The sequence below is a fragment of the Flavobacteriaceae bacterium genome (assembly GCA_014075215.1).
In the GTDB taxonomy this organism is placed as follows: Bacteria; Bacteroidota; Bacteroidia; order Flavobacteriales; family Flavobacteriaceae; genus Polaribacter.
Map to the genome: position 1 here is coordinate 749,727 of CP046177.1, position 115,343 is coordinate 865,069.

Below are 115,343 nucleotides of genomic sequence, written 5' to 3' on the forward strand. Positions count from 1 at the left end.
AAACACTCAAAACACAATATAAAAAATTAGATGGGCCCAAATTAACCGGCAAAAAAATTGACCTGAAACAATTTGAAAAAGTCAATAAAAAACCGGAAGGTAAACCTGAAAAAACGGCTGCTAATGATGCCAATAAAAAGAAAAGAAGAAGAATAAGTAAACCAAGTGCACCAAATCAAGGTCAAAATAGAAGTGAAAATAGAGGGAATAAAGGAAGAGGAAGGCAACAGAGACCATCGGTTGCTCAAAAAGAAGAGTTAACAGAAGCAGAAATTCAAAAGCAGGTACGAGAGACGTTAGAGAAATTACAAGGAAAATCCTCTAAAGGAAAAGGAGCTAAATACCGCAGAGAAAAACGAGACGCACATCGCCAGCAATCAGAAGCAGATTTGCAGGCAGCAGAGGCGGAGAGCAAAGTATTAAAGGTAACCGAATTTGTAACCGTTAGTGAGATAGCAACTATGATGGACGTACCGGTTACAGATATTATCTCTGCCTGTATGTCTCTCGGAATGATGGTGACTATGAATCAACGCCTCGATGCGGAAACACTGACTATAGTTGCAGAAGAATTTAATTATACCGTTGAATTTATAGGTACAGAAGTAGAAGAAGCTATTTTTGAAGAACAAGATAAACCGGAAGAGCTAAAAAAACGCGCACCGATTATTACCGTAATGGGGCATGTGGATCACGGTAAAACATCGCTATTGGATTATATTCGAAAAGCAAATGTAATTGAAGGAGAATCAGGTGGAATTACACAGCATATAGGAGCCTACTCGGTATATGTAGGAGATGAAAAAATATCATTTTTAGACACTCCGGGTCACGAAGCTTTTACAGCTATGCGTGCACGTGGAGCACAGGTTACAGACTTGGTAATTATTGTCGTAGCTGCCGATGATGATGTAATGCCACAAACCAAAGAAGCCATTTCTCATGCACAGGCAGCAAGAGTTCCCATTATATTCGCTATCAATAAGATTGATAAGCCAAATGCAAACCCCGATAATGTAAAAACACAATTGTCCGGAATGAACCTGGTAATTGAAGAATGGGGAGGAAATATTCAATCACAAGATATTTCGGCAAAAACAGGGCAGGGAATAGAAGAACTACTGGAAAAAGTAGTGCTGGAAGCAGAAGTGTTGGAATTAAAAGCAAACCCCAATAAAAACGCTGTAGGCGCAGTTGTGGAAGCCCAACTGGATAAAGGAAGAGGATATGTTTCTACCCTTTTAGTGCAGTCAGGAACCATGAAAATAGGAGACTATATTCTGGCAGGAAAACACAGCGGAAAAGTACGGGCGATGTTCGATGATAAAGGAAATAGCCTAAAAGAAGCCGGCCCGTCAACACCGGTATCTATATTAGGCCTGGACGGAGCACCGCAGGCAGGAGATAAATTTAATGTATTTGACGATGAGCGCGAAGCAAAGCAAATTGCTACCAAACGCTCTCAATTACAAAGAGAACAATCCGTAAGAACTCAAAAAACACTGACTTTAGACGAGATCGGAAGGCGTATTGCATTAGGAGATTTTAAAGAATTGAATATCATCTTGAAAGGAGATGTAGACGGTTCTGTGGAGGCCCTGACAGATTCTTTCCAGAAACTGTCTACCGAAGAAATTCAAGTCAATATTTTGCACAAAGGAGTGGGTGCTATCACTGAATCGGACGTACTATTAGCATCTGCCTCCGATGCCATTATCGTAGGATTTAATGTACGCCCGCAAGGCAATGCAAAGACAGTTGCAGATAAAGAAGAAGTAGATATCCGGTTCTATTCGATTATCTATGATGCTATTAACGACCTAAAAGATGCAATGGAAGGAATGCTGTCTCCGGACATGAAAGAAGAAGTTACAGGAAATGTGGAAATCAGAGAAGTATATAAAATTTCCAAAGTCGGAAATATAGCAGGTTGTATGGTGATGAGCGGTAAAATTTTCAAAGATTCTAACGTGCGAATTATTAGAGACGGAATAGTAGTGCACGACGGTTCGTTAGTTTCATTGAAACGCTTTAAAGATGATGTAAAGGAAGTTGCTAAAGGATATGATTGTGGGCTTCAGGTCAAAGGATTTAATGATATCAAAGAAGGCGATACCATAGAAGCATATCAAGAAATAGCGGTTAAAAAGAAACTGAAATAAAGCCGTTTTTCATTTTTTTACCGGTAAACTTTACAACCTTCAAACTTGAAACGTTACCGCCCTATAGGAACAACAATAGCTCCCGAAAAAGAATCTTTAATAGCTAATAAAGCCCTGTCAGCTTCTAAGCGGGTTTTATAATTTCCCACTTGAATTTTCCACTCAGGAGACACATAAGTTACATAGGTTTTAATATTCGGGAACTTCGCCTTGAATTTAGCCTGCGTTCTTTTTACCCTGACTTCAAGGCCATTATATAACTGAATCCTATATCCTAATCCGTGCGTTTTATTGTACTCCCTTTTCTTTTGAATTAATTTTTGAATAAAATGATTACGATCTATGCTGTCCTGAGAATAGCCGGTAGCTATACCAAAGAATAACAAAGCGAATACCACAAAGTAAAAAGGCTTTCTTTTCATGGTAACTATTGAGATTACAAAAATAACGACTTGTGTTTTAATATATTGAAAATATAATTTATTTAGAATCATTATAAATTGTGATTTAACATTCCTTTGACATTTCAAAATAAAGACAGATGTAGTATTTTTGCACTGCTAATCGGACAACTGTTTTTGTAGCATATTTTGATTAGTATTTTGTATGAATTAAGATACTAAATTTAGTTTTTAAAATATGAAAAGTGTAGCACTACACAATCCAACAGCCAAGTTACTTCTCAACACATTCACATTCTTACTATTTTCTTTAAGCTTATCAATACAAGCACAAGATGCTGTAGATGAAACCAGACAAAAAGAAGGGAGAAAATTGTTCAAATCTTTATGTGTTTCTTGTCATAAGTTGGACAAAAAATTAATAGGCCCGGCCTTAGGAGGAGTTGAAGAAAGAAGGGAAAATGACTGGTTAAAAAAATGGATTCGCAACAATGTGGAGTTTCAAAAAGTCAATGCGAAAGCTGCTAAAGCGGCTGAATTTCACCCTTCGGTGATGACCCTCTTTCCTCAATTAACCGATCAGCAGATAGATGATATTTTATATTATACAACCGTTGGTGATCCTAAAAAAACGACTACTGCAGGAAATGTTCCAAGTGCTCCGGTACCGCAGGAAGCTCCCAAATGGTTAATTTATTTGCTGGCTGTTATAGTCATTTCTGCATTTTTAATCATTGCAAGCTTATTAAAAACGATCAGCGAATTAAAAGGAGCACCCAAAACACCCGGAATCGTTGGAAACTTACGGGAACTTTGGAGAGGAATTAAGGAAAATACATTCCTGCATGTAGTATTTACCATATTTATGCTATTCTTATCAGCCTATATTGCTTTCGGATTATTGTTCAAAGTCGGCGTAGATCAGGAATATCAGCCCATACAACCCATTGCATTCTCACACAAAATCCATGCGGGAGATAATAAGATAGATTGTCAATACTGCCACTCGTCTGCAAAGCACAGCAAAAATTCAGGAATCCCTTCGGGGAATATATGTATGAACTGTCATAAAAATATTTCCGAAGTAGCAGAAGATACGAAAATGGAATTTGATGGTATCATCTTAGGCAAAAAAGAATTGGACAAAGAAATTCAAAAATTATATAACGCTGTAGGGTGGGATCCCGAAAACTTAGTATATACGGGAGAAACAAAACCCATAAAATGGGTAAGAGTTCATAATTTACCGGATTTTTCTTACTTCAACCACGCACAACACGTAACCGTAGGAGGGCTGGAATGTCAGCAATGCCACGGCCCTGTAGAAAAAATGGATGAGTTGTATCAATACGCCCCGCTGACAATGGGTTGGTGTATCGACTGCCATAAAGAAACGAAAGTAGATCTGAAAGGAAATGCTTATTACGAGAAAATACATAAACAACTATCCGAAAAATACGGAGTGGATAAAGTAACCATAGCTCAATTAGGAGGTAAAGAATGTGGAAAATGTCATTATTAAGAGTTTTACTAGGGCGTGTTAACACTAAACGAGAATCATGGATTTTGAAGCAGTTTTTGCAGAACATAGCCGAGCTACGTTTAAAAAAACTAACGAAAAAAGGCAGAAAAAGAGCAAAAAAGACAATTTTTGGCTTAGTGTTAACACACCCTAATTGAAAGATTGAAAAATTAAAGAATTAAAAGATTGAAAGAAGCTGGTACCAGGAATTTTAATCTTTTAATCAAGTTAAAATAGTTAAATAACGAAAATGGCTTCAAACAAAAAATACTGGCAAAGTGTTGAAGAACTAAAAGACAGTTCTGTTGTTGAAACGCTAAAAGCAAAAGAATTTGTAGAAGAAATACCTACGGATGAATTTTTGGGTGATAAAGACACATTGGAAAAATCAGCTACATCCCGTAGAGATTTTTTGAAATATGTAGGTTTTACCACTGCTGCTGCTTCCCTGGCTGCCTGTGAAGGCCCGGTAAGAAAGGCAATTCCTTATGTGATGCAACCCAATGACCTGATTACAGGAGTTGCCGATTGGTATGCTACGACAATGGCCGACGGTTTTGATTTCGCAAATATACTGGTAAAAACCAGGGAAGGCCGCCCTATATTGGTAATGCCAAATAAAGATACTGGCGGAACCACCAATGCAAGAGTACAAGCATCCGTACTTTCTCTATATGACCATCAATTGCGCTTAAAAGAACCGACAAAAAAGGGTAAAGCTATTAGCTGGGCAGCAGCAGATACGGAAATTACAACAATATTAAACGAATTAAAAAACGCGAACGATCCGGTGGTGCTTTTAACAGGAACCATGGCAAGCCCGTCTACGGATAAAATCATTGCCGAGTTTATTGCTGCATACCCAAATGTAAAACACGTAGTATACGATGCGGTTTCAGAAAGCGGTACCTTAGACGCTTTTGAAGCAATATATGGCAAAAGAGCATTACCGGGCTACCATTTTGACAAAGCACAGACCATTGTCTCTTTCGGAGCAGATTTCTTAGGAGATTGGCAGGGAGGTTTTGAAAAAGGATATGCGGCAAGCAGAAATCCTGATTCCGACCACATGTCTTACCACATACAGTTTGAAGCAAACATGTCTTTAACAGGTGCAAATGCAGACAAGCGGGTGGTAACAAAACCATCGGATCAGGTATATGGCTTAATTAATTTATACAATAACATTACCGGATCGAGCCTGCCATCAAAAGAAACACCGAAAGATGCAGCCATAAAAGAAGCGGCAACAGCATTACAAAAAGCAGGATCCAGAGGAGTTGTTGTAACAGGATTGAACGACAAAAAAGCACAATTAGTTGCCATGGCAATTAACAAAGCATTGGGCAGTGAGATTATGGATGTTGCAAACCCAACCTACAACAGGCAAGGGAACGATTCGGAAGTAGCTCAGTTAGTTACGGACATGAAATGGGGAAAAATAGGCGGATTAATCGCTTATAATGTTGATCCTGTATACTCTTTAGCCTCTGCAAAAGACTTTTCGGAAGGGTTGGAAAAATTAAAACTTTCTGTCATTATATCAGAGCAAAACAATGCTACTGCAAATGCAGCAGGAATCCAATATGTATTGCCGGCCACTCATTTCCTGGAATCCTGGGGCGATGTTATGATAACCGAAGGACACTACGGATTGACACAACCCACTATTCAAAAATTATTTAATGCCAACCAGTTGCAGGGCATACTGTTAAAATGGTCGGGAAATACAACCAAGTATTACGACTATCTGAAAGCATTTTGGCAGGAAAATATTTTAGAAGGGCAATCCTGGAATAAAGCACTGCATGACGGCTTCTTTATAAAAACAGTAGCTAGCGATGTTAGTGAAAATATAACAGATATCGCAGCGGCAGTTACACAAATGACGACCTCAAAACCCGAAGGGTTCGAATTAAGTTTATATACGTCTACCGCTTTAGGTGATGGGAAACAAGCAAACAATCCCTGGCTACAGGAATTTCCCGATCCGATTACCAGAGCGTCCTGGGACAATTACCTGACCATGTCCATAGCAGACGCTGAAAAACTTGGCTTTACAAACCCGGTAAAAGATAACGGATCTATCAATGGAAATTATGCAAAACTTACCGTAAACGGAGTAACTGTTGAAAATATCCCTGTTATCATTCAACCCGGACAAGCAATAGGTTCGGTTGGATTGGCATTAGGATATGGTAGAAAAACAAACTTAAAAAAAGAAATGCAGGTAGGCGTAAATGCCTACAAATTATATGCAAACGGAAACAATGTTCAATACGGAGTAACTATTGAAAAAACCTCCGGACCTGTTCATGAGTTTGCATGTATTCAAATACAAAAAACCATCGCCGGGCGTCATGATATTTTAAAAGAAGTTTCCTTAAAAGACTATAACGATCACACTATAGATCCGAAACACACCTGGAACAAACCGGCAATGGTGTCGTATGACCATAAAGAAAAAGCGGCTAGCAAAGTAGATCTTTGGGATAAACACCCGAGAGAAATGGGTCATCATTTCAATTTATCTATTGATCTAAACTCATGTACGGGATGTGGAGCCTGTATCGTTGCTTGCCATGCAGAGAACAATGTGCCGGTTGTAGGAAAAGAAGAAGTAAGAGTAGGTAGAGACATGCACTGGTTGCGTATTGACCGCTATTACTCTTCGGAAATAGAAACCAGAGAAGAAGCATTAGATGCAGGAAAAAGAGGTGGAGAACTGTTTGAAGTACTCGAAAGATCTGCAGAAAACCCTACGGTTACTTTCCAACCCATGATGTGCCAGCACTGTAATCATGCTCCGTGTGAAACCGTTTGCCCGGTTGCAGCAACATCACATGGTCGTCAAGGGCAGAACCAAATGGCATATAACAGATGTGTAGGAACGAGATATTGTGCAAACAACTGTCCTTATAGAGTTCGCCGCTTCAATTGGTTCAACTATGCTGACAATGATGAATTCGATTTCAATATGAATAACGAATACGGTAAAATGGTGTTGAATCCGGATGTAGTTGTTCGTTCGAGAGGAGTTATGGAAAAATGCTCTATGTGTATCCAAATGACACAGGCTACTATTTTAAAAGCAAAAAAAGAAGGCAGAAAAGTAGAAACAGGAGCGTTTGCAACAGCATGTTCATCTGCGTGTACTACAGAGGCATTGACTTTTGGAGATGTAAATAACGAAGAAGAAGAAGTTACTAAGTTGGTCAAAGATAAAAGAGCATATCACGTGTTAGATTATCTGCAAACCAAACCCAATGTAGTGTATCAGGTAAAAGTTAGAAATACAAACGAGCGTTAATTAAAGGATTCGAAAAGTTGAAAAGTAAAGAACTTTACAACTACAGACTTGGAACTTCCAAACCAAAAAATAAAAAGTTAAAAGACATGAATTAAAGGGCAAAAGTAGCAAATCAAAATGATAAAAAGCTACTTTCAAACTTTTAACTTTCAAACAAAAAAATAAAATATGTCTCATTACGAAGCACCCATAAGAGAACCCTTAGTATTAGGTGATAAGAGTTACCACGACATTACCGAAGACATTGTAAAACCCATAGAAGGGAAAGCAAACAAAAACTGGTATATGGCATTTTATATTTCCTTAGCAGCAATGTTATGGGGGTTCGGATGTATCTTTTATACTATAGGAACAGGTATCGGAGTCTGGGGATTAAGTAAGAATATCGGTTGGGCATGGGATATCACTAACTTTGTATGGTGGGTAGGTATCGGGCACGCCGGAACGTTAATTTCTGCCGTATTGTTATTATTCCGTCAAAAATGGAGAACGGCTATCAACCGCTCCGCAGAAGCCATGACTATCTTTGCCGTTTTTCAGGCGGCATTGTTTCCTATTATCCATATGGGGCGTGTGTGGAATGCCTATTGGGTATTGCCCATTCCTAACCAATTCGGGTCTCTATGGGTAAACTTTAATTCGCCATTACTGTGGGATGTGTTCGCCATTTCAACTTATTTATCCGTATCATTGGTTTTCTGGTGGACGGGCTTACTACCCGATTTTGCCATGATCAGAGACAGAGCCGTAAAACCGTTCCAAAAGAAGATATACACCTTACTTTCATTCGGGTGGTCAGGCAGAGCAAAAGATTGGCAACGTTTTGAAGAAGTATCATTAGTATTAGCAGGTTTGGCAACACCACTAGTACTTTCAGTGCATACCATTGTATCGATGGACTTTGCCACATCTATCAATCCCGGATGGCATTCAACTATTTTTCCGCCTTATTTTGTAGCCGGAGCCATTTTCTCAGGATTTGCTATGGTACAAACGCTGTTAGGAATCATGCGTAAGGTAACGAATTTGGAGAACTATATCACACGTATTCATATTGAATACATGAATATTGTGATCATTTTAACGGGAGGTATTGTTGCCATAGCATATGCATCGGAATTTTTTATTGCCTGGTATACGGGGTCTCCTTATGAAGATTATACCTATATGTCTTTAGGTGCCGCAACAGGACCTTATGCCTGGGCATTTTGGTCATTGATTATTTTCAATATTGCCATTCCACAATTGTTGTGGATTAAAAAAATAAGAAGAAGTTTTATTTGGTCATTCATCATTTCCATTGCCATCAATATAGGAATGTGGTTCGAACGTTTTGATATCATTGCTATTGTGTTGAGTAAAGGGCATTTACCCTCTACTTGGTGGCGTTTTGAGCCCACTTTTGTAGATGTAGGAATATTTATAGGAACAATCGGTTTTTTCTTTGTATTGTTCTTGCTGTATGCCAGAACATTCCCAGTCATTGCACAGGCAGAAGTGAAAACGATTTTAAAATCATCAGGAGAGAAATTTAAAAAATTAAGAGACAATAAACATGAGTAGTAAAACAATTCACGCGTTGTACAACGATGATGAAGTTGTACTGGATGCTGTTAAAAAAGTAAAAGCAGCCAATTATCATATCGAAGAAGTGTTCTGTCCTTTTCCGGTACATGGTTTGGACAAAGCCCTAGGGCTAGCACCTACCAGAATGGCTATAACGTCTTTTATGTACGGAATTACAGGGTTGTCCATAGCCATCTGGATGACTAATTATGTAATGATTCAGGATTGGCCTCAGGATATCGGAGGAAAACCCAGTTTTAGCTGGTTTGAAAATATGCCGGCATTTGTGCCGATACTATTTGAATTAACAGTGTTTTTTGCAGCGCACTTAATGGTCATCACATTTTATATGAGAAGTAGAATATGGCCTTTTAAAAAAGCCGAAAACCCTGATCCGAGGACTACTGACGATCATTTTTTAATGCAAATACCCATTCATGATAATGAAGAAGAACTGATAGCCCTCCTAAAAGAGACATTGGCTGTAGAAATAAACATAGTAGAGACCCATTAATACCATGACCATGAAGAAGTGTTTAAAATATAGTATCGTTTTACTCTTTGTAGCAACCCTAATGGCCTGCTCAAATAAAAGAGTACCGCAAGTACAATACATGCCGGACATGTATGTGTCTGTGCCTTATAATACCAATGGTGCTTCGGGAATTGACGGAAGCCCTGTAAATATGAAGCCTGTTGCAGGAACCATTTCGAGAGGGAATACTCCATACGAGTATGCAGATACCAATGCAGACTACGAAAGGGCAAAACAAACACTGAAATCTCCTTTGGAAAAAAATGAAAAAAACCTGGAAAACGGAAAAAAAATGTATGCTATTTACTGTACATCCTGCCATGGGAAAAAAGGAGATGGAAACGGTGTCCTGTCACAAAGGGGTAAATTTGAAGGGATTCCAAATTATAAAGACAGAGATCTGACAGAAGGAAATATCTACCATGTGATCATATATGGGAAAAACTTAATGGGATCGCACGCATCACAGTTGACCGATAAAGAACGTTGGCAGGTAGTTCAGTATGTAGAACAATTGCGCAACGATTTATTAAAACAATAATACAACAGAAGAATAGAAAAATATGTATCAATTCTCAGGTAAAATAAAAATATCCTCCATTGCTTTAATTATTATAGGAGCATTAGGCGTTTCTTATAGTTTTTACGATGGGTTTTCTAAAACACATCAGGATGCAGAGCATGTTATCAGTGCCCAACAAAATGATGGGCATGGCGGCCACGGAAAAACGGCTGATGCCCATAAAGAAGATCACGATAAAAAAAACCATGAGGTAGCAACACCCCATCATGATAATGACGAGCATGAAGCACATGTAGCTCATGTATTGCATCAATTACACAACAGGCCTTGGGCAGCATTTTATGTGGCCCTGATCTTTTTTCTGGGAATTACTTTATTGGTATTAGCATTTTACGCATCGCAAAGAGTTGCACAGTCGGGTTGGTCAGTTGTTCTATTCAGGGTAATGGAAGCCATTACGGCAAATATAGTTCCCACATCTTTGATTATGGTGATTATGCTTATTGCTGCAGTAATGCACTGGAATCACCTGTTTGTATGGATGGGTGAAGGCGTTTTTGACAAAGGCAGCCCTAATTTTGACCCGATAGTATACGGAAAAAAGCTGTGGTTGAACACTCCCGGATGGGTCATTCGCGGAATTTTTTACCTGGCAGGATGGAATCTGTACCGGTGGTTTATCAGAAGAAATTCAATCAAAGAAGACACCGCTACCGATATCAAAACATATAAGAGAAATTATAATGTTTCCGTAGTATTTCTGGTGTTTTTTATGATCACCGAATCGATGATGACCTGGGATTGGATTATGGGACTGGACCCTCACTGGTTTTCCACATTGTTTGGGTGGTATGTATTAGCTACTCTGTTGGTAAGCGCACTAACCGTTATTGCGTTTGTTACCATTTACCTGAGATCTAAAGGGTATTTACCAAAAGTAAACGACAGTCATATTCACGATTTGGCAAAATTCATGTTTGGATTTAGTGTATTCTGGACCTATTTGTGGTTTGCACAATTTATGCTCATCTGGTATGCAAATATTCCTGAAGAGGGCACTTATTTTGCACTGCGTTTTGCCGAGTATAAACTGCCATTTTTAGCCATGTTGGTCATGAATTTTGTATTTCCGATTTTGCTGTTGATCAATAGCGATTATAAAAGCAAACCCTGGTTTGTTTTCATAGGAGGAATTGTCATATTAATCGGGCACTATACGGATGTGTTTATCATGATCATGCCTGCAACGGTAGGAGGACAGTGGTATATTGGAGTTCCCGAAATCAGTTCGATAGTATTCTTTTCAGGAATTTTCTTGTTTGCTACATTCAATGCATTTGCAAAGGTAAACCCTGTTGCAAAAGGAAATCCTTTCCTAAAAGAAAGCGAACAGTTTCACTATTACAATATTGAACACGAAGGAGAAGAAAATCATCATTAATACTAAAATAATTAAGACAAAATAATATGCTAGCTCTATTTTATATTTTTATAGGTGTTGCAATCGGGGTGAGTTTTTGGCAGATCACCAGAATTATGAATTTAAGAGAGGTGATTGCAACCGATAGAGATAATGATACTCAGGGAAAATTTTTTATCGTTTTTGGAGCATTTTTCTATGCAATGATGATATACTGCCTGATTGGTATGAACGTAATGATGCTTCCGGAATCTGCTTCCATAGAAGGAGAAAATGACGATTTATTATTCGATGTTTCATTTTGGCTGATAGGAATTGTGCAGTTTATTGTACAATTTTTAATTTTCTATTTCCCTTATAAATACAGAGGTAAAGAGGGTAAAAAAGCAAAATTTTATGTAGACAATCATAAACTGGAACTGATATGGACGGTCATTCCGGGGATCATAATCGTTGTCCTTATTGGCTTTGGAATTTATCAGTGGACAGATGTGATGTATATAGATGACGACGAAAACCCACTTGTTATTGAAGTATACGCCCAGCAGTTTAGATGGGATGCCCGTTATGCGGGAGCAGATAACACCTTGGGTTTTGGCAATATAAACTACATCAAAGGGATAAATACTATGGGAGTAAACATGTCTGATAAAAATTCCTGGGATGATAAACAGGTAACAGAATTACATTTGCCAAAAGGAAGAAAAATACTATTTAAATTCCGCTCCCAGGATGTCTTACACTCGGCCTACATGCCTCACTTTAAAGCTCAGATGAATTGCGTTCCGGGCATGGTTACTCAATTTGGTTTTACACCGAAATTTACCACCGAAGAAATGAGACAAAATAAAGAGGTGATAGCAAAAGTAAATAATATCAATAAAATACGTTCGGCCAAAGGAGAGGAGTTATATGAATTTGACTATCTGTTATTATGTAATAAAATTTGTGGTGCGTCTCATTATAATATGCAAATGAAAATCATAGTAGAAGAAGAAGAAGGTTTTAATAAGTGGCTGGCGGAACAACCCACTTTAGCAGAAGTAATTAAATAATATAAGTATCTGGATTTTAGAGTATTGAGAATTAAGATGAACAATTCAAATACCTAAATCGACAATTAAACAAATAAGGTATAGATCATGTCAGAGCATCATCATAAAGAAACATTCGTAACAAAATACATATTTAGTCAGGATCATAAAATGATTTCCAAACAGTTTTTAATAACGGGTATGTTTATGGGAGTCATCGGAGTATTTATGTCTATGCTATTTCGTTTACAGTTGGCGTGGCCGGAGAAATCATTTACCATTATAGAGGCATTTTTAGGGCCTCATCAAACAGATGGAATCATGAGCCCGGATATGTACTTGGCATTGGTTACCATACACGGTACCATCATGGTCTTTTTTGTGCTAACAGCAGGGTTAAGCGGAACTTTCTCTAATTTATTAATTCCTTTGCAAATCGGAGCAAGAGATATGGCTTCCGGTTTCTTAAACCTGATTTCTTACTGGCTATTCTTTATTTCAAGCGTAGTCATGGTCATTTCATTATTTGTAGAGGCAGGCCCGGCATCGGCAGGGTGGACTATCTACCCTCCGCTAAGTGCTTTACCACAAGCAATCCCAGGGTCCGGAGCCGGTATGACCCTGTGGTTGGTATCTATGGCTATTTTTATTGCTTCCTCGTTAATCGGATCTTTAAACTATATCGTAACCGTATTTAATTTGAGAACCAAAGGAATGAAAATGACAAGATTGCCGCTAACTATATGGGCATTCCTTATTACTGCAGTGATTGGTGTAGTTTCCTTTCCGGTGTTATTATCAGCGGCATTGCTATTGATTTTTGACAGAAGTTTTGGCACCTCGTTTTTCCTGTCAGATATATTTATTAGCGGCGAAGTGCTACATTATCAGGGAGGATCGCCTGTGTTATTTGAACATTTATTTTGGTTCCTGGGACACCCGGAAGTATATATTGTACTATTACCGGCATTAGGAATTACCTCCGAAATTATTGCGACCAACTCCAGAAAACCCATTTTCGGATATAGAGCTATGGTTGGCTCCATTCTGGCAATTGCATTTTTATCAACAATCGTTTGGGGACATCATATGTTTGTTTCGGGAATGAATCCGTTTCTAGGCTCCGTATTTACGTTTACAACCGTATTGATTGCCATTCCTTCGGCAGTAAAAGCATTTAATTATATCACCACACTTTGGAAAGGAAACCTGCAGTTAAACCCTGCTATGTTGTTTTCAATCGGACTGGTATCAACATTTGTTTCCGGAGGGCTGACGGGACTGATTCTGGGAGATTCCGCTTTGGATATTAACATTCATGATACGTATTTCGTCGTAGCACATTTTCATCTGGTAATGGGAGTGTCCGCTATTTTCGGAATGTATGCCGGTATATATCATTGGTTCCCTAAAATGTACGGTAGAATGATGAATAAAGCCATGGGGTATTGGCATTTCTGGATTACTATTATATGCGCTTACGGAGTATTTTTCCCGATGCATTTTATCGGCTTGGCAGGATTGCCACGAAGATATTATACAAACACCGCATTTCCGTTATTTGACGATACTGCAAATGTAAATGTAGTCATTACCCTATTCGCTTTGATCGGAGGAGCAGCCCAGTTAATATTCTTAGCCAATTTCTTTATTTCAATATACAGAGGACAGAAAGCTACAAAAAACCCATGGAGATCCAATACGTTGGAATGGACGGCTCCGGTAGCACATATACATGGTAACTGGCCGGGAAAAATTCCGGAAGTACATCGCTGGGCCTATGACTACAGTAAAAAAACAGACCCCGAAGATGACAATAGTGATTATTTGCACGGAGAAGATTTTATTTCTCAGATTGTTCCGCTAAAAGAAGGTGAAGAACCATCTTAAGAACATACGGAAAAATACCATAAAAAGCCTTTCCTTTTGAGAAGGCTTTTGGTATTAAATATCTAGGAGACCTTTGCAGGATTGATTTGACAAAAAAGTTCGATGCCCGAAGAAAATTTTCAACCGGAATAACCTGTTGGTTTTGAGGATTTAAAATTTTCGAGAAGGAAGAAATTTGAAGTCAAATCAATTTCAATACGGAATATATCATTATTTTGCAAAGGTCTCTAGTATATTTGTATTATGAACAAACATCTGAAGCCGGATAATGAACAATACTCAAGTGAGGAGTTAGATATTGAAAAAAAATTACGCCCGTTTTCATTTGATGACTTTACAGGGCAGGAACAGGCCATAGAAAATTTAAAGATTTTTGTAGCTGCTGCCAATCAAAGAGAAGAAGCTCTGGATCATACATTATTTCACGGGCCTCCGGGATTAGGAAAAACCACCTTAGCACATATTTTGGCCAACGAGTTACATGTTGGAATCAAAATAACTTCGGGCCCTGTACTGGATAAACCGGGAGACTTAGCGGGCTTACTAACAAATCTTGACGAAAGGGACGTCTTGTTTATTGATGAAATTCATCGATTAAGCCCCATTGTAGAAGAATATTTATATTCTGCAATGGAAGACTATAAGATTGACATCATGATTGAGTCCGGCCCAAATGCGAGAACCGTTCAAATTAATTTGGAACCTTTTACACTGGTTGGTGCTACCACACGTTCAGGATTGTTAACAGCACCAATGAGAGCGCGTTTTGGAATCAGCAGCCGATTGAATTACTATACAAAAGAACTATTAACAACCATTATTCAAAGAAGTGCTGCCATTTTAAAAGTACCTCTTTCTATGGAAGCAGCTATTGAAATTGCAGGAAGAAGCAGAGGAACTCCAAGAATTGCAAATGCTTTATTGAGAAGAGTGCGAGATTTTGCCCAGATAAAAGGAGACGGTAATATTACGATTAAAATAGCCAAATATGCATTGCAGGCACTGCAAGTAGATGCATATGGGCTTGACGAAATGGATAATAAGATTTTAAATACCATTATAGATAAGTTTAAAGGAGGGCCGGTAGGCATAAGTACACTGGCTACTGCCGTTGGAGAAAACGGAGAGACCATCGAAGAGGTATATGAGCCCTTTTTAATACAGGAAGGGTTTATTATGAGAACTCCAAGAGGGAGAGAAGTTACGGAATTGGCCTATAAGCACCTGAATAAAACCAAAGGGAGAAATCAAGGTGAATTGTTTTAAGTATGAATATTAAAAGATTGATCCCTATTCTGGAGTGGTTGCCCAACTATAATATATCTCGGTTTAGAGGAGATCTTATAGCGGGAATCACTGTAGGAATCATTCTGATTCCGCAAGGAATAGCATATGCTTTGATTGCAGGGTTACCACCTGTTTACGGATTGTACTGTGCGCTGGCACCACAAGTAATGTATGCTATCTTTGGCTCATCAAGACAAGTGGCTATTGGCCCGGTAGCAATGGACTCTTTAATTGTAGCAACGGGAGTTTCTACGCTGGCACTTACAGGATCTGACAGTTATATAGCCATCGCCATATTATTAGCACTTATAGTGGGCAGTATTCAGTTTTTAATGGGCGTTTTGCGATTAGGCTTTATTGTCAACTTTTTATCTAAGCCTGTCATTACAGGATTTACATCGGCAGTTGCGTTAATTATCGGATTAAATCAATTTAGAAATCTGTTTGGGGTTGATTTTATTCAAAGCCACCAAATACAATATTTGTTAATTGATTTTTGGAATAAGTACTTGAATATAAATGTAAATACAACCGTTATCGGGTTGCTCTCTGCAATTGTCATCCTGTATTTCAGAAAAATAGATAAGAGAATCCCCAATGCCCTGATTGTAGCAGCCGTAGGAATTTTGATTATGCGTTATTTCGGAAATCAATTAAATGACGTTGCTATTATAGAACATATTCCTTCAGGATTGCCTTCTTTTTCCATACCTCAAATTGACACGGATATCATAAGAGAACTGATGCCAATAGTACTCACATTAGTTATGGTAGGCTATTTGGAAACCATGACTATCGGAAAATCTTTAGAGCCGAAGCAAGATGAATACAGGATACGACCTAATCAGGAACTTATCGCTTTGGGTTTGGCAAATATGGTAGGTTCACTTTTTAAAGCATACCCCGTAACATCGAGCTTTTCCAGATCGGCTATCAATCAGGAGTCAGGGGCTACAACGGGAATGGCATCTCTGATTTCGGTAGCAATGATACTAATTACCGTATTGTTTTTAACACCGTTATTTTATCATCTTCCCAAAACAGTACTGGCAGCGATTATTATGGTTGCGGTTTTTGGGCTCGTAAATATAAAAGAAGCCATCTTTTTATTTAAAGCAAACAATCTGGATTTCTGGTTATTGGTAGCCACATTTTTTTCAACATTGACATTAGGAATTGAATACGGCATTATGACAGGAGTGGGCTTGTCATTAATTATTTTAATATACAGAACATCCAGGCCTTATATTGCCGAATTGGGGAAAGTGCCGGATTCGGATTTTTATAGAAATAAAATGAGATTTTCGGATGTGATTTTAGATAATGAAATACTGGCATTTAGATTTGATGCTCAAATATTTTATGCCAATGCAGCTTATTTTAGAGATCATTTGGATATGATGGCAGAAAAAAAAGGAAATGCATTAAAATTAATTGTGTTAGATGCGGAAAGTATTAACAGGGTAGACAGTACCGGTATTGAAATGCTGATAGAAAGAATCAAATACTATCAAAAAAAAGGCATTTTATTTTATTTTGCAGGAGTAAAAGGGCCTGTTAGAGATGATCTTTTTAGAGGAGGTATTTTAAAAATCATAGATATTAATCATTTTTTTATGAGGGTAAACGGAGCGGTTAATTTTTATAAAACAGGAGATAGAGAACATCAAAAAAAATACGCAAATTATATACACCAGGCATATAAATAAATTACAGACAATGAATATCCAACAAATATATACGGGTTGTTTGGCACAGGGGGCTTATTATTTGGAAAGCAAGGGGGAGGCTGTCATTATTGATCCGTTACGGGAAGTACAAGATTATATAGACAGAGCAGCGAAAGACCATGCAAAAATTAAGTATATTTTTGAAACCCATTTCCATGCCGATTTTGTAAGCGGACATCTCACTTTGGCTGAAAAAACAGGAGCAACAATCGTTTTTGGGCCTAATGCAGATACAACATTTATAGCACATATTGCAGAAGATAATGAAGAGTTTACAATAGGAGATATTACTATCAAGGCAATTCATACTCCGGGGCATACCATGGAAAGTACTACGTATCTGGTAAAAGATGAAAGCGGAAAAGACTATGCCATTTTTAGCGGAGACACCTTGTTTTTAGGAGATGTCGGCAGGCCGGATTTGGCACAGAAAAGCAATGTCAGTCAAGAAGATTTGGCAGGGATTTTATTCGATAGTTTACGCAATAAACTGATGCCTCTGGCGGACGATGTAATTGTGTATCCGGCACACGGGGCAGGGTCTTCTTGTGGGAAAAACCTAAGTAAAGAAACGGTAGGCACACTGGGAGATCAGAAGAAAACCAATTATGCGCTTAGAGAAGATATGACGAAAGAAGAGTTTATAAAAGAAGTAACAAAAGGCTTATTGCCACCCCCTGCATATTTTCCTTTAAATGTAAAACTAAATAAAGAAGGCTATTTTTCCGTAGAAGATGTTATTAAAAAAGCAAACGTAGCATTATCGACAAAAGAATTTGAAACCATCGCAAACGAGACAAATGCTGTTGTAATAGATGTGAGGCACCAACGGGAATTTATTAACGGATTTATTCCTCAATCTGTTTTTATTGGTCTAGGAGGAACTTTTGCCCCGTGGGCAGGAGCATTGATTAAAGACATTAAGCAACCGATTTTACTGATAACCCCGGAAGGGAAAGAAAAAGAAACGATCACACGTTTATCCAGGGTTGGTTTTGATAATGTATTAGGATATCTTGAAGGAGGTTTTGATGCATGGAAAAAAGAAGGAAAAGAAACGGATACGCTGTTATCCGTAAGCGCAAAAATGCTTGAGCAAAAAATACGTGAAAATGCACTTGTTTTTGATGTGAGAAAACCCGGAGAATATGCAGATGAGCATATAGCGGATGTATCAAATACTCCATTGGATTATTTCAATGACCATATAGCGGATTTTCCTGTAAACAGGGAATTTTATGTATACTGTGCAGGAGGATATCGTTCGGTAATTGCCGCCTCCATATTAAAAGCCAGGGGATTTCATAATGTCATTGATGTAGCAGGAGGATATGCCGCCATAAAAAAGACAGCTATTAAAAGAGTATATGCTGTTTAGTGATATCAATTCAAATACTTACATTTACATAAATGTAACGTAGATGGATTTTTGGGCTAAAATTTCTAATATCGTCCTCCGAAACAGATACTTAGTTCTTTTTTTTATAGCACTGATAACGGCTTTTTTGATAAGCCAAATAAAGTATATGAGATTTTCTTATACGGAAGCGAATTTATTTCCGGAAAATCATGAAGTGAATATTCATTATAACCAATTTTTGGAAATTTTCGGAGAAGAAGGAAATCTTATTCTTTTAGCGGTAAAAGACTCCACTCTTTTTACACCTGCAAAATTTAATCATTGGAATGCATTAGTCAAATCATTCGACTCTTTGGAAGAAGTCGATTTTTCATTATCCGTAGCTGATATTAAAAAACTAAAAGCAGATAGAAAAAACAAAAAATTTATTCTGGAATCTCTTTTTGACAGCTTACCGGGAACTACCCAAGAAATCGAAACCATAAAAAATCAGATTTTTGAAAAGCTTCCTTTTTATGAACATATTTTATTCAATAAGGAAACCGAAACCATACAAACAGCCATTTATCTCGATAAAGAAATTGTAAATACAGCTATCAGAAGAGATTTTATTTACAATATATTAATTCCAAGAATAGCCGCCTTTGAAAAAGAAAATAACCTGGATGTAAGAATCTCCGGAATGCCCTATATTCGTACCGTAAATTCTCAGAATATTGTTGATGAAATAGGATTATTTGTAGGAGGTGCTTTATTCATTACAGCACTGATTTTCTTTTTCTTTTTTCGATCTTTCAGAGCCACCTTTATAACACTTCTGGTGGTGTTAATCGGAGTTACCTGGGCCTTTGGTTTTACGGGACTGTTAAGATATGAACTGACCGTATTAATAGCGTTAATTCCGCCTCTGATTATTGTTATTGGTGTTCCTAATGCCGTCTTTTTAATTAATAAATATCAACAAGAAATAAAAAAGCACGGCCGACAGGCAAAAGCATTGCAACGTGTTATTTCCAAAATAGGCAATGCCACTTTAATGACGAATCTAACGACAGCGTCCGGGTTTGCAACCTTTGTTTTTGTAAAAAGTCAATTGCTAAGAGAGTTTGGAATCTTAGCTTCTATAAACATCATTAGCATTTTTATTCTGGCCTTAATGATCATCCCTATCCTTTATAGTTTTATGCCTCTGCCAAAGAAAAAGCATTTAAGCCATCTCGAAAAAAGATGGATGGAAGGCGTTGTCAATTGGATGGAGAAAATGGTTAAGGAGCAGCGAGAAGTCATATATATCAGCACGGTTATTGTCATTATTTTAGGGATCATTGGCGTATATCAAATAAGAGTATCCGGAAGTTTAATTGAAGATATGCCCAAGGGCAAAGAGTTTTACAAAGACATTAAGTTTTTCGAAAGCGAATTTGGTGGCATATTACCTCTTGAAATTTTAATAGATACTAAAAAAAACAAGGGCGTGATGAGACTTTCTACACTCAAAAAAATAGAAAAAATAAATGAGGTGATAGCCACTTTTCCTGAGCTGTCAAAACCAATATCCATTGTAAATTTAGTCAAATATTCCAAACAAGCATATTATAAAGGAAATCCTAAATATTATCAGTTGCCTACATCACAGGAACAAAGTTATATTTTGGCGTATGCTAAAAATTCCGAAAGCGATACAAAAATGCTGAAGAACTTTGTAGACACTACAGAGAGGTATGCAAGAATTACCACTTTTATGAAAGATATCGGAACCGGAAAAATGGATGCCATTCAAAATCGATTAAAACAAGTAATTGATAAGGAATTCCCTCCGGAACGATACACCGTCCGTCTAACAGGGAAAGCATTGATCTTTTTAAAAGGAACCCATTATTTAATCACAAATCTTGTTTTTTCTCTATCGCTGGCCATTCTTTTAATTTCCATTTTCATGGCATGGATGTTCAGATCCTTTAGAATGATTTTAATTTCTATTATTCCCAATGTGCTTCCATTATTGATTACTGCAGGGTTAATGGGATTCTTTGACATTCCGATCAAACCATCCACCATCCTTGTCTTTAGTATTGCTTTTGGAATTTCCGTAGATGACACCATACATTTCCTTGCCAAATACAGACAAGAACTAATTGCGAACAACTGGAAAATCAGAAAATCGGTATATGCAGCATTACGAGAGACAGGAGTCAGTATGTTTTATACCTCTGTTGTTCTATTTTTTGGGTTTTTAATATTTACGGTTTCCAGTTTCGGAGGAACCATAGCATTAGGAGGGTTGGTTTCCATAACTTTATTACTGGCAATGATTTCTAATTTATTACTGCTCCCTTCATTGTTACTTACTTTTGAAAATAAAATAGCCAATGAGAAAGTTTTCAAAGAACCTCCTATCAAAATCCTACCTCCAAAAGAAAGGAAATAAGATGATATGTTGTTTAAAGTTTGAAAGTTGTAAAGTATAAACTAAACGCAACGGCTTATAACAAGAGACCTTTGCAAAAAAGTGATGTATTCCGTATTGAAATTGATTTGGCTTCAAATTTCTTCCTTCTCGAAAATTTTAAATCCTCAAAACTAATAGGTTATTCCGGTTGAAAATGTTCTTCGGGCGTCGAACTTTTTCGCCAAATCAATTTTGCAAAGGTCTCTTTTGTTTAATGAATAAAGTTAGAGAGGTAATTGCATACAGACATTACTTTGAGGAATTTTTGCTTAATCAGTTTGTTAAGGTTCAAGACAAAATCTATAAAATCATTGAGATTATTGAAACTTATGAGAGAGTTCCGTCAAATTATTTAAAAGCTTTAACAGGAACAAATGGTCTGTATGAAGCTCGCATAAAATTAAGTTCAAACATTTGGCGAGTTTTTTGCTTCTTTGATAAAGGTAAACTTGTGATTTTATTTAACGGATTTCAAAAGAAAACTCAAAAAACACCTCGAAAAGAAATCAACAAAACACTTCGTTTAATGAGACAATATTATGAGGATAAAAACAAATGACATGGAAATTAAATCTTGGAAAGACATAAAGGATGGTGTTTACGGGAAAAGAGGAACTGAACGCAGAGATCAACTTGATAGAGATTTTGAATCATTTAAAATTGGAATTTTATTACGTAAAGCAAGGGAAGAAAAAAATCTCACTCAAGAGCAACTCGGGGAATTGGTTGACAAAAAACGGACTTATATTTCGAGAGTTGAGAATAATGGAAGTAATTTAACCTTAAAAACCTTATATAACATTGTAGAAAAGGGTCTTGGAGGGAAAGTAAATATATCAATCGAAGTATAAAAAGTACGTGTTACAACATGGTGTATAAAAAATTGCTGCCTTTTTCCGGTTTGAAAAATTATGATTATTTTTAAACCAAGTTAACAAAAATGAAAAATGGTTATTTTGCAAATCGCAACTTTTCATACACTGGGCCGTCAGACTGTCTCAAAACTCTGTTTAATTTTCTTTTTAGATTTCTTAAAAAGTTGTATTTTAAAGCTATGGAATATATTAAGAAAATCCCTCGCAATCAGCTCAGTTTTTTTCCTACTGCTTTAGATGATTTAATTGACTCAGAAAATACTGTTCGCTTTATTGATGTATTTGTAGATGCTATAGAACTAAAGGCATTAGGCTTTCAAATGCTCTCACATACTGGTAAACCACCCTATAATCCCTGTGATTTACTCAAACTATACATCTACGGCTACATGAACCGTATAGGTTCTTCACGTGCTTTAGAAAAAGAATGTCATCGCAATGTAGAACTCATGTGGCTCTTAGGCAATCTCAAAGCTGACCACAACACCATTAACCGATTTAGAAAAAACAATCCCAAAGCAATCAAGCGAGTATTTAGACAAAGTGTAGCAATAGCCAAAAACTTTAACCTAATTGGAGGCTTGCTTATTGCAGGGGATTCTACCAAACTAAGGGCTCAAAATTCTAAAAAAAACAATTACAATAAAAAGAAAATAGAACGTCATTTAGCTTATATTGATAAAAAGTTAGATCAGCATAACCAAACCTTAGCCAACGCTGACGGGGATGCACCATACGATGATCATAGCAATCAAAAACAACTCATCGAAAAGCAACCCCAAAACCACAGGGCACATAAAGCAAAGTACCACCATATTAAGCAACAACTCGATAATGACAACTCTTGTGAAAACCCTCAAATATCAACCACTGATCCTGATAGCAGACACCAAATTGTTCGCAGGCTCATCACTGAAGTTTGCTATACCGCACAAACCACAGTAGATCACAAACACAAATTACTGATTGATTATAAAATTACCAATAGCAATGATAAAAAAACGATGGGTACTATGCTTAGACGTGCAAAGACCATTCTTAGTAGCAGACACGCTTATATTTATTGGACAGAAGGCTTATGGGAAAGTTTAAGGGGTAGACCACAAATGCAAAATAGAATTGACTTATACGTGCCACCTTCAGAATTCCCGGCGCTCAATGCCGAACTTCATAACCAAGTAACGCAATATCCTAATTGGATATTCGATGTTTGGTATATTTTGCCAAAACCTTTCAGAAGTAATATTGGTTACACAGCTGCACAAGGTTTTAGAGGCGATTATATTATGACTGAATTTCACGAGGTTGGAGACACAAACAGTTCAGAATACAACCTGATGCCAACCAATTACAGGAATACTATGAATCTTGTGATTGAAAACACCTTATTATGGGGTATACGACGAACAGGAATGCAGTTTGAAAACTGTGCGCAAATCACTCTAAAAAATAATCAAGTATACGGTTATGGTGCAGATATAGGTTTAGCACCATGGCGACCGATGCCTAATCCATATCCGGGCAGATTAGAAGATGAGCCACATTCTATAGGATTGGATTTAGACCATTATCACAACACCCGCAGTTGGACCATAGAAAATAATACCATTAAAGGTTGGGGTGGCGAATCGCAGGCACTTACCTTGCCCATAAATGCAACAACAGTTGTAAACGGTGGTACGTTTAATAATTCAGGTACCGATATTTTTATACGAGAAGTCAACTGGGCAAAAGGCTGGGAAGACAGAATTGTAGATAATACAGAGGTTAATGCCAACCCTCCGCACTATGCCAACCCAACACCATCGGGTCTAACCACGCCTTGGCGAACCATTAATATTCAAGGAAATATCACTTTTGGTAACGCCAATAAAAATATAGTTTTAGATGCTCAAATGCATTTATTGAATAATGCAGGAGATGCTTTTGCTTTGCTACATCCGGACGGTTCAGGTGTAAAAATGAGTGCGTATTTCTTATTGCCAGACCATATCCAACTAAACTTTGGGCCATTTAACAACAGTAAAGTATACTTTGATGAGCAGGATGCCACTTACATTCCTGTACCCACATCAGATTTATTAACGCCATATTTATATCCTACGGAAAATTTATTTCCGGAACGTGTTACACCAGCTATGTATCTCAATAAAAGTAATACGCAATTAATGACCGAATTTGGCACCTCTTTAGGAGGAGTTATTACTCCTTCCGGTGCAGTAACACATACGATGATTACAGGCGGAAAAATTGAAGCAAGTACGTTAAGCATAGAAGAACAAAATGCTTCCCAAAATTTAATATTGTATCCTAACCCAAGCAATGAATTAATTCATATAGAATCAAATAGCACTATAAAAACCGCTATAGTCTATGATTTAAACGGAAGAGTTGTTAAAAAAGTGAGTTCTGATACTATTAACGAAATCAATATTTCTGAGCTTTCTACAGGTATTTATTTGCTAAAATTATTTGATGCAAACGCTATGGTAATGAGTGCAAAGAAGGTTATAAAACAGTAGGACAGCAATGAAATTGCTTTTAGTTATTTAGTCGAAATACTTTAAAGGAGTAGAAAAATTTAATAGCTCAATAACTAACACGGCTAGACGGTTTATAAAACTGAAAGTCTTGTACTAAAAATGCATCATTTGAGCTAAAAGTTTTGGTAGATTGGATATGCAACAAAAAATGGTACAAAAAGTTAAGCTACATTTTTGATTTGATATAATTTTTCAAATTCGATGATATTTTTGTAACCAAGAGCAGAATGTCTTCTGTATCTGTTGTACCAAGTTTCTATGTATTCAAAGACTTTAATTTGAAGACTTTTGTTGGATATAAACTTATTGTCTATCATTAGTTCTGTTTTGATTGTTTTAAAAAAAGATTCAGCTACTGCATTATCCCAACAGTTTCCTTTTCTACTCATACTGGGTGTTACATGATAACTTTTAAGGATATGTCTCGTCCTAAAATAGGGCTACAGTTAATTATTAAAATTTATGCTACATTTTTGTGCACGTAATTAGGTGTTTTATAATCTAAAGATAAATGTAATCTTTTATTATTATATAATTTGATTGCATTTTTTGTTGCTTTTTTGGCGTGATTGATATTTGTAAATGTTTGGTCGAGGAAGAATTCATCTTTTAAAATTCCGTTAACTCTTTCGGCCATTGCGTTTTCGTAGCAATGATTTTCTTGGGTCATACTGATTTGTATCTTTTTTCTTTTCAAAATTTGAGTATAAACATTGCTACAATATTGTATTCCTCTATCAGAATGATGTATGATTTCTTCGGTATTTTTAGTTTGATAAATAGCTTTATTTAAAGCTCTAACACAGCCTTTAAGTTCTAAACTATCACTAATATCATAGCCTACTATTTTTCTTGAATACATATCAGTAATAAGTGCTAAATAACAAAATCCATTTATAGTTCTTATATAGGTAATATCCGAAGCCCAAACTTGGTTAGGTCTATTAATGATCAGGTCTTTTATGATATTTTTATATTTATAAAAACGATGGTAAGAGTTGGTTGTTTTAGAAGAATATTTTTTCCTTCTAATTAACAAATTATTTTCTTTTAAGATTCTAAATAACTGGTCTCTACCTATATTTATATTCTGTTTCCTAAAATCATTATGTAAGGATTTCATTAGCTTTCTAGTACCTTCTCTGGGTAATGTTTTCCTGCTTTTTTTAACAAGCATTATTACATTTTGTTCTATTTGTTTTTTAAGAACAAACCTTTTTTGATATTTGTAATAAGCATCTCTTTTTAACTCGAAAGCATTACAAATAGTAGCGATGGCGTACCTTCTTTTTTTTCTATTAATCGGTGCTATTTTCATTAAGGCTTTATGTTTAAGTTTTTTTTTAATTCTTCAACATTTTTATAGCCAAGATTTTCAGCAGCTACTTCAAGATAACTATCATTCACAAGTTTATCTAGATCCTTTTTAATAAGAAGATCTTTGAGTTGTTTTAGCTCTTTTTGAAGGGCTTTAATACGGGATAATTCGTCGTCTGTTTGCACGGTTACACGGGTGTTCATTAAATCTTTACGGTCATATTTTTTAATCCATACGTTTATCGTACTAGATTGTATGCCGTAAGTTAAGGCAATTTGTCTTTTGGAATGGTTTCCTTTGGTAAGTTCTGCTAATACTTTGAGTTTAAAACTCTCACTATAACGTCTTACATATCCATCATTTTTATACATATACTTGTTGTTTTTTGTATACATATTTCAGGACGGGTCACAATTGCGCCCAACGATTTAGTATATGAAAAGTAGCGGACTTAAAAGCACTGACTTTTCAATTTATACCTAATGCTAAATTTACAAAACTAACTTTAAATGAAGCACTTAAACCGCTATTTTTTATATACCGTGTTGGGCGTATGTTACTTTTCATTCGTTTTTGTCAGTTAGTGTAATAGTCAGTTTATTTTTTTGTTGGTCAATCTCAATTTCTTTTCCGATTTCAAATCCAAGTTCTCTCAACCATTTTCCTTCAAGTCGAATTTCAGGAACAACAGCATATTTACTCCATTCGCGAGATTGGTATTTTTGATAAATTTTTAGCTTTCTAAATCGACTCATTAAAAACTTGTTCGTTATGACGAACACAATATATAAATAATTTATCGAAATTCGGTATAGTGAACACAAAAGAATTAAAATATTTTAAAAAATTAGGTGCTAAAATCAAGCAATTAAGAGAAGAAAAAGAGATTGACCAAAAGTCTTTTGCTTTTGATTGTGGAATTGGAAGAACTCAATTGTATATGATTGAAAACGGAAAAACGAATCCTCGTTTGTTTACTTTGATGAAAATTGCTGATGGATTAGAAATTTCGGTTTCTGTACTTCTAAAATAGCTCAATTTTACTGTATTACTTTAGATGTATGATTCCACTTTATTTGATAACCAACAGATTTTATCATTTTATTGCCAATTACGCCCAACGGTCGTGTATATGTGCCGTATCCCGCAGGGTATGGCATCATATATGATGTTAGTGGCTGGGTGTCTTATGTCTCTCATTTAAAAATAGTTGTCATATTTTGGTTTTAAGTTCCCTGTACTTCCAGACTTATATAACAATGAGAATATAACAAACAGAGAAAAGAAAATAACACCCATTTCCAAATTTGAATTATTAGTATTTGGAATAACACTTATGTTGCTAGTCCGGGATACCGATATTTTCAAAACGTTGTCTAAAAAACTACTAATCCCAATATAGGACAAAAAAATCGCTACTATAAAAACATCTGCCATACTCCATTTACTCGTTTTTCTAATGAAGAAGTCAGTAAACTGATTAGTCGTTTTACTTGCTATTTCATAGATTATTGATGTTATTTTAGTAAATGGGAATATAACGCTGAAAGCTAAAATCAATAAACCTGTAAAGAATTAGTTAAAAGAACCGTCTTGAAAAAGTATTTTTATTACCTGTATAATACTCTTTGAACGAAAGTATAAAACTTGGTTTTTAAACTCAATTTTCTCTCCGATTAGTATAAATTCAAAAGTATCCAGTCGTACATCAAGAGAAATCATTGGTATTAAGACTCCAACAAAAAAACAAGAACACAATGCAATTAATGGATAAACAGTTTTTTCGAGACTTCCGATATTCGGGATAAATTGACTACAAAAAATGCTTATTGTTAGAAAAATTAGGAACAATGAAAATAATTTTAGTTTTTTATTCAATCCTTCTTTTTCCGTTTCTAGATATTGTAAACAGGTAACTGTTTCTGAATGTGCGAAATTGTATTTATCTAAAATAGTGTTTCTCACGCTGTAATTCGTAAGGGATGGGTTTTTATCAAAAAGAACGTGAAGCCCACTTGATAACTGCTCCTTTATCCGATTTTGAGTTTCGGGAGTTTCAACGATTGATATTATTTCATCAGCCCATTCAGGCACTTGCCCTTTGAAATTATTCTTGTTAAATGATACACTATAAACAAAAGTCTTGATAAGTTGCTCAATAAGATTACCCTTGTCTTGTTCTGTTTCCAAAAATCTATCTACTTCGTCTATCAAGATATAGATTCCAGTTTCGATATATTTCTTAAGGTGCTCTTTGTTTTCAGGGTTGAGTTCATATTCGTTTATCCTGTCAAAAAATACATCTGTTATCTTTTGCTTCCATTCATTAACATCAAAGAGACCATACTTAATGCTTTTTAGCTCGGAAATTTCAAGATTTATCTGTTGTTTTTCAAAAGATAGAGACACAACTTTATAAATGAGAAAAGTGCTGATTAAAGCTGTCAATATGATTAAAGACATCTTCATTTTTTTTCTTTCAACTCATCAAAATACTTGACATTTTTAACTGGTCTTGGGTCAATGCCGAACTTATTTGTACTGATTGTACCTTTCGACAATAGGAGAAAAAGGTTGTATAAGGGAATCAAAATCAGCCAACCAGTCTTATTTGTGTCGTGTATTCTTTTTATACTTTGTATCAGAAGAAATATAATTGCTATTAAAGGTAAAACTATGAAATTAGCAATGGCAAAAATTCTATACTGTAAATAAAAGTCATTGGGAGGAAGGTCGTTTTGTAATGCGAATAGATATTCTACTTCGCTCCAGTATACATCTGATTTTTCAGCAATAGAAGAAACATAACTTTCATAGGTAGGAAATGAATAGCTGAAGAATACATAATTCGAAAAGAATATGAGTAGAAATATCAATAAACTCCTAAGCAGAAATGCTCTAAGCGTGATTCTACCTTTTATTGATAGAAAGCCCACTTCTTCATTTGTAGATTTGGGCAGTTTATATTGATAGATGTTTCCTTTTTTACTCATTTGTCAATTTGATAGTATCTATCTTAAAATTATATAAGTTCTTAATAGTATTATACTTTTCCTTAAGTACATCAACATTGTCAACACAGGTATTAATTGTTATTAGCTCAGTTTTAAGTTTGTCATATCTCATTGAAACTTCAACTTCCTTGGAATGTTGAAGAACCGTGATAGAGTTGTTAAAATTATTGTAATAATTTGCTTGTCGTTCAAACTCAAAAGTAAAGATTGAATCTGGTTCTATAGTTGTATATTCTGTTTGATATTCTTTATAAGAGTTCTCCTTGTTATAAGAACTGAAATATCCGTACTTATAACTAACTGAAAATTCATTTGAATACTTTGTGCTATTATTTTTTATTGATACAAAGTGTGTTACTCTCTTGGTTGTATCATTAAACACTAATTCATCACGAACTATGGAGTAATCAACTAAAGTATCCACATAAACATTCTTATATTCAGTAAACCATTCTACTTTTTCAATTTGTTCATCTTTGCAATTGTTTTCGCACGAGTTAAAAGCAAGAAATGCAAACAAAACAACGGGTAAGATAAAAATATCTTTAGGAAATCTTTTTATCATTCTGTACAAGGCATTATAATTTTCATTCCAGCTTCTTTCAGGTAAGGATCTCCGTCAGATGGTCTCACAAATGCATCTTTGTTGCACTCGATTATTTCATCTTTAGTATACTTATTGTCGAACTTATTAAGCAATGTGTTTATCCCCATTCCACTAGTAACTTCCACTGTTTTCTGTTTAATAGTTGGGCTTTGAGGTTTCTTGAAATACGAATGGTCAATATTCAGTTTTTCACAATCGCGTACTATAGCATTATAGTGATTCACCCCTTTGTTCTTTTCAAATTGGTCGATATTAACAAGTATAGCACTAAGGAGAGAGCGATTGTCAAGATTGTCCAGAATATTATCAATATTAATAGTGTTTTCCTGCTGCGAGGGTTTGTTTTGATTTCCATTATCCACGCCTGAATCTTGACTTGTAACGATACTTGGAGGTTGAGTATTCTTTTTGTCATCCAAGTAGAAGTCCTTAAAAAAAAAGCCCCAAGTGATAGCAATAAAACTGCCGATGTAATCGCAAGTGCTTTGATTTTTTTGCCGCTAGATTTCCTAAAAGCGATTAACTTACTCTCTAAATCAACGTATTTGCTTTTTTCTCTTAGAATATCACTTTTTAGTTTGTCGGTAACATTATCCGTACTAGTTTTAGTTGTATGTGTAGGTTTTGTCCTAACTGGTTCTTTATACTCAATTAACTGCGAATTTGATATAGTGTAGAATTTATTGCCAAATTTGTGCAAAAATCGATTATTTAATTTGGTATTGAAAATATTCTTTTCATTTGACACATATACATTTGAATAACTTTTACGACATTCAGAAATCTGATTTATTTTAGATTCATAATCTTCAAGAAATAGAGGTAATGTTCCGTGTTCATTAGAGTAATCGGCTGTAAATTCAAAATCACTAAATATTTTGTCATCTAAACTAAATGAACTAACCATATCCGATATTTTCGTAGAGTTGAACATTTTCCCACTTAATGCCTGTTTTTTAAAATGACTTAAGAGTCCATTTAATATCTTAAAATTATTATCATTAACAGCTATTTCTTTATTTGACTTAATAGCTACACCAATCACAATGCCGTCACGTCCTGCATTATATGCTTTGGCGAAGCTGTATAGTTCTAAATATGAGTAACCATTTTTTGTAAACGTGTGAAATACATCTTGATGCTTTGATTCCAGTTTCAGACTTGGCTCAAAATGGTCTACTTTGCTTTTTACACCTTGAGGCTTAAATCCGAAGGATTCAAAACCATCTGGCTTTCCGAAGAAAATAATACTAGTATCTTCCATAATAATTTATCCAAATAGTCTTTTAAAAAATGCAAATAAACCACCACCTTCAGATTTACCTGTGGCAAGTTTATATAAATTGTTCCAGAAATTATGTGGGTATTGGAAGTCTAGCCTTTGTATATATACCACTGGGTTATTGTCATCATCAAATGTGTCGACTAACTTTCCTACAGAAAATTCTCCATATACTATTTTTGCGTTTCTACTTTTTATAGCATTGTCTAGTGATGGCCTAAATTGCTTAATGTAATTTTCAACTACCACATTTTCGTTAACTGGAATTTTATCCCATTGAGATACTATAACGATAAATTTAGATACGCTATAAAGATTTGGCATATTAACCTTTATATAGTTTATAAAATTCTGATGCAAAGTGTCTTCGTCTTTATCTCCTTTTACAGGCTTATAAGGAGTTATGAGACAAAATACAGGCTTACCTAATTCACAGGCTTTTAGTATTCCTTCAATTTTAGGATTAAATTTACCTTTATTGTCAGTCTTGATTTCCTCCAAATCTTCACCAGCTAAATCAACAAAAGCCAATTTAAGCACCGGAAGTCCCTTTTTGTTCGGTTCCATATCCATTCCTATTAAATCTAGGGTTCCTTTTTCAGTAGAAGGATATGCTTCCTTGTCGTCAAAGTACTTAACCATAGTATCTCTAGACACGTTACCTTTGTCGTAAGGATACTCGTTTAAATCAAGTGCTGACCATTTTTTTTTCAGTATATCTTTGGCTATAATACAAAAGTGACGACAAGAACAAAGACTTTCCTGCTTTTGGAAAACCAATGGGAACAACAATATGACGACCTTCTTGATTAAGGTTGTCAAAAATTTCCATTATGTTTTTTTGACTTAAATCCGCTAGTGGAATCCTTGAAGATTTTTCTGGTTCTGGATTATTCGATTGGCTCTCTTGATTTTCTGTTGATATATAATCGCTCATTACTTTCTATTTATTTGGTTTACTTATTGAAATTTTTATTTTTCCCGAATAGGCTATTAAAGAAATTTTCATCATCGTCTTCATCTTCTTTCCTTCTTATTAAAACGTAGATGGCTAAGGGAACAATTAAGTCTAAAAATATAACAAGTAGAATGTTCTTCCACGTTCCTACTTTTTGCTCTTTAGTTCCATTTTTTATGTGTTGAACTATTGAAGGTAAAGTATGGCCCACACTTCCGAGTTCGGTTATTGTGGCTTCAAGTTTTGGGAAATCAGCACTACCCGTATTTATATCATTAATTGGTTTTGTAGTACTATTAACTTCAGACACAATTTTTGCAATTTTTGCAATATTCTTGGGATTGTTTTCTATGTTCTTTTTATCGTTACTTATGTCTATTTTAGTTGTGTCTCGCTGAATGAACTCTAGTTCTGGAATATATTTTATCTCTAGTGATTTCAAATCCTCTTTTGCTTTGAAAAGTCTTTCAGCAACATCTAAATTTATCTCACTGTTGACTAAGTTTTTTGCTATAAAACTCTCGATTGAACTTGTAATGTAACCTTGCAGAATACGAGCCTGTTCAGTTGGTTCATTTACACCCGCCAATGAGGGATTGATTGCATTGATTTTATAATTTGCTAAAATGTCATTGAATTTACTAAGTACGGCTCTTGCATTGGCTTTAAATCCATTTTGGTCTCTCACTTCGCTAATAAGTTGCTTCTCCAAGTCTTTCAAGTCAATATAGTCATCTACCACATCTGACTCGACACCGATAATTGCTTGGGCTCTTGTAGAATATGATATAAGTGTATCTTTTAAAATACCAGCTTCTTCCTTAACCAAATCTTCTTTAAAATCATACGGGTAGAAATAATTCAGATTAAATACAATTAATGCGAAAGCACAAATGAGATAGAAGAATAGTGCAACTTTTCTGCCGCTAACCGCAAAGTAGTATGATATTAATATAAGAATCAATATAATTGCAGCTATCACAAGGCTTCCATTTTCAGAGCCAAAAAAGTGTTGATTTTTTAACCCCAAATGGGCGTGCCAAAAACCTACTATAAACGTGCCTAAACTCAAAAGGTAGGCACTAATTTTCACTATTGGCGGTATTTTCGTCTTACTCATATCTATATATTTTGTTCAAAGTTAATATTTCTGTCATTTTTTTCGGTCTTTACCTTGCCACTAACGGTCTAGTATAAGAATAGTAGCGTATTAAAATGCACTAACTTTTCGGTTAAGTACAGACCTTTTTTATAATTGCTTGCTTTCGTTTTAGCGATTAAACAGCTATTATTTTTATACATTGTTACCACACGTACTTATTCAATTTCTTTCATTTTAATTGATGATGAATATGGCAAAGTTTTAATATAATGTTCCATAAATTTAAAATCTGGTTCATTATCTTTTGATGGCAACTTAATACTTATCTCTTTCATTCTTGTTTGACTGCATTTTCTACCATAATTATATCTATATCTTTCTAAATTCATAATAGTAACTAAAAACACAGCAACATATTCATTCATTTCAAATTTGGGTATTAATTTTTCAACGTGGTCACTTGCAGAAAAATCTAATTCTTGATATGAACAATACCCTAAAACAGCACTATCTACTGTTAAAACATTTCCTTTTTCTGTGCTAAAATCATAAAACCCTTCAACTCCGTTATTTGTTGCTTGTGTAGTAACATAAGAAAAAACACCTGTTCCATATTCTTCTAATTCCAATAATGGTGTCGTTTTGCTTCCAGTTATAGTAAATAATTTTTCGAGTTCAAAGTATTCCCAATCCTGTGTATTAAATTGAATATTTTTGTCGTGAAATGGCTTATGTGAAACTTCATTTGATAATTTATTACCAAGCAAAAAAGTTGCATAAAATAATAATGTTTCAGAGAAATATTCACTATTTAATTCTGTATATTTTGTTTCCATATATGCTTCCGCCACCCATTCCATTTCTGCATTAATTGGCTTACTAATACTTACCCCTGCTTCTCTCTTTTTATTCACATAATTTGATAACCATTTTTCTTTTAATTTTTCCCACCTACCATAAGCATCAATTCTTCCTTTGGTTTTTCTTTTTACATAGCCATCGTCTTTATAATAACCAAAATATGTTTCTTTATGTTTTGGATGTTGTCTGTGTGCAGTAAAAACCATAATACAGGAAACAACACCTACTTTTGAATTAAAAAACAATTCATCAGGCATTGACAAAACTGCTTCGAGTGTATGTTTTTCTAATAGTTTCTTTTTAAATTCATAAACTTTTCCTTTTGTTGCTAAGGCACTTTGCATTGGTACAATTGCAATGCAAGTTCCGCCATCAACCAAACATTCTAAATTATTCAAAATAAATTCAAATTCGTCTGTGTCTATTTTTTTATTTGCTTTATAGGGAGGGTTCAAAAAACCAACAGTTGGTTTTTTTGCTTTTACTTCCTTAATAATGTTTGGTTCAAAACAACTACCGTTTATTATATTAGTCTTACCGTCTTGATGAATGTACATATTGGAAACAGCAAGTGCAAAAATGTGTGATTGGTATTCTGTTCCTATTAATTGTTTTGATTTTATTTTCTTGATTTTTTCTTGGTCATCTTTTGCATCTTTAATCATTTTACTCATTGCACTTATAAGAAAGCCACCTGTACCTGTACAGTTATCATAAGCGATAGTATTTTTATTTACTCCTGCTAAATCAGAAAAAAATTCGGTTATATGTGGTGGGGTTAGTACAATGCCAAGTCCTTTATCACTATTAGCATATCGTAGAAATTCTATGTATAATTGACCAAGAACATCAAAATATCTATGTGTTTTCATAAATGAATTAATATTATCATCAATCTCATCTATAATTTCTTTTAATACATTTTCTTTCTTTGACAAAGAGGTATCAGTCTTTATAAAACTAAATTGAACGTCAAGATTATTTAATTTTTTTCCTGTGATATTCGCACTTTCTAACTCATTTGAAACAGTTTGAGTTAGGAAATTTGAGAGATTTTCCGCATTATCATATACTCCATAAGATTTTCTAAACGCCTTATTTTCAAGAGCTATTAGAATTGAACTAATTAATAAACTTCTTTGGCTTCCAAGTATTTTATGAGTATGTAATTTAGAATTTAACTCTTTCGTAAATTCTAAAAGTGCATTATAATCTTGTCTAAATTTCTCTTCACTATTTTCATAACCTTTTAAATAATCTTCGGCACTTAAAAATTTATCGTCAAATTTTGATGTAGCCTTTTTCTCTGATTTTAAATGAAGAAAATGAGATATTTTTAATGATTGTTTTGTTTCACCACTAACCGCAAGAGCAATAACATCAAAACTTTTTGACAAGTATGAAGCGTAAAGCAAAGCACCATCAACTGCATATTCTGAATATTTAACTTTATTCTTGCTTTCGTGTTTAGTAACTTCCGCTTTACATTCTACAACTATTAATAAATCGGAATTTTCCTTGAAAGAAATAATAAATTCAGGGTAGCCTTGTCCTGTACCTTTTTTTGATGCGGTTTTTAATAATTTGTCAATTTTTGCATTATCAGATTTTTGCTCTTCAATAATTATTTTATCAGCAAACTTTTCAAAATGCTTGCGAACTAATTGCTCTGTCTTTCTTTCGTTTGCCATAATTATAAATCTAAATCTCCTTGTTTAAAAATTGCTGTATCGTTTCTTGTATGTCTCGTCCTAAAATAGGGCTACAGTTAATTATTAAAATTTATGCTACATTTTTGTGCACGTAATTAGGTGTTTTATAATCTAAAGATAAATGTAATCTTTTATTATTATATAATTTGATTGCATTTTTTGTTGCTTTTTTGGCGTGATTGATATTTGTAAATGTTTGGTCGAGGAAGAATTCATCTTTTAAAATTCCGTTAACTCTTTCGGCCATTGCGTTTTCGTAGCAATGATTTTCTTGGGTCATACTGATTTGTATCTTTTTTCTTTTCAAAATTTGAGTATAAACATTGCTACAATATTGTATTCCTCTATCAGAATGATGTATGATTTCTTCGGTATTTTTAGTTTGATAAATAGCTTTATTTAAAGCTCTAACACAGCCTTTAAGTTCTAAACTATCACTAATATCATAGCCTACTATTTTTCTTGAATACATATCAGTAATAAGTGCTAAATAACAAAATCCATTTATAGTTCTTATATAGGTAATATCCGAAGCCCAAACTTGGTTAGGTCTATTAATGATCAGGTCTTTTATGATATTTTTATATTTATAAAAACGATGGTAAGAGTTGGTTGTTTTAGAAGAATATTTTTTCCTTCTAATTAACAAATTATTTTCTTTTAAGATTCTAAATAACTGGTCTCTACCTATATTTATATTCTGTTTCCTAAAATCATTATGTAAGGATTTCATTAGCTTTCTAGTACCTTCTCTGGGTAATGTTTTCCTGCTTTTTTTAACAAGCATTATTACATTTTGTTCTATTTGTTTTTTAAGAACAAACCTTTTTTGATATTTGTAATAAGCATCTCTTTTTAACTCGAAAGCATTACAAATAGTAGCGATGGCGTACCTTCTTTTTTTTCTATTAATCGGTGCTATTTTCATTAAGGCTTTATGTTTAAGTTTTTTTTTAATTCTTCAACATTTTTATAGCCAAGATTTTCAGCAGCTACTTCAAGATAACTATCATTCACAAGTTTATCTAGATCCTTTTTAATAAGAAGATCTTTGAGTTGTTTTAGCTCTTTTTGAAGGGCTTTAATACGGGATAATTCGTCGTCTGTTTGCACGGTTACACGGGTGTTCATTAAATCTTTACGGTCATATTTTTTAATCCATACGTTTATCGTACTAGATTGTATGCCGTAAGTTAAGGCAATTTGTCTTTTGGAATGGTTTCCTTTGGTAAGTTCTGCTAATACTTTGAGTTTAAAACTCTCACTATAACGTCTTACATATCCATCATTTTTATACATATACTTGTTGTTTTTTGTATACATATTTCAGGACGGGTCAATATTAACAAACGCATGAGATGCGTATTGTACACCTCGATCAGAATGAAAAATCATACCTTCACAAGGCATTCTGTTGTTTACAGCCATTCTCCATGCAGCAATGATAGTTTGTCTTGCTTTGAGTCCATTGCTCAAAGACCAACCAATGACTTTACGATCAAACAGGTCAATAATTACCGTTAAGTACAGCCATCCTTGTGCAGGCTTTAAATAGGTAATATCAGAAACCCATTTCTGTGCAGCAGCGGTAGCTTTAAAATCTCTATCCAATACATTATCAGCTACTGGATATTGATGCTTAGAATCTGTCGTGACAACAAATTTCTTTTTACGAACTGCTTTAATCCCGTGTTTTTTCATCAATCGTGCTACCCTAGACCTAGATACTTTAAACCCTTTAGCTTTGAGTTCCTCTGTAATTCTAGGACTTCCATAAGTAGATTTACTTCGCTCACAGATACGGTGAATCTCAGAGAGTAGCATACGATTTTTTCCATCTCTATCTGATGGAACATAATTCTTACTCCTGTAATAACTGTTTCTACTAATTTTAAAAATTTTACACATCTTCCCAACCGGATATTCTCTACTGTAATCTTTGATAAATTTCAATACTTCCGATCGCTCTTGGAGAAGATGCTCACGGCCTTTTTTAAGATATCCCGCTCCATGGTAACATCCTTGAGCTGTTTACGTAATCGCTCTAACTCTTTCTGATCTTCTGTGAGTTGTTTGACGCCATTACCGCTAAAAGCTAAATCAGGACGCTGTTCTAATTCTCTACGCCATCTGTAAATAAGATCTGCACTGATTCCCAATTCCATGGCAATCTGCTTTGTGTTACCTCGTACATTGCTTAATTCTACTGCTTTAATTTTAAACTCTTTACTGTATTTTCTTCGTTTCATATGGTTAAGTTATTTTAGATAAAATTAGCTTAACTCTTTGTCACTCTAAATGTAGCAAGTCCATTGCCATTAATACCAAAATTTCGTCTTCGCATCAAAATTTTGGAATAAATCTTGCTAATTGTTATCTAATTAGCTAACTTTGAATTTAATTGTTAGCAGATTTGAGTGAATTTAAGTGGAAAATCAAAATCTACAAAAACCACTTTTGGGATTTCTATAACGAGCAGAACAAAAAAGTGCAGGGCAAAATAGATTGGATTGTGACTCTGGTTCAAACGACAAAGGTTGTTCCCGGTAAATTCCTAAAACATTTAACGAATACTGACGGTCTTTGGGAAATTCGAGTTTCTGCAAACAACAAAATTTTTAGAATATTTTGCTTTTTCGACAAAGGGAACTTGGTTGTACTGTTGAGTGGATTCCAAAAGAAAACACAAAAGACACCTAAATCTGAACTGAAAAGAGCTGAACGACTTAAAAAGGAATATTATGAAAACAAAAAATAACATTACGAATTGGGACGACCACTTGGATGGTAAATACGGAAAAAGAGGCACTGAAAAACGAGAAAAATTTCAAGAGGAATTTGAGGCGTTTAGACTTGGAGTTTTAATTCAGGAAGCGAGGAAATGCAAAAACCTTACGCAACAGGAACTCGCCGACAAGGTTGGAACGACAAAGAGCTATATTTCTCGAATTGAGAACAATGCAAGTGATATCCGACTTTCGACTTTAATGCGCGTCATCCGAGAGGGTTTGGGTGGAAGTCTAAAACTATCACTGAATGTATAATTTGTTGAAAAGTACTAATAGCAACATGGGTAGCTGTTGCACAAACCCTTACCTCTCAAAAATAGAGGTTCGTTTTAAGCCCATTTAAAAGAGCTTGTTTTTTTAAGTTAGGTTTTTTACTAAAAAAATACTGCGGTTAACGATTATCCTTTTTCTTTAATTAAATAGATATAAACGGGATAATGATCGCTATACCCCCCCGTATAGTTCCCAAAAGAAAAACTTCTAAAAGGATATCCCTTAAAACGACCCTTTTTACTCGTTAAAAAGCGCTTATTAAAAATGCCTGCTTTAAACATTTTATAGGTAGAAAAATCTTTTTCTCCTTTGTCTAGTAATGAGGCTGTAAAAAAAATCTGGTCAAACAGATTGATGTTGTCTCTATATCCTAAAGTATTAAAACCTCTTCGATGCATTTCTTCAAAAGGATTGTATAAATCTCCTTCTTGTATTTCCCGCTTTTTTCCCTTCGTTTTTAGTATTTTCTTAAAACTTGAATTGATGGGATCATCATTAAAATCTCCCATAGACAAAATCTTGGCATTGGGCTCTTTTGACTTTATTTTATCAATGATCTTTGTATTCTGAAAGGCTGCCTTTTCACGTAATGGTCTGCTTTTAGCCTCTCCTCCGCTTCTGGATGGCCAGTGATTGACAATGATATGAATCAATTCATTATCCAGGTAACCCGACACTAATAATTGATCTCTCGTATATATTTTTCTGTTTTCCCTGTATATATTCGGATTGAAAGATTCGTGGTATACAGGTTTAAAATACCGTTCCTGATATAGCAATGCAACATCAATCCCTCTTTTATCAGGTGATTCGTAATGTATAATGCCGTATCTTTTATTTTTTAAGTGTTTGGATTTGATTAAATCTTCCAGTACGACCCTGTTTTCAACCTCGGAAACACCAATTAAAGCCGGAGAGGTATTTGTTTTTTCATAACCTATTTGTGCAATAACACTGCCTAATTTGTCAATTTTATCCCAGTAGACTTTAGACCTGTTTCCTTTTAATTCCATCATAGGGCTTGCCTCATCGTTCTTATTCACATCGTTGATAGTATCAAAAAGATTCTCCAGATTATAAAAAGCAATTGTTCTTATTTTATACGTTTTCCCCTTATTTTGAGCGCTCCCAACTGCTATTGAAAATACAACAAGTATGAGAAAAATTGCCTTTTTAACCATTACTATCTGCTATTTAATAATACAAACTTAAAAAACTAATGATTAGTTATACATCAGTTAATGTAATATTAACATTATCATAGCACTAATTTTTATTAGCTTTACTCCAAATTCTAATAGTGATACCTTTGCAGCATTGATTTGGCAAAAAAGTTCAACACCCGAAGAAAATTTTAAACCGGAGTAACCTTGTTGGTTTTGAGGGTTTAAAATTTTCGAGAAGGAAGAAATTTGAAGCCAAATCAATTCAAATACATAATATATACCTATTTTGCAAAGGTCTCATAGTATTAGAAATCTAATAACGTAGTTTATGAGAACATCAATAATGACACTATTTTTTAGTACACTACTGTTTTTTAGTGCAATATCTCAAAATAGTGTAAAAGGAATTATTAAGGATAGTGATTCCGAGGACCCGATAGAAGGCGTTTCCGTAAAAATACTCACTACAACTATTGTAGGAGTTACCGATGCTAACGGAGCTTTTGAACTTACCAATTTTTCGAATGGAAATTTTATTCTTGAAATCTCATTTACAGGTTATGAAACTCAGAATTTCCCATTGCAATTTGATGGAAATACCATTGATCTGGGGAGTATCTTGCTGTATCAGGATATAACGGAAGATTTGGATCTAAGTACCATTACCATTACCGATGACGAATTAAATGACGATGCCGGTGCTGCAGACAATATTTCAGGATTATTACAAGCTACAAGAGATGTGTATTTAAGAACAGCTGCTTTTGATTTTAGCGGATCTTTTTTTAGAATAAAGGGCTTGGATTCGGAAAACGGTACGGTTATGATCAACGGTATTGAAATGAATAAACTTTTTGATGGCAGGCCACAATGGAGCAATTGGGGAGGTTTAAATGATGTCACCCGAAACCAGGAATTTAGTAATGGGTTAACTCCTTCAAATTATACATTTGGAGGGTTGTTAGGTACTACAAATATAAACACCAGGGCATCGGAACAAAGACCCGGGATACGTGTGTCTTATGCTTCTTCCAACAGAAGTTACATCCATAGAGTGATGGCAACATATGCTTCCGGAATGCAGGAAAATGGATGGGCATACGCCATATCTGCAAGCAGAAGAGCCGGTACTGAAGGGTTTAATGACGGGACTTCTTATAATGCAAATTCCATATTTGCATCCGTCGAGAAAAAAATCAACGACCGTCACAGCATTAATATTACTTCAATTCTTGCACCCAATAAAAGAGGAAAATCCTCGCCAAACACCCAGGAAGTATATGATTTAAAAGATATAAAATACAATTCTTACTGGGGCTATCAAAATGGAAAAATCAGAAATTCCCGATATAAAGAACTTATTGAACCCATTGTGATCTTAAATCACTACTGGAATATCAATGAAAATACCTCTTTAACCACCAATATAGGGTATCAATTTGGAAGTCTGGGAAATAGCAGGATTGACTTCGGTGGTACAGATATAAATCCTAATAGCGGCTTCCCCGAAGGAGGTGGTGCCAACCCCGATCCAACATACTACCAAAAATTGCCCAGTTATGGAGCAAGAAATTTTCCGAATATGCCCGAAGTTGCTTTCGGATTACAACAACAATTTTTAAATGACGGCCAGCTAGACTGGAGTGCCATGTATCAAACCAATATTGCCAATGCTTCACAGGGGCGCAATGCTACTTTTATACAGTATGAAGATAGAATAGATGATAAACAATTTACCATGAATGTGGTTTTAAATAGCTCAATAAATGAAAATATCATATTTAACGGTTCTTTAAATTATAAAAATTTAATCTCTAATAATTTTGCAAATATCTTAGACCTTTTAGGAGGAAGCGGTTATCTGGATATTGATAATTTTGCAGACGATTTGACAAATAACCCAAATCAAATACAGAACAATTTATTAAACCCTAACAGAATTGTCGGTACCGGAGATACGTTTAGGTACAATTACAATATTCTGTCAAGTATTATTGGCGGGTTTGCACAAGTACAGTTTACATACAACAAAGTAGACTTTTATACGGCTCTAAATTATACAAACACTAATTATCAAAGAGAAGGTTTGTATCAAAACGGAGGGTTTGCCAATAGCTCTCTGGGAAAAGGAAGAAAATTGTCTTTTAACGGTTTGGGGGCTAAAGCCGGAGTAACATACAAGTTAACAGGGAGGCACCTTTTTGATGCAAATGCCGCTTATTTTACAAAAGCACCTTCCATCAGAAATACATTTGCAAATTCCAGAGAAAACCATGCAATAGTGCCTAATATTACCGAAGAAAAAATACTGTCTTTTGATGCCGGTTATGTACTAAGATCTCCGAAAATACAGGCCCGATTAACCGGTTATTACACTAAAATAGAAGATGCTAATGAAATCTCTTTCTTTTTTGCAGATGGTATAGGTGGTGATAATGCTGCATTTATTCAAGAAATTTTACAAGGAATAGACAAACAACATATAGGAGTGGAGTTTGGGATTGAATATCAGGTGATACCTACCACCAAATTAAAAGGCGTTGCTTCTGTAGGCCAACACACTTATACTAATAATCCTAATTTATATATTGCCTCCGAAGATTTTGTAAATACCACTTCTACAGATCCTCTGATTAGAGATTTTGGTTTACAAACACAAGGCGAAGCTTCTTTAAAAGATTATAAACTAGCAAATGGCCCTCAGCAAGCTTTTTCAGTAGGTTTTGAATACAGAGATCCCGATTTTTGGTGGTTCGGGACTACTGTAAATTTTCTGTCTAATGCGTACATAGATATAAGTCCCATTCAAAGGAGTTCTAATTTTTATACGGATTTTGACGGACAACCATTTAATGAATACGATCCTGTAGTTGCAAGGCGGCTATTACAACAGGAAAAGATAGACGGGTATGTGGTTACTAATTTAGTAGGAGGTAAATCCTGGAAAGTACAGAACACTTTTGTAAGTATTTTTGCAAGTGTAAATAACCTATTTAATACCGTATACAGAACCGGCGGATTTGAGAGTGGCAGAAATGCTAACTACAGGCAATTACTTGCAGATACTTCTTTAAGTACTCCCGTATTTGGCCCCAGATATTGGTATGGCCGGGGGACAACTTATTTTTTAAACGTAAACTTAAGATTTTAATAAAAAAACAGCATAATACAAATACTGATGAAAACAAATACAATTTTAAAAACGTTCCTATACATCGCTTTCATAAGCATAAGCATATCCTGTGTAAAAGACGGAGATTTTGAAACTCCGAATGTCAGCATCCAAGAACCTGTTGTAACAGGAACGGAAACCACTTTTAATGCTGTTTTAGCTGCTTATAACCAAGCGATAGCTAATGGGGCTGCATTTGTAACATTTGATCAAGATATATATATCACCGGGTATGTAATTTCCAGCGACCGGGCCGGGAATTTTTTTGAAGAACTCATCATTCAAAATAAAACAGATGATAGCAATCCTGCTGCTGACCCCAGACTAGGCCTTAAAATTGAATTGAACGTTGCCAGCCTGTTTCAGACCTATCAAATAGGCAGAAAAATATATGTCAAATTAAATGGTTTAAGTGCAGGGATGTCTAATGGGGTTTTAACATTAGGCAAAGGAAGTGACTTAGATCAAATACAACCCTATGAATATCAGAATTTCATTTTAAGAAGTAGCGAGGTAGCCACTCTTACTCCAAAAGTAAGTACCATAACTGCTTTGACAACTGCTGACCAAAATACGCTTATTCAATTAGATAATATACAATTTTTTAGAGATCAGCTCGCCTTGACTTACGCAGGTGAAGCAAGTGATCAGTTTGACGGGTTTAGAACTTTGGAGAATTGTACGGGCAATACTACGATTTCTTTACAAACAAGTACTTTTGCAGATTTTAAGTCTATCCGGGTAAATCAGAATAAAGGTAGTATACAAGGAATTTTTAGCAGGGATTTCGGAAATGATTTTAATGTGTTTGTTGTCAACAGTCTTTCGGATATAAACTTTACAGATACGAACAGGTGTGATCCTATTGAATTAAACTGTGGTCTTGCTGCTGCCGAAGGGTCGAATACCTTATTCGAAGATAATTTTGAAACCCAGGCTACATTTACCCCGATTTCCGGTAACGGTTGGACCAACTTTATTCAGGAGGGAACTAAAGCATGGGAGGCGTATAGCTCCGGGGGTTCCAATGCCTCTTTGGGTATATCTGCCAGAATAGGATCTTTTAGATCCGGTGATGCCAGTTCAATTGCCTGGCTGATATCTCCTCAAATAAATTTTGATGCTCAAACCGGTGAAACATTGACTTTTCAAACATCAAACAGCTTTGCTGACGGCAGTACCTTAGAATTATTATTTTCTATGGACTGGGACGGAACTACTGCAAATATAACCTCTGCTACATGGGGTATTCTGCCTGCAGCCTATATTACGCAGGATACAGACTCTTTTGCTTCCTGGTTTAGTTCCGGGATTGCAGATTTATCCTGTGCTACCGGTAATATATATATCGCATTCAGATACAAAGGAAGCGGAGATGAGGGTTTTGACGGAACATATGAGTTAGATAACATTAAAATAAAATCCAATTAAGAAAATTTTTTAAAGAACTTATCTTGACTTTTTCTATTTCCTAAAAAATGACTGAAATTCACCTATATTTCGTTACTTTTCTTACCTGTAGCACTGCTATAGCTTTCAAAAAGTGCCTTATCTAGTTAAATTTCAGTTCATTTTCGGTTAAAAACAAAAAGTCGAGATGAGTTCAAATTATATAACTAACTCATTATAATTTGTCATATATTTTTTGTATCTTGTTGTATGGGATATTCACTAGATTTCAACAAGTATTTAAAGTAAAGCAAAAGGAAGGTCTCACTTTTGAGCAAACCAGTAAGAGATTTGGCATTCCAAGACGAACACTTTTTAGATGGCAATTATCTATCGCACCTAAAACAAGAGGTAACAAACCAGCAACAAAGATTGATAAGGTATTACTCTCTCTAATTAAAGGAACCATCCCGGGTTCCTGGAAGGAATTTACCAGAAAACTCCCGATAGAAACCTCAGCAACATAAAAGAAAATTCCCAATACCCCTAACATCAAATTTCTTTGAGAAAAAACCTGAGCATAACGGTCAAGTACAAGCACAGTAGCAGATTATACGCACTTAATTTACAGATAGCAATAGTTAAATAAACGCAATAGCCTTTTGAACCTGTATCCAAACTGCTATTGCGTTTACCTTTTTATGGGCTTTTAATCACAAGATTAGCAGAGAAGGTTCTACGATGTACTCTAACTTCAAAGCAATTATATCTATCAGCCATATCTTTGATAAAATCTGTAACACAACTTTCACTTCTACAAGTTTTACAATGTGTCCAATTTCCACAATCATTATCATCTCCACCACCACCGTCATCAATTGGGGCGTATGTAAAATGTTCTCGTGATGCATATAAATAATTGTTCTTGAAATAAAATTTTAAATCATTGTATTTATTCTTTTCTGATTTAGATATTGATTTTGCTTCATTGAGCAGTTTCATTAATGTTAAAGTTGAAGACTCATTTTGTATAGTGCTTTTAGTAATTTTTGTGTTGTAATCTAAAATGCCTTTAAGTTCAATATTACTTAAATCAATTTTGTCTTGTGTTATTTCATCGTTCTGAGAACAACTACTAAATGTAATTATTGCTAAAAACAACCCAATAATCGCAGTTAATTTAATTTTAAAAAGTTTCATAATATTTAATTTTAGAGGAAAAATCTTTTTCATTTAGACTTTTCTAAGTTAATAACTTTTCTACTCTTTCGATTTTCGTAACGTGGCATAACGACGGTCTTGTATAAGCATAGTAAGGGATTGGTAAGTTGTTAATTTCAGTATAGAAATGACCTGAACAAACATAAAATCACATTTGGTTCGGGGCTTTTAACCCTTATTATGCTTATACGTTGTTGGTAGCCGTTTTAATTCATTCGTTTTTTAAAATCTATATTCCATTTTCAAAAGTACAAATCTTGGTAATAATCTGTATTGAGTCGTTGATGTTCCTATGTCGCTAACTGAGAAGTTCTTAAACCTTTCGGTATTGAAAAGGTTTTTGCCTTTAAGTCCCAAAGTCAATTTGTTTTCAATGAGTTTATATCTTAAGTCAAAATCTAAAAAATAATAGATATTATCGGTTTGTAAATTTCCAAAGTAGTATCGTTCCGTTTGTAATTGAAAATCCAATTTTTTATTAAATACAAATGATAAATCTAAAAAACTTACATTGTCTGTAAATGAATTATTAATGGTGGTTTCTATTTCTATTGTATTCCATTTTGTGCCAATATGATAATTGAAAATGCCACTAAAACCAGAACGTAATTCAAGTCCATAATTGTAATTGTTTGAGGTTACTTGTCTTAAATTAGAATTATTAACAATGTTTTTAAATTCACTTTGTGAATAACCTAAGTCTAATTTTAGATTTGATGAGATAAACTTAAAGTAATAATCTAATTTTGAATTAATACTTATAAATTCTCGGTCTTTAATTAGAATTTTTTCAGCCTGTGTGTAGTTTTGTTCTATTAAGGTATTTGTAGAAAAGAAATCGTGATTTTTGCTGTAAAGCAGAAATGTATTGGCAAAAAATCTGTCGCTCCAATTTCCTAATTGGTAATTAAAAACCAAACTTGATGCATCTAACTGATTAAAATTTCCTGTGCCTTTTGAAAAAGAGCGAAATCCCGTCAACACAAAATCGCTGTAAACATCAATTATTTTCGCATTTGTGGTGTTGTGCGAATATGAAGAAATAATTTTGTTCTTGTCGTTTATTTTCCAGTCGAAACCAATACTCGGATTTATAAAGAATGGATTTTGATTGGATGTAGTATTGTTGTTTTCTATTTGATTAAAAAGTTGATGAAAGTCTAATTTTCCTGTAAGTCCAAAATCTTTTATTTTTAAACGGTATTTACTTTTAAAATATAAATCGTTAACTTGATAGTTCGTTTGGTTTTGATAACCGTTAGGTTGTTCCAAAACCATCTCATCTTCTGAAAGTGAAAATGTAGTTGATAGTGCGTCCTTTCTATATTCATTACCTAATTGAAGTTCTAATAAATGACCGTTTTCTTTACGGTTTAACAGGTGTGCGTTTACACCTGCAAATTGCATTTGGTTTCGCTTAGTTGTGATACATTGTTTGCGTTTGAATTACTTGGAAACAAATCTTGATAGAAGAATTGATTAATTGTATAGTTTTGTGGTATTTTTTCGTTTATATATCGTCCTGTAAACAGGAAAACTTTGTTTTCTTTAAATTTGTTTGTGTAGCTTATTTTTTGGTCAAATAAGGTGTTTCTGTCGTTTAAACTTTCAACTGTTTGTTGGCTATTAAAATTCAAATTACTTGTGTTTTCAGTATCTTGATTGTTATATTTCGTTGTGACTTCAAGCATTTTAGTTATTGAAATATCATAGGTTAAATCTATTTTTCCGAAACCTATAAATTTCTTTTTCCGCAATACAAAATCGTCGGTGTTAGTAAATTTTATTCCGTTAATGTTAAAATTTTGAACGGAATTTCTAAAAAAATCATTTTCATCCCAATTAAAAAAACCAAGTGTTTTAATCTTTAATTTTTGGGTTGGGTTAAAAACAGCATTTAGCGAAACCAACTCTGCATTGTTAAAATTGGTTCTACTTTGTTTAAAATTGAGTTGGTTTGGCGAAAGGTTTAAAAGTGAGTTCACATTTTGGTTATCTCCTATACTTGCCGGTTCATTAATTCTGAAAGGTCTTATTAAGTTTTCTATATCGCCTGTAGAATTGTAACCAATACTGTTTAAATTGGTCAAAAAGTAGTACTTGTTCTTTTTGCCAAAATTTGCAAAATTCCCTTTTACTTGATAAAAATTGTCATTGCCAATACTTGTTTCTATATTACCGAACCAAATACGTTTAGATTTTTCGTTAAGCTTTAAATTTAAAGCTACTTTATTACTTTCTTCAACACCTTTTAGTAATCTGTTGTTAGAATAGTTTTTTAAAACTTCAACTTCTTCAATAGGATAAGCTGGCATATTTTTGGACAGAATTTTGTAACCTCTTTCAAAAAGGTCATCTCCATCTACCATTAATTTTTCAATCTCTTGATTGCCTATTTTTATTGTGCCATCTGTATTGATATTAACTCCGGGAATTGTTTTTAAAAGTTCTTCAACGGTTTGTTCTGTACCTTTTACATAATATTTTGTTTTATATGAAATAGTGTCTTTTTTAACAGACATTGGTAATTCTGCTTGAATAATTACTTCGTCTAAGTTTGTTGCTTTTTCCACAAGAACTATATCTATTTTCAGCTCTTTTTGTTCTTTTTTCAAAAACAAAGGGATAGTTTTAGCTTCGTAACCAAGTGATGAAAATACTAAATTGTATTTACCGACTTTTTTTGTTTCCAGTCTATAATTACCATTATCGTCTGAATAGGTGTAGGTTATTATAGATTTTGAAAGACTGTCTTTTAAAATTACGCTAACAGAATACAAATTATCTTTACTGTCTGTAACAGAACCATATATTGTGGTTTGAGAAAAGCAAACATTTTTAAAAACTAAAAACGCAATTATTGTAATACCAAAGGTTAATCTTTTTTTGTTTCTTCTTCCCATTCAAATTCTGTTTCTATCCCCTTTCTTTTTTTGAATGAAGATTCAATAATTTTTGTACCCCTTGGAAGTTTTGATAAAGTTTCTTTTATCATCTTATTATAAAAATTATCTTTTTTTGTAACAAATTCCTTTATCGAAATAGTATCAGTTCCTATTTCAATATTTATTTTATCAATACAATTTTGACATTTATATAGTTTTTTAAAAATAAAGTTAACTTCATGTTTTTCGTCATGTGCCTCTAAAATTAAACCTGGTAAACCATTTAATTTCCATGGCCCTGTTGGTACTGGGTATTCCTCAGTAAACCATACTATGTAATTCCTTCCTCTATAGTATCCCTCTGCTTTTTGGCATTTTACACTTCCAATAAACTTTTTTTCATTAGTTAGTTTCCAGTTAATAACTGACTTACCATCTATTACTTTAAAGTTTTCTTCTAAAAAAGGCTCTCTGAGAATAAATTTATTATCTAAATAATTATTAAATACTCTTGTGCCAATAGTGTCGAGAAATATTTTTTTAATTTTTATTTCATTCCCTTTTTCATTTGAAACTTCCTTTAATTTTTTAGTTTTTTGAGTCGTAGATTTCCATACAAATAATGACTTATGTTTGTCAAATAAAAGATAAGTTTTTATTCCTGTTGTATCTATTGTGTTTTTTGTAAAAGTATAATATTCCACTTTAGTTACTTGACCTATCAAAAAGTTTAAATTAAATAATAAAAATATTGTAATTATATTTTTCATCTTCTTATTTATGATTAAGTTAAGCCCAAAATTTAAACTAAATCTTGGGCATTTTTAAGGTCAATCTTACCAAAAAGCGGCAATTATCATGGAAAAAAATTGTTCACAAGAATACCCATCAATATGAAAAACTGTATAATATTCATATACAACTTCTCCATTTGAAATAACTTGTTGTGCTTGTCTAATTGTACAACTATCTAGAAATTCTAAGCTATTACTCATTTCAGTAATGTTTTCAATCTCTATTTTAGCTTCTCTTTCAACTGAATTATTTGCAAAAGCAAACGTCCCTACCAGCGTAAAGGCTAGTACAAAAAATATTTTTTTCATCGTTATTTGTTTTTAACTGTTTGGATATGCAACAAAAAATGGTACAAAAAGTTAAGCTACATTTTTGATTTGATATAATTTTTCAAATTCGATGATATTTTTGTAACCAAGAGCAGAATGTCTTCTGTATCTGTTGTACCAAGTTTCTATGTATTCAAAGACTTTAATTTGAAGACTTTTGTTGGATATAAACTTATTGTCTATCATTAGTTCTGTTTTGATTGTTTTAAAAAAAGATTCAGCTACTGCATTATCCCAACAGTTTCCTTTTCTACTCATACTGGGTGTTACATGATAACTTTTAAGGATATTAACAAACGCATGAGATGCGTATTGTACACCTCGATCAGAATGAAAAATCATACCTTCACAAGGCATTCTGTTGTTTACAGCCATTCTCCATGCAGCAATGATAGTTTGTCTTGCTTTGAGTCCATTGCTCAAAGACCAACCAATGACTTTACGATCAAACAGGTCAATAATTACCGTTAAGTACAGCCATCCTTGTGCAGTCTTTAAATAGGTAATATCAGAAACCCATTTCTGTGCAGCAGCGGTAGCTTTAAAATCTCTATCCAATACATTATCAGCTACTGGATATTGATGCTTAGAATCTGTCGTGACAACAAATTTCTTTTTACGAACTGCTTTAATCCCGTGTTTTTTCATCAATCGTGCTACCCTAGACCTATATACTTTAAACCCTTTAGCTTTGAGTTCCTCTGTAATTCTAGGACTTCCATAAGTAGATTTACTTCGCTCACAGATACGGTGAATCTCAGAGAGTAGCATACGATTTTTTCCATCTCTATCTGATGGAACATAATTCTTACTCCTGTAATAACTGTTTCTACTAATTTTAAAAATTTTACACATCTTCCCAACCGGATATTCTCTACTGTAATCTTTGATAAATTTCAATACTTCCGATCGCTCTTGGAGAAGATGCTCACGGCCTTTTTTAAGATATCCCGCTCCATGGTAACATCCTTGAGCTGTTTACGTAATCGCTCTAACTCTTTCTGATCTTCTGTGAGTTGTTTGACGCCATTACCGCTAAAAGCTAAATCAGGACGCTGTTCTAATTCTCTACGCCATCTGTAAATAAGATCTGCACTGATTCCCAATTCCATGGCAATCTGCTTTGTGTTACCTCGTACATTGCTTAATTCTACTGCTTTAATTTTAAACTCTTTACTGTATTTTCTTCGTTTCATATGGTTAAGTTATTTTAGATAAAATTAGCTTAACTCTTTGTCACTCTAAATGTAGCAAGTCCAGAATACATAGAAACTTGGTACAACAGATACAGAAGACATTCTGCTCTTGGTTACAAAAATATCATCGAATTTGAAAAATTATATCAAATCAAAAATGTAGCTTAACTTTTTGTACCATTTTTTGTTGCATATCCAAGCTTTAGGATTGAACTTTCCGATCATTTTAAGAAAGAAGCGAAACGGCTTAGTAAAAAATACCGGTCATTAAAAACCGAACTTAGCGTTTTATTTGACAAACTGGAACAAAACCCAACATTAGGTACAGTTTTGGGTAGTGATGTGTACAAAATACGGTTAGCCGTTGCGTCTAAAGGTAAAGGCAAAAGCGGTGGTGCCAGAGTGATTACCTATGTGCAAGTGGATGACACCACCGTATTACTACTATCCATTTACAACAAAGGAGAGAAAGATTCCATCTCTGACAAAGAAATTAAAGAGCTATTAGATAAGTACACTAAGTAAAAAGCTCCGTGTTAAAATGACCTTTATATATTTCTAAATTTAATCTTATAACACTAACTACCGAGCCTCCAAAAACAATATATCTGGTGGGGTATGCTCTGGTAAGCTTACGTAATTTCTTTAACGATATTTTTTCTTTCATAACAATATGAGCTTTTAAGATCATTTTCTTTTGGAAAAAACAAATCTAAATACCTAGCCCTAAAAAACAGAAAACCACACCTCTTACAGTGTGGTTCTCTTACCTATGAAAAAGAAATATTAACAAGTAACCTCTTTATTTTCAATACCTATCCCAAATTTGGAACTCTTTTGTCCTAGTTTTTCGACTAGCGATTCTTATTAGTGATTATCTTCATTTTGTAATACCAAAGTACTGGATAAATAAAATATAAGGATACCAAATACTATGAAAAGTAAATTTCTGATAATACTAATTGTATCTATATTTATATTACTAATAAAAGCCTTAATTAATTTAGAAATAACTTGAATTAAAGAAAGAGTAATTAAAAAAATACCACTCCAAACTTGTAAAATTATTTTTAGATAATAATACCTGATCACTACTAGCGCTAGCATTGCTAGTTGAAAAATAATTGGAAAGATAGCACTTGTTATCCCAGTAAAATAAGCATACAAATTATATAGAATCATTATAGAAAGAAATGCTATAAGTATAAGTCTAAAAATTTTGCTTTTAAATTTCACTCGTTTATTCATCATAACTTTTTAAAAATTAGAATCAATCCAAAAATTATTGACATTAATATTATTGCCCATGTGTAAACATGACCTTTCCAAGAAAGAATATTTGAATCTTTAAATCGAATAGGTTTTTTTCTATTTAACTGATAAGTTAGTAATATCAAACCTATTATTATAAATATAAGTCCCGTTATTAAAGGATTAGTAATTATAAAGTCAATTATTCTTTTCTTCATGTCTTTATGATTAAAACCCTAAAACCGTTCTAGTCATACTAATTAACATATCTAGTGTAGAAGAAATTATTACCTCGCTACTTTTATTTGTAATAACTTCTGAAGTTTTCAATTTTTTAACAACTGAACCAGCTGCATGACCTAATGCTGCATTTGTAACAGCATCAGTATATTCATCGACAGCTCTATCTACATTTCCTTCACTTAAATGTAAAGTACCTTTTGTAACTTTAGCTCCTGCAGAAACACCGTCTGCCGTCTTTGCTAATGGAACTGTTACAGTGCTGATGTCCCACCTGAAGCAAGAGTTACAGCTACGGATGCGTCAGAGACATTGCCAGCAACTTCATCTGTTTTATCAGCAGCAACATAAACCATACCTTTAACTACAGTTCCAGATTTTTCTTTTACTTCTTTAACAAATTTATCTTTCGACTTTTTATTAGCTTCAGCTCTTTCATTTTTTGCGTTTTCTACTACCTTATCATCTACACTTTGCAGTTCTTTTTCTCTTTGAATATTAAAGGCCTCTTTAAATAGCCCTATAAATGAATTCATTATATCTTTTGCTGCTTTTTTAGCTTTAGCAACTATATCATCATCACAGTTGCCATCAGGACAACCAAAAGGTTTCATACCGTCTGGGTCTAAAAAATAAATAGGATTATTAAACGCATAGTTATAAGGTGAGTGTCTACGCATTTCTTCTGCTTTCGGGTCAAGATTCATCCAACGTCCCAAAGCAGGATCGTAATTACGAGCCGTAATATCATACCAGTTTAAACCCAGTTCTTCATTGTATTCTTTTCCTCCAAACATTCTTTTTTCTGCAACACTATTTCCATTGGAATTTACCACATTATTAAATCCGCGCATTTTGAGTCCAAATGGCATGTAATGATTCTCTTGGATAATCTCGTCTTGAGATATATCCCCCGATGCATCGGTATCTGTGTATGATAGTCGTACATTACCTAAGTGGTCTTTGTATTGATATACATATCCGAACTTGCCATCCTCGTTTTTTACATACCCTTCCGGCTGATTAAAGAACTGTAGTGCGCTTACGCATTTTTTTTCTCCGGTTGCCTTTTTTTGGCACGGTATCTCCCCTGAGAAGAAAAATTTTTGATATGTTATTTCGGTTGCTGTCATAGCTGATGCTAATATATAAAAAAATTCCGGATACCTGTTGGTTCATTGGTGGATTTGTTATCGGTAATTGGTAGTGAGTATTGAGTACTGAGTATTGGGGGGAACTTCCGTTTTAAAAAGATGAGGATTTATAGTGGGGCCGAAGCCAGGGAGATAAATCGTCAGCTTTTTAAAATGAGACAAGCGATAGCGCGTTCAGCAGGGGAACTACATAGTTTGTTGTAAGTTCTTTAGCTTCTGATATCTAAAATGATTTCCGTACTGATTTTAAAAACTGTAAACTCATTTTAGGATTTAACTAAAAAAACGGTAAACTTTTTGTAGGATGATAGCCTACTATGTATTTTCCTTTTTTGATTGGTACCGCACTGTTTGTAGAGGCCAACGCCGATTGAGTGTTCTGCGTTGTACGCAAAACCAGCGCAGCGAAAGCGCAGCGCCAAAGCCGACGTGGACACATTGTCTGCGAACGATTAAGTGAGCAGCGTGGACGCGCCACAAGCATTTTTTTTCTCCTTATTATAAAAATAATAAATCGATTAAAAAAAAATGCGCAGTAGGCTTTGGCACCAGCGGCTGCGCCCGATAAGCAGCGGTGGATTTTTGTAGGCGACCCATAGGAGCCGTCAGCAAAAATACAGAGGAGCTGCGAGTGAGCGGAGCAGAAGCAGGGAGGCAGCAGCTTTTTTTTGGACAAAAACGGCTGTAAGCCGATGTATTTTTTTTTGGCCAAAAAAAAGTGCTGCACAGAGGGGCGTAGCGAACACCTTACAACCCTTTAAATTAACTTCTTTTCTTCTTTCTATCGGGGTTCATCAGTGTTGCAAAAAAGTCAGTTACATACACCTTGTTTGTTAATTCGTCAATCAAGTAAATAATCTTGACTGTTTTGCGTTTGGTAATACGATAAATCAGCGATCTAAATTCTTTGTTAAAATGGGCTAAATCTTCTTCTAAACTTCCTCTTTGAGGATTAACATTTAAAGACATTGCTAACGCTATAATCTCATCAGATTTCTTATTGGCACTTTCAATAGAGTGATTTTCATATAAGTGAACCAATAAGCTCCAGTAGTACTGTTCTGCCTTTGATGTAATCTCTACTAAATAGCTTGATTGTTCTTCCAATTGTCCAGTTGATTTTTAAATTCCTCGATCGGTCTTGTTTCTCCACTTTCTATGGATTTTAAAGATTCTTCTGCCCTTTGTTGTAAATCAGATATTTTAGTGGAATAAAAAGTACTCGATTCTTGTTCAAAAATACTCTTGATTTTTGCTAAAACACTCTCCTTTTGAGTTTGTAATAACATCTGCATCAATTCTAGCTTTGTGGTTTCAATGTTCATGACTTTCATTTTACACAAATTTAAGATTTTATTGTATTGGATGGAAGTTATTTACAATTTCATGTAAAGATTCTAAATCGTTTTGTACATAACGTTCTGTAGAAGATATATAACGATGCCCTGCCATCACTTGAACTTCTCTTAAATTATATTGTTTTAACCAGTTTGTAATTACACTTGCTCTTATTTGATTGGAACTATTTACTTTATGATTTATCTTTTTTAACTTCTTTAAAATAAACTGGATTGTATTTCCCAAGCGTTTGTTACTTGGAATAAAGATTCTATCAGTTTGTAGTTGTTTTCTATCTATAATTTCTTCTCTAACTTCTTTTATATATTCTAAAAATTCTATGACTTGCCAGGGTTTTAATTCTAATGTTCTTGAGTTACTTCTTGCTCCACTTTTTATATAAACTTTGCCTTTATAAAGTTGTAAATCTTCGAGTTCTAATTGTATGAGTTCTGTTGTATTTAATCCTTGATAGACTAGTAAACCAACGATTACTTTATTCCTCTTTGCACACAGTCTGTGGTACTTATCTGCGACATTGTCGCTTTGATAACTATAATATAAATCTTCCAATTCATCAGATTCTAAGATGTTGTAATTGACTGTTCTTTTGATGCCTTTAATGGTGGTAGTTTCTATCGGGTTATCTGGCCGCAAGGCGACAGCTATTAAATAGTTTAGATAGCTCTTTATGATTCCAAGTTTATGATTTACCGTCTTTTTATTAGTATTCTTTCTTTGTAAGTGTTTAATATATTTCATACAAGTTTTGTAATCTATTTGCTCTGGAGTTGTATGATTTCTCTTGCACCAAGAATTAAATTTCTTTACCTCGTTTGTATAACTATCTATTGTTGTTGTTCTATAATTCTCTTTCTTTAAATATTCTTTATACCCTATCATCTTCTATTGTTTTTAATAAATGAGTGTACAGTTGTGTAGATTCCAAGCTACTGTGGCCTAAAAAGGTTTTGATAGACTCTAACTTTACTTGTTGTTGTAATAAGTGTGTTGCAATGCTATGCCTTAATGTATGTAGTGTAATTTTTTTTTCTACAATCTCCTTGTTATTACTTGCTTGTATAATTTTCTGCAATCGGTTTGATAAACTCATTCCGCCCATTCTCTTGCCTTGTTTACTAATAAATAGTGCTTCTTCACTTCGACTTCGCTCAGTGCGAGTAAATTGTGGTCGTGATTCAAAGACATAGTCTTCTAGGATTTGTAAATTGTATCTATTGACGGGTATTACCCGTTCCTTGTAATTCTTTCCTTTTCTAACGTGTATGCGCTCTTTATCAAAGAATATATCTTTTATATCTAGGCTGACGGCCTCCGTCCTGCGTAATCCACAACTGTAAAAGATTACTAAGATGGCTTTATCTCTTAATCTATAATGCTCATAATTATGACTATACTCTGTTGCTTTAAAGAGTTCTTTAATTTCTAATTGTGTAAGTATATTGATTCGTTCTTCTGTTGGATTCTCTTCTGTTTTTAAATGTATATTGAAGTCTTTGTAGTTGTGTTGTTTTAAATATTCTCTAAATTTCTTAAGAGCTTGTTGGTGTTTGTTTAAGTAACTTTTACTTAAACTTCCATTTCTTGTTTGATTGGGCCTTTCTTGTAAATAACTATAATATTCTTTGACTGTCTTTGTACTAATATCATTGATACTTTTAATACTACTTTGCTCTAAATAATAAAAAAACTCCTGAAGATGTAAGGGTAAACTATACACTGTACTTTCTGCATAACCTAAGATGTCTAACCATTCTTTAAAGTTCTTCACAAAGATTTTATAAGGTTCGTTTTGTAGTATTAATTTTTTCATTCTTATCGTTTTTTATTTTTTACTCGGTATGTGTTTTTTGAAGCTTTGTTGCGAACCTTATTTAATAAACTGATTGTTAATTAAATAACTTCGCAAAAATGCTACTTGCGAAGTGGTTGCGAACTTGCGAGGGTGCGTGTCGTACAGACAAGTATTATTCTTTACCTTTTATTCTATCTATACAGTCTTGTAACGCTTTATTTATCTGCGCTTTAAGGTTTGTATATTCGTCTATATCAACAATTTCATAATGATACATTTTCCCTTTTTCTGCTTTTACGTATCTTATATAACCTTCTAATAAGAGTTGTTTAGTATAGTTTCTTAATGTACTTTCTTTGAGTCTTAATTTTCTTCTAATTTCAGAACTTGTAAACGTGGTTGTATTCTCTTCCTTTAAGTATGTTTTAGATTCTCTAAGTGATTTCTACAAGCTCCTGTTAATGTATCTGACTTTCTTAATAATACTTCTATAATTAATTCATTTGCTTCTTTAATGTCTTCTATTTCTGTTTCTATGTATTCTTCTCCAGTTTCTTTATTTACTTTGTGTTCGCGTTGGTATTGTTTGTAAAATGTGATGGCACTTATAAATCGTAAATAATGAGCATTGGTTCTTCTTGGTTTAAAAACGGATTGCGGAAGCTCTAAATATTCTGCATACGGATTAATCACTTTGATGGGTTTTAAAACTCTCTGTATATTCTGCAATAAGCTTTTGGCTGTATGCTGTAGGCTTTCATCTACTTTTCCTGCAATGACTAATCGCTGATAATCCATAATACGTTTGTCTTGTTTTTGGCTTTCATCTATGTATAATAAAAAAGAACGATTGGCATTGTCTTCGTAAATAGTCTCTTGGGTGGTAGCGCCTGCAAAACAAACAGGGCCTTGTACTTCTAAGGGAATGGTTTTACTCTCTCCGTTTTTATCTTTATGAACCACGCGTTTTTTAATCCATTTCTTACTAGCAAATTCTCTAATGGTATACAATACTTTTTGTACGCCGTCTAAATCTTCTATCATAATAATTCGATGAGAGAGCTCTGTTTTAGCAAAATAGTACAAAGCATTTGCAGATAAAGTAGTTACTTCTATAATATCTTCTTCTGGCATTAAAGCTGCTATAGAAGATTGCAGGTGTGTTTTACCTGTTCCAGAACTTCCCAAAGAAATACAGTGCAAAGGATTGTTGGTTTTTCTTGACGTAAAAATTAAATACATCAGCAATCTATTAACGTCTTCGCCAATAACTCCAGATTCACTGATGTATTTGTTGGTTCTCTCTAGCAAGTTTCCCTGTCTTAAAAATTCTTCTGATTCTGCAATTTCTTTAGCTGTTAACTCTTTTGTGTAGGGTTTATAGGCTTCTGCTTGTTTGTCTAATAATAAAAATCTATAATTCTGTAATTCGTGTGTGAGTTCTTGTAATACTTTTCTTACGATACTTGTTCCTATTTCTAATCTTTCTGCTGATTTTCGTACTAATTTCTCTACTTGATTATCATTATACAAGTCTATACTTTGCCTTAAAACGTTATGCTGTTTGGGTTTCTGTATGCTTATTGTTACTCGTAGACTTTCTAATTTGTTGGTTCTAATTCCACCTAAAATATGGAGTTCTAAATGTTTTGTAGTGTACTTGTAGTTGTTGGTGTTACTTGTGTCTAAAATATTCATATATGGATACTTTTAAAGTGCATTGAAAAATCTAAGGTATCCACAAATGAGTAATAAAACAATATCCATATTTGGATACTTGCTCTTAATCCCTTATTTTTACAGAAAAATTGCACGAATCTTTTTTTAAAACACCTTTTATGAACTTAATTTTATCTGATTTTATCCAAAACCTAAAGCATTATAGAACTAAAAAAGAGCTTACTCAAAAACAATTGGCTAACCATTTAAGGATAGGTCATGGAAATATTGCACGGTATGAACGTGGTGAAGTGGTACCAAAACTAGATGTAGTATTGGCGATTGCTAAAAAACTAGAAGTCTCTTTAGATGCCTTATGTGGACTTGATAAAGAAAAGGATACTGAACTAACTCTTTTAATACAAAAGTCTCAGAAACTTGCTTTAAAAGACAAAGAACTACTAAAACAACTTATTGTAAAATTTGTGAACTTCAACTAATCTTTTTAAAAGCTATTTTGTAAATTAGTGCTATTATAAATACTAATTTTTAGCTATGAAGTTTCACATTAAAGATGAGCACGATTTTTTTAAGCATTTTGGCAAACAAACAAATGAAAGCTTAACATTACCTAATGACCAAAATTGCCCTTATAAATTTGAAGAAAATATACGTCTCTTAGCAGCGCATTATGACAATACCACAGAGGCTGACCAAGGTTTCTTTTTTGATTTTGAACAAACTCCTGAATATAAAATGGTTTTAGACTATTTGGTTACTTTCTACAATTGGAATCTTGAACAACCTTTTTTTATTAGAAAACCCAAAGAGTGAAAGCCTATTCAAAAAATCCTGTACTATCTATTTCTAAAATAGTAGTATCATCTGCATAATTCCTAGCACTTGAGTATTTCCAATCAATAGAATTTGTTACAAAACCACTCTCTACAGGATTGTTATGTATATAATCTATTTTCTGTTTGATAACTTTTTCACTCCATAACTCTACAGGTTTATTATGATGTTGCCAAAACTGATATTTAGAGATATTTCCCTGTTTCTTTCCTGCTCTTTTAAACATCCATAATAACCATTCTTTTCTACTTTCTTGTGGATTGTTTTCTATAGCTTCTATAGTTTTCTTTGAAGTATGTCGTTTAAAATCTCTTAATAATTCTGAAGGTTCGCTATTTGATGAACGAAAAATAAAATGTACATGACTTGGCATAAAACAATAACAATACAACTCCATTCCTTTTTCCTTTCTACAATAATTTATACTGTCTGCTAATACATCAAAATAGACTTGTCGTGTAAAAACATCTATCCAATTGATTGTTGCAAAACTCACAAAATATAAACCACTCTTATTATAAAATTTATAATTTCTACTCATAGCATTGCTAAAATACAAAAAGCTACGCTTTGCAGCATAGCTTTTTGTTGTTATCATCTTTGACGCCACTAGTTACAAACTAGCGGGAGCCTTTAGATTAGCAAATAGAAATAATTACTTAAAATAAAAACATAATAGTTATGATGAAATTTCTTTTTTTGCTTCTTTTTTTCTTTGTTAATAACTCTTATTTTGTTGATAACCAAAAACACAAAAGAACGGAGTGAACTTTAGCGGCCAGCTAGCTTTTTAGAGCCATCCCCCGTATTAGTCTCCGTTCTTTTTAAAAGTTACTTAGAACCATATAGAATTTCAGTTTCTGCCCTTATTAAAGGTCTTAGTTTAAGTAACTATTATTAATATCTAATTACAAAATTATGAAAACAAATGAAATTATCGGAATCGATGTCAGTAAATTATTAATTGATGTTTGTATCTATTCTAAACAAATTGTTCAACAGTTTGAGAACAGTAAATCTGGATTTAAATTAATGCTAAAGTGGAGTTTTAAAAATTCGTCTTTCTCTAAAGAAGAAACCATGTTTGTATTTGAACATACAGGAATGTACTCTCATTTATTATCTGTGTCTTTAACTGAACAAAAATTATCTTTTTTCATAGCTTCTGGTTTAGAAATTAAAAGATCTATTGGTATTGCTCGTGGAAAGGATGACCAAATTGATGCCAAACGCATTGCTCTATATGGGTATCGATTAAAAGAAGAACTTAAACCCAGTAAGCTACCTAAAAGAAGTATATTACAACTAAAAAGTCTCTTATCTTTAAGGACAAAACTTAACAAACAAAGAGCTGGTTTTAAAGTTACTTTGAAAGAACAAAAAAGAATTTATAAAGCAAAAGAGTATAAAATAATCTTTGACGTTCAACAAAAAATGATTGCAGAACTAACCAAACAAATACACAAGATTAATACTCAAATGCAAGCTATTATTGACCAAAATATAATGTTAAAAGAAACCTATAAACTTGTTACTAGTGTTAAAGGTATAGGAATGCAAACTGCTATAATGATGATTGTGTTTACTGACAATTTTTCAAAATTTGAAAACTGGAGAAAGTTTGCCTCTTATTGTGGTGTTGCTCCTTTTCCTTACCAATCTGGAACTAGTATTAAAGGACGTACAAAAGTCTCTCATTTGGCTAATAAAAAATTGAAAGCAATTATTAATATGTGCGCTATTTCTGCTATACAACATAACCCAGAAATGAAATTATACTATCATAAAAGAATAAAACAAGGCAAAAGTAAAATGAGTACCGTTAACATTATTAGAAACAAATTAATAGCAAGAGTGTTTGCCGTTGTCAAACGACAAACACCCTATGTAGATACTTTTAAATTTGCTGCATAAATTAGTAAAAATAATATCTCAACTTTTACTTGTTTTTATCATAGAATACGGGGAAAGAGGTTTCTACGATTGAAAATCTAGTAACTGATTCTGCTAACTACGGAAAAACAAAAGTTACTTTGTATTATCATGCGCTTAGAAATGGTTTGGTGTTTTGTGGAAAATCTACCTTTAATAAATATGCATCTGCTTTAGGGTATATAAAACCAAAGCGTTTTAAGTCTGAAAGAAAAAAAGGATTGAAAGCCAATAGAATTTTTGAATGGTTACATGTGGATATTACTAACGTGAATACAGTAGAAGACGGAATACAAAAAGTAGCTTTTGTAAAAGACAATTTTTCTAAAGCGATATTACACAAAGCATCTACTAATGGAAAAGCTGGAAGCGAGTTTATTAAAAAACTTTTTCAAGAGACTTTTGAAAAGTACGGTTTATACAATGCTGTAAAACCCATTAATATTTTATCTGATGGTGGAAGTGAGAATAAAGGAGAATTCTTAACGTGGATAGATAGCATAAAAGCACCTCCAGTAGTTACCAAAATAACAGCACAAACCAAAGACTTTCCTTTTTCGAATTCTATGTCTGAGAGTACACACAGTATTTATAAAACTGAATTTCTACATGGAAAATATTCTCTTAATGAAAAATCACATCTTAAAGATTTAGAACGTTTTGTTGAATATTATAATTACCATAGATTTCCCACAGAATTATATGGATTAGCTCCTATGGAAGTCATCCTTGGCAAAATTCCCAACAAACATTTCTTCAGAGAAAAAATACAGGATGCTAGAAAAAATAGAGTACGAACCAATCAAGAATTTAATGCTTGTGTAATTCCTATAGGGTGTAATTCTTAAAATACTTCAAATAAACTCATTTCCTAGATAACTCTGGTTACGATTATATAAAATTCACTTTATAGTCATGAAAGAACATAGAAATATCCACTATTAAATATTCCTATGTCTTTATAAATTTTCAACTTATGTCATTTCCTTAAAACCCTTGTCATTATTGGAAAGTTCCAATGTTGGAACCTTTTTGTCGTGGTTTTAATAGTGTGTGCCACGCCAAAGACAAACTGTTTTTTTGGGCTTTTTTTACCGCTTTGCGGTGGGGCTTTTTGTGGTAATCAACCACAAACATTTTTTTTGTTTTTTCTTCTTCTTTTACACTGCTTTGCAGGGCAATTTTTGAACTTTTTTAGTGAGCCGACACAGGTTTTTTTTGCGATTTTCCGCAATTATTTTGACAAATCTTGCGCCTAATTTAAGATTTTATGACCTAAATTTTTGTTCTTATTTTAAGGCTGAATTATTTTTTGGTTTTAGGCGTTTTACTTCTCATTTCTCTCTAAATATTGACTGTTTTTTGACTTTGAGTTATTAACAATTACGCCATTTTGTCGGTGTTGGTTGGTTGTGGTTCTGCAACCCATTTTATAAGCTGATTTTTGTCAATTTATTAGCAAAATTGATTTTTATGCTCCGAAAATCGGAGTATTTTTTTGGGCTTTTTTTCCGCCAAAGGCGGTGGGGCTTTTTTTTTGGGTTTTCAACCCATTTTTTTAGTTTTTAAACAAACTATTTTTGATATTTTGGCAAACTCAATACAAGTTTTAGGCGGTTCTTATTTGTTCACTTTTTTGTCAATTTAGTATTTGATTTTTAAAAGCAATTTTAAGCCTGTTTTTTGCTCTTTTTTAGCCGTTTTTCGGCTCTCAGATTTAGGGTTTTGTTTCTGTTCTTTTTTGTACTTTTTCTTCTCTTTTTTGCTTTGGTTTTGAGCTGTTTTTGGTTTCGTTTTTCTGTGTTTTTCGCCCCCACAAAAACCCCTGAAATGAGGGCGGAATGGGGCGGAAAACAAAAACAAAGAAAAAACGGAAGAAAGATAGGCGTATAAAGGGGTAGAGAAGAAAAAAAGGAATGTTAATAACTTTTTTGTTTTCGGTAAATTTTGGGGTGTGAACGGAGCAGGTTTTAAAACCAAAATAAAATAACCGCTTTAGAACAGGTATTGCAAGCGTTTTTGTAAACTGTAATTTGCTAAAAACAACGAAAAAAATATCTTAATTTCTTAAAATAGTTTTTTTCGTTGTTTTACTCACAAACGCCACTAGCAAATGCTAGCGGTAGCGGTTGCGTGACATACTAGGACGAGCAGGGGATAAATCTATACTTGAACAGAATAGACTTTTTGATGATTTAGATGAAGAAGATAGAAAAACAGTTTTTAAAATAGTAGACAAAATGCTAACTACTAAAAAGTTCAACACATTTTTTCAAGAAAATTTACAACAATAAAAAAACCACCCGAAGGTGGTTTTCATTACTTAATTTCTTAAATTAAAGTATAAAGACATTAATGATTTCAATTGATTTTTTTGTTCACAATGTGAATAAAAACTATTGTGATATACTTTATCATTTAAAGTAATGTCTATATTAACTTTATTAAATGAATGAACCATTTCATTACATCTGTCATTATTAATTTCGGATATAATTTCTGGATTTCCTAGAAGGTTATCTATATTAGATTTATCGTCTTTCAAAAGTTTTTGCCTCTTACTTTTTTTACAATCTTTGCCTTTATAATACAATTTAATAGCTCTATGCTTTCCTCTTTCTTTCCATATAATAACAATTTTGCCTGTATCATCAAAAATTGATATCCATTCACTTTTCTTTAAAGAACTAGTTTCTTTATTAATCAATGAATATGCTTTTATACTATCTGTCTCATACCTATTTTGAGAATAAACATTTGAGCATCCTAGTAAAAATAAAAATAACATATAATTTCTCATAATCTTTATCTTAAATATAATGGAACTTGCCAAGAAATAGTTCCTGGAATTGCTACTCCACGACCTGCTGGATTACCTCCGTGGCTAGAACCATCTCTGTAAAATCTAAAACTTCCAGTCGTTACTCTTTGATATAAATTTGTTAATTGTATTGCATTTAAAAATTGATTACCTCCTGCATTGTATCTAGTTAAACCGTGACCTAACAATTCGTGAGCCAATAATTCTCCAGCAGATGATGTTCTATTTAAAACTCCTGCTCCTGTTGAATTATCTCTATAATCTGTTATAGGAACAGTAGAGTTCATAATAATAACTGTGTGTGAGCCAGCTGTTGTTCGATAATTAAACCCTCCACCAGTTGCTGTCGAAGGTCTTCCTGCCAAACCTTCATCAACTTCTTTTCCTGTGGTATAACCATTAATCCTACTTAAACCTGATTTCAACTTTTCTCCTCTCTTGACTGCTTCAACTGTATGTATTTCTGATGAGTTAACAGCATCAAAATAACCTTGTGCAAGAGCTTTCTCATCAGTACTCGAATTCTGCGTAGCATCATCAAAATCACTCTGTGAAATTCCTTTAAATTTCTTACCCTTTTTCTTAAACAATCTTGCTAGTTTTTTGTTATTCCTAAAAGTCTTTCTTATTTCTCTTTTTACTCGTCTAGCAGATTTTCTCGACACACCTTGTATACTATCTCCATTAATCTCTTTAAAGAAAATAGGGTTATTAGCAGAAAAATGATAAGGCGTAACAGCATAATACTTTTCAGCAAACCTATCTATTTTATTAAAACGTCCTAAAGCTGGGTCATAATCTCTCCATCCAAATGCGTAAGTATCTTTTCCAAGCTCTTCCTCTTTTTCTTTTCCTTGATAAGTTTTGTACTTATTTTCAGTACCATTCACCACATTATTGTACCCTTTATGTTTCAGTCCAAAAGGATATAACTTTATGCGTTTTTTTTAATAAAAGCCCATTTTTTATCGCTTATACCTGACAAAAACAGATTTTTTTAAGAACGTCCTCACTTCATGACCATTGTAAATATATGATTTTATGATTAAATCCGCACTCCAAAAACCCAGTATTTTCGTTCCTCAAAACCCCTGTGTTTTTTCCGTTTCCTTTCCCTCGATATTTGTACATAATTGGCATTATAATACAAATTCAGGAGTTTACTATTTGATCGGTTCTTCGCTTGTAAGTTATAATGTAAATTATGTAAAATACTCCAGGCTCATAGCTACCTGAGCGCACAGTGGAACTAAGATTGATGATAATAGCTTTGATTTTTAAGTAAAAAAGTCGTATTTTAGCTACGACGTCTTAGAGGACTAAAATCGTTTGCTAAGTAAGAAGTTATCTTTTAATTAGGTAGCTTCTTTTTTTATGCTCTTTGTGAAGACTAGCGCCCTTCGGTTGCTTCATTTTAATACTTGTCGATTTTTCCCCTGGCTTTTTTCCACCTCTAAAAAATCGCCAATTATTAAAACGGTTTACCTCCGTTTTAAAAAGATGAGGATTTATAGAAAGGGTTATAGCAGGGAGATAAATCGTCAGCTTTTTAAAACCGACAAGCGATAGTGCGTTCAGCATCGGAACTACATCGTTTATGGTAAGTTCTTCCCTCTGTGATATCTCAAGTGTTTTCCGTACTGATTTTAAAAACTGTAAACTCATTTTAGGATTGATTCCGGGTTGTAAATCTATTTTAGGATTTAGCTAAAAAAACGGTCAACTCATTTCAGGATAATAGCCCACTATGTATTTCCCTTTTTTTGATTTAACCGTACTGTTTATAGAGGCCAACGCCGATTGAGTGTTCTGCGTTGTACGCAAAACCAGCGCAGCGAAAGCGCAGCGCCAAAGCCGACGTGGACACATTGTCTGCGAACGATTAAGTGAGCAGCGTGGACGCGCCACAAGCATTTTTTTTCTCCTTATTATAAAAATAATAAATCGATTAAAAAAAAATGCGCAGTAGGCTTTGGCACCAGCGGCTGCGCCCGATAAGCAGCGGTGGATTTTTGTAGGCGACCCATAGGAGCCTAACAAAAATACAGAGGAGCTGCGAGTGAGCGGAGCAGAAGCAGGGAGGCAGCAGCTTTTTTTTGGACAAAAACGGCTGTAAGCCGATGTATTTTTTTTTGGCCAAAAAAAAGTGCTGCACAGAGGGGCGTAGCGAACACCTTATAACCCCTTTTTATTTGAAGTTCAATGTCTTTCTTTTGAAAGATAAAAGCTACTCTTTTTTTTCTTTAATTTGATATACATAAGCTGTTCTTTTTTTTCCTACAATTTCTACCAGCTCTCTGTCTACCAATTCGCTTAAATGACGATACACCGAGCTTTTACTTTTTCGTAACACTAAAGCTGCTTGTTTACTTGTAAAAACCATATCATAAAATTGCCAGTGAATTTCTTTGTAAAACCAACGAGTACTTGCCGGTAATAAAATATCTTGCTCTTTTAACTCCAATTCGTTTTGTAAAAAATAAACGGCATTATTTAAATCTTCTCTTACTGTATATAATCGCCCATATTTATCCTGATCTCTGTGGAGTTCATTTAAAACAGTAAAATTCTTTGTGGTTTGATTGATTAACTCTAAATGACTTTTACTAAAACTCCCGGTTTTTTCTAATAATTTATGATAAACATTGATTACTTGACGTGTTGGATAGATCAGTTTGATAATCAAGTTAAAGTCTTTTATATGATACTTTCTGTATTTGATCTTTTCCATTTTTACGTAGCGTTTTACTGCCTGCTTTTTGTAGCTGGGTTTCATAATCTATTTTGTTTAAAAAGTTTGTAAAGTCTAAAAGTCAGGAAATAGTAAGGTTGGAGATACTAACTTTTAAAAGGTGTTTTTTGTAAGAATTGTGATTGTTTTTCCTAGCGTTTTAGGTTTCTTTTTCTTAGTGTTTTTGATAGCTTTTTTTATTTCCCTAATTACTCTTGTGCTGGGTAACTGGGTCGCTGCTAGTTTACTATTTGATTCTCAGTATTTTGACCGACCCACAATCGACCCATAACTGACCCATAACCGACCCAAAGGTGTAGTCTTTTTAAAGTTTCTTTTTATAGGTTTGGATTTGTTGGTATAAATTTCCTCTTATTTCTGCTCGTAATTTTTCAATATTATCCCAATAGGTAATTTTATAACCAAAGGTATTTCTATTTCTTGTGCTGCTTTTTTGGAGGTATTCCAGTTCCAGCAACTCATTAAAATAACGTTGCGCTTGACTTTTACTGATTCTAAATTCTTGGCGGATTTCTCTTTGGGTAAACTCATAGCTTTCTCCTTTATTTTTGATATACTTCTTTAAATTCTCATAGAACTGTCTAAGTATACCATCGAGTTCATCGGTCTTTAATACAATACTTTCAAACATCAGATCTACAGCTAGTTCTAAATCTTCCAGTTGGGTAATTAAAATAGTTTCATTATCCGAAGCGATTCGATTCCTTTGATACTGATGTAACAATGTGATTTGTTCTATAAAATCGTGGAGCATTTGGGTAAGTCTCCTACGTTGCTGGGTGCTTTTTGGTAGACTTAGCCTGTAGTTGTTTTGTACCAAATAGGGTTTTAGGCAATACACTATATTTTGAATTTCTTCTACGGCTTGTTTTTCCTGTCCATCTGTAATAGTCTTTGCTGCTTTTTTTGCCATATACTCCAGGACCTTTTCTGTCTGAGCTTCGCTCTCATCAATAGCAATGACAAACACTCTACTTTGATTGTCTTCATAAATTCTAAACTTTGTGGTGGCCACTAATGAAGCAATAGGACCATAGACAACTTTCTCGCCACTTTTTATAGCACCTGTCAGCTCGTTTTTTAAACTCACACTACTGCCTAATCTTCCACTACTTTGTAATTCTCTCCAGGCTAGCTGAGCTTCTTCTCCTAAACCGTCGTAATCTTCCAGGACAATCCCGCAATGCGCTAAATCGTATTGTCCGTAATTATAAAAACTCTTTTCACTCACCCTGGTAAAGCGTTTGATCTTGTGCCCATTGTACATACAGTCGGCCACTTTTTTTATCAAATGACTTTTACCACTGCCTGAGGTTCCTTGTATCATAGCGTGTAAGGTGTTGTGCATTTTATGACTTAAAATAATATTGAATAAAAACAAGGCCTTTTTTTCTTCGCCTATAATACCTGTTTGTTGGAGTTTTTTAGAGAGTATTTCTATTAAGTTTTTGGCTTTTAAAATAGTAATAGCTTTTTGTTGCTCCTCTTTTGTCAGTACTCTTAGCACTGGTTTTTGGTCCTGTTTCTCTTGAGTAATTTGTATTTGTTCCAGTCGGTGGTTTTCTAAGCCTTGGGTTATCTCGTTAAAGGCTTTGCGTAAAATGCTCGTTCCTGTTTCTAACTTCTCTGCGCAGGTTCTTACAAATTTCTCTACACGCTCGCCATGGTATAGATCTATGGTATTTCTTACAGGAATATGGTTTGGATTGTGTTTGTTATGTACTACCAGGGTAACTTTAAGTGCTCCTAAATTCTTATGGTCCAGTTTTCCTAAAACTTGAACTTTTAGGTGTTCATCTTGGTAGATACTTTGATGAAGTTCTATTTTGAGTGAGGATTTAGGTGTTAGTTTGTTAGGAATTAGTGCAGGTTTTCGTTGGTTAAAAAAATTAGTAAATATCTCAGAGCTGTGGCTGTCTAATAACGAATTAATATCCTCGCCCTCTAAGACAGGCACTTTGCTGGTCTGTACACCGGGATGCTTTTCTCTGAGTTCCAAGGCATATTTATTAGTGGCATTAACACCAGCTTGGTCGCCATCGAACCACAAGATGATTTCCTGGAGCTCTTGTAATTGGCTCACGGCCACCGTGTGTTCTCCAGTGATACCATTGTTCCATAAGCTGCTAAAAGTGCTGTGTCTTTGGGTAATCTAAAATGTTGTTGCAATGTAACTGTATCGATGATGCTTTCAGTAATAATCAAACAACGTGTCTCTGCAGAGGGATAACCCGGATAAAGACCTTGCCTGTTTTTGGTGTAATAGTGTTTACATTTTGCGTTATCGTAAATACTTCTGCCGTATAATGATACGATCTGCCCGTCTTTGTTTTTCAGCGGAAAGATGATACAGTATTTTAAGGCGTTATACTCTTTATCATTGGGGTTAAAAGCAGCTTCTAAATTTTTATAGTCTAAATATCTTGTTTCTAAATACGTTTTTGCTTTGCTGCTTTGTCTTAATTTGGATTGTAGTTTTTTAAATACTTCAGAATAATTAATCGTTTTTACCGGAGTGGTTGTTTTCGGTTTGGAGGATACATCATTGCCTACGGGTGCTACCCAGTTGGCGTAGGGTTGTAACCATTCTAAAGTTCTGGGCAGTTCCCAACTGTAAAACTTTTGAACCAGCGTAATTACATCCATCGTGCCTGCAGAACAGTTGCCACTAAAACAGGTAGCGATTTGTTTTTCTTTTGAAAAGGATAAACTTGGTTTCTTGTCTTTATGGAATGGACACAGACATTGCCCTTTGTTGTTTATCTGTAATCCCAGTTCTTTGCCAATCTCTAAAATATCTAATTCCTTTTTTAATGCGCCAATGTCCATTGTTGATAAATATATTATTTGCTTATACGCACAAAATAAAACAAAAACGCAAAAGGAAACAATACACGGTATTCAAATTTTATGAACAATCGCAAAAATAATCAGCATAAAGAGTGCGTAATTACTATATTTGTATTGTTAATAAATAACAAACGCACTATGAATTTTCATCAGAGATTAAAAAAATTACGCACTCAAAAAAGCCTTTCTAAAAGCGATTTAGCTAACAAAATTGGTGTACACTATTCGCAAATTGGACGTTATGAAGATAAAGGATCTATGCCTTCTGCTGATGTAATGACTAAATTGGCTAACTCTTTGGAGGTTACATCTGATTTTTTGATGAACGGTAATACCGATGAATTTGCAGAAAATTCTCTAACAGATAAAGAGCTTTTAAATCTTTTTAAAACCATTGAAAAATTACCTAGAGAAGATAAATCTGTAGTAAAAATATTCTTGGATGCCTTTATTACCAAAAAACAAATTCAACAAATCGTAGCTTAAGCTTAAAAACCACAAACATTTTATTTAAAAAGGAATGTGGTTTTTTATTATATGTTTATCCTGTTTACTCGCTAACGGCACTCGTTACAAAACGAGTGCTAGTAATTCTTTCTTTCATAGCTTAAAAAAGCCACAACACCTATATGCTGTAGCTTTTTTACTTTTACAAATTTTCTGATTTACTCGTTTTATCTAATAAGTTCCAGAGATAAAATTTTTTCATATATTTTTTTATCGCCAATATTGGATATATCATATCTCCAAGCTGCTCATCTTTATCTTGTATTCTATTTGAGATAAGTAAAACATCATCGTAAATCATACTAGAGTTAGTCAAGAAGTAATTGAAGTTCCAATTTTCTTTACTTGATTCAAAATATGTTTCTCTGTAATCTTCATGAATAATTTTTTTAATTTCTATCATTAATTCATCTATTTTAGAGTGAATATTTGAAGAGCTTTCACATAAACTTGCTTTTTCATCGTTTAACTTTTCAGCTTCTTGAAAATCTTCTATGATTGATTGAATTTTCAATAGGTTTTCTTCTTGTAGCTCTGTAAATTCAACAAAATAATTATTCAATGAATCGTAATCAATATTGTAATATTCTTTCTTTCTAAAAATATCTAGTGCGCTATCAAAAAAGTTCAAAATTTTTCTCATTTTAATTTTCATTATCACTTTTAGTTGATAAAATTTTAATTATTATAAGCCCTTTTACATCGTCAACTAAACCGAAGGGATTTATCCAATTATCAATAAACCTACCTACTTTATTATCTCCTATAATTGTCTTTCCCAAATTAGCAGCTTGTTCTGTATCTGGTTGACCTGGTAAAGTAGTTGCTTTTTTTAAGCTACTAACTAAAGTGTCAAAGTCGCCAGTACTATTACTGCTATTATTATTTTCTGAATTACTATCACTAGTGTTTGCAGAAGTCTCTGAAGAAGCAACTGTCACTGCCCCTATAGTGCCCGCTGAATTAGCTTTATCATAGAAAATATGGCTTCCATCACCTGAAGCTTTTTGAAAATGATCTAATCCTTTTTTACCTGTCTCAACCCCTTGTTTGTTTTTTAAGGCATGCCCTTCGTGCTTAACAATTTTCTTCTTAGGATTAGCAGATTTATAGACTTTTTTAGCTTTTCTTATACTACTACCATCTGTAGTCTTAAATACACTCTTCTTATTCTTCAAAAGCTTTTGAGCATGTTTTCTAGTTACAGGTTTAAGTTGTCCTTTAGCATTTTTTGCAGCATATTTTACACCTTTTTTCGCTAGTGCGCGTAGTATAGCTAATACAGGGTTTTCTCCATTTTTCTCATGAAAAGCGATAGGGTTATTAGCAGCATATACGTAACCTCCTTGTGAAGCATAACTTTCTGCTTTAGGATCTATCGTTGTAAATTGACCAATTGTAGGGTCATAGAAACGAGCTCCATAATGGTACAAGTTAAGTCCTAACTCATTTTGTAACTCTTTTCCATTGAATTTAATCTTCTGCGCGGTACTATTCCCATTGGAAGAAACCACGTTATTATACCCTTTATGTTTCAGTCCAAAGAGGAAATAACTACGTCTTTTTAAATCACTTTTCTTTGAGGTCAATGTTTTTTTATTCCAAACTAATTTTGGTTCAGTATTTTGATGATATTTTAATTTTAGACAGCCCAATTTTTTAAAAACTTTTTGTAAAAAGAATTGTTTCAAAGTTACAAAATAATAACGTACTGAAAAAAGAAAAAAAACCTGCGAAGCAATGCAAAATTTATTTCTGCAAATACAGAAAACAAAAGCCCAAAAACAACTCGCCTTTGGCGAAAAAAAAAAGAAAACAGCCCCACCGCAAAGCGGTAAAAAACCTGTATTGAGCTTGTCGAAATAAGCCCAATCGCCTTTGGCTGAAAAGCCACAAAAAAAACACGCCGTTAGGCGTGTTAAAAGCAATATATAAGTGAATAGCTAATGATTAAATTCTTCGTTTAAACGGTAGGTTTTCATTCCCCAGTGGTCTGTTCCTGTGCAAAGAACAGCTTTGTGTTGTATCAGCCGATGCAGTACCTTATTGATTAGTTTTTTGCTATGTACGGTATCATAAGCAACCTGCTCGGAAGTAAAACAATCTTGGTCGTAAAAATCCAACAAATCGCCGTAAAGTTCCCAAATGATTTGTTTGTTCTCAAAATCGTTAAAAGTATCTTGGTCTAGTGTTTTCATCCGTCTTCGTTTGTGGTTTTGATGCCTCTTCGGTTTTTACTATTTGATAGCGATAACAAGCCCCTATTTTACGACAACGTTTTATTTTGTGTTCTTCTTTAAATTGGTTTAAAAACTGATTTACGGTACTACGGTCTATGGCTGTTTTCGCAAAAAGTTCTTTGGTTTCAAAAGGTTCGGTAGGAAAATATTTAAGTATCAATATCCATACCTGCTCTTTTTGATTGATGCGTTGCTGTTTGGGTTGTTTATGTTGTAATTTAAAAAGTTTAAAAGTGGTTAAAAAATATTCATCATTAGTTTGTAAAACATCGCCCATTAGTTCAGGTCTGTTGGTGCTTCGTATCATAGCAAAGGTTTTTACCCAATCTAAAAACAACAAAGCCTGTTGTTTGTGATAGGTCTCAAAAATTGCGTTTACGTAATCCGTATTGTGAAAAATAACTTTGATGTTTTTTAGTTCATCAAACAAAAGCGGAACGGTCTGTAAAAAATCATTCTCTACATTTTTTCGTAATTTAAAAATCGATTTTTCAGTGAGTTTTGTAAAATCAAAATTGGCTTCACGTGTGCGTGTGTGCGTGCGAGGGTTTTGATTTTGTTGTCCTCCTACTGTCAATCTCTTTGTTTTAGGGAGTTTAAGGGTTGGAATAGGGGTTTTGGCTAACTGACCGACTGCATTTGAAAAAGGAACGGCGTTTTGCGAGGTTTTTGCATTAAAAGTTTCCATAAAAAAGGGTTTTAAAAGATTAAAATAAAACGCTAAATAAGGCAAAATAAAAAAGCAAAAAAGAAAGAAATATACACAGAAAAAAAAGACGAAAAGCCCCATTCCGTCCTCATTTCAGGGGTTTTTGTGGGGGCTTTTTTTTGTGTTTTGGGTTTGGTTTTTTAGTTGTTGGCTTTGGTTTTTTGCTTTTGTTTTTAGGCTTTTTTCAGACGCTTATTGTTCCAAATTTCATTTTTTTTATTGCCGTAGGCAAAAGGGCTTTTTTTTTGACTGGAAGAGTCATTTATTTATTCATTTTTTAGCCGATTATTCGGCGTCATCACGCCAAAGGCGAGTTGTTTTTTTGAGGGCTTTTTACCGCTTTGCGGTGGGGCTTTTTTCTTTTTTTACACTGCTCCGCAGGAGGTGTTTTATTGGGTTTTCGCTTGTGGTTCTGCGACCCATTTTACAGGTTTATTTTTGTTGATTTATTGGCAAAATTGGTTTTTTTGCCAAAGGCAGACGAACGTTTTTTATTACTGCCGTAGGGCAGTAAAAAGCTTTTCTTTTTTTTGATCGGACTATTTTTTGACTTTTTTCGGTTTTATCACAAAAAATAAAATCCGTTTTGGTGCTTATTTCGACAAGTTCAATACAGGTTTTTCAACGCCTTGGGGTGGAGTTTTTTTTCTTTTTTTGCTCTGCTCCGCAGTGCAATTTTTGGAGCTTTTTCGGTTGTAATTTTGTATGTTAATTTTTTGCCGATTTATCAACATTTTTTGCCCTATTTTTTGATTTTATCACAACGAATAAAATTCGTTTTTGGGCTTTTTTTACCACTTTGCTGTGAGCTTTTTCTTTTTTTTGCACTACTTCGCAGGGCAATTTTTGGGGCTTTTTTCAGGCGTTTTTTGTTCCAAATTTCATTTTTTTTATTGCCGTAAGCAAATAGTTTTTTTTGATTGGAACGGTCATTTATTTTTTCATTTTTTGAGCCGATTATTCGGCTTCATCACGCCAAAGGGGAGCTGTTTTTTTGGGCTTTTTTACCGTTTTGCGGTAGGGCTTTTTTCTTTTTTTTACTCTGCTCCGCAGGGGTTTTTTATTGGGTTTTCGCTTGTGGTTCTGCAACCCATTTTACAGGTTGATTTTTGCCGATTTATTGGCAAAATTGGTTTTTTTCGCCAAAGGCAGACGAGCGTTTTTTATTACTGGCGTAGGACAGTAAAGGGATTTTATTTTTTTTTGCACTGCGAAGCAGTGCAATTTGGGGGCTTTTTTTTAGGTTTTCAACCTAATTTATTTTAGTTTTAAAACGAACTATTTTTGATTTATTTTTGGGCTTTTAAGCTGTTTTTATTTGTTCCTTTTTTGGTCAATTTGTTATTTGATTTTTAAAAGTAATTTTAAGCCTATTTTTTGCTCTTTTTTGCTTTGGTTTTGGGCTGTTTTTGGTTTTGTTTTTCGGTGTTTTTCGCCCCCACAAAAACCCCTGAAATGAGGACGGAATGGGGCTTTTCGTCTTTTTTTTCTGTGTATATTTCTTTCTTTTTTGCTTTTTTATTTTGCCTTATTTAGCGTTTTATTTTAATCTTTTAAAACCCTTTTTTATGGAAACTTTTAATGCAAAAACCTCGCAAAACGCCGTTCCTTTTTCAAATGCAGTCGGTCAGTTAGCCAAAACCCCTATTCCAACCCTTAAACTCCCTAAAACAAAGAGATTGACAGTAGGAGGACAACAAAATCAAAACCCTCGCACGCACACACGCACACGTGAAGCCAATTTTGATTTTACAAAACTCACTGAAAAATCGATTTTTAAATTACGAAAAAATGTAGAGAATGATTTTTTACAGACCGTTCCGCTTTTGTTTGATGAACTAAAAAACATCAAAGTTATTTTTCACAATACGGATTACGTAAACGCAATTTTTGAGACCTATCACAAACAACAGGCTTTGTTGTTTTTAGATTGGGTAAAAACCTTTGCTATGATACGAAGCACCAACAGACCTGAACTAATGGGCGATGTTTTACAAACTAATGATGAATATTTTTTAACCACTTTTAAACTTTTTAAATTACAACATAAACAACCCAAACAGCAACGCATCAATCAAAAAGAGCAGGTATGGATATTGATACTTAAATATTTTCCTACCGAACCTTTTGAAACCAAAGAACTTTTTGCGAAAACAGCCATAGACCGTAGTACCGTAAATCAGTTTTTAAACCAATTTAAAGAAGAACACAAAATAAAACGTTGTCGTAAAATAGGGGCTTGTTATCGCTATCAAATAGTAAAAACCGAAGAGGCATCAAAACCACAAACGAAGACGGATGAAAACACTAGACCAAGATACTTTTAACGATTTTGAGAACAAACAAATCATTTGGGAACTTTACGGCGATTTGTTGGATTTTTACGACCAAGATTGTTTTACTTCCGAGCAGGTTGCTTATGATACCGTACATAGCAAAAAACTAATCAATAAGGTACTGCATCGGCTGATACAACACAAAGCTGTTCTTTGCACAGGAACAGACCACTGGGGAATGAAAACCTACCGTTTAAACGAAGAATTTAATCATTAGCTATTCACTTATATATTGCTTTTAACACGCCTAACGGCGTGTTTTTTTTGTGGCTTTTCAGCCAAAGGCGATTGGGCTTATTTCGACAAGCTCAATACAGGTTTTTTACCGCTTTGCGGTGGGGCTGTTTTCTTTTTTTTTCGCCAAAGGCGAGTTGTTTTTGGGCTTTTGTTTTCTGTATTTGCAGAAATAAATTTTGCATTGCTTCGCAGGTTTTTTTTCTTTTTTCAGTACGTTATTATTTTGTAACTTTGAAACAATTCTTTTTACAAAAAGTTTTTAAAAAATTGGGCTGTCTAAAATTAAAATATCATCAAAATACTGAACCAAAATTAGTTTGGAATAAAAAAACATTGACCTTAAAAAAAAGTGATTTAAAAACACGTAGGTATTTCCTCTTTGGGTTACAGCACAAAGGGTACAATAATGTTGTGAATGGTACTGAACATCCATACACATACAATGGTAAAGAGGAGCAAAACGAATTAGGTTTAAATTGGTTAGATTATGGTGCTCGAAATTATGATGCTGCTTTAGGTAGGTGGATGAATGTTGACCCACTTGCTGAACATTATTATAATAACACACCTTACAATTATGTAAACAATAACCCTCTTAACTTTATTGACCCTGATGGTAGGTCTGGAATTGCAGCCATTAAAAAAGATGAAGATGGTAATGAATATGTAGAAGTCTCTGCTAAAATATATTTTTATGGAGACCAATCAAGCGATAAATTTGCAAGCTCTACAGCATCAAATATCCAAAAAATGTGGAACGACGCAGGCGGAACAATAGATATAGATGGTAAAAGTTATTCTGTTAAGTTTTCTATTAGTGGAGAACACGTAACAGAAAAAGAAGCTACTAAACTCGCAGAAGACAATGGAAATAATGCTGAAAATAATTTTGTTAGAGTGACAGACGGTACTGATTTAAGTTTTAAATCTTCATTTTTTGATACACCGGGTAATAGTGGATTATTCATAGCATCTGAAATGAAAAATGGTTCGACAGATGCACACGAATTTGGACACGGACTTGGATGGTTTGAAAAGGGAGAAGCAGATGGTGGTAGACACGACGTTAGTATTGATAAAGGAGTTCCTGGTATAATGTCACCAAGAGGAACACCTGTTTCTGATAAATATGGTTACGGAGGTCAGCCAGCTGGAAGTAAAACTATGAGTCCTTATAGAAGAAAAGTTTTAGCCTCTGACGTTACTAAGCTTAATATTGATACTAAAACTCTACAATCAAACGGTAAGGTGAATGTTGGTACAGCAACAAATAATATTTATAATACAAATGGAACAATTAAAAATTAAAACAGTGAACTATTATTCTATACTTGTATTATCTATTATTACAGTTTTATTTACGAACTCTTGTAAAAGTCAAGAAAAGTTAGAACTGAATGACTTAGGCACTGCATTAGAAAAAAAGAAAGAAGTTGTTATTCTTAAAGTAAAAAATGAAAACAGATACAAATCTTTTCCTTTAGAGGTGTATGACTTATCGAATTTAGAAATATTATCTTTTACAGGTTCACAATGTGATACACGCAATGAAGGTTGTTTAAATATAGATAAGTTGCCCGATGGAATTAAGAATCTATCGAAGCTTAAGGAGCTATATTTAGTAATGAATAACATCAAATATTTAACAAGTGATATTAACAAACTAAACAACCTTAAAGTCCTTGATTTATCGAATAACACTAGTCTTAATTTAGATAACTTAAACAATGAGTATATAGAAATATTGAATCTAAATGAATGTTATTTATCTAGTCCACCAAAATCGTTATATAAAATGAAGAATTTAAAAACTTTAGGCTTAGAAGGTAATACGATAGATAAATCTGAAATTGAAGAGTTACAAAAGAAACTACCAAAATGTAAAATATATTGGTAAGTAAGTTTTTTGAAAAATTATAAACCCCAGGTATTCTATGATAAAAACAAGTAAAAGTTGAGATATTATTTTTACTAATTTATGCAGCAAATTTAAAAGTATCTACATAGGGTGTTTGTCGTTTGACAACGGCAAACACTCTTGCTATTAATTTGTTTCTAATAATGTTAACGGTACTCATTTTACTTTTGCCTTGTTTTATTCTTTTATGATAGTATAATTTCATTTCTGGGTTATGTTGTATAGCAGAAATAGCGCACATATTAATAATTGCTTTCAATTTTTTATTAGCCAAATGAGAGACTTTTGTACGTCCTTTAATACTAGTTCCAGATTGGTAAGGAAAAGGAGCAACACCACAATAAGAGGCAAACTTTCTCCAGTTTTCAAATTTTGAAAAATTGTCAGTAAACACAATCATCATTATAGCAGTTTGCATTCCTATACCTTTAACACTAGTAACAAGTTTATAGGTTTCTTTTAACATTATATTTTGGTCAATAATAGCTTGCATTTGAGTATTAATCTTGTGTATTTGTTTGGTTAGTTCTGCAATCATTTTTTGTTGAACGTCAAAGATTATTTTATACTCTTTTGCTTTATAAATTCTTTTTTGTTCTTTCAAAGTAACTTTAAAACCAGCTCTTTGTTTGTTAAGTTTTGTCCTTAAAGATAAGAGACTTTTTAGTTGTAATATACTTCTTTTAGGTAGCTTACTGGGTTTAAGTTCTTCTTTTAATCGATACCCATATAGAGCAATGCGTTTGGCATCAATTTGGTCATCCTTTCCACGAGCAATACCAATAGATCTTTTAATTTCTAAACCAGAAGCTATGAAAAAAGATAATTTTTGTTCAGTTAAAGACACAGATAATAAATGAGAGTACATTCCTGTATGTTCAAATACAAACATGGTTTCTTCTTTAGAGAAAGACGAATTTTTAAAACTCCACTTTAGCATTAATTTAAATCCAGATTTACTGTTCTCAAACTGTTGAACAATTTGTTTAGAATAGATACAAACATCAATTAATAATTTACTGACATCGATTCCGATAATTTCATTTGTTTTCATAATTTTGTAATTAGATATTAATAATAGTTACTTAAACTAAGACCTTTAATAAGGGCAGAAACTGAAATTCTATATGGTTCTAAGTAACTTTTAAAAAGAACGGAGACTAATACGGGGGATGGCTCTAAAAAGCTAGCTGGCCGCTAAAGTTCACTCCGTTCTTTTGTGTTTTTGGTTATCAACAAAATAAGAGTTATTAACAAAGAAAAAAAGAAGCAAAAAAAGAAATTTCATCATAACTATTATGTTTTTATTTTAAGTAATTATTTCTATTTGCTAATCTAAAGGATGGTGCTAGTATGTCACGTACTGGCTACCGCTAGAATTTTTCTAGTGGCGGGTAAGAGTAAGAAATAATTATACAAAACTACAGACATTGTAAAAATGTTTGTGGTTTTCTTTTATACAAACTTTTTAATAATGGCTTTTAGCAGGGTTCTATCCTCTGTGGGTAAGTTCTGTGCTTTTTGTAAAAGCTCATTGAGTTCGGTATCATTTTGCTTGTAAAGTCCGCAAAGAATGTCTAGGCTTACCTCTAATTTTTGAGCCAATGCAATCGCTACATCAAGCTTTGGTACTACTTCTCCTCTTTCATAACGTGCAATATTACCTAGCCCTATCCTTAAATGAGTAGCCAATTGCTTTTGAGTGAGCTGTTTTTGAGTTCTATAATGCTTTAGATTTTGGATAAAATCAGTAAGATTTGAGTTCATAAAAAAGAAATTTAAAAAAAGTTTGTGTGTATTTCTGTATAAAAATAAGGGGTTTTAGTGTGGTATCCAGATATGGATATTGATTTATTATTCATTTATGGATACCTTAGATTTATAAACAATTTAAAAGAGTATCCAAATATGAACATTTTAGATACAGAAAACCCAAATAATTATCAGTACAAGACAAATCATTTAGAAATTCATATTCTAGGCGGATTAAGAACTAATAAATTAGAAAGTTTACGAGTAACGTTATCGGTTCAAAAGCTGAAATCAAATAACGCTTCGACAAGCTCAGCCCATAGCATTCTAAGACATAGTATTGATTTATACAACGATAACCAAGTAGAAAAGTTTGTCAGAAGAATAGCAGAACGTTTAGAGATTGGGACGAGTGTCGTCCGCAAAGTTTTACAAGAACTTACGCACGAGCTAGAGAACTATCGTTTTTTACTACTACAAAAAGAAACAGAATCAAACAAACCATTTATAAAAGAATTAACTGCTAGTGAAGAAAAAGAAGCCATTGCCTTTTTAGAAAGGGAGAATTTGCTAGAGAGAACTAATAAGTACATTGGAACAAGCGGCGTGATTGGAGAAGAAACAAATAGACTTCTGATGTACTTATTATTTACTTCTCGTAAAACAAACAATCCACTTCATTGTATAAGTTTGGGAAGTAGCGGAGTTGGAAAAACACATTTGCAATCTAAAGTTGGAGAACTCATACCACAAGAAGATATACTCGAAGTCACTACACTCTCTGCCAATGCCTTATACTACTTTGCAAAAACAGAACTCTCTCATAGAATTATTTTGATAGAAGATTTAGACGGCGTACAAAAAGTATTATACACCATTCGAGAATTTGCCAGTAAAAAGTGGATAAAAAAAAGAGTAGTCCATAAAGATAAAAACGGAGTAAGTAAAACCATTCCCTTAGAAGTACAAGGACCTGTTTGTATTGCAGGAGCTACCACACAAGAAAGTATTTATGAAGACAATGCCAATCGTAGTTTTTTACTCTATATAGATGAAAGCTCAGAACAAGACAAACGTATCATGGATTATCAACGACTGGTTATTGCAGGAAAAATAGATGAGACAGAACAAATAAAAGCTAGAGAAGTTTTACAAAACGTACAAAGAATATTAAAACCCATCAAAGTAATTAATCCCTATGCAGAACACTTATCTCTTCCATTGTCAGTGTTTAAACCTCGACGTACAAACAGTCACTATTTGCAATTTATAAATGCCATCACATTTTATCATCAGTATCAAAGAGAACAAAAAGTAAATAAGGAAACTGGAGAAGTTTATATCGAGACAGAAATCGAAGATATCAAAGAAGCCAATGAATTAATTATTGATGTTTTACTTAGAAAATCAGATACACTTACAGGAGCAGTTAGAAATCATTTAGAGAAGTTGAAATTGTATCTTAAAGAGAAGAATCAAATCAAGTTTACAAGTTCCGAAATCCGTAGAAACTTACGAGTAAAAGAAACCACATTAAGACGTTATCATAAACAATTACTCTTAGAGAATTACATCAAGAAAGTACAAGGTGAAAAAGGACAGTTATATCATTTTGAAATTGTTGACATGAAAGAATATAGTGAACTCAAAGACCTGGTAACAAAGTCACTAAATAACTGTATCGAACAGATAAACCTCGCCACTACGCCATAGGTTCGCCACAACAGAATGGCGAAGTTAAGTATTACATACACAATTTGTTATATCTACTTCGCAACCAAACTTCAAAAAAGGTCAAGCACATGAAAAAATTAAAGCTATACAATGAGAGTTATAAAATATTTGTTACCAATTATAAAGAGTGGTTAGATATCTTAGGCTATGCAGAAAGTACAGTCTATTACTTGCCAAATCATCTACAAGAATTTTTCTATTACCTAGAACAAAATCATATTAGAAATATTAGTTACATCACAACCCAAACTGTAAAAGATTATTACAATTATTTACAGCAAAGAGTTAATGAAAGAAGAAGCGGAGGATTGAGTAAAAGCTATCTAAACAAACACCAACAAGCCTTAAAGAAGTTTAGAGAATATCTACAAAATCACAATCATAAAGGAATTAATATACATCTAAAATCAGAGAGAAACCCCACAGAAGAAAAGACAAATATATTAACGCAATCAGAAATCAAGGCATTATTCAATGCTACTAAGTATAGCCACCAGTACGACCATTATCGGTTAAGAGATAAAGTAATTCTTGTGATATTTTACAGTTGTGGATTACGTCGAAATGAAGCTGTTCATTTAGATATTAGCGATATTTTTTTTGATAAAGAAAGAATACTAATAAGAAAAGGAAAGAATTATAAAGAACGTTTTGTACCCATCAATCGAAAGAATGCAGAAATACTGGAAGACTATATGTATGAATCCAGAGATTTATTTAACCCAAAGAACACCGAAAGCTTATTTGTCAGTAAGCAAGGCAAAAGAATGGGCGGAATGAGTTTAGCGAACCGGTTACAGAAGATTGTACAAGCAAGTAATAACAAAGAGATTGTAGAAAAAAGAATTACACTTCACACATTAAGACATAGCATTGCAACCCATTTATTACAACAAGAAGTAAAACTAGAAAGCATCAAAACCTTTTTAGGCCACAGTTCTTTAGAATCCACACAGATTTATGTTCATTTATTAAAAATGATAAAAGATGAAACAGTATAAAGAATATTTAGAGAAAGAAAATTACAGTACAACAACCATTAAAAGCTACTCAAATCAGATTGATAAATTTATCACTTGGTGCAAGAAAAATGATACATCTGCAGAAGTTATTGAGTATGAAAACTGCATGAAATATCTAAAACATTTACAAAGAAAATACACCAATAAAAGAACTGTAAATCATGCCTTAGGCATTGTAAAAAATTACTTGAATTATTTAGTAAGTGAATGTTATAGAACAGACAATCCTATAGAAACAACCACAATCAAAGGAGTTAAAAAAGTAGTGAATCACAATTTATTAGAAGCCGACGAATTAGAAGATTTGTATTATTCATATCAAACAGAAAACATCACCGATCCTTACCACAGATTAACAGCAAAAAGAAATAAAATGATTGTTGGATTGATGGTTTATCAAGGATTAAACACAACAGAACTTATACATTTAGAAATCGAAGATTTACAACTTTACAAAGGAAAGATTTATATAAAAAGTGGCGCAAAAAGTAACAGCAGAACTTTAGAATTAAAATCGTGGCAAGTCATCCAATTTTTAGAATATATAAAAGAAGTCCGAGAAGAAATCATTGATAAAAAACACATTGTTAGCGAAAGAGTTTTTATACCAAACAACAAACGATTAGGAAATACAATCTATCACATTTTAAAGAAGTTAAAGAAGACAAACAACAAAGTAAATAGTTCAAATCAAATACGAGCTTCTGTGATTACCCATTGGTTAAAACAATACAATCTAAGACAAGTGCAAGTCATGGCAGGACATCGTTATATATCTTCTACAGAACGGTATCTACAGGATGATTTAGAATCTTTACACGAAGTTGTAAATAACTTTCATCCCATACAATAAAGCTTCGCTCGTCCTTCGTCCTCGCTTGCTAAAAAACCAATTAAGGGCGGTTATAAGGTGTTCGCTACGCCCCTCTGTGCAGCACTTTTTTTTGGCCAAAAAAAAATACATCGGCTTACAGCCGTTTTTGTCCAAAAAAAAGCTGCTGCCTCCCTGCTTCTGCTCCGCTCACTCGCAGCTCCTCTGTATTTTTGCTGACGGCTCCTATGGGTCGCCTACAAAAATCCACCGCTGCTTATCGGGCGCAGCCGCTGGTGCCAAAGCCTACTGCGCATTTTTTTTTAATCGATTTATTATTTTTATAATAAGGAGAAAAAAAATGCTTGTGGCGCGTCCACGCTGCTCACTTAATCGTTCGCAGACAATGTGTCCACGTCGGCTTTGGCGCTGCGCTTTCGCTGCGCTGGTTTTGCGTACAACGCAGAACACTCAATCGGCGTTGGCCTCTATAAACAGTACGGTTAAATCAAAAAAAGGGAAATACATAGTGGGCTATTATCCTGAAATGAGTTGACCGTTTTTTTAGCTAAATCCTAAAATAGATTTACAACCCGGAATCAATCCTAAAATGAGTTTACAGTTTTTAAAATCAGTACGGAAAACACTTGAGATATCACAGAGGGAAGAACTTACCATAAACGATGTAGTTCCGATGCTGAACGCACTATCGCTTGTCGGTTTTAAAAAGCTGACGATTTATCTCCCTGCTATAACCCTTTCTATAAATCCTCATCTTTTTAAAACGGAGGTAAACCGTTTTAATAATTGGCGATTTTTTAGAGGTGGAAAAAAGCCAGGGGAAAAATCGACAAGTATTAAAATGAAGCAACCGAAGGGTGCTAGTCTTCACAAAGAGCATAAAAAAAGAAGCTACCTAATTAAAAGATAACTTCTTACTTAGCAAACGATTTTAGTCCTCTAAGACGTCGTAGCTAAAATACGACTTTTTTACTTAAAAATCAAAGCTATTATCATCAATCTTAGTTCCACTGTGCGCTCAGGTAGCTATGAGCCTGGAGTATTTTACATAATTTACATTATAACTTACAAGCGAAGAACCGATCAAATAGTAAACTCCTGAATTTGTATTATAATGCCAATTATGTACAAATATCGAGGGAAAGGAAACGGAAAAAACACAGGGGTTTTGAGGAACGAAAATACTGGGTTTTTGGAGTGCGGATTTAATCATAAAATCATATATTTACAATGGTCATGAAGTGAGGACGTTCTTAAAAAAATCTGTTTTTGTCAGGTATAAGCGATAAAAAATGGGCTTTTATTAAAAAAAACGCATAAACGTCTATCCCTTTGGATTGAAACATAAAGGGTATAATAACGTGGTTTCAGCTAATGGAAATTCAACAGCGAACAAGTTTGGTTACAATGGCATAGAATTTGAAGAAGCCTTAGGGTTGAACCTTCACGAAATGGACTTAAGACAATACGATCCAGCTATTGCTAGATGGACGGGAATTGACCCCGTAACACATTATGAGTATTCTACTTATTCTGCATTTGACAATAACCCTATTTTTTGGGCTGATCCAAGTGGTGCCGACAGTTGGACTTACATAGGAAATGGAATGTATAGAAATGAGAGAACCAATGAGGAAACAGATGATTATCAAAGGGCGATTAATGAAACACAATCTCATTTTGGAGAAAATAAGAAAGACCCTGTAATAAATGTTTATATATTTGATAGACCCAATCAACCGAAAGATAATTATAGAAAAGCAAATTATACAGCCTTAATCTTTGTGGAAGTTGACGGTTATCTATACAAATATACTGGAAGTTCTTATCCAGACTCTAAAAGAAATGAAGATGAAACAGAGCATAATACTGTGGCTGAAGGAGAACACGATTTCAATAATGAATCAGGTCATAAAGGAGGAACTCAAAAAGGATTAAACATTGTAGATAGTAATGGTAATAGAACAGCCCCAGGGGAAAACCCAGATGGAGATGATGTTATGATGCAATATGTTAACGTACATACAGGTTATAAAACTAGGAGATATTCTGAGGGTTGTCCAACAATATGCCCAACTGATTACAAGGGTTTTACATCTCATTTTAACTGGAAAAATGGTACAAAGGGAAGTTCTGAAGGTTCTATATTTATATATAGAGGTACACATCCTGACTCTTTAAGTAAATTAAATGAAGTATTAACAAAATATGAAGCCCAAAATGCTGCTGTTCAAAAGATAGTTGAAAAAAGAGGCTATGGTTATCAGAAAAAAAATAATTAACAAATGAAAATAAATAGAACATTAATTACAATATTTTTTATCTCTTTTATAAACTATAGTTTTTCTCAAGAGGATATAAAATCCTTAAGTACAGAGTTAAAAAATTTCGAAGTAGTAAATGACACATTAAATTTAAAGGTTATAAACTTCTTCAAAACTGAAGAAAAATTAGATTTTAAATCTAATGATAGAATTAAAGAACTATATCCTTTAGTTAATCTTTTAAAAGATAAGGCATTAGTAAATGCAAACAATACTTTATTGTTTTTTAAATTAAGAAAAATAATAAAAAAGAATGTTGAGTTATCTGAATATATGGCTGAATGTATAACAGATATAGCTCTTGAAAGCCAAAATAATTTCATTATTGCCTTTTATTTAGCTGACGACAATGTTAAAGAAAAAATCGAAAATGATTTATTTTGGTTAATTGAAATAGATAAATATTCAACTTTTAAAGAAAAGTTAAATGACTCTATTCTAAAAAATGAATTTAATAAAGTAATAGATAGATTATCTAAATTAGATGAATAGTAAATTTTATTAGTTTTACAAAATTTCAAAAAAGAACGCTCACTTATCCAAGTGGGCGTTTTTGTATTTTTATAAGAATTGTGTCCTACTTTTTTTGAGGTACTTGTATTGATTGTATATTTTCATTAGGAATACAAGGTGTCAGGTAATGCATTCTTTTCGTGTTATATTCCATAAGTTTCAAAGAATCACTAACAATATTCGTTATTTTTTTTGTCTTTTTGGTTTCTTTTACTTTTTGTTCTAGTACAGATGCACAAGAAAAACAAAATAAAAAAATACTAAAAATAAAAAATCTATACATCATTCAAATGTACTAAATTTAATCAATAACCGTAAAAAAAAACGCCATCAAAAAAAGATGACGTCATAAATATTCAATTTTCACTAAGCCAAATCTCTTTAGCTTTTTCAAAACCAACCCAAGAAGTATTCTCATCATGTCCTCTACAAGCTAATTCATAACGAATTAACTTCTCAAGAGGAATTTTACTATGGAGAATAAATCGTAAATAGTCTCCGTCAGCCACAGAAAACATTCCACAGAGTTCCTCCCAAAAAGGAAGTGGGTCTGAATCCATTTTAATATGACGAATTTGTTCATAAGAAAGGGAAGCATAATTTGCTGGAATTATTTCCTGCAAAAGCTCCATTTCCTTAGCAAAAGATTCTTTGCATACCGCCCATTTATTATCTGGATGAACTACCACACAGAATTTTACATTACAAATTCTATGAATAAAATTTTCCCACAAACAAGCATGAATTGCTTTCTCTTTATCCTCAAAAACAGTAAAATCACTATTTCTTAGCATTATTCGGTTTTTTAGGCGTTGAAGGTTTTTTCTCATCTTTTTTTTCTGGTGTAGGAACTTCTTTTTTAGGAACTCCATTTAAAGAAATAATATCTTCACGAGAAGATTTTTCATCTGCTCCTTTTGTACGAATTAACTTTTGAGTGTTAAAAAGTGTTCTACACTTGATATTGAAAGCGGTGTAATTTACTGGCTTTTCTTTTTTCTCTGTACAAGATGAAACATAGGCATTAAATAACTGCTCATTGGTAAGTTTGTTATCCTTTGCTTTTAAGATAATCTCATAGGCTGTAGATGCTACAGTATTAACACTTCGTTTTTCTTCCGAAAAGTCAAAGCCAAGTTCTTCTATTATTTGCTGTTGCTTTTCATCAGCATATTTTAAAAGTGTAGCAATATCTTTTTGCTGTTCCTTTAATCGGTTTACAATCAAAATCTTTTCAGCTTTTGCTTCATCAATTTTTGTTTCAGCTTGGTCTAAAAGATGTCGGTCGGTTGTGATGTTTTCAATTAATACATCAATAATGGTTGTATTCATAAGTATTTAGTTTTGCGTGGTAATTAACCACAGATTAATATTCAATTGTTATTCTTTGCAATAGCTTTTAATAGTTTCTAGTAAGTGGTCATAATCCAAAAGCCTTAAGGCTTCTGCTTTAACCAAATAGATTTCTCTTTCACTCCACCCCTCTTTTTTAGCGACATCACTAAAGAGTTGTAGAAGTGTTGAAGATTTCCCTTTAAAACCTTTAAGGTTTAAATTCACGGTTTTGTTAATTGTTATTTTCATTTATATATAGTTTTAAGGTTTAAAAGTTTGAAAGTTGATTCGTAATACTTGATAGCTAAAAATTAACAACCAATAACTAACAACTAAATCGAATAGTTAGCGGTTAGTACTTCCACCTTTCTCCCACGTGATTTTCCAGAAACTGCTTTTCTAGCTGATAATGGTTTGTCAAAAGTTTTGGTGTACCATCCGTTTTTCTTAGTGTATTTTGTTAAGAGTTTTGAGGGATAAGAACTAAGCAGAAATTTACCTTGTACCTTAGATAAGGTTTCCAGTAAATCTTTGTAATGAGTTTTGGTATAGCCACCATAATGTCCTTGATTAGAATCTATATATGGCGGGTCTACATAATGAAAAGCATCTTTGGTATCTCTACTCTCAATTACTTTAAGCGCATCATTACTTTCAATCTGGGCTCGTTCGAGCCGTTTTGAGATAGCTTCATTAAAAATCAATTTTTTATTCTGAAATGCTTTGACTCGTTTTCCATATTTATCGTATCCCCAAGAACCAATGGTGCATGAAAACCCCATATTAGTAGCTATATAGAACGCCCACGCTTGTTGTAACTTATCAAACAAATGTGGCATTCTATATATCATATTAGCAACAGAATACGTAGCACGAGAAAATAGCGTTGCTTCAATTTTTGCTTTTAATGCCTGAAATTCGCTTCTAGCGACCTCAAAGAAATTAATTGCCATCATATTGGTATCGTTAATCGTTTCCGCTTCCGATGGTGGTTTTGCAAAAAATACAGCTCCACCTCCAAAGAAGGATTCTGTATAAATGCGATGTTCTGGAATTAATGGGAGTATTTCAGATAGTAAATTGAGTTTACCACCATAATAAGTAATAGGGGTTTTGGGCATAGGGAATTGGAAAAGTTAAAAAGAAGTAATTACGAATTAGGAATTACGAATGTTGAACTCGTAATTCATAATTTACAATTCGTAATTGTTTTGTAATTAAAGTGTATTTTCTTCCGCAAAAGAGTAATACTTTTCAGAAGTAATAATGATATGGTCGAGTAAAGAAATATCAAAAAGCTTCAATGCTTTTTTAATTTTTTTAGTGATTTTCGTATCAGCTTCAGAGGGTTTTAGTGTCCCTGATGGATGATTATGCAGAATTAAAATACTCGTACTATCAGTTAGTAATGCTAACTGACATATTTCTTTTACATCTACATTTACATGACTACTTGTACCTACAGCAATTTCAGAAATCCCCAATACTCGATTCGCATTATTGAGCATCATCACCCAAAAAAATTCTTTATAATCAATACGTTTTGTATCGGTAAATTCTAGTAAGAGATGATATACATCATCAGCACATTTTATGTACTTCATGGTATTAAATAATGGACGTTTGTAATGGATTTCAACTTCAGTACAACCAAGTACTTCAGTCGATAAGATCTGTGTTTTCATTTGTATAGGATTTAGGTATTGGTTTTTGGTAGTTAGCTATTAGCCATTGGCGGTTAGCGAAAAAGTAAATTGTAAAATGGGTCTTAGACCCCTATAAAATGGTATCTGCACTAAAAGGCACAGAAGGTTTTCCATCAATCATTAGTTTTAGATAAATGGAATAATTGGCTAGGGAAGTGAAATCAGTTGTAGTAAAAATTGGGTAAAATTCTTTTGCCATTAAATTAGCGTCATGAATTCCAAGACGAAAACAAATAATTGTTCCCACATTTCCAAAGACACTATTTCTAACTTCAACATTTAGTTGATGCAAAAATTGATTGGCTAAAATTAGCCCAATTTTAAACTTACGAACTTGTGCCAATAATTCAGCAATCAGTTCTGTGGAGGATAAAATTTGAAACTCATCTATATAAAAGAAATACGGAGTTCTGTCTTTCTCTAAAATATCAATTCGAGAAAAAGATGCAGATGCAAGGGAAGTAAGCAAGAGTCCACCAAGAATATTGGCAACATCAGAACCTACTTGTCCTTTGGCTAAATTAATAATCAAAATAGTATTTGAATCTAGTATAGACCGAAGCGATATTTGTTTTGTATTTTCTACCAATATTTTTCTTACAATATTGTGAGAGAGAAAACCACCGAGTTTATTCATTATCGGTAACAAATCATTCGGCTTGTATTTCACAAATTCCTTCTCCCAAAAGAGGCGAATCGCCTCTGATGAAATATTTGTAAGACATTCATTTCTGTATGTACTATCATGCAAAAGTCGAAGAATACCAGAAAAATTAGCAGAGGGTTGTTCCAGGAGTGTTAAGAGAATCATCCGAAGTATGTGTTCCATTTTCAATCCCCAAGCAGATTTCCAATTTCGTTGAAATGTTTCCAAAATATTGGAAGCTACAAGTGAACGTTTAGAAGGAGAAACTTTTCGGATTGGATTATAGCCATATTCCATGTCTGGATTGGTTACATCAAAATAAATAAGTTTCCTATCGGAAAATCGGTCATTGATTTTAGCAATGAGTTCTACAGAAGCATCTCCATGCAAATCCAAAAAAGCAAATCCACGACGAGCTTCTGCGTCTTGAAGCATTAAGGTTTTTAATAGGGAAGTCTTTCCACTTCCAGATTTTCCAAAGCAATAAAAATGCAACAATCTGTCCGCCTGTTTAATACCAAAGAGTTTTCTATCCGTTCTAAAGTTTGTCATTGCAAAATAACTAACGTCATTTGGGTCATAGGAAAAAGACATAAAAGCGTCAAAAAATAAGGTTTTATAATTGTTTTTAGCTGTCGGTCTTACCGACTGTTGTCAACTTTTATTGACAAAATAAAGAACTGCTTGCATAATTTAGAATTTGTGATAATTTTTAGAAACGCTTTAAAGTTTTTTTTGCGTTCAATCTTATACCTAGTATACCATATTTTGAACATAGAAAAGTCTTTGGCATTTTATACTTAAATGGCGATTATCGCCCTTGCAATATTTTTATTTATGAAATACACTATTACTCGTAACTTAAAAACAAAGAAACCTCGTTGCCCGAAAGGGTCGCTTATGTCTTTTTAGATATAAGCTAAAGCAACAGCGCGTGTTTATTTATTTACTTTAGTAGTAATACAACAGTCTTTTTTTGGCTGTCGTCCTGCGACTAGGTTATATAAAAGACCCGCCAGATTGCTTTTGGCGGGTCTTTTATATATGAACATTCAGAAATCAATAACTATTCAAAACGCAATCCATTCTTATCTTGAATGGAAGCAAACCCATACAACATCTGCATATACTACATACAAAATTCGATTACAACAATTTGCACAATTTATTTCTCTTAAAGCCAATCTACATGAAGTAAATGGAGATGATATTGTAACTTTTCATAGAAGTTTAGAAAACAAATACAGTTTAAACACCATTGCATATTCCGCTAGAGTTCTAAAAAACTTCTTTTGGTTTTGGCATGGTAGAGGAATGACCACATTCAATCCTAAAGAAATTATTCCTGTGCGTTTTGTGAGTGCAAACAAAGACATTGTTACTAAAGAGGATTTGGAAGATATGAGTAGTTTACTTGATAAAAATGTACTTGTAGACTTACAAAAGAAATTAGTATTGCATTTACTCTGGGATACAGGAATGCGTATCAGCGAACTGTTGGATATTGAAATTTCAAATATTAATAAACAGGGAAGTGATGGGCTACGAACTGCTAAAGTTAGAACACGAAAAAGTATGCGTTATAATTTGGTAATATGGGGAACAGATACCAATGACCTTCTCAATCGTTATTTAGGCATTCGCCTTTGTATGGACTCTGATTCACAAAAACTATTAATTAACCCTAAAACACAAAAACCATTTACACCAAGAAGCATACAACGATGGATAAATGAGATATCAGATATGGCAATGCTGGATAAAAACATCACCCCTCATAGCTTTAGACATGGAAAAGCCAATTATATTTTAGATCAAGGCGGAAGCGTAAGGGATGTATCGGCAATCTTACGTCATGTAAAACCAGAATCTAGTTTCCAATATATGCAACTCTCTGAAAAACGCTATCAAGATGTAGCAAGAAAATACTTGACCACCAATCTACAATTTCAAATGGCTTAAAAGGAAAAAGAAACAAGTAAATAAACTCAAAAACAAAAGAACAATTGTAAAAGGTTGTTTTTTGTTTTGACTTGGTTTATAATGCGATTAGTACTTTCAGCTATCAAATACCGTAATAATTCTAGTTATTTATATTACAAAACTAAGCCTTTGTATTTTAAGTTACACCTTGTTACATAATCAGTATACGTTGATTCTCCAAACGGCATATAGCCCTTAAAAAAATAGATTTCTAACGTCGTAAAATACCGTTTATGCGACATCAAATAGCTAGAATTATTACAGTATTGGCAAATAGCCTAAGGCTTGAAAGTACATAACAATTCAATTTAATGCCAAAATTTTATAATGTGGTTTCTTGCAAAACCATAGATACTAATACAAGTACTAACAAAAAAATCTACCACAAAGTAGGTGTAGTTAAAATTACCTCAAATAATGCATGGTATCTGCAACTCTATCATCAGCCAGATACAGACTTTCAAATCTTCCCAAATAATGACAACGAATTACCAATCATAAACATTGAAGAAAACCATGAGGCTTAATAATACAACTGCTGTACCGAATGTGTTTTTTGATACACAAATGCAACATTTAAGTGGCTCTGCCATTCGTGTGTATTTAAAAATTGTCAGAAATACGATTGGTTGGCGTGATGCTAATGGAAAAGTTAAACTTCGAGATTGGATATCACACAGCCAATTTGAAAAGACTGGAATCTCCAATAGAAGTGTAACGAGTGCTATTGAGTAATTATTAAACAACAATTTAATTTGCGTGAGTGATTTTATAGGAAACGATTTGTCAGATGCTATAAAGCGTAAAAAAGCCAAACGAGTTTACTATGCACTTACTTTTGATAATATTGAAAAAACTACGTTCCAGACCGAAAAAAAAGACCAAACCAACGCAGAAAATTCAGCCTTACCAAAGCAAAACGTGCGTTCTACAAAAGAAATTTTTACAAAACAGTACAACGTAGAAAAAGGACAAAGAACCGCCGACCACATACGAATACAACAGCTTAAAGACCAAGAACAAAGAATGCAGTTAAAACGAAACTCCTGGAATTAATTTCATTTTTTAGGTGTAAGTAATTTCCTTTAGGAAATTATAAAAGGGTTGGTTATTTATAAATATAATTGATTGATAAATAGAGCTTTATATGTTGATAAATCTTTGACATACATATATGCTAATGCCATAATAATGAAGAAGTTAAACCAATAAAACTTAATTATTATGACCAATAACAATATAGTGAACGAATATTATTTAGAATTCATTGACGATAGTTACTGTTTGAAATGTAGAGAATCTTACAATAAAACATTTAAAGATGTCACCAATCAATCTGTATGGGAAACCTTAACAAGTAACTATTGTATTAAAGATTTGCATACACTTTTTATTTGGGTATTCCTTATTACTGATGACAATAAAATTAAAGGATTCTGTAAATTAGAATGGGAGGCTTTTAGGGATTTAAAAGTAAACGAAATTTTAAGAATAACTTTGATGGTAGATGTTAAAAACATAATGTTTGCTACAAATCTATTAGAAGAAGATGGAACAATTGATACTGAAGTTCCAATTAGAATGACTAATCTTTTTCAAAAGAGATTATCACCTTTAAAAATCAATGTCCTTGATACTCTAATTGTTAATGATGCTAAATACTTCTCACTAAAATCGAATTAACTAAATTTAAATTAATCTTCTGATGTATTATTATCAGAAGTTTTTTTTTGATAGCTTTTACATTCCTTTAGTTTTATAACTTTTATTTCTAAATCATATATAGTATCTTTTAAATGTCTTTCTACTTTATAATTAAAATCTAATTTTATTTTTTTTAATGAACGTATTTTTTTTAAAGCACTTAATATTTTTTGATCACCTAAGTATTTACAATTATCTAAAAATATTTCATCAAGTTCAGTAACATTAAAACTTTTATTTATAATATCATTTAATACATATTCTAAAAGGAATTTATGATTATCGACCTTATGATAATAGCGATAATGATTTCTGCAGTCTATCTTAAATAAAGCATAGTATGCCCACATACAGACCTTTGATTCTTCAAGTAAATTTAACAAATATGGTTTTGCTTTTTTAATTTTAAGATTTCCAAAAAAATTAACTATAACCAAATATCTTGTATCACTTTTTTTAGCAAAATTTAGAATCTCATCTATAAAATCTTCTGGGGGATAAATGTAATTTTTAGAAAACTTTGAAATGATATTTAACCTAGTATATTTACCAGTAGTAGAAGCCATAAATTTTAATTTCAAGCTACTCATGATTTTGGTTTTTAATCTAGAGTCATTATCTTTTAAATTAGTGTATTGGTCTAATAAAGTCCATACACAAGATATTCCTATATTTTCATCATCATTGTTATTTAATAGCTCTAAAAACATTTCAATATCATCGGTATTAGCTAATCTTGAATATAACCCAATAATGGATTTCCTTACACTTAAATCTATATGGTTCTCTAAACACTTTTTTCGCCAAGTATCTAACAAAGTGTTTTTGAGTTTATTATCAATAAACGTATTAATAAAATTTGTTACATCTATACTTAATCCATCTAATTTGGGGTAATTTTCAGAGAAGAAATAAAAAATGTCAGTAATTTTTTTGATTGTATGAGGTAGTAGTTTATCTGAATCTATGATTAAACTATTCTTTTTGTAAAATCTAAATAGTGTTTTTATATTTAGTACGCTAGATGATTGATAAATGGTAAAATAATAGTCTAAAAATTCACTAGAATATAATTTTAAAAAATCAATAAGATACCAACTTATTTTTTTTTGTTGATAATTGTAATCATTAACAACACGTCGAGAGGTTTTATAGTTAAAATAATTCGTAAATATTAAGAAATAAACTATAGAAAAGATAAAATTAAAACTATTACTTACTAAGCCAATTGGAATACTCTTCGTATCAGCCCTGATACTTATTGTAAGTTTTTTGAATGCATTTTTATCAATCTTAATGCCCTCGAAATGATTTGTTCTAATGATTTTACTTAATTCTTCTAATCCGCTAATAGATTTATTTCTATAGCCATTAAGAGGTAGGTAGTGTAAGTACCCATAATTGATTAGTTCAATTTGAAATGGGTGCATAACATTTTGTCGCGAAATAGTTATTTTTAAGGATTAACTTTTAAAAGCGACACCATTATGATTAGCGAAGAGGAATTTTTAGCCCAAGCCAAGAAGCGTTATCAAGCGATAGCAAAATTATCAAACATAAAGAGTTACTATGATTACGAAAAGACTTTTGATCAAATATGGACGGACTATGGTCGAGAGGTTTTAGAGAGAAGTATAAGCGAACCATCTAAAGACAGGCGTAAAAAAAAACTTATCACGTTACGGAAAGATAGAGATTAACAACACTCATCCCTTTAGTGAAAAAGTCAATGGATTTAAGATAAGTCCCTATATGCAAGACAAAATGATTTATATTGGTCAAAACGATTGTTATGGAGATGGTCATGAAGTTTTATCGAATCTTCTAGGTGTTTCAGTCAATGCGATGCAGCTTTACAGAGTCACAGACTTTTATGGTGGTTTATTAGAGCAAGAAAAAGTATTGGAGGTTGATGCCGTTGAACCTGATATTCTTAAGGTAGATAACCAAGAGTGCATATATGCTATGGTCGATGGGTCGATGCTTTTCACTCGGGAAGAGGCTTGGAAAGAAGTAAAATTAGGCAGAATTTTTAAACAGAGTAGCTGTATGGACATATCAAATAAACGTGGATGGATACGCCATTCGTTGTATGAAGCATATTTAGGCAAAGCTGATAAGTTTACAGATAGAATGGATAGATACTTAGGCTGTTACAGGAGTATTGATAAGCGACTGATTTTTGTTGGTGATGGTGCTAGATGGATATGGAAATGGGTAGATCAACATTACCCTTTTGCCACACAAATATTGGATTGGTATCATGCTTTAGAACATTTACACGATTTTGCTAAGGTTTGTCTCTCTAATCAAGAGTCATATAACAGTTGGGTTGGTCAACAGGAGCAACTACTAAAAAACAGTCAAGTAAATCAAGTCATTGAGAATATCAAAAACTTAGAATTGACAAAGCAAAATCAACGTAAACAACAAAGCCAACTTATCACATATTATACCGAAAATAGGTCGCGTATGGACTATCAGCAATATCAAAATACAGGAGCAGGTATTATAGGATCTGGAGCCATAGAAGCAGCTAACAGGGAGGTTGTTCAAAAAAGAATGAAACTCTCTGGACAACGTTGGTCTAAAATTGGAGCTCAAAATATGCTCACATTAAGAACAACTAAACTGAGTGATAAATGGAACAAAGTAGTTAACCTAATCTGTACTGAGAAAAATAAAGCTGCTTAAAACGACAAAATGTTATGCACCCATTTGAAATTGAGATAAACTTTTTTTAATAAAATTACTTATTTTGGATTTTTTCCTAATAAAGAAAAAAATAATTTCCTTTAAGAGATTAATTTTTTTATTATCTGTATTTTTTGCAAAAATTAAATCATTATAAAATATAAAAACTATGAGATTTAGAAAATAAATTTTGTTTAAAAGGTGATACTTGGTATTGGTATTTCCGCTTTTTATAAAATTAAAAGCATAGTCTAATTGAGAGATAAATGAGTTGCTATAAATAATTGTATTATGAATAAAATAAGGTTTTATGTTTTGCATTATTTTATTCGGCTTAATAAGACCAAAAAGATAAACTTCGATGGATTCCCAACTATTGGCATCTCCTTTAAATTTTTTTTTATATTTCTTATAATCTTTAACCGTTTGAATATGCTGAATTAAGTAATGGGCTGTAAAAAAGAAACGTACTTCCTTTTTATCAAATCCTATATCTTCTCTTTTAAATAAAAAGATAGAATGGTTTTTAAAATCAATCAATAATTGTTCAAAATCTATGTTTTGATATCTAATGTCTGATTCAATTTTTGATTTAGTTTGTGCTTTAAAAAATACTATTGCTTTGTCTTTAGGTATATTCTCCTTGTTATTCTTTTCAAAGGTCAAATGATATGCAAATAAAGAAATAAGTTCTATTTGTTTGGTTTTTAACTCTGACCACTCATGTTTAGAAAGATTCGTGTTTTTTTGATGTTCATAGGTGCTTAAAAAGTCTTTTATAAGCACTGTATTAAGGAGTTCGCCTTTGTTTTTTAACAAAACTGTAATTTCGTTAATTTCAAACCTACCTTGCTTTTTAAGATGGGCAATAAGAAACATTAAATATAGAGGAACGTTAATGAGCTTTATGACCCGTCCTGAAATATGTATACAAAAAACAACAAGTATATGTATAAAAATGATGGATATGTAAGACGTTATAGTGAGAGTTTTAAACTCAAAGTATTAGCAGAACTTACCAAAGGAAACCATTCCAAAAGACAAATTGCCTTAACTTACGGCATACAATCTAGTACGATAAACGTATGGATTAAAAAATATGACCGTAAAGATTTAATGAACACCCGTGTAACCGTGCAAACAGACGACGAATTATCCCGTATTAAAGCCCTTCAAAAAGAGCTAAAACAACTCAAAGATCTTCTTATTAAAAAGGATCTAGATAAACTTGTGAATGATAGTTATCTTGAAGTAGCTGCTGAAAATCTTGGCTATAAAAATGTTGAAGAATTAAAAAAAAACTTAAACATAAAGCCTTAATGAAAATAGCACCGATTAATAGAAAAAAAAGAAGGTACGCCATCGCTACTATTTGTAATGCTTTCGAGTTAAAAAGAGATGCTTATTACAAATATCAAAAAAGGTTTGTTCTTAAAAAACAAATAGAACAAAATGTAATAATGCTTGTTAAAAAAAGCAGGAAAACATTACCCAGAGAAGGTACTAGAAAGCTAATGAAATCCTTACATAATGATTTTAGGAAACAGAATATAAATATAGGTAGAGACCAGTTATTTAGAATCTTAAAAGAAAATAATTTGTTAATTAGAAGGAAAAAATATTCTTCTAAAACAACCAACTCTTACCATCGTTTTTATAAATATAAAAATATCATAAAAGACCTGATCATTAATAGACCTAACCAAGTTTGGGCTTCGGATATTACCTATATAAGAACTATAAATGGATTTTGTTATTTAGCACTTATTACTGATATGTATTCAAGAAAAATAGTAGGCTATGATATTAGTGATAGTTTAGAACTTAAAGGCTGTGTTAGAGCTTTAAATAAAGCTATTTATCAAACTAAAAATACCGAAGAAATCATACATCATTCTGATAGAGGAATACAATATTGTAGCAATGTTTATACTCAAATTTTGAAAAGAAAAAAGATACAAATCAGTATGACCCAAGAAAATCATTGCTACGAAAACGCAATGGCCGAAAGAGTTAACGGAATTTTAAAAGATGAATTCTTCCTCGACCAAACATTTACAAATATCAATCACGCCAAAAAAGCAACAAAAAATGCAATCAAATTATATAATAATAAAAGATTACATTTATCTTTAGATTATAAAACACCTAATTACGTGCACAAAAATGTAGCATAAATTTTAATAATTAACTGTAGCCCTATTTTAGGACGAGACATTAGTAATTCTCCATTATGTAACTTATCATAATAATTAATTCCTTTTTCAGGAAAAACATTTTTGAAAACACGTTTAATATCATCAAAATTAAATTCAGATAACCTATAAGTAATAAACTCTTTTTCTCCGATTGTTACGGGTTTATATCGTCCACTAAAAATGATTTGACAATTATAATCTTTTTTAAAATCTCGTATTTCTCTTATTAATGTTGATTCCTCTTTACCACTATACTCATCAAAGCCATCAATTAATAATATTAAGGGTATATTTTTGATTGTCTCTAAGCTAAGTTTAAATCGTTTTAGACTATATTTAATTAGTGCCAATAAATCTGAATTATAAGATTGTAATTCAATAAAAACTGGAAGTTGTTTATTTTGGTGTGAAAGTTTATAGGCTATCCATTTCAATATTGTTGTTTTCCCTGAACCTGCTGGAGATAAGATAAAAGTGTCTTGTTTTTTGTCTAAAACCTCAAATGGGGTATTTTCTTTATTTAAAAAGGTGTCTATTTTAGCAATTTCTTCCTTTAACTCATTTATTAATAGTAAGTCTTGGCTATCTTCTACTTTTTGTTGATGTTTTAATTCATTTTCAAGCAAATTTTTATTCTCTTCTATTCTCTTATCAATTATAAAAAAAGGAAGCTCAACGACTTCATTTATAGGTATTGGGAAACCATCAAATCCAACACGTATTTCTTTAAATTCATTTTTTAATTCTTCTTTATATAAAGCTACACCTTTATATACTTCTAATGGGCTTTTCTCAAAAGGAACATCATCTCTATTTTCAGACAATTCTATTTCTATTCCTTGATCATTAAATTGAAAAAAGGAGAGCTTAAAATTAGGAGATAATTCTGGTCTTATACCAATTAGTTTTATTTTTTTTAATAAATGATTTATAAATGCTTCTGTATGTAAATTTGATATTATTGGTAGAGATTTTGCTTCAATAATATCAAAAAAAATAATTAAATCTTTTAAATATGGAATACTCTCTTTTGGATTTTGATAATCTCTAGCGATAGAAAAAAAGAAGTAACATAAAATAGCGTTGAAAGTTCTTATAGGTAATTTGCCAGTTTTGATATGACCAGCAATCGATTCACTCTTAGATTGAAGTTTTATAAAGTCTTTTATTTTTTTGTTTTTATCTAAAGGGTCATCAATTTCAAGTTTATCAATGCCCCAACCTTTCTTGACTAGTGCTGAAGCCCATAAAATATCTTTTGCAACACTATGATGAGGGTTTCCTTTTTTTGGAATAGATAAATCTCCTATTCCATAAAGGAAGTTCCAAAACAATTCTAATTGATTTTTTTGTATCATTTGACGTCAATTTGCCCTATAAAAATACACTTTTTTAAAATCGAATGAATTTTCGAATGATTTTCCCAAAATCGAATGGTGTTTCGAATGACAAACTCCTTATTGTTAAGTAATTGCAATCATAATATTAAAACAATAATTATGAGTAAAAACAAAACAAAGATTACAGCAAAGAAGATTCAAAAAGAAACTTCAACGTATTTAAAGAGTATGAATTACTCTAAAATTAGAAGTATGCAAATTTTAGATTCTGAAGGAAAAATCAGATTTCTACACGATGTAAAAGATTCTAAATGCTATGTGCTGTTAGATGGTAGAACCCATCAAACCTATTACACAAAATCGTACCAAAAAGCGATGCGCTTTTACAACAAACTTGTTGCAAGTTGTTGATGTCTTATATGCACCTTGAAAATACTTCAAGGTGCTTTTTACCATTCCAAGAGTTGGAATGCTATTTTAATTTAATGCGAAATATTATGAAATGTTTAAAAACAAAATTAAAAATCAAAACAAGTCAAGAAACCATAAAAATTTGGTTACCGTTATCAAGGCTTCTGATAACCAGTACGTACAACAATTAGAAGAAGTTTATGTAGAAGAAATTATCCCAATTACTTTAGAGAAAGCAAAAGATGATGCAAGTCATAATGTTCCTTCTTCTGAGACGAAGAATTTTATTCAGAGTAATTTTTTAACCACCCGTTTTAACAGGGAAATAATTAATTACAAATCTTCATCTCAAAATTCTCAGCAACAATTTCACATGAACGAGGAAATAAAGATTTTTAAAAGGCAAAAAACTCGCCTTTTGGAGAAAGTAAAGAAAGTAAAAAATGATCTTCGTATTAAGGAAAGAGCCATTGAGAATTTAAAATCGTACCGTGAGAGAATTGCACAATATAATAAAGTATTTCCTGGGATTCTTGGTTTGTGTACAGGGGAGGCACTATTTTCAGCTACGAGTCTGCAACTGCTGATGCCTAATATGCTCCTTAGTTTGTTGGTAGGATGTGTTTTTGGAGTGGCTCTATATTTTTCAGCATTAATAGGTTGTAACATTTTGCGCCGTACAAATACCAGAATTCAATTCATCGGAGCCTTAGCTCTTATTCTAAGTATTGTAGGTGGGGTTTTTCTAACGCTGGGGAATTTTAGGATAGAATATTTAAAGGTAATGTCTAACGGACAAACTGGCTTTGAATTATCCGCCTTTCAATTTATGTCAATTCAATTATTCATGTTCACTTGTGCCTTATTTCTCAAATACAACTATTTGCCTTTAAAATCTGAAATTGAAAAATACCAGCAGTGGAAAAATGCAAAAAAAGGAATCCAAAAAGATGTAAGGAAAAAAAATGATTTAGAGAATACTTTAGAAACTTTAGAACAAAATTTGAGTACAAGCCTTATTACAAGACGAACGCTGATTAGTAGTTCCAAAGATGTAGAGTTGAAAATAAAAGCAATGTATGAAGATGCTTACCAAGTGTATGTTAGTAAGAACATTCATTTTAGAAGTGATTCTATGATTCCAATTTGCTTTGAAGATAATCAAGGATTACCACCATTAACACTGTACTTTCAAGACGATAGTTTACTAGAGTTTAACAATGCTGATATGAATGATGAAATATAAGATATTACTATTGGTTTTTGTTCTTGCTAGTTGCGAGACAGAAACACCAAAAACAGAAGCATACACCATACTGTATGATGTAACTGACCCACTTATTGCAACTCCAAATGTAAGAGAAATTAAGGATTTTGCAAATGCAACCAATACCGATAAAACACTTTTAATTCGGTATTTAGAAATTTCAGATGTAGATTTTAATCCTGTAAGTGAATTGGTACGAAAAGCCAGCAAAGGGGGGCTTTTAAGTAATGCCGTTAATGAGAAACAAGAGGCTGATAGATTTCAAAATAATTTAATCCAACTACTTACACGAAAGGATTCTATTATTCCATCCTCTCACTCATCCATTTTTGGACCGATTATCTCCGAGGTTAAAATACTGGCATCACTTCCAGAGAAAACCAACAAACGTATTATTGTTTACAGTGATTTGATGGAGAATAGTAATTGGCTTTCATTTTATCGCACTCGCGATGTTTTGTTATTACAACGTCATCCCGAGAAACTGATAAAAAGTTATTTACAAAAGGCAGAAGGTTTAGAAAACATCTCGAAACTTAGTGTACATATTGTTTTTATTCCTAAAAACAATGCAGAAAATGAACGCTATTTGAGACTTCAAGAAGTATATACAACTGTATTTGATAGCTTGAAAATTCCTATTTCATTCTCGGCGAATCTTACCAAAGCCCAAGATGATTTATGAGTTGAAAAGCATATCTAATGATAGATGAAAAAGCAGTGGAAACACTGCTTTTTAAAACAGCTTAAAAAAATATTTCTACGAATATAAAAACGAATACAAAACGATAAAATGAAAACACTTTTTATAATACTAGGATTTCTTTTAAAAATTTGTCTCATAAGTATTTATTGCCTCACAAGAGGTAGTGAGGTATTACTTACAGCATTCAATTCCGCCTTTAAAAAGCTGATTGATGTAAATATGAAATAAGTCAGTTGGGCAGCAAGAAAAAGAACATAAAAAAAAGACAAAAAAATAGAAATAATAAATAACAACAAACGCATAATATAAAAATATGATACATGATATTTTAGATAGTATTTCAGACGGATTAGATAGTTTACTTCAACAAATAGTTGGGAGTAAACACAATTACAAAGGAAAGTTAGGTAATGCCAGACGAGTACTTAAAAGAAAACATAAAAAAGGCAATGGTCTTAAAATTGGCAATAAATACATCGCTTTAGATCAAATATTAAAAAGTGCATTATTACTCGGGCAGACTGGGTCAGGAAAATCGACAAAAGTTTTTCTACAAAATTTACTTTCTTACAAGGAATTATCGCCAATTTCACTCATTTGTTTAGATTTAGCAAAAGAATTGAGAGATGTCTCTGGTGGTAGTTTACAAGAACATCTTGATGGGGAAGACATCGTTAATTTCTCTGATGCAAATGCAAGTACGACGACGTGGAATCCACTACAAGATTTAAAACCCCAAGACATCCATCGTTTTGCATCAGACTTGGTGGCAAGTACGACTACGCAGAATGCAAATACAGACCCTATTTGGGCAAATCTTAGCACTTCACTAATTAGTTATATAATTCAACTTTTAAAAGGTTTAGAAGTGGTTTTAGGCACAAATAAATTTACCAATTTATACAATGTCAGATATTTAGTTGTTCAACTACAAGGAGAATTTGAAAAAATGAATATGCTGATTGCCAAATACGCAGATGATTTTTTATACAGCAACCTCAAGGCAATTTTAGCTAATGATAAAAAAATGTTGAACAGCATTTTCTCATCCACTTTGTCAGTTCTCAATCTTTGGCAAGATGAACATATAATTCGTATGACTTCCAGCACTACACTTGATATGGAATCCTATCGTTCTCAGAAAAAAATATTATGGATTCAAAGTTCTATTACCCAACAAAAACGATTAATGGGGTTAAACTCATTATTTCTAAAAGCGTGGTTTACCCATATCATGGATGCAGGAATTCCAAAAAAAGAAGACAATACGATTGGATTTCTAGCAGATGAAATGTCAGCAGTTCGAACAATGGACAAGGGCTATATCCCTTTCATTTCCAGTCAAATACGTAAGTTTAAATCATTCGGCGTCTTTGGTTTTCAGTCCTATAGCCAATGTATAGAATTATATGGAAAAGAGGGAGCAACCACCTTAAAAGCGAATACAGGAACGGTATTGTATTTAGGGCAACAAGATTTAGAAACGGCTACTCATATTAGCAAGTCTTTAGGAAGATATTCTTATGAAAAAGATGGAAAAACGCTATCAAGAGAAGTACTTACTCCAGAAGAAGTGATGCACAGCCATACCAAAGAAGGAGGTTTTTTATTGTGTAATAATGAAAGACCTATACAGCTAAAACGTATCAAACCCTATTATGTAGATAGAAAAATGAAAAAGCAAGCAGAAATACCAACGCCAGAGGTTTTTGCAAACAATCCTATGCCTGAACTTTTGCCGATTGATGCGTTGATTGGTGCTGTTGAAACAGAAGATTCAGTAGTTAGTAAAGCAGTACAATAGATAAATAAATAACTTAATGATAAAGCATATACAAATTATGAAAAACAACAAAACAGACGTAAAAATGAAATTTTTGGAAGCAATTACAACACTTATTATGTGCATCGCTTTTTGTGCAGTGATAAAAATTGATTTAAAAAAATCAGATCTTACAAAAAGAATAGAAAGGCGATTGGATAGTATTGAATGCATCTTGAATAACAAATTTAAAACACCATTAAAAAAATGAAAACAAAAAACACTTCTATGTTCGGCATTTCATCCGTACTAAACAAAGCCATTGTTTTTGCTGAAAAAGGCTTGGAAACCCTGTCTATAAAACTAGAAAATAAAGTAGATAGATGGACAGGAAAGAAAACAAACGTCAAGAATGGATTAACAAAAGAGAGAAAGAACGAAAAGAACAATTACAAATGATTGCAGAGGAGCATCAAGGTTTTTTAGAAATGCAAGCTGAAACAAAAGCTACACCTAATACAGAAAAACAAATTAAGGAACGATTTGAAGCATTAGAAGCCCAAGATAAAGCAAATGAAAATGAAGCCTCTTTAGATGCCGATGTTGAACGCTAAAAATAAATAAGGATTAAAATTTACCATTATGAAATTAATCACAAAAGAAATACAACAACGTTTTGCCGAAATAGGCGATCAATCAGAAAACAAAAATCCAATCCTTGTTACTAGATTTTTTGACCCTTGTGGTACTGCCTCTTGGTATCCCACTGAATATAACCCCGAAACAGATACTTGTTATGGTTATGTTCTTTGGTTAACACAGAAAGAATGGAGAACATTTTCTATAAGTGAATTAGAATCTATTGGGCGTCCTTCTGGGCTTAGAATTGAACGAGATGTTGATTTTGAAGAAAAAACGTTGAATGAATTTACTGCTGTAAAGAGAATAATTGAACTCAATATAGAAGAACTCAAAAACAAAACACAAGACCAAGAGTATGATAGAGAACGATAAGATTAGGAACAGTAATAAAGAAAAACAAGATTTAGCAAATAAGAAGTCTTCTATTTTACAGCTAGTATGGGAATTTGATACTCAAGAAGAATTTATCAAATCCCAAATGCAAGATTTTAGCATCGGTCAGAAGATAAAAGGTTTAGGTACGATAGATGACATGACTCACACCCAAGTCAAGATAGGCGATATGTGGATTGATAAATCAATTGTCATTCCTAAAGAAAAATTATCTACTTCAAGAATTTCAAGGATATTAAAAACACCTCCCAAGATGATTATTCCTGTTCATATTCGCTATTTAAGACAAATTGAAAAAGATGTCTATAAACATCCCTCATTGCGTAGTGAAGCCTTAAATAAAGTGATTAAGAACTGTACAGGAAAATCATTAAGTGATGAACCATATTTTGTTAGTAGTGTTCTTTTTAAGATTAAACGTTTTCATGATGACAGAAGTAAAGAGTTAGCAGAAATATTTCGTACCGCAAGATCACTAGGGTTACCTACTGACATCGTCAAACAACGTTTGAATGCACTTAGTATTGAACAAGCAGATATGTCTTACCAAACTGAAATTGAACGCTAATATTTTTTTAAGGTACCCATAGTAAAAGATGATAACAACAGAATTTCCATACAAAGATGTACAAACGTATCTAAATGCTACAGGTGTTTTAGAAACAGGCACAGCAGAAGAAATAACTCAAGCACGAAAAGTGTTCCGTAAATTGTATTTACAGCAGTATCAAAAGCGTAGATATAACAAAACGCATATAAATATTAGTATTTCTTTTTCAAAAAAAGAGAAAGAAGTAATGCAAAAACTCGCAATTGAAAACGGAAAAAAACTCGCTCGTTTTTTAAAAGACATAGCACTTGATTATGCAAAAGATAGTGCAGGAAATGTAAAAGCACCTACCAACACAAAGAATTTTATAGAAATAAAACGTCTGTTATCATTGAGTTATGATATTGTTGAAATGCTCCATTTTGAAAATAGTTATTCAGAATTACAACAAAGTTATGAAGAATTACTACATCTTTTTAAACAACTAGAAACGCTCTTAGAACCTATTAAATGATCGTAAAAAGTATTTCTCACACAAGTGATAGAAAGTCCGCTAGAAAGCTGATTAAATACATCTTTGATGCTAGAAAACCATTCAAAGACCCAAATGGAAAGCAATTAGTATTTAAACAGCATTTAAGAAGCTACGACAAAGACAAATGGGCAAAACAGTTTGAAGATTTAGAACAAGCAAGGCAATCTTTTTATGCCAATAAATCGGTGATTTGTTATCACGAAGTTATCTCTTTTTCTGATAAATCAACCAAATATTTAAACAGAAACATCATTAAAGATTTGGTAAACAAATACATCAAATTAAGAAGTAATGAACAGATGTTATGCGTTGGAGCGGTGCATTTTGAGAAGAACAAAAATTATCATGCACATTTGATTTTTAGCGGTATAAAGACATCAGATTTTAAGAGTGCAAGAATCAGCAAAAAAAGGCTATCAGAGATAAAAAACCAGCTCCAGGCTTACCAAATAGCTAAATATCCTCAATTAGAAGATAGTGTGGTACGACATGGATTAAAAAAAAAGAATTAACCAAAGCCTATTCTGAAAAAGAAACTCAATATAAGAAACGGATGGCAATGCCATCGGATAAAGATATCATCTTTAGGAAAATAAAAGATTATTTTCAAAAAAGTAATAGCCTTACTCAATTTGAAAAACTACTGCAAAAAAACAATATCAAAACCTATCATCGTAATGGAAAACTAACAGGCGTGTATTATAGAAAACGAAAGTATCGTTTTAAACATAGTCTTGGGATTGACTTGCAATTGCTACTTTTAAAAGATAAAACACAGGAGCGTTTTGCCTCCTTACAAAGACAAAGAAACCAACAAGATTTAGACAGATCCAATGATATAGAACGCTAGAAAAAAGCGTTCTATTTTTTTGGTGGCGGTAAAAGGGAGTTTGAGGGAAGCCCTCAACCAGATGCAAGTTTTATTGATAACGTTAGTTTCAATTAAACTTGCAATCTGGCTCTTCGCAGATGTTCTAAAAGATTGCTTACGCAGTTTGCTTTCGACTTAGCTGACATCAGAAGACCGAATGTCCTAAAAGCCCGCAGGCGACTTAGGACATTTGCACCATAAAGGACATTACTTATCTAATTTCCAACCTGTATCAAACAAAGTAAATGTTACCTCATCTTCAAAAGTCTCACTAGAGCATTCCTCTTTTCTACCTCGCAAGTAATATAAATCATTAGTTCGATATTTATAGCTAAATCGTACCGTTGCTTTATTGGTATTCTCATCATGAGAAACTCCAAGAATTTCAGTAACATAACCATCTGCAATTCTATATTTTTCCCTCCCCACAAAATATTTAGACTTCATCGCCTGTGTAGGCCTAAGACTTATTTCATAACGTCCGCCACCACCAAAACCAGAAATAAATCTTCTGTTTATTGTAACCAGTCCATTTTTTTCTGCTGATTCAGCGTTGCTTATAAAAGTATTATACTTCTTATCATAACTATTGAAGGCAGTTAATAATGACTTACTGCAAGACGCTTTAAATTCTTTAGTAAGAATTGTCATGGCTTCTTCTGAACTCAACTCTACTTTAGAATTACACGAGGACATAGCGATAAATAAAAATGATAAGAGACTAAAAAATAATGTTGTTGTTCTCATAATTTTTAATCTTTACATTCCACTTTTACACAATTAGTTCTGCGTACCATATCATCTGCCTCACATTTGTAGCATTTACCATCTTTCTTGGCTTCCCATGAAACATTTGAGCCACCACGCTTCACATTAGAAATGCTGACTTGACTAGCAAGAGTATTACCAATAGTTGTTGCAGTTGCGCGTTGCAAGGATGCTGACGTTGATTTGCAAGAATTAAGCATTAACACGCCTAGAAGTGCCATTAATAAAAAAGTTTTTTTCATAATTAGTATGTTTTTAGAATTATACAAGGCAAACATAAGAAAAATGTATCAATAATGTGGTAATTTATATGTTGTAACGTAAAATATCTAAAACCATGAATTTTACCTTTATTAAAAACCGTAGAACTCATGGCAAAAAAGACGACAGCAAAAAGCAAAACACTAGACCCAAAAATTATACAAGTAGCCGAAAAACTGGAAAAAATAAGAATAGCCAATGGCTATACCTCCTATGAGAATTTTGCTATTGAGCATGGTATTTCAAGGATGCAGTATTGGCGTATGGAAAAAGGAACAAACTTTACCTTTGAAAGCCTGCTTAGAATATTAGAGGCACACAAGATGAGCTTAAGTGCATTCTTTTCTGATTTTGAATAACCAATTGATTATGCAAATAGATTTAGTTTCCAAATTAACACATGACTATCTAGCAAGTAGATTAGCTCCTAATCAAAAGAAAGAAGACCAAAATATTTTCTTTACGTATGAAAATCAAACTCTAGAGATTTATTCTATTATGGAAGGTTTTGACGGGACTTCTGTTAAATTTCCAAATGCAAAAGCAAAACGAATCAAATCAAAAGGAATTTGGAAAGTGTATTGTATGGGACAATCTATGAAGTGGGAACTCTACAAGCCACACTCAGAAGTAAAAGATATTAACGAATTTTTAAAATTAATTGACAAGGATAAATACACTATGTTTTGGAGCTAATATGCCATTAAGATTTCTTACCGATAGCATTAAGTTCTGCCAAACGGTTTTTCATTTTTACATTCTGTAGTTGCTCAACACGGTCTTTCTCAATGACTGTATCAAGCATGATATTAATCACATTCTTGTTGTATTCAGAAAGTTCGTTAATCATTTCTACTTTCTGAGCCACCGAACGATCTTTAATATCTGAAGACTGAAATAATTCTATTACAGAAACACCCAGTGCATCGGCTATACGAACAATAGACGATAAGTTTGGATTCGTACCACCACGCTCTAAACGTGAATAGGTAGGTACAAGCATTTCTGCACCATCTGCTACATCTTGTTGGGTGAGTCCTTTTTCTTTACGAATTCGTTTGATGTTTTGAAGTAAAAACAAGTGTGTAGCTTCCATATTTAGGCTATTTTATATAATTAAATGTCGATTTCCGACTCAAATGTAGGTCAAATTATTTATAACAGCAAAAAACACAAGTTTTATTTTTATATATAAACTTATAAGTTTATATTTGCTTTAATTAATTGTGTAATACGTTTCTAAAATAATTAACTGTACATTATGAATCAACTCGACACTTCAAATCCTAATCATTTTAAATTCTCAACCGAAGTCTTAGACTTCCATATTCTAGGTGGTTTATCCGTTTTCGGATTAGACCGTATGCGAATAACCCTTAAAGTAAATACGAGGGAAGATGAATTTCATGCCTTGCGTCATAACATTGATTTGTACAATTCCAATGCGGTAGAAAAACTGGTTCGCAAGTTAGCGGAATATTTAGAAGTGGGTACATCTATTATCAGACGTAGTTTACAAGAACTCATTAACCATCTTGAAAAATACCGAATTGAGTTATTGGATAAAGAAGAAGACGAAGAAGCGGAAGCCTATTTACTATATAAAAAAGAAAGACGCTCGGCAATGGATTTTTTAAAGTCTGAAAATTTACTAGAGAAAACCAACAAACTAATAGGTCAATCTGGTGTTATTGGCGAAGGCAATAATAGGCTATTAATGTATTTGATATTTACCTCTCGTAAAATGGACAATCCACTACACTGCATTTCTTTTGGTTCTAGTGGAAGTGGAAAAACACACCTACAATCTAAAGTAGCCGAACTCATTCCCGAAGAAGAGAGGCTCAGCCTCACGTCTTTATCAAGCAATTCATTCTATTACTTCAAAAGAAACGAGCTAAAAAACAAGCTCATTTTAATTGAAGATTTAGATGGTGCTGATGATGTTTTATATCCACTACGAGAATTACAGACCAAAAAGAAGATTACCAAATCAGTCGTACAAAAGGGAATTGGCGGACAAGGCAAAACCAAAAACTTAACGGTTGAAGGACCCGTTTCTGTTGCTGGATGTACCACCCAAGAAAAACTGTATGAGGATAATTCTAATCGTTCCTTTCTGCTTTACATTGATGAAAGCGAAGCACAGGATAATAGAATAATGGATTATCAGAGGTTACTATCAGCAGGGAAGATTGATATGGATAAAATGTCTGAGGCGACTCGCCTCTTGCAAAATGTACAGCGATGTTTAAAGACGTTTACCGTCCGCAATCCTTATGCAGAATATTTGATATTACCACGTTCGGTATTCAAACCAAGACGTACCAATGCACACTATTTGCAATTCATAGAAGCCATTACTTTCTACTACCAATATGGGCGTGAGAAAAAATATGATATCCATACTGGCGAAGAATATATTGAAACGAGTATAGAAGATATCAAACAAGCTAATACACTTATCAAATCCATATTACTTCGTAAATCAGATCCTTTAAATGGTGCAACACGAAATTACCTCGAACGTCTCAAGACGTATTTGGCAGAAAAAAAGGATACTGTATTTACCAATCAAAATATCCGAAAGGAAATGCGAATAGCGGAAACCACATTACGCAGATACCACCACTTGTTAGTACAAGAAGGCTATATCAAAAAGCGTAATGATATTAAAGGCAATTCTTTTTCTTATGAAATCGTAGATGTAGATGAGTACAAGAATTTAGAAAAGCAGATTAATGAAGCGTTGGATAATTGTATAAAACGCATTGAAGGTTTAGATAATATGGATAATAGAAAGGCAAGTTAATGATATCCGCAAGAGTAGAAATACCTTGCCTACGGCGGCTCGCCGTCCGCCACTCGCCACAGGTTCGCCACTGGCAAAATGGCGAACCTAAGTGTTTGATAATTAAAGAGTAAGAGCCAATTCGCCACAAAAAATAAAATATAAGGTAGGTATGAAAAAAGTCGAGAGGCTCGACACCCAAAAAAAATAATTTAAAAGAGATTCCCACTTTCGTGGGAAATAAATATGAAGAAACTACAACTAAAAAGCACCACATTTATTACTCTGATTGACAGTTATAAAAACTGGTTAGACGTGCTTGGTTATGCTCCTTCTACGGTTTACAATCTGCCAAATCATCTTCGTGAGTTTTTTCACTATTTAGAGTGCCACGGGCACAGCGATATTACAAAAATCACTACGCAAGTTGTTAAGGATTATTACCAGTATTTATCACATAGAACAAACCAAAGACGTGGTGGCAGTCTGAGTAAATCATTTTTAAACAAACACCAACAAGCCTTAAAGAAATTCTTAATCTATCTCAAAGAACATAATTCAAATGTAAAATTTGGCGTTCACCTCAAAGGCGAAAAAATTAACTATCACGATAACAAAGTCATTTTAACTCAAGATGAAATCAAAGCATTATTTGAAGCTTGTAATGTATCTCACATGAACGAACATTTTCAGCTTCGAGACAAGATGATATTAGTACTACTCTATAGTTGTGGACTAAGACGTAACGAAGCGGTTCATGTGAATTGTGAAGATATCTTATTTGAAAAACAACGTATCTACGTTAGAAAAGGCAAGAATTACAAAGAACGGTTTGTGCCAATTAATAAATACAACTTGGATATGATTGACGAGTACTTATATGATGCACGTCCAGCTTTTATAAAAAACTACCAAACGGATGCCTTACTACTTTCACAGATGGGAAGACGTATCAACGATATTAGTATTGCCAATCGATTAAAAGCAATTATTGAGGCCACTGAAAATGAAGATATCCAAAACAAGAATATCACCTTGCATACATTACGCCATAGCATTGCAACACATTTGATGCAGAATAAAGTACCTATGAAATCTATTAGTACTTTTTTAGGTCATGCGTCTTTAGAAAGCACACAACTGTATACGCATTTAGCCAAAGAGGTGGATGCTCAACAACCAATTATTACATGATGACATTTAAAGATTATTTACATAAAGAAGATTACGCCAAAACGACAATAGAATCTTACTCTCGCAATCTATTAAAGTTTACCGATTGGTGTAGCTACCAAAATTATGATGCCCAAATCATAGACTATAAATCTTGTATTGAATATGTAGGACATATTCAGAAACAAAGAAAAGGGAAGTCCGTTTCTAAAAGCACCGTCAGAAGTGAAATCGGAGCATTAAAAATCTACTTCAATTATCTAGTTGAAACTGAAATACGTTTTGAAAATCCTATTCAAAATATCCACATAAGAGGTGAGCGAAGAACGGTCAATCACAACCTTTTAGATTTTGACGAACTGGAGGATTTATACTACTCATATCAAACTGAAAATATTGTATTCCCGAATTGTCCGTCGGTTTCAATTCGCAATAAAATTATTACAGGTTTTATGGTGTATCAAGGACTTAATGCTACAGCATTAAAAACACTTCGTTATGAACATTTAGATATGAGTAAAGGCACCATTTACATTCCTTCTACTCGTAAAACCAACAGTAGAACCTTATCGCTACAATCCCAACAAATACTGCCCCTGTGGCGTTATCTTGAAAAGGACAGGGAAGTGTTGCAAGAAAAAATAGATTGCCACACACAGGGCTTATTTCCCGTTAAAGGCGATAGATTTTTCCTAAATGACCGTTTGTTTTTTGAACTTCGTAAACTCAACCACAAAGTTAAAAATGCAAAGCAAATAAGAGCATCAGTCATCACTTATTGGTTAAGCCAACACAATATCCGAGAAGTGCAGTATATGGCAGGGCATCGTTATATTTCTTCTACAGAACGCTATCAACAGGATGACTTAGAAAATCTTCATGAACTTATTGAGAGTTTGCATCCTATTTCGTGAGAGAAACCGTAATCTTTAATCTGAATAATTATTACTTTTGATGTTTTAAGTTATACTTATAGTCAAGTATAATTTTATTCACTTACAAGATTTTAGATTATGATTGATTTTAGTAATACAGAAAACGGAAGCCAATTTGTTAGGGCTGACCTTCATATACATTCATTTGGTTTTGAGAATGGTTCTTTTGATGTATCAGATAGTACAATGACACCTCAAAACATAGTGGATACAGCTTTAAACAAAGGTTTGAAGATGATTAGTATTACCGGACCATAATGAAATTGGAAATTCAAAAATAGCTATTGATTATGCAAAAGGAAAAGATATTTTAGTAATACCAGGTATTGAAGTAAGTACTACTCAAGGGCATTTATTAGTTTACTTTGATTCCTTTGAAAATTTATCAAATTTTAAAGGAAAACTACACATTGCTTCAAATAAAGAAACATGTAGTGAGGGGATTATTAATTGTTTAGATCTAGCAAGAGAATTTAACGGGATTGGCGTGCTTGCTCATATTGAATTAAGCTCTGGTTTTGAAAGAACAATTGGAAGATTTGGACCTCAAATGGAGAATATTTTTAAACACCCAAATCTTTATGCCTTAGAAATTACATCTAAGGATAGTGTTGATTTTTATACGGATAATGACCAAGAAAGTGATAGAAAAAACCTTATAAAAATTCATCGCAAAGAATTGGACTTACAAGATGATTATGACCTTGCTAAATTAATGTCTTCTGATTCACATAAACTAGATAAACTTGGTCTTAATGCAGAAGGTAACGGAAGACTTACTAGAATTAAAATGGATGAACTCACATTCCATGCATTTAAAATAGCACTGACAACCCCTATGGCACGTATTCGTCTTGAAGATTTTATTCCAGAGCAGATACCGCATTTTGCTGGAATGCATTTTGAAGGAGGATTATTAAAAGAGCAGACCGTACATTTTAGTAATAACCTTACTTGTATTATCGGAGGTCGTGGAACTGGAAAATCTACAATGTTAGAATCTATTTGTGAAACTTCAGGCAACGGTAGAGGTGCTAAGGTTGTAGATAGTGAGGTTTGGTCAGATAAAATTAGTCTTGTTTTTGAAGATGAAACTGGTAAAAAAACATTATTCGTTAGAGAGAAAAATGGAGAAGTCATTAATATGACGGATGCTGATGAGGATGCGATGATTAGAGTGCCTATTGAAATTTATGGGCAAGGAGAAACAGCAGAAACTTTACAACACAGTGATAGTAACCCCAATGTTTTATTAGAATTTCTTGATTCTTTTATTGATATAGCATCCTTAAAAACAGAAGATGAAGATTTACGAAATAAACTTATTGAAAATAAAAGTGATATTGATAAGTTAAGACTCGAAGTTAAAAATATAAAGGAAACTCAAAAGTTAAAAAAAGATAGAGAAGGCAAAATAAAAAGACTTCAAAAAGAAAAAGTTGGAGATTTGGTAAAGCACCATTCTGCTCTTTTACAAGAACGAGCATTAAGAAACGATTTGATTAAAGACTTAAAAGACCTTATTGAAAAGTATCAAAACATTTTTAGTGATAAATCTGTTTTTGAAATGGTGGAAGAACTAGATGGTAAAGATATTATAGTTGGCAAGGATAATTTTGAAGAAGTTAAAAAAATTGTTGCTGAATTTTCTAACGTAGTCAACACTACTTCTGAAAAATTAAATATTGAACTCACTGCTAAAGTAAAAAGATTAAGAAGCCAGCTTATCAATTGGAAATCCAAAGAAGCTGATATTCAAAAAGAAATTGACAAGAAAAAAGAGGAGCTAAAAAAACAGGGAATTCCTTTTGATATTGGACAAATAAATCAAATATCTAAAGACCTTCTATATTATCAAAAAAGGCTAAAAAAGCTTTTGAATGATAAGAAAATGCTTGATGAAAAAATAAAAGAACGAAAGGAATTATTAAAAGAGCGCAAAGAAACTAAAGATAAAATATTCTATTCTAGAGGAGCATTAGCAAGCGAATTAAATAAGAATCTCAAAAATACAATTGAAGGGTTCTATATTACAATTAAATATAAGCAAGGGACATACTCTAAGCAATTTGAAGAACATTTAAAAGTAGTACTTGATTATAGAACAAGCGGAGTGAAAAAAGCTCATCTTATTTCAAGAAATACAAATCCCATTGACTTTTCAAAAGGATTATTAAAAAAAGATTTAGAATTTTTAAAGCAAATAAATGATGACGGAGTGCAAGTATTTAATGATTCTGAAATCAATCGTATTCTTTCAAAATATACAGATACTAATCAAAGAGAGGATTTAGAATCATTAGAATTTGAAGATTTACCATCCATATTGGTTACAAAAGATTATAAAGATGAAACAACAGGACAAACTAAGCATATAACCAAACCGTTAGCGAATCTTTCTCTTGGGCAACAACAATCTATTCTACTCGCTATTTTACTTCACTCAAAAAGTAAAAATCCATTATTAATAGATCAACCAGAAGATAATCTTGATAGTGAATTTATCTATAAGACTATTGTTTCTAATTTACGAAAAATAAAAGAGCAACGACAAGTTATTATTGTTACTCATAACCCAAACATTGCTGTCTTGGGAGATGCAGAGTTAATAATTCCTTTAAAAAGTAGTAGTACTAGGTCTGTTATATATGATAGAGGTTCAGTTGACAATGAAAAATCAAGAAAAATTAGCTGTGCTATTTTGGAAGGTGGAGAAAGAGCTTTTAGAAGAAGAAAGGAAATATACGGTATTAACTAAACAGATGGTTTAATTTGTTTAGCATAATTATATTCAAAATTAGTTATCTTTGTTTGAGTATAATAGACAATTACTATGGATATTCAATTAGAAAAATATAAGTTAATGGAGTGGTTGATGAGTTTAAAAGACGAATCCGTTATTTCTAAACTCAAGACTATTAAAAGTAGTATTTCCAAATCTTCTGACTGGGCGGATGATATTTCTGAAACAGAAAAGTTATTAATCAATTCTGGGTTAAAAGATATTGAACAAGGTAATACATTTACCCATGAGCAAGTAATGAAAGAAATTAACGAAGCTTACGGATTGTAGTAAATGGAAATCATTTGGACAAGATTAGCCAATATTACTTATAAGGAAGTTTTTGAAAATCTCGAATGGAGATGGACAAAAAAGCAAATGATAGACTTTAGGGACTTAACCAATGAGTTACTAGAAAAGGT

At 33.1% G+C, this 115,343-nt stretch carries 123 protein-coding genes and 2 pseudogenes (2 of these 125 cut by a window edge); 66 read left to right on the forward strand and 59 right to left on the reverse strand.

Annotated features, from left to right (window positions below):
- Positions 1 to 2,162 carry the 3' portion of a translation initiation factor IF-2 gene (infB, locus tag GKR88_03775; GenBank protein QMU63477.1) on the forward strand. It extends 502 nt beyond the left edge of the window, so 2,162 of the gene's 2,664 nt are visible here — the last part of the coding sequence; its start codon lies off the left edge, out of view; it ends in the stop codon at positions 2,160 to 2,162.
- 53 nt (positions 2,163 to 2,215) lie between these two features.
- Here infB and GKR88_03780 read toward each other — a convergent pair whose 3' ends face one another.
- On the reverse strand, positions 2,216 to 2,656 hold the full coding sequence (locus GKR88_03780; GenBank protein QMU63478.1) for an SPOR domain-containing protein: 441 nt from the start codon (positions 2,654 to 2,656) through the stop codon (positions 2,216 to 2,218).
- Positions 2,657 to 2,801: 145 nt separating this feature from the next.
- Between GKR88_03780 and GKR88_03785 the strand changes: the two genes are divergently transcribed.
- From GKR88_03785 to GKR88_03855, 15 genes are all read left to right on the forward strand, one after another.
- Positions 2,802 to 4,085, forward strand: a complete 1,284-nt coding sequence (locus tag GKR88_03785; protein QMU63479.1) for a c-type cytochrome — start codon at positions 2,802 to 2,804, stop codon at positions 4,083 to 4,085.
- Positions 4,086 to 4,335: 250 nt separating this feature from the next.
- Complete coding sequence (locus GKR88_03790) at positions 4,336 to 7,395, forward strand: 4Fe-4S dicluster domain-containing protein (protein ID QMU63480.1); 3,060 nt, start codon at positions 4,336 to 4,338, stop codon at positions 7,393 to 7,395.
- Between the two features lie 168 nt (positions 7,396 to 7,563).
- Positions 7,564 to 8,958, forward strand: coding sequence for a hydrogenase (locus tag GKR88_03795; GenBank protein QMU63481.1), 1,395 nt, complete (start codon positions 7,564 to 7,566; stop codon positions 8,956 to 8,958).
- The gene (locus GKR88_03800; GenBank protein QMU63482.1) at positions 8,951 to 9,475 is read left to right on the forward strand and encodes a DUF3341 domain-containing protein; all 525 of its coding nucleotides are present in this window, start codon (positions 8,951 to 8,953) and stop codon (positions 9,473 to 9,475) included. Before GKR88_03795 ends, GKR88_03800 begins: the two co-directional genes overlap by 8 nt.
- Before the next feature lie 100 nt (positions 9,476 to 9,575).
- Positions 9,576 to 10,037: a c-type cytochrome gene (locus tag GKR88_03805; GenBank protein ID QMU66635.1), complete on the forward strand. Its 462-nt coding sequence runs from the start codon at positions 9,576 to 9,578 to the stop codon at positions 10,035 to 10,037.
- Positions 10,038 to 10,059: 22 nt separating this feature from the next.
- Entirely contained in the window at positions 10,060 to 11,460 is a 1,401-nt protein-coding gene (locus GKR88_03810) for a quinol:cytochrome C oxidoreductase (GenBank protein ID QMU63483.1), read from the forward strand.
- Between the two features lie 26 nt (positions 11,461 to 11,486).
- Positions 11,487 to 12,494, forward strand: a complete 1,008-nt coding sequence (locus tag GKR88_03815) for a cytochrome c oxidase subunit II (protein QMU63484.1) — start codon at positions 11,487 to 11,489, stop codon at positions 12,492 to 12,494.
- An 87-nt stretch (positions 12,495 to 12,581) separates the two neighbouring features.
- Positions 12,582 to 14,363, forward strand: a complete 1,782-nt coding sequence (locus GKR88_03820) for a cytochrome c oxidase subunit I (GenBank protein ID QMU63485.1) — start codon at positions 12,582 to 12,584, stop codon at positions 14,361 to 14,363.
- A 243-nt stretch (positions 14,364 to 14,606) separates the two neighbouring features.
- A complete protein-coding gene (gene ruvB, locus GKR88_03825) occupies positions 14,607 to 15,629 on the forward strand; it encodes a Holliday junction branch migration DNA helicase RuvB (GenBank protein ID QMU63486.1) in 1,023 nt (340 codons plus the stop codon).
- Between the two features lie 2 nt (positions 15,630 to 15,631).
- Complete coding sequence (gene sulP / locus GKR88_03830; GenBank protein ID QMU63487.1) at positions 15,632 to 17,359, forward strand: sulfate permease; 1,728 nt, start codon at positions 15,632 to 15,634, stop codon at positions 17,357 to 17,359.
- Between the two features lie 10 nt (positions 17,360 to 17,369).
- A complete protein-coding gene (locus tag GKR88_03835; GenBank protein ID QMU63488.1) occupies positions 17,370 to 18,758 on the forward strand; it encodes an MBL fold metallo-hydrolase in 1,389 nt (462 codons plus the stop codon).
- A 43-nt stretch (positions 18,759 to 18,801) separates the two neighbouring features.
- Complete coding sequence (locus GKR88_03840; GenBank protein QMU63489.1) at positions 18,802 to 21,168, forward strand: MMPL family transporter; 2,367 nt, start codon at positions 18,802 to 18,804, stop codon at positions 21,166 to 21,168.
- 235 nt (positions 21,169 to 21,403) lie between these two features.
- Positions 21,404 to 21,748 (forward strand): type II toxin-antitoxin system RelE/ParE family toxin, encoded by a 345-nt coding sequence (locus tag GKR88_03845; GenBank protein ID QMU63490.1) that lies wholly within the window; start codon positions 21,404 to 21,406, stop codon positions 21,746 to 21,748.
- A 1-nt stretch (position 21,749) separates the two neighbouring features.
- Positions 21,750 to 22,040 carry a helix-turn-helix domain-containing protein gene (locus GKR88_03850; GenBank protein QMU63491.1) on the forward strand — a complete coding sequence of 97 codons (291 nt, stop codon included), beginning with the start codon at positions 21,750 to 21,752 and terminating at the stop codon, positions 22,038 to 22,040.
- An 89-nt stretch (positions 22,041 to 22,129) separates the two neighbouring features.
- A complete protein-coding gene (locus GKR88_03855) occupies positions 22,130 to 24,586 on the forward strand; it encodes a T9SS type A sorting domain-containing protein (GenBank protein QMU63492.1) in 2,457 nt (818 codons plus the stop codon).
- A gap of 182 nt (positions 24,587 to 24,768) precedes the next feature.
- Here the strand turns inward: GKR88_03855 and GKR88_03860 are convergent, their stop codons facing one another.
- From GKR88_03860 to GKR88_03875, 4 genes are all read right to left on the reverse strand, one after another.
- Positions 24,769 to 24,996 carry a transposase gene (locus tag GKR88_03860; protein ID QMU63493.1) on the reverse strand — a complete coding sequence of 76 codons (228 nt, stop codon included), beginning with the start codon at positions 24,994 to 24,996 and terminating at the stop codon, positions 24,769 to 24,771.
- Positions 24,997 to 25,067: 71 nt separating this feature from the next.
- Positions 25,068 to 25,925: an IS3 family transposase gene (locus tag GKR88_03865; protein QMU63494.1), complete on the reverse strand. Its 858-nt coding sequence runs from the start codon at positions 25,923 to 25,925 to the stop codon at positions 25,068 to 25,070.
- A complete protein-coding gene (locus GKR88_03870) occupies positions 25,925 to 26,296 on the reverse strand; it encodes a transposase (protein QMU63495.1) in 372 nt (123 codons plus the stop codon). Before GKR88_03870 ends, GKR88_03865 begins: the two co-directional genes overlap by 1 nt.
- 192 nt (positions 26,297 to 26,488) lie before the next feature.
- The gene (locus GKR88_03875; protein QMU63496.1) at positions 26,489 to 26,680 is read right to left on the reverse strand and encodes a type I addiction module toxin, SymE family; all 192 of its coding nucleotides are present in this window, start codon (positions 26,678 to 26,680) and stop codon (positions 26,489 to 26,491) included.
- A 59-nt stretch (positions 26,681 to 26,739) separates the two neighbouring features.
- Between GKR88_03875 and GKR88_03880 the strand changes: the two genes are divergently transcribed.
- Positions 26,740 to 26,958 (forward strand): helix-turn-helix domain-containing protein, encoded by a 219-nt coding sequence (locus tag GKR88_03880; protein QMU63497.1) that lies wholly within the window; start codon positions 26,740 to 26,742, stop codon positions 26,956 to 26,958.
- A gap of 167 nt (positions 26,959 to 27,125) precedes the next feature.
- Here GKR88_03880 and GKR88_03885 read toward each other — a convergent pair whose 3' ends face one another.
- The 13 genes from GKR88_03885 to GKR88_03945 all read right to left on the reverse strand — a co-directional run bounded on the left by GKR88_03885 (position 27,126) and on the right by GKR88_03945 (position 37,710).
- Positions 27,126 to 27,485, reverse strand: coding sequence for a hypothetical protein (locus tag GKR88_03885; protein ID QMU63498.1), 360 nt, complete (start codon positions 27,483 to 27,485; stop codon positions 27,126 to 27,128).
- A 15-nt stretch (positions 27,486 to 27,500) separates the two neighbouring features.
- Entirely contained in the window at positions 27,501 to 28,388 is an 888-nt protein-coding gene (locus GKR88_03890; GenBank protein ID QMU63499.1) for a hypothetical protein, read from the reverse strand.
- A gap of 2 nt (positions 28,389 to 28,390) precedes the next feature.
- Positions 28,391 to 28,918: a DUF805 domain-containing protein gene (locus tag GKR88_03895; protein QMU63500.1), complete on the reverse strand. Its 528-nt coding sequence runs from the start codon at positions 28,916 to 28,918 to the stop codon at positions 28,391 to 28,393.
- Positions 28,911 to 29,504, reverse strand: a complete 594-nt coding sequence (locus tag GKR88_03900) for a hypothetical protein (protein QMU63501.1) — start codon at positions 29,502 to 29,504, stop codon at positions 28,911 to 28,913. The genes GKR88_03895 and GKR88_03900 overlap by 8 nt, the downstream gene beginning before the upstream one ends.
- A complete protein-coding gene (locus tag GKR88_03905) occupies positions 29,501 to 29,770 on the reverse strand; it encodes a hypothetical protein (protein ID QMU63502.1) in 270 nt (89 codons plus the stop codon). Before GKR88_03905 ends, GKR88_03900 begins: the two co-directional genes overlap by 4 nt.
- Positions 29,767 to 30,810, reverse strand: a complete 1,044-nt coding sequence (locus GKR88_03910) for a hypothetical protein (protein QMU63503.1) — start codon at positions 30,808 to 30,810, stop codon at positions 29,767 to 29,769. Before GKR88_03910 ends, GKR88_03905 begins: the two co-directional genes overlap by 4 nt.
- 6 nt (positions 30,811 to 30,816) lie before the next feature.
- The gene (locus GKR88_03915) at positions 30,817 to 31,650 is read right to left on the reverse strand and encodes a hypothetical protein (GenBank protein ID QMU63504.1); all 834 of its coding nucleotides are present in this window, start codon (positions 31,648 to 31,650) and stop codon (positions 30,817 to 30,819) included.
- Between the two features lie 134 nt (positions 31,651 to 31,784).
- On the reverse strand, positions 31,785 to 32,906 hold the full coding sequence (locus GKR88_03920) for a hypothetical protein (GenBank protein ID QMU63505.1): 1,122 nt from the start codon (positions 32,904 to 32,906) through the stop codon (positions 31,785 to 31,787).
- Between the two features lie 197 nt (positions 32,907 to 33,103).
- Positions 33,104 to 35,440, reverse strand: a complete 2,337-nt coding sequence (locus GKR88_03925; GenBank protein ID QMU63506.1) for an N-6 DNA methylase — start codon at positions 35,438 to 35,440, stop codon at positions 33,104 to 33,106.
- A gap of 91 nt (positions 35,441 to 35,531) precedes the next feature.
- Positions 35,532 to 36,389: an IS3 family transposase gene (locus tag GKR88_03930; GenBank protein QMU63507.1), complete on the reverse strand. Its 858-nt coding sequence runs from the start codon at positions 36,387 to 36,389 to the stop codon at positions 35,532 to 35,534.
- On the reverse strand, positions 36,389 to 36,760 hold the full coding sequence (locus tag GKR88_03935) for a transposase (GenBank protein ID QMU63508.1): 372 nt from the start codon (positions 36,758 to 36,760) through the stop codon (positions 36,389 to 36,391). The genes GKR88_03930 and GKR88_03935 overlap by 1 nt, the downstream gene beginning before the upstream one ends.
- A 27-nt stretch (positions 36,761 to 36,787) precedes the next feature.
- Positions 36,788 to 37,369, reverse strand: coding sequence for an IS3 family transposase (locus GKR88_03940; GenBank protein ID QMU63509.1), 582 nt, complete (start codon positions 37,367 to 37,369; stop codon positions 36,788 to 36,790).
- A gap of 41 nt (positions 37,370 to 37,410) precedes the next feature.
- Complete coding sequence (locus tag GKR88_03945) at positions 37,411 to 37,710, reverse strand: transposase (protein ID QMU63510.1); 300 nt, start codon at positions 37,708 to 37,710, stop codon at positions 37,411 to 37,413.
- Positions 37,711 to 37,874: 164 nt separating this feature from the next.
- Between GKR88_03945 and GKR88_03950 the strand changes: the two genes are divergently transcribed.
- Together GKR88_03950 and GKR88_03955 are read left to right on the forward strand one after the other, a co-directional pair.
- Positions 37,875 to 38,219, forward strand: coding sequence for a type II toxin-antitoxin system RelE/ParE family toxin (locus GKR88_03950; protein ID QMU66636.1), 345 nt, complete (start codon positions 37,875 to 37,877; stop codon positions 38,217 to 38,219).
- Complete coding sequence (locus GKR88_03955; GenBank protein QMU63511.1) at positions 38,203 to 38,505, forward strand: helix-turn-helix domain-containing protein; 303 nt, start codon at positions 38,203 to 38,205, stop codon at positions 38,503 to 38,505. The genes GKR88_03950 and GKR88_03955 overlap by 17 nt, the downstream gene beginning before the upstream one ends.
- A gap of 143 nt (positions 38,506 to 38,648) precedes the next feature.
- Here GKR88_03955 and GKR88_03960 read toward each other — a convergent pair whose 3' ends face one another.
- Positions 38,649 to 39,704, reverse strand: coding sequence for an endonuclease/exonuclease/phosphatase family protein (locus GKR88_03960; GenBank protein QMU63512.1), 1,056 nt, complete (start codon positions 39,702 to 39,704; stop codon positions 38,649 to 38,651).
- Between the two features lie 313 nt (positions 39,705 to 40,017).
- Here GKR88_03960 and GKR88_03965 point away from each other — a divergent pair, with 313 nt between their 5' ends.
- Together GKR88_03965 and GKR88_03970 are read left to right on the forward strand one after the other, a co-directional pair.
- On the forward strand, positions 40,018 to 42,840 hold the full coding sequence (locus GKR88_03965; GenBank protein ID QMU63513.1) for a TonB-dependent receptor: 2,823 nt from the start codon (positions 40,018 to 40,020) through the stop codon (positions 42,838 to 42,840).
- A 27-nt stretch (positions 42,841 to 42,867) separates the two neighbouring features.
- Positions 42,868 to 44,292, forward strand: a complete 1,425-nt coding sequence (locus tag GKR88_03970; protein ID QMU63514.1) for a hypothetical protein — start codon at positions 42,868 to 42,870, stop codon at positions 44,290 to 44,292.
- A 247-nt stretch (positions 44,293 to 44,539) separates the two neighbouring features.
- Here GKR88_03970 and GKR88_03975 read toward each other — a convergent pair whose 3' ends face one another.
- The 6 genes and pseudogenes from GKR88_03975 to GKR88_04000 form a co-directional block, all read right to left on the reverse strand.
- A complete protein-coding gene (locus GKR88_03975; protein QMU63515.1) occupies positions 44,540 to 44,851 on the reverse strand; it encodes a hypothetical protein in 312 nt (103 codons plus the stop codon).
- Positions 44,852 to 44,949: 98 nt separating this feature from the next.
- Positions 44,950 to 45,450, reverse strand: a complete 501-nt coding sequence (locus GKR88_03980; GenBank protein QMU63516.1) for a hypothetical protein — start codon at positions 45,448 to 45,450, stop codon at positions 44,950 to 44,952.
- Positions 45,451 to 45,693: 243 nt separating this feature from the next.
- Positions 45,694 to 48,374: pseudogene (locus GKR88_03985) on the reverse strand (TonB-dependent receptor).
- The gene (locus tag GKR88_03990; protein ID QMU63517.1) at positions 48,347 to 49,126 is read right to left on the reverse strand and encodes a GLPGLI family protein; all 780 of its coding nucleotides are present in this window, start codon (positions 49,124 to 49,126) and stop codon (positions 48,347 to 48,349) included. Before GKR88_03990 ends, GKR88_03985 begins: the two are co-directional and overlap by 28 nt.
- A gap of 66 nt (positions 49,127 to 49,192) precedes the next feature.
- Positions 49,193 to 49,459 (reverse strand): hypothetical protein, encoded by a 267-nt coding sequence (locus GKR88_03995; protein ID QMU63518.1) that lies wholly within the window; start codon positions 49,457 to 49,459, stop codon positions 49,193 to 49,195.
- 51 nt (positions 49,460 to 49,510) lie between these two features.
- Positions 49,511 to 50,676 (reverse strand): IS3 family transposase gene (locus GKR88_04000; protein QMU63519.1). Its coding sequence is split into 2 segments (ribosomal slippage): positions 49,511 to 50,427 and positions 50,427 to 50,676, totalling 1,167 coding nucleotides; the frame shifts between segments, so codons are not numbered across the junction.
- A 207-nt stretch (positions 50,677 to 50,883) separates the two neighbouring features.
- Between GKR88_04000 and GKR88_04005 the strand changes: the two genes are divergently transcribed.
- The gene (locus tag GKR88_04005) at positions 50,884 to 51,201 is read left to right on the forward strand and encodes a hypothetical protein (protein ID QMU63520.1); all 318 of its coding nucleotides are present in this window, start codon (positions 50,884 to 50,886) and stop codon (positions 51,199 to 51,201) included.
- Between the two features lie 1,220 nt (positions 51,202 to 52,421).
- On the opposite strand, the gene GKR88_04010 is transcribed toward GKR88_04005, so the two are convergent.
- The 7 genes from GKR88_04010 to GKR88_04040 form a co-directional block, all read right to left on the reverse strand.
- Positions 52,422 to 53,300: a hypothetical protein gene (locus GKR88_04010; protein ID QMU63521.1), complete on the reverse strand. Its 879-nt coding sequence runs from the start codon at positions 53,298 to 53,300 to the stop codon at positions 52,422 to 52,424.
- Positions 53,301 to 53,598: 298 nt separating this feature from the next.
- Positions 53,599 to 53,997, reverse strand: coding sequence for a hypothetical protein (locus tag GKR88_04015; protein ID QMU63522.1), 399 nt, complete (start codon positions 53,995 to 53,997; stop codon positions 53,599 to 53,601).
- A gap of 86 nt (positions 53,998 to 54,083) precedes the next feature.
- Positions 54,084 to 54,428 (reverse strand): hypothetical protein, encoded by a 345-nt coding sequence (locus tag GKR88_04020; GenBank protein QMU63523.1) that lies wholly within the window; start codon positions 54,426 to 54,428, stop codon positions 54,084 to 54,086.
- The gene (locus tag GKR88_04025) at positions 54,404 to 54,646 is read right to left on the reverse strand and encodes a hypothetical protein (GenBank protein ID QMU63524.1); all 243 of its coding nucleotides are present in this window, start codon (positions 54,644 to 54,646) and stop codon (positions 54,404 to 54,406) included. The genes GKR88_04020 and GKR88_04025 overlap by 25 nt, the downstream gene beginning before the upstream one ends.
- A 28-nt stretch (positions 54,647 to 54,674) precedes the next feature.
- Entirely contained in the window at positions 54,675 to 55,562 is an 888-nt protein-coding gene (locus tag GKR88_04030) for a tyrosine-type recombinase/integrase (protein ID QMU63525.1), read from the reverse strand.
- On the reverse strand, positions 55,549 to 56,493 hold the full coding sequence (locus tag GKR88_04035; GenBank protein QMU63526.1) for a tyrosine-type recombinase/integrase: 945 nt from the start codon (positions 56,491 to 56,493) through the stop codon (positions 55,549 to 55,551). The genes GKR88_04030 and GKR88_04035 overlap by 14 nt, the downstream gene beginning before the upstream one ends.
- A 396-nt stretch (positions 56,494 to 56,889) precedes the next feature.
- A complete protein-coding gene (locus GKR88_04040) occupies positions 56,890 to 58,173 on the reverse strand; it encodes a hypothetical protein (protein QMU63527.1) in 1,284 nt (427 codons plus the stop codon).
- Positions 58,174 to 58,313: 140 nt separating this feature from the next.
- On the opposite strand from GKR88_04040, the gene GKR88_04045 reads away from it, so the two are divergent.
- Positions 58,314 to 58,634 carry a helix-turn-helix domain-containing protein gene (locus tag GKR88_04045; protein QMU63528.1) on the forward strand — a complete coding sequence of 107 codons (321 nt, stop codon included), beginning with the start codon at positions 58,314 to 58,316 and terminating at the stop codon, positions 58,632 to 58,634.
- A 55-nt stretch (positions 58,635 to 58,689) separates the two neighbouring features.
- A complete protein-coding gene (locus GKR88_04050) occupies positions 58,690 to 58,968 on the forward strand; it encodes a hypothetical protein (protein QMU63529.1) in 279 nt (92 codons plus the stop codon).
- A gap of 4 nt (positions 58,969 to 58,972) precedes the next feature.
- Here the strand turns inward: GKR88_04050 and GKR88_04055 are convergent, their stop codons facing one another.
- Positions 58,973 to 59,530 (reverse strand): transposase, encoded by a 558-nt coding sequence (locus tag GKR88_04055; protein QMU66637.1) that lies wholly within the window; start codon positions 59,528 to 59,530, stop codon positions 58,973 to 58,975.
- 377 nt (positions 59,531 to 59,907) lie between these two features.
- On the opposite strand from GKR88_04055, the gene GKR88_04060 reads away from it, so the two are divergent.
- Both GKR88_04060 and GKR88_04065 read left to right on the forward strand, forming a co-directional pair.
- Positions 59,908 to 60,903, forward strand: coding sequence for a transposase (locus tag GKR88_04060; protein QMU63530.1), 996 nt, complete (start codon positions 59,908 to 59,910; stop codon positions 60,901 to 60,903).
- Positions 60,904 to 61,022: 119 nt separating this feature from the next.
- Entirely contained in the window at positions 61,023 to 61,769 is a 747-nt protein-coding gene (locus GKR88_04065) for a hypothetical protein (protein QMU63531.1), read from the forward strand.
- A gap of 796 nt (positions 61,770 to 62,565) precedes the next feature.
- Here GKR88_04065 and GKR88_04070 read toward each other — a convergent pair.
- The 8 genes from GKR88_04070 to GKR88_04105 all read right to left on the reverse strand — a co-directional run bounded on the left by GKR88_04070 (position 62,566) and on the right by GKR88_04105 (position 69,323).
- Positions 62,566 to 62,901 carry a hypothetical protein gene (locus GKR88_04070; GenBank protein ID QMU63532.1) on the reverse strand — a complete coding sequence of 112 codons (336 nt, stop codon included), beginning with the start codon at positions 62,899 to 62,901 and terminating at the stop codon, positions 62,566 to 62,568.
- Between the two features lie 343 nt (positions 62,902 to 63,244).
- Positions 63,245 to 63,721 carry a hypothetical protein gene (locus tag GKR88_04075; protein QMU63533.1) on the reverse strand — a complete coding sequence of 159 codons (477 nt, stop codon included), beginning with the start codon at positions 63,719 to 63,721 and terminating at the stop codon, positions 63,245 to 63,247.
- A gap of 5 nt (positions 63,722 to 63,726) precedes the next feature.
- A complete protein-coding gene (locus GKR88_04080) occupies positions 63,727 to 64,680 on the reverse strand; it encodes a hypothetical protein (GenBank protein QMU63534.1) in 954 nt (317 codons plus the stop codon).
- A 406-nt stretch (positions 64,681 to 65,086) separates the two neighbouring features.
- Positions 65,087 to 65,407 (reverse strand): hypothetical protein, encoded by a 321-nt coding sequence (locus tag GKR88_04085; protein ID QMU63535.1) that lies wholly within the window; start codon positions 65,405 to 65,407, stop codon positions 65,087 to 65,089.
- A gap of 54 nt (positions 65,408 to 65,461) precedes the next feature.
- Positions 65,462 to 65,782, reverse strand: a complete 321-nt coding sequence (locus tag GKR88_04090; protein QMU63536.1) for a hypothetical protein — start codon at positions 65,780 to 65,782, stop codon at positions 65,462 to 65,464.
- A gap of 187 nt (positions 65,783 to 65,969) precedes the next feature.
- The gene (locus GKR88_04095) at positions 65,970 to 66,518 is read right to left on the reverse strand and encodes a hypothetical protein (protein QMU63537.1); all 549 of its coding nucleotides are present in this window, start codon (positions 66,516 to 66,518) and stop codon (positions 65,970 to 65,972) included.
- A 280-nt stretch (positions 66,519 to 66,798) separates the two neighbouring features.
- Complete coding sequence (locus GKR88_04100) at positions 66,799 to 68,577, reverse strand: hypothetical protein (protein ID QMU63538.1); 1,779 nt, start codon at positions 68,575 to 68,577, stop codon at positions 66,799 to 66,801.
- Positions 68,574 to 69,323: a hypothetical protein gene (locus GKR88_04105; protein ID QMU63539.1), complete on the reverse strand. Its 750-nt coding sequence runs from the start codon at positions 69,321 to 69,323 to the stop codon at positions 68,574 to 68,576. Before GKR88_04105 ends, GKR88_04100 begins: the two co-directional genes overlap by 4 nt.
- 159 nt (positions 69,324 to 69,482) lie before the next feature.
- Between GKR88_04105 and GKR88_04110 the strand changes: the two genes are divergently transcribed.
- On the forward strand, positions 69,483 to 69,830 hold the full coding sequence (locus GKR88_04110; GenBank protein ID QMU66638.1) for a helix-turn-helix domain-containing protein: 348 nt from the start codon (positions 69,483 to 69,485) through the stop codon (positions 69,828 to 69,830).
- Between the two features lie 163 nt (positions 69,831 to 69,993).
- Here GKR88_04110 and GKR88_04115 read toward each other — a convergent pair whose 3' ends face one another.
- Genes GKR88_04115 through GKR88_04130 form a run of 4 tightly spaced genes read right to left on the reverse strand, consistent with a single transcriptional unit; the run spans position 69,994 to position 72,779 of the window.
- On the reverse strand, positions 69,994 to 70,506 hold the full coding sequence (locus tag GKR88_04115; GenBank protein QMU63540.1) for a hypothetical protein: 513 nt from the start codon (positions 70,504 to 70,506) through the stop codon (positions 69,994 to 69,996).
- The gene (locus GKR88_04120) at positions 70,496 to 71,782 is read right to left on the reverse strand and encodes a hypothetical protein (protein ID QMU63541.1); all 1,287 of its coding nucleotides are present in this window, start codon (positions 71,780 to 71,782) and stop codon (positions 70,496 to 70,498) included. Before GKR88_04120 ends, GKR88_04115 begins: the two co-directional genes overlap by 11 nt.
- A gap of 12 nt (positions 71,783 to 71,794) precedes the next feature.
- Positions 71,795 to 72,049 carry a hypothetical protein gene (locus GKR88_04125; GenBank protein ID QMU63542.1) on the reverse strand — a complete coding sequence of 85 codons (255 nt, stop codon included), beginning with the start codon at positions 72,047 to 72,049 and terminating at the stop codon, positions 71,795 to 71,797.
- Complete coding sequence (locus tag GKR88_04130) at positions 72,021 to 72,779, reverse strand: hypothetical protein (protein QMU63543.1); 759 nt, start codon at positions 72,777 to 72,779, stop codon at positions 72,021 to 72,023. The genes GKR88_04125 and GKR88_04130 overlap by 29 nt, the downstream gene beginning before the upstream one ends.
- Positions 72,780 to 74,368: 1,589 nt before the next feature.
- Here GKR88_04130 and GKR88_04135 point away from each other — a divergent pair.
- The 4 genes from GKR88_04135 to GKR88_04150 are packed head-to-tail and all read left to right on the forward strand — an operon-like array spanning position 74,369 to position 77,270.
- Complete coding sequence (locus tag GKR88_04135; protein QMU63544.1) at positions 74,369 to 75,127, forward strand: hypothetical protein; 759 nt, start codon at positions 74,369 to 74,371, stop codon at positions 75,125 to 75,127.
- Positions 75,099 to 75,353: a hypothetical protein gene (locus GKR88_04140; GenBank protein QMU63545.1), complete on the forward strand. Its 255-nt coding sequence runs from the start codon at positions 75,099 to 75,101 to the stop codon at positions 75,351 to 75,353. The genes GKR88_04135 and GKR88_04140 overlap by 29 nt, the downstream gene beginning before the upstream one ends.
- A 2-nt stretch (positions 75,354 to 75,355) precedes the next feature.
- Positions 75,356 to 76,681, forward strand: coding sequence for a hypothetical protein (locus tag GKR88_04145; GenBank protein QMU63546.1), 1,326 nt, complete (start codon positions 75,356 to 75,358; stop codon positions 76,679 to 76,681).
- Positions 76,662 to 77,270 (forward strand): hypothetical protein, encoded by a 609-nt coding sequence (locus tag GKR88_04150; GenBank protein ID QMU63547.1) that lies wholly within the window; start codon positions 76,662 to 76,664, stop codon positions 77,268 to 77,270. Before GKR88_04145 ends, GKR88_04150 begins: the two co-directional genes overlap by 20 nt.
- A 79-nt stretch (positions 77,271 to 77,349) precedes the next feature.
- Here GKR88_04150 and GKR88_04155 read toward each other — a convergent pair whose 3' ends face one another.
- A complete protein-coding gene (locus tag GKR88_04155) occupies positions 77,350 to 78,345 on the reverse strand; it encodes a transposase (GenBank protein QMU63548.1) in 996 nt (331 codons plus the stop codon).
- 401 nt (positions 78,346 to 78,746) lie between these two features.
- The gene (locus GKR88_04160; GenBank protein ID QMU63549.1) at positions 78,747 to 79,058 is read right to left on the reverse strand and encodes a helix-turn-helix domain-containing protein; all 312 of its coding nucleotides are present in this window, start codon (positions 79,056 to 79,058) and stop codon (positions 78,747 to 78,749) included.
- 141 nt (positions 79,059 to 79,199) lie between these two features.
- Between GKR88_04160 and GKR88_04165 the strand changes: the two genes are divergently transcribed.
- From GKR88_04165 to GKR88_04195, 7 genes are all read left to right on the forward strand, one after another.
- Positions 79,200 to 80,756: a hypothetical protein gene (locus GKR88_04165; protein ID QMU66639.1), complete on the forward strand. Its 1,557-nt coding sequence runs from the start codon at positions 79,200 to 79,202 to the stop codon at positions 80,754 to 80,756.
- Positions 80,757 to 80,845: 89 nt separating this feature from the next.
- Positions 80,846 to 81,778, forward strand: coding sequence for a tyrosine-type recombinase/integrase (locus GKR88_04170; protein ID QMU63550.1), 933 nt, complete (start codon positions 80,846 to 80,848; stop codon positions 81,776 to 81,778).
- A complete protein-coding gene (locus GKR88_04175) occupies positions 81,765 to 82,652 on the forward strand; it encodes a tyrosine-type recombinase/integrase (protein QMU63551.1) in 888 nt (295 codons plus the stop codon). The genes GKR88_04170 and GKR88_04175 overlap by 14 nt, the downstream gene beginning before the upstream one ends.
- A gap of 127 nt (positions 82,653 to 82,779) precedes the next feature.
- Positions 82,780 to 83,166 (forward strand): hypothetical protein, encoded by a 387-nt coding sequence (locus GKR88_04180; protein ID QMU63552.1) that lies wholly within the window; start codon positions 82,780 to 82,782, stop codon positions 83,164 to 83,166.
- A 54-nt stretch (positions 83,167 to 83,220) separates the two neighbouring features.
- On the forward strand, positions 83,221 to 83,541 hold the full coding sequence (locus GKR88_04185; GenBank protein ID QMU63553.1) for a hypothetical protein: 321 nt from the start codon (positions 83,221 to 83,223) through the stop codon (positions 83,539 to 83,541).
- Between the two features lie 406 nt (positions 83,542 to 83,947).
- On the forward strand, positions 83,948 to 84,913 hold the full coding sequence (locus GKR88_04190) for a hypothetical protein (protein QMU63554.1): 966 nt from the start codon (positions 83,948 to 83,950) through the stop codon (positions 84,911 to 84,913).
- 3 nt (positions 84,914 to 84,916) lie between these two features.
- Positions 84,917 to 85,447 (forward strand): hypothetical protein, encoded by a 531-nt coding sequence (locus tag GKR88_04195; GenBank protein ID QMU63555.1) that lies wholly within the window; start codon positions 84,917 to 84,919, stop codon positions 85,445 to 85,447.
- Positions 85,448 to 85,824: 377 nt separating this feature from the next.
- Here GKR88_04195 and GKR88_04200 read toward each other — a convergent pair whose 3' ends face one another.
- The 6 genes from GKR88_04200 to GKR88_04225 form a co-directional block, all read right to left on the reverse strand.
- Positions 85,825 to 86,298 carry a hypothetical protein gene (locus tag GKR88_04200; GenBank protein QMU63556.1) on the reverse strand — a complete coding sequence of 158 codons (474 nt, stop codon included), beginning with the start codon at positions 86,296 to 86,298 and terminating at the stop codon, positions 85,825 to 85,827.
- Positions 86,249 to 86,800 carry a hypothetical protein gene (locus GKR88_04205; protein QMU63557.1) on the reverse strand — a complete coding sequence of 184 codons (552 nt, stop codon included), beginning with the start codon at positions 86,798 to 86,800 and terminating at the stop codon, positions 86,249 to 86,251. Before GKR88_04205 ends, GKR88_04200 begins: the two co-directional genes overlap by 50 nt.
- A gap of 48 nt (positions 86,801 to 86,848) precedes the next feature.
- Entirely contained in the window at positions 86,849 to 87,052 is a 204-nt protein-coding gene (locus GKR88_04210) for a hypothetical protein (protein ID QMU63558.1), read from the reverse strand.
- An 83-nt stretch (positions 87,053 to 87,135) separates the two neighbouring features.
- Complete coding sequence (locus tag GKR88_04215) at positions 87,136 to 87,924, reverse strand: DNA adenine methylase (GenBank protein QMU63559.1); 789 nt, start codon at positions 87,922 to 87,924, stop codon at positions 87,136 to 87,138.
- Positions 87,925 to 88,020: 96 nt separating this feature from the next.
- Positions 88,021 to 88,488 (reverse strand): DNA repair protein, encoded by a 468-nt coding sequence (locus GKR88_04220; protein ID QMU63560.1) that lies wholly within the window; start codon positions 88,486 to 88,488, stop codon positions 88,021 to 88,023.
- A gap of 91 nt (positions 88,489 to 88,579) precedes the next feature.
- Positions 88,580 to 89,707 (reverse strand): type IV secretory system conjugative DNA transfer family protein, encoded by a 1,128-nt coding sequence (locus GKR88_04225; GenBank protein QMU63561.1) that lies wholly within the window; start codon positions 89,705 to 89,707, stop codon positions 88,580 to 88,582.
- Between the two features lie 492 nt (positions 89,708 to 90,199).
- Here GKR88_04225 and GKR88_04230 point away from each other — a divergent pair, with 492 nt between their 5' ends.
- The 5 genes from GKR88_04230 (at position 90,200) to GKR88_04250 (ending at position 92,821) form a co-directional block, all read left to right on the forward strand.
- Positions 90,200 to 91,117: a tyrosine-type recombinase/integrase gene (locus GKR88_04230; GenBank protein ID QMU63562.1), complete on the forward strand. Its 918-nt coding sequence runs from the start codon at positions 90,200 to 90,202 to the stop codon at positions 91,115 to 91,117.
- 332 nt (positions 91,118 to 91,449) lie between these two features.
- A complete protein-coding gene (locus GKR88_04235) occupies positions 91,450 to 91,665 on the forward strand; it encodes a hypothetical protein (GenBank protein QMU63563.1) in 216 nt (71 codons plus the stop codon).
- Positions 91,655 to 91,873: a hypothetical protein gene (locus GKR88_04240; GenBank protein ID QMU63564.1), complete on the forward strand. Its 219-nt coding sequence runs from the start codon at positions 91,655 to 91,657 to the stop codon at positions 91,871 to 91,873. Before GKR88_04235 ends, GKR88_04240 begins: the two co-directional genes overlap by 11 nt.
- A 24-nt stretch (positions 91,874 to 91,897) precedes the next feature.
- Positions 91,898 to 92,194: a hypothetical protein gene (locus GKR88_04245; GenBank protein QMU63565.1), complete on the forward strand. Its 297-nt coding sequence runs from the start codon at positions 91,898 to 91,900 to the stop codon at positions 92,192 to 92,194.
- A 168-nt stretch (positions 92,195 to 92,362) separates the two neighbouring features.
- Positions 92,363 to 92,821 (forward strand): hypothetical protein, encoded by a 459-nt coding sequence (locus GKR88_04250; protein QMU63566.1) that lies wholly within the window; start codon positions 92,363 to 92,365, stop codon positions 92,819 to 92,821.
- A gap of 11 nt (positions 92,822 to 92,832) precedes the next feature.
- Here GKR88_04250 and GKR88_04255 read toward each other — a convergent pair whose 3' ends face one another.
- The gene (locus tag GKR88_04255; protein ID QMU63567.1) at positions 92,833 to 94,272 is read right to left on the reverse strand and encodes a hypothetical protein; all 1,440 of its coding nucleotides are present in this window, start codon (positions 94,270 to 94,272) and stop codon (positions 92,833 to 92,835) included.
- Positions 94,273 to 94,329: 57 nt separating this feature from the next.
- Between GKR88_04255 and GKR88_04260 the strand changes: the two genes are divergently transcribed.
- Positions 94,330 to 94,542, forward strand: coding sequence for a hypothetical protein (locus tag GKR88_04260; GenBank protein ID QMU63568.1), 213 nt, complete (start codon positions 94,330 to 94,332; stop codon positions 94,540 to 94,542).
- Positions 94,543 to 94,594: 52 nt separating this feature from the next.
- Entirely contained in the window at positions 94,595 to 95,536 is a 942-nt protein-coding gene (locus GKR88_04265) for a hypothetical protein (GenBank protein ID QMU63569.1), read from the forward strand.
- A 12-nt stretch (positions 95,537 to 95,548) separates the two neighbouring features.
- Here the strand turns inward: GKR88_04265 and GKR88_04270 are convergent, their stop codons facing one another.
- Positions 95,549 to 96,415, reverse strand: coding sequence for a hypothetical protein (locus GKR88_04270; GenBank protein QMU63570.1), 867 nt, complete (start codon positions 96,413 to 96,415; stop codon positions 95,549 to 95,551).
- A 69-nt stretch (positions 96,416 to 96,484) separates the two neighbouring features.
- Between GKR88_04270 and GKR88_04275 the strand changes: the two genes are divergently transcribed.
- Entirely contained in the window at positions 96,485 to 96,856 is a 372-nt protein-coding gene (locus tag GKR88_04275; protein QMU63571.1) for a transposase, read from the forward strand.
- A complete protein-coding gene (locus GKR88_04280; GenBank protein QMU63572.1) occupies positions 96,856 to 97,713 on the forward strand; it encodes an IS3 family transposase in 858 nt (285 codons plus the stop codon). The genes GKR88_04275 and GKR88_04280 overlap by 1 nt, the downstream gene beginning before the upstream one ends.
- Here the strand turns inward: GKR88_04280 and GKR88_04285 are convergent.
- Entirely contained in the window at positions 97,689 to 99,092 is a 1,404-nt protein-coding gene (locus GKR88_04285) for an AAA family ATPase (protein QMU63573.1), read from the reverse strand. The two genes, GKR88_04280 and GKR88_04285, sit on opposite strands and share 25 nt — an antisense overlap.
- A gap of 141 nt (positions 99,093 to 99,233) precedes the next feature.
- Between GKR88_04285 and GKR88_04290 the strand changes: the two genes are divergently transcribed.
- The 11 genes from GKR88_04290 to GKR88_04340 all read left to right on the forward strand — a co-directional run bounded on the left by GKR88_04290 (position 99,234) and on the right by GKR88_04340 (position 106,190).
- Positions 99,234 to 99,485: a hypothetical protein gene (locus GKR88_04290; protein QMU63574.1), complete on the forward strand. Its 252-nt coding sequence runs from the start codon at positions 99,234 to 99,236 to the stop codon at positions 99,483 to 99,485.
- Between the two features lie 91 nt (positions 99,486 to 99,576).
- Entirely contained in the window at positions 99,577 to 100,731 is a 1,155-nt protein-coding gene (locus GKR88_04295; protein ID QMU63575.1) for a hypothetical protein, read from the forward strand.
- The gene (locus GKR88_04300) at positions 100,718 to 101,437 is read left to right on the forward strand and encodes a hypothetical protein (protein ID QMU63576.1); all 720 of its coding nucleotides are present in this window, start codon (positions 100,718 to 100,720) and stop codon (positions 101,435 to 101,437) included. Before GKR88_04295 ends, GKR88_04300 begins: the two co-directional genes overlap by 14 nt.
- Positions 101,438 to 101,771: 334 nt before the next feature.
- Entirely contained in the window at positions 101,772 to 103,262 is a 1,491-nt protein-coding gene (locus GKR88_04305; protein ID QMU63577.1) for a type IV secretion system DNA-binding domain-containing protein, read from the forward strand.
- 37 nt (positions 103,263 to 103,299) lie between these two features.
- Entirely contained in the window at positions 103,300 to 103,491 is a 192-nt protein-coding gene (locus tag GKR88_04310; protein QMU63578.1) for a hypothetical protein, read from the forward strand.
- A 112-nt stretch (positions 103,492 to 103,603) separates the two neighbouring features.
- Positions 103,604 to 103,834 (forward strand): hypothetical protein, encoded by a 231-nt coding sequence (locus GKR88_04315; GenBank protein QMU63579.1) that lies wholly within the window; start codon positions 103,604 to 103,606, stop codon positions 103,832 to 103,834.
- Between the two features lie 28 nt (positions 103,835 to 103,862).
- Positions 103,863 to 104,234 (forward strand): DUF2958 domain-containing protein, encoded by a 372-nt coding sequence (locus tag GKR88_04320; protein ID QMU63580.1) that lies wholly within the window; start codon positions 103,863 to 103,865, stop codon positions 104,232 to 104,234.
- The gene (locus GKR88_04325; protein QMU63581.1) at positions 104,218 to 104,823 is read left to right on the forward strand and encodes a hypothetical protein; all 606 of its coding nucleotides are present in this window, start codon (positions 104,218 to 104,220) and stop codon (positions 104,821 to 104,823) included. The genes GKR88_04320 and GKR88_04325 overlap by 17 nt, the downstream gene beginning before the upstream one ends.
- A 28-nt stretch (positions 104,824 to 104,851) precedes the next feature.
- Complete coding sequence (locus GKR88_04330; protein QMU63582.1) at positions 104,852 to 105,319, forward strand: hypothetical protein; 468 nt, start codon at positions 104,852 to 104,854, stop codon at positions 105,317 to 105,319.
- Positions 105,316 to 105,852: a hypothetical protein gene (locus tag GKR88_04335; protein ID QMU63583.1), complete on the forward strand. Its 537-nt coding sequence runs from the start codon at positions 105,316 to 105,318 to the stop codon at positions 105,850 to 105,852. Before GKR88_04330 ends, GKR88_04335 begins: the two co-directional genes overlap by 4 nt.
- Before the next feature lie 47 nt (positions 105,853 to 105,899).
- Positions 105,900 to 106,190: a hypothetical protein gene (locus GKR88_04340; protein ID QMU63584.1), complete on the forward strand. Its 291-nt coding sequence runs from the start codon at positions 105,900 to 105,902 to the stop codon at positions 106,188 to 106,190.
- 228 nt (positions 106,191 to 106,418) lie between these two features.
- Here the strand turns inward: GKR88_04340 and GKR88_04345 are convergent, their stop codons facing one another.
- Together GKR88_04345 and GKR88_04350 are read right to left on the reverse strand one after the other, a co-directional pair.
- The gene (locus GKR88_04345; protein ID QMU63585.1) at positions 106,419 to 106,958 is read right to left on the reverse strand and encodes a hypothetical protein; all 540 of its coding nucleotides are present in this window, start codon (positions 106,956 to 106,958) and stop codon (positions 106,419 to 106,421) included.
- 5 nt (positions 106,959 to 106,963) lie between these two features.
- Positions 106,964 to 107,221 (reverse strand): hypothetical protein, encoded by a 258-nt coding sequence (locus GKR88_04350; GenBank protein QMU63586.1) that lies wholly within the window; start codon positions 107,219 to 107,221, stop codon positions 106,964 to 106,966.
- A 129-nt stretch (positions 107,222 to 107,350) separates the two neighbouring features.
- Between GKR88_04350 and GKR88_04355 the strand changes: the two genes are divergently transcribed.
- A complete protein-coding gene (locus GKR88_04355; protein QMU63587.1) occupies positions 107,351 to 107,599 on the forward strand; it encodes an XRE family transcriptional regulator in 249 nt (82 codons plus the stop codon).
- A gap of 10 nt (positions 107,600 to 107,609) precedes the next feature.
- Entirely contained in the window at positions 107,610 to 107,936 is a 327-nt protein-coding gene (locus GKR88_04360) for a DUF3024 domain-containing protein (protein ID QMU63588.1), read from the forward strand.
- A gap of 7 nt (positions 107,937 to 107,943) precedes the next feature.
- Here the strand turns inward: GKR88_04360 and GKR88_04365 are convergent, their stop codons facing one another.
- A complete protein-coding gene (locus GKR88_04365; GenBank protein QMU63589.1) occupies positions 107,944 to 108,336 on the reverse strand; it encodes a helix-turn-helix domain-containing protein in 393 nt (130 codons plus the stop codon).
- A gap of 165 nt (positions 108,337 to 108,501) precedes the next feature.
- Between GKR88_04365 and GKR88_04370 the strand changes: the two genes are divergently transcribed.
- The 6 genes and pseudogenes from GKR88_04370 to GKR88_04395 form a co-directional block, all read left to right on the forward strand.
- On the forward strand, positions 108,502 to 110,052 hold the full coding sequence (locus GKR88_04370; GenBank protein ID QMU63590.1) for a hypothetical protein: 1,551 nt from the start codon (positions 108,502 to 108,504) through the stop codon (positions 110,050 to 110,052).
- A gap of 225 nt (positions 110,053 to 110,277) precedes the next feature.
- The gene (locus tag GKR88_04375; protein QMU63591.1) at positions 110,278 to 111,225 is read left to right on the forward strand and encodes a tyrosine-type recombinase/integrase; all 948 of its coding nucleotides are present in this window, start codon (positions 110,278 to 110,280) and stop codon (positions 111,223 to 111,225) included.
- Entirely contained in the window at positions 111,222 to 112,118 is an 897-nt protein-coding gene (locus GKR88_04380) for a tyrosine-type recombinase/integrase (GenBank protein ID QMU63592.1), read from the forward strand. Before GKR88_04375 ends, GKR88_04380 begins: the two co-directional genes overlap by 4 nt.
- 99 nt (positions 112,119 to 112,217) lie before the next feature.
- Positions 112,218 to 114,897: pseudogene (locus GKR88_04385) on the forward strand (AAA family ATPase).
- Between the two features lie 75 nt (positions 114,898 to 114,972).
- Positions 114,973 to 115,212, forward strand: coding sequence for a hypothetical protein (locus tag GKR88_04390; GenBank protein QMU63593.1), 240 nt, complete (start codon positions 114,973 to 114,975; stop codon positions 115,210 to 115,212).
- Positions 115,213 to 115,215: 3 nt separating this feature from the next.
- A protein-coding gene (locus GKR88_04395) for a hypothetical protein (GenBank protein ID QMU63594.1) crosses the window boundary here: on the forward strand, positions 115,216 to 115,343 show its 5' end (the start). 178 nt of this gene lie beyond the right edge of the window; 128 of the gene's 306 nt are visible here — the first part of the coding sequence; its start codon is at positions 115,216 to 115,218; the stop codon falls past the right edge of the window.

Coding starts and splice junctions, on each gene's coding strand:
- GKR88_03780 (QMU63478.1), bottom strand. CDS start 2,656: ATGATTCTAAATAAATTATATTTTCAATATATTAAAACACAAGTCGTT.
- GKR88_03785 (QMU63479.1), top strand. CDS start 2,802: ATGAAAAGTGTAGCACTACACAATCCAACAGCCAAGTTACTTCTCAAC.
- GKR88_03790 (QMU63480.1), top strand. CDS start 4,336: ATGGCTTCAAACAAAAAATACTGGCAAAGTGTTGAAGAACTAAAAGAC.
- GKR88_03795 (QMU63481.1), top strand. CDS start 7,564: ATGTCTCATTACGAAGCACCCATAAGAGAACCCTTAGTATTAGGTGAT.
- GKR88_03800 (QMU63482.1), top strand. CDS start 8,951: ATGAGTAGTAAAACAATTCACGCGTTGTACAACGATGATGAAGTTGTA.
- GKR88_03805 (QMU66635.1), top strand. CDS start 9,576: ATGCCGGACATGTATGTGTCTGTGCCTTATAATACCAATGGTGCTTCG.
- GKR88_03810 (QMU63483.1), top strand. CDS start 10,060: ATGTATCAATTCTCAGGTAAAATAAAAATATCCTCCATTGCTTTAATT.
- GKR88_03815 (QMU63484.1), top strand. CDS start 11,487: ATGCTAGCTCTATTTTATATTTTTATAGGTGTTGCAATCGGGGTGAGT.
- GKR88_03820 (QMU63485.1), top strand. CDS start 12,582: ATGTCAGAGCATCATCATAAAGAAACATTCGTAACAAAATACATATTT.
- ruvB (QMU63486.1), top strand. CDS start 14,607: ATGAACAAACATCTGAAGCCGGATAATGAACAATACTCAAGTGAGGAG.
- sulP (QMU63487.1), top strand. CDS start 15,632: ATGAATATTAAAAGATTGATCCCTATTCTGGAGTGGTTGCCCAACTAT.
- GKR88_03835 (QMU63488.1), top strand. CDS start 17,370: ATGAATATCCAACAAATATATACGGGTTGTTTGGCACAGGGGGCTTAT.
- GKR88_03840 (QMU63489.1), top strand. CDS start 18,802: ATGGATTTTTGGGCTAAAATTTCTAATATCGTCCTCCGAAACAGATAC.
- GKR88_03845 (QMU63490.1), top strand. CDS start 21,404: ATGAATAAAGTTAGAGAGGTAATTGCATACAGACATTACTTTGAGGAA.
- GKR88_03850 (QMU63491.1), top strand. CDS start 21,750: ATGGAAATTAAATCTTGGAAAGACATAAAGGATGGTGTTTACGGGAAA.
- GKR88_03855 (QMU63492.1), top strand. CDS start 22,130: ATGAAAAATGGTTATTTTGCAAATCGCAACTTTTCATACACTGGGCCG.
- GKR88_03860 (QMU63493.1), bottom strand. CDS start 24,996: ATGAGTAGAAAAGGAAACTGTTGGGATAATGCAGTAGCTGAATCTTTT.
- GKR88_03865 (QMU63494.1), bottom strand. CDS start 25,925: ATGAAAATAGCACCGATTAATAGAAAAAAAAGAAGGTACGCCATCGCT.
- GKR88_03870 (QMU63495.1), bottom strand. CDS start 26,296: ATGTATAAAAATGATGGATATGTAAGACGTTATAGTGAGAGTTTTAAA.
- GKR88_03875 (QMU63496.1), bottom strand. CDS start 26,680: ATGAGTCGATTTAGAAAGCTAAAAATTTATCAAAAATACCAATCTCGC.
- GKR88_03890 (QMU63499.1), bottom strand. CDS start 28,388: ATGTCTTTAATCATATTGACAGCTTTAATCAGCACTTTTCTCATTTAT.
- GKR88_03895 (QMU63500.1), bottom strand. CDS start 28,918: ATGAGTAAAAAAGGAAACATCTATCAATATAAACTGCCCAAATCTACA.
- GKR88_03900 (QMU63501.1), bottom strand. CDS start 29,504: ATGATAAAAAGATTTCCTAAAGATATTTTTATCTTACCCGTTGTTTTG.
- GKR88_03910 (QMU63503.1), bottom strand. CDS start 30,810: ATGGAAGATACTAGTATTATTTTCTTCGGAAAGCCAGATGGTTTTGAA.
- GKR88_03920 (QMU63505.1), bottom strand. CDS start 32,906: ATGAGTAAGACGAAAATACCGCCAATAGTGAAAATTAGTGCCTACCTT.
- GKR88_03925 (QMU63506.1), bottom strand. CDS start 35,440: ATGGCAAACGAAAGAAAGACAGAGCAATTAGTTCGCAAGCATTTTGAA.
- GKR88_03930 (QMU63507.1), bottom strand. CDS start 36,389: ATGAAAATAGCACCGATTAATAGAAAAAAAAGAAGGTACGCCATCGCT.
- GKR88_03935 (QMU63508.1), bottom strand. CDS start 36,760: ATGTATAAAAATGATGGATATGTAAGACGTTATAGTGAGAGTTTTAAA.
- GKR88_03940 (QMU63509.1), bottom strand. CDS start 37,369: ATGTGTAAAATTTTTAAAATTAGTAGAAACAGTTATTACAGGAGTAAG.
- GKR88_03945 (QMU63510.1), bottom strand. CDS start 37,710: ATGAAACGAAGAAAATACAGTAAAGAGTTTAAAATTAAAGCAGTAGAA.
- GKR88_03955 (QMU63511.1), top strand. CDS start 38,203: ATGAAAACAAAAAATAACATTACGAATTGGGACGACCACTTGGATGGT.
- GKR88_03960 (QMU63512.1), bottom strand. CDS start 39,704: ATGGTTAAAAAGGCAATTTTTCTCATACTTGTTGTATTTTCAATAGCA.
- GKR88_03965 (QMU63513.1), top strand. CDS start 40,018: ATGAGAACATCAATAATGACACTATTTTTTAGTACACTACTGTTTTTT.
- GKR88_03970 (QMU63514.1), top strand. CDS start 42,868: ATGAAAACAAATACAATTTTAAAAACGTTCCTATACATCGCTTTCATA.
- GKR88_03980 (QMU63516.1), bottom strand. CDS start 45,450: ATGAAACTTTTTAAAATTAAATTAACTGCGATTATTGGGTTGTTTTTA.
- GKR88_03990 (QMU63517.1), bottom strand. CDS start 49,126: ATGAAAAATATAATTACAATATTTTTATTATTTAATTTAAACTTTTTG.
- GKR88_03995 (QMU63518.1), bottom strand. CDS start 49,459: ATGAAAAAAATATTTTTTGTACTAGCCTTTACGCTGGTAGGGACGTTT.
- GKR88_04010 (QMU63521.1), bottom strand. CDS start 53,300: ATGACAGCAACCGAAATAACATATCAAAAATTTTTCTTCTCAGGGGAG.
- GKR88_04025 (QMU63524.1), bottom strand. CDS start 54,646: ATGAACATTGAAACCACAAAGCTAGAATTGATGCAGATGTTATTACAA.
- GKR88_04030 (QMU63525.1), bottom strand. CDS start 55,562: ATGATAGGGTATAAAGAATATTTAAAGAAAGAGAATTATAGAACAACA.
- GKR88_04035 (QMU63526.1), bottom strand. CDS start 56,493: ATGAAAAAATTAATACTACAAAACGAACCTTATAAAATCTTTGTGAAG.
- GKR88_04040 (QMU63527.1), bottom strand. CDS start 58,173: ATGAATATTTTAGACACAAGTAACACCAACAACTACAAGTACACTACA.
- GKR88_04045 (QMU63528.1), top strand. CDS start 58,314: ATGAACTTAATTTTATCTGATTTTATCCAAAACCTAAAGCATTATAGA.
- GKR88_04050 (QMU63529.1), top strand. CDS start 58,690: ATGAAGTTTCACATTAAAGATGAGCACGATTTTTTTAAGCATTTTGGC.
- GKR88_04055 (QMU66637.1), bottom strand. CDS start 59,530: ATGAGTAGAAATTATAAATTTTATAATAAGAGTGGTTTATATTTTGTG.
- GKR88_04060 (QMU63530.1), top strand. CDS start 59,908: ATGAAAACAAATGAAATTATCGGAATCGATGTCAGTAAATTATTAATT.
- GKR88_04075 (QMU63533.1), bottom strand. CDS start 63,721: ATGAGAAATTATATGTTATTTTTATTTTTACTAGGATGCTCAAATGTT.
- GKR88_04085 (QMU63535.1), bottom strand. CDS start 65,407: ATGAGTTTACAGTTTTTAAAATCAGTACGGAAAACACTTGAGATATCA.
- GKR88_04095 (QMU63537.1), bottom strand. CDS start 66,518: ATGAAACCCAGCTACAAAAAGCAGGCAGTAAAACGCTACGTAAAAATG.
- GKR88_04105 (QMU63539.1), bottom strand. CDS start 69,323: ATGGACATTGGCGCATTAAAAAAGGAATTAGATATTTTAGAGATTGGC.
- GKR88_04110 (QMU66638.1), top strand. CDS start 69,483: ATGAATTTTCATCAGAGATTAAAAAAATTACGCACTCAAAAAAGCCTT.
- GKR88_04115 (QMU63540.1), bottom strand. CDS start 70,506: ATGAAAATTAAAATGAGAAAAATTTTGAACTTTTTTGATAGCGCACTA.
- GKR88_04125 (QMU63542.1), bottom strand. CDS start 72,049: ATGAAAACACTAGACCAAGATACTTTTAACGATTTTGAGAACAAACAA.
- GKR88_04130 (QMU63543.1), bottom strand. CDS start 72,779: ATGGAAACTTTTAATGCAAAAACCTCGCAAAACGCCGTTCCTTTTTCA.
- GKR88_04135 (QMU63544.1), top strand. CDS start 74,369: ATGGAAACTTTTAATGCAAAAACCTCGCAAAACGCCGTTCCTTTTTCA.
- GKR88_04140 (QMU63545.1), top strand. CDS start 75,099: ATGAAAACACTAGACCAAGATACTTTTAACGATTTTGAGAACAAACAA.
- GKR88_04150 (QMU63547.1), top strand. CDS start 76,662: ATGGAACAATTAAAAATTAAAACAGTGAACTATTATTCTATACTTGTA.
- GKR88_04155 (QMU63548.1), bottom strand. CDS start 78,345: ATGAAAACAAATGAAATTATCGGAATCGATGTCAGTAAATTATTAATT.
- GKR88_04160 (QMU63549.1), bottom strand. CDS start 79,058: ATGAACTCAAATCTTACTGATTTTATCCAAAATCTAAAGCATTATAGA.
- GKR88_04165 (QMU66639.1), top strand. CDS start 79,200: ATGAACATTTTAGATACAGAAAACCCAAATAATTATCAGTACAAGACA.
- GKR88_04170 (QMU63550.1), top strand. CDS start 80,846: ATGAAAAAATTAAAGCTATACAATGAGAGTTATAAAATATTTGTTACC.
- GKR88_04175 (QMU63551.1), top strand. CDS start 81,765: ATGAAACAGTATAAAGAATATTTAGAGAAAGAAAATTACAGTACAACA.
- GKR88_04185 (QMU63553.1), top strand. CDS start 83,221: ATGAGTTTACAGTTTTTAAAATCAGTACGGAAAACACTTGAGATATCA.
- GKR88_04195 (QMU63555.1), top strand. CDS start 84,917: ATGAAAATAAATAGAACATTAATTACAATATTTTTTATCTCTTTTATA.
- GKR88_04200 (QMU63556.1), bottom strand. CDS start 86,298: ATGAGAAAAAACCTTCAACGCCTAAAAAACCGAATAATGCTAAGAAAT.
- GKR88_04205 (QMU63557.1), bottom strand. CDS start 86,800: ATGAATACAACCATTATTGATGTATTAATTGAAAACATCACAACCGAC.
- GKR88_04210 (QMU63558.1), bottom strand. CDS start 87,052: ATGAAAATAACAATTAACAAAACCGTGAATTTAAACCTTAAAGGTTTT.
- GKR88_04215 (QMU63559.1), bottom strand. CDS start 87,924: ATGCCCAAAACCCCTATTACTTATTATGGTGGTAAACTCAATTTACTA.
- GKR88_04220 (QMU63560.1), bottom strand. CDS start 88,488: ATGAAAACACAGATCTTATCGACTGAAGTACTTGGTTGTACTGAAGTT.
- GKR88_04225 (QMU63561.1), bottom strand. CDS start 89,707: ATGACAAACTTTAGAACGGATAGAAAACTCTTTGGTATTAAACAGGCG.
- GKR88_04230 (QMU63562.1), top strand. CDS start 90,200: ATGAACATTCAGAAATCAATAACTATTCAAAACGCAATCCATTCTTAT.
- GKR88_04235 (QMU63563.1), top strand. CDS start 91,450: ATGCCAAAATTTTATAATGTGGTTTCTTGCAAAACCATAGATACTAAT.
- GKR88_04240 (QMU63564.1), top strand. CDS start 91,655: ATGAGGCTTAATAATACAACTGCTGTACCGAATGTGTTTTTTGATACA.
- GKR88_04250 (QMU63566.1), top strand. CDS start 92,363: ATGACCAATAACAATATAGTGAACGAATATTATTTAGAATTCATTGAC.
- GKR88_04255 (QMU63567.1), bottom strand. CDS start 94,272: ATGCACCCATTTCAAATTGAACTAATCAATTATGGGTACTTACACTAC.
- GKR88_04260 (QMU63568.1), top strand. CDS start 94,330: ATGATTAGCGAAGAGGAATTTTTAGCCCAAGCCAAGAAGCGTTATCAA.
- GKR88_04265 (QMU63569.1), top strand. CDS start 94,595: ATGCAAGACAAAATGATTTATATTGGTCAAAACGATTGTTATGGAGAT.
- GKR88_04270 (QMU63570.1), bottom strand. CDS start 96,415: ATGTTTCTTATTGCCCATCTTAAAAAGCAAGGTAGGTTTGAAATTAAC.
- GKR88_04275 (QMU63571.1), top strand. CDS start 96,485: ATGTATAAAAATGATGGATATGTAAGACGTTATAGTGAGAGTTTTAAA.
- GKR88_04280 (QMU63572.1), top strand. CDS start 96,856: ATGAAAATAGCACCGATTAATAGAAAAAAAAGAAGGTACGCCATCGCT.
- GKR88_04285 (QMU63573.1), bottom strand. CDS start 99,092: ATGATACAAAAAAATCAATTAGAATTGTTTTGGAACTTCCTTTATGGA.
- GKR88_04290 (QMU63574.1), top strand. CDS start 99,234: ATGAGTAAAAACAAAACAAAGATTACAGCAAAGAAGATTCAAAAAGAA.
- GKR88_04295 (QMU63575.1), top strand. CDS start 99,577: ATGTTTAAAAACAAAATTAAAAATCAAAACAAGTCAAGAAACCATAAA.
- GKR88_04300 (QMU63576.1), top strand. CDS start 100,718: ATGATGAAATATAAGATATTACTATTGGTTTTTGTTCTTGCTAGTTGC.
- GKR88_04305 (QMU63577.1), top strand. CDS start 101,772: ATGATACATGATATTTTAGATAGTATTTCAGACGGATTAGATAGTTTA.
- GKR88_04310 (QMU63578.1), top strand. CDS start 103,300: ATGAAAAACAACAAAACAGACGTAAAAATGAAATTTTTGGAAGCAATT.
- GKR88_04315 (QMU63579.1), top strand. CDS start 103,604: ATGGACAGGAAAGAAAACAAACGTCAAGAATGGATTAACAAAAGAGAG.
- GKR88_04320 (QMU63580.1), top strand. CDS start 103,863: ATGAAATTAATCACAAAAGAAATACAACAACGTTTTGCCGAAATAGGC.
- GKR88_04325 (QMU63581.1), top strand. CDS start 104,218: ATGATAGAGAACGATAAGATTAGGAACAGTAATAAAGAAAAACAAGAT.
- GKR88_04330 (QMU63582.1), top strand. CDS start 104,852: ATGATAACAACAGAATTTCCATACAAAGATGTACAAACGTATCTAAAT.
- GKR88_04335 (QMU63583.1), top strand. CDS start 105,316: ATGATCGTAAAAAGTATTTCTCACACAAGTGATAGAAAGTCCGCTAGA.
- GKR88_04340 (QMU63584.1), top strand. CDS start 105,900: ATGCCATCGGATAAAGATATCATCTTTAGGAAAATAAAAGATTATTTT.
- GKR88_04345 (QMU63585.1), bottom strand. CDS start 106,958: ATGAGAACAACAACATTATTTTTTAGTCTCTTATCATTTTTATTTATC.
- GKR88_04350 (QMU63586.1), bottom strand. CDS start 107,221: ATGAAAAAAACTTTTTTATTAATGGCACTTCTAGGCGTGTTAATGCTT.
- GKR88_04355 (QMU63587.1), top strand. CDS start 107,351: ATGGCAAAAAAGACGACAGCAAAAAGCAAAACACTAGACCCAAAAATT.
- GKR88_04360 (QMU63588.1), top strand. CDS start 107,610: ATGCAAATAGATTTAGTTTCCAAATTAACACATGACTATCTAGCAAGT.
- GKR88_04365 (QMU63589.1), bottom strand. CDS start 108,336: ATGGAAGCTACACACTTGTTTTTACTTCAAAACATCAAACGAATTCGT.
- GKR88_04370 (QMU63590.1), top strand. CDS start 108,502: ATGAATCAACTCGACACTTCAAATCCTAATCATTTTAAATTCTCAACC.
- GKR88_04375 (QMU63591.1), top strand. CDS start 110,278: ATGAAGAAACTACAACTAAAAAGCACCACATTTATTACTCTGATTGAC.
- GKR88_04380 (QMU63592.1), top strand. CDS start 111,222: ATGATGACATTTAAAGATTATTTACATAAAGAAGATTACGCCAAAACG.
- GKR88_04390 (QMU63593.1), top strand. CDS start 114,973: ATGGATATTCAATTAGAAAAATATAAGTTAATGGAGTGGTTGATGAGT.